We start from the raw sequence: 115,343 nt of genomic DNA, 5'->3' as shown, positions 1-115,343 counted from the left end.
GATTAGGCTTATGTATAAGATTAAATGTCAATTGAATATACTCAATATGCTCTATTGGCTCGAACTTCTCTTCACATTCATAACAACGCAATTCGGATGGTATTTGCTCCAATGAATTAGCTATGAATGCTAACTCATGCGAGCAGTCAGGACAATAGATCTCATAATTAATACTAAATAATTTTAATTTAACCGTAGAAATACTAAATATTTCATTAGCAAGATTAAAATCTACTCCCATATCAACAGCGAATCTTGAGGGACGAATTCTTTTTCTCTTTTCGCCACTTAATTTACTTAACCAGTAATCGAATTGTTCAATTACCTGTAAATCAAATTCATACTCACGTAAACGAATTAATGAGGGAAAGTACATGATTGTACTCCTCCTTTAGTAAATAACGTTTAAACTCAATTTTGTAAAAACCTTTAAAAGCATTTATACGAGTATCTATTCTGGCTACCTTTTTTTGATCTTCAATTGTGTCCTCAACAATCTCAACTTCATTATCCTCAACACTGTATTCAGCTTCCAGCAAAGGTTCATCAATAGCAGTATCAAGCTCTTTAAACCAAATAATCCATATACTATCAAGCAATTGTACTTCATTTATTGTTTCCTTTGTATCAAAGAAAATATCAGAAGTCTGAATTGGTTTTCTACGCTGCTCAGTTCGAGCTTGAATACGTCCACCTCTGTCATCACGGAAGTCAAACTTGCTAACATAACCTAACTTTCCTTCAAAATACCGCTCAACTACCCCTTCATTTTGTACAATTAAACCTCTTTCTAACAATCCCACGATTCGTTCCACTAAATTTATAGGATCTTGATTGCTCTTTAGTTCTAATTTATTAGCAATTTCCTTTGTGAAATCACTAATGAGATTTATATGTTCAAGCACTTTAGGCAGAATTTGAAGTTCTATAAAATTTGTGAGTTCCTTTTCAATTTTATACATTTTATTCTTAATCTCTTCTGAGCCACTATCCAAATATAATAAACCAAAATCCGAACTGATAAGATCCATATACTGTTTGGCAATTGAGTTTACACTAATCGCTTTATCTTCTACGTTCTGATTATTTTTCAATTGTGATCTTGACCGTATTCTAAGTAATAATGTGTTAGTGACCAAGTCTATTTCACAACATACATATGTATTTACAGGTGTGAACATAGCTGTTCCATTCCCTAACTTCTGTATGTAATTTTTCTCAATAAATCCAACATATATCTTACTAATCGTACTACTATCAAATTGATCAACTTCATATTCGAATCTAGATAAAGTAATACTCTCTGGAAAATGAATTGTATCTATATTATTAAATTGACCTAGCCCTCTACTTGTTAAATATTCATCTATCGATTCCTTATATTTAAAGGTCTCTAAAGATTCACTGTCTAATTCAATATAAAAGTTATGTTTATTTTTCCCATACCATAGTTGTTCTCTAAAGAATTCTCGTACGACCTCTTCATTAACCTGTCCTTCATTTACTGAAAGCGTAATATTTCGCAAAAGATTATTCTTATTTCCTTGGTGTTGTATTTGATTATTCTTTGCAAAAAATCTAAATTGTCCAGCATTGATACTACTAGCGATATCCTGTCGGATAATAAACGAATTTTCCATAAAACACCCTCCTCACCTAGGAAAGACGCATTACTAACATAGACTACCTTCAAACATTATACTTCACATGCATATTGGAAAACAGGAATAAATTTACTAACCCCCACAAATATATAACTCCTTAAATGTTATATCTACTTCATTCGGTATTGAATTCCTTAGAACATTTCAGCTAACTATTCCCTCTCTTTAACTATTGTATTATTTCATTTATTAAATATTGATTTCGGTTGAATTTCCTAAGTTTTACATCTTTAAAATTAGTAACCATACAAGGCATCTTAACTTTGCATATCATACTGTATTGTTTCGTATAATTTATTGCGTCAAACCTTCGCTTAAACGATGCATTTTAAATCTGAATAGAAAAATTTTTTTTCCCTTTTCTTAAACATAAAAAACTGAGCATACCCTAAAACTCAAATCCACGTGAACCTCTTCGTCTATTTACTTTCTTTATTAATTCTGTTTTACGTAATCTTGAATTCTTCAATGCTTCCTTTGTTTCGTCGCTGGTCAATAATTCTTCAGGAGTGAAGTTTATAATTTGACCCCCCCATTTCCCTGCATTCAATCCCTGATCTTGTTATATTTACGATACTTAACATTTTAGCTTCTGAGTTCTCTGCTTCTATTTTACGAATTACAATATCACCTTAGTGAATTTATTGACGTTTGAGTTTACAGGATACTGCAACTCATAGTTCTCTTTTTTCAATGCTTTATTCCGTTTAGAAATTTGAAATATAACAAGTACCAATATCATTATTAAAGCTACTACACCTATCACTATTGGTAAGTTACACGTTAGTTCATAATTTTTGAAATTTGTAAAAAATGAAGTTCCGAATGTTGCCAAAATTATGATTAGAGCTGTAATTGCGATCTTGATATTATCTTCCAACAAATCCTATATACTTTCTTTGAGAAGGTTAACTATCTTATTCATCCGTTGCCTCCAATAATTTAAAATCACTACTATTAAATCCAAATATAACGTAGGTGATGTGTCTTGACATTAAAAATCTTCTATAGAAATACAGTTAAGAGACTCCTAATTCTTATTTTTCCAGTTCATCAATCATAATTAATTTTGACCATGAGGAACTTGAAGCAATTTGGCTTCATCAACTAGAATCAAGCCAAATCGTTGTCAACTTTGAATTTCTTGTTCTACTTATATTCGTTATTACGCCCAAATCGGTCAATGGAGGTTTCTTTTCGTTAAGTTTGTTTGTATTCAATTGATTTTAGCAGTTTCAGCATTTAAAAGGAGTTTTGTTTTCACTTTTATATGACCAAACTGCTTCAAAATTTCATACGTATCTTTAAACTTTATAACTTTCTTGATCCAATTATAACATTTGTGTTATAATTTACGTTAACGAATAATTGAAAGGGGCATTCCGGTGTACAAGATTATGTTGTACGAAGATGCCCGTGGAAATTGTCCGATGGAAGATTTCATGTATGAGCTTAATAAGAAGGCTTCAGCGGATAAGAAAGCAAGAACATTACTTAAAAAAGTCATGTATACCGTTGATCTTCTTAAACAAAATGGGACACGATCTGGGGAAAAGTTCACTAAGCAAATCGAAGGTAAGCTTTGGGAAATGCGACCAGATAGCCATAGGGTGTTTTTCTTTGTGTGGAATGGGAATCATATTATTCTTCTACATACTTTTAGGAAGGAAGGAAGGAAAACACCCGTTCAAGAAATTAAAAAAGCAAAACATGAAATGGATGATTGGATGAAACGTCACGGGTATTGAGAGGGGATTTTTCCCCCTCTCCCTCAATTGAGGTTAGTACTACATAAATTCGGAAGTCCAAAGACTTGGAACGAGAAATCGAATAAAAATTATTTTATCAGAAAAAAATAATAGGAGGTAACGTTTATGAAAAGCAGGTAAATAGAAAAATATATGAATAGTGATACTTATAGGGGAATCAAAAAAACAAATGGAGGTAATAAACTTTATGAAAACATGGGACGATGTGAAGAAGAACATTTCGTCGATCCCAGTCTATGAAAAAGATGTACTTGAATTCACTGCTTACTTAGTAGCTAAATTAATTCACAAACGTCAAGAACTGGGATTAACTCAAGAGAAAGTGGCTCAAATGACTGGTCTAAAACAATCTGCAATTGCTCGAATAGAAAATGCACGGGTTGTTCCTAAAATAGACACGATTCAAATAATAGCTAAAGCACTGGGCTTAAGGCTCGATTTAATAACTAATGAAGAAGATAAAAAATAATAAAGAATAATAAAAAACATTAAAAAGTAAAAAACATAGAAGAGTAATAAAAACAGCCACAAAATTAAGTGGCTGTTTTTATTGTTAAGGTGTTCCCACAGCACTTATTTGTTTTAAAGGCGTCACAAACTTTTGAGCTAATAACTAAATTACAGGCTCTCACACGAAATCCAAAGAGGATTTCAGATGAGAAATCAAGTACTTTTTATACCTAAAAAGGCAGAAGTGACCTTATATGCGCTTTTACTATATTCATTATCGGCTGATATAGTGACCATTTATCTTTTCTTTCTTATCATTTTTCAAAAGCTCAATAAGCTCTATCTTTACACTCTGCATGGCGTCTTCTATGGACATTTCAATAAACTTACTTAGAAAAGGATATCTTTTTCAAAGAAATCAAACACCTGTGAAATGGCATCTTTATTACTTTCCTTTAAATAAGGATAGCAGCTTTAAGGACTCATCTTCTGACAAAGATAATTGAAGCACTTTTTCTTCCACTTGCTTTCAGCCTACTGACTTATTTTCATTTCCTTAGTAGTTTGGGTTTCCATCATGTCTTCTATGTGCAGCTAGATTATCTGTTTCCTGTAGCGAATGGAATTTCATTACAAAATCCTATATTATCAATTGGGTCGCAAGAGGAAGGGGGTATACTGTACAGTTTTCTAAACATCACATTCTAACAAAGTATGAATAACATTTCCTTGCAGCATCATATAGAGTAAATTTTCACGACACGAAAGTAATTTTACTACATTGATATTTTTTGGTTCACATATAAGCAGCAAGCATTAATGTAGAAGCGTTAACCTAAAAAATAATAAAAGGAGCCTTGTCATCAAATGACAGGCTCCTTTACGCTTTTAAAGTAAATTATTGATGGGTCATTCATCAGGTCATAGTCCAGGCTACATACGCACAATCGAATAATTCTACCTGATACAGCTATCTTAGATACGGATACAAACATTATTAGAACTTACGATCTTCTACACGCCACGCCCAATATTTATTTCCTTGAGCCATTACAAATCTATCAAGCCATGTTTAAAAATCGCAATACAAAGAATGTGCATTATCAAAATCACTAATGCCTTCTAGTAGATACATGTAGTCTTTCTTCCCTTGAGCAACTGTTCTGTATCTATAATAAAATAATCGTCATAAACACATGCAACTATAACCTTGGTGTCAGTATCAAAAGGTTCGTTTGAGCTAATAACTTCATCGATTGAGAAAATTTCAATTTCACCAGAACATTCAACATTTGAAAATGGTCTGAATCCATTAGTTTTAGATAAGAATTTTAAATAATCTTCAGGTAAAGGAGAGTATGACTCTAGTAGAAGAGAAATATCATTATCAGAGGATGGATCGCAAAATATAAGTTCACTATCATACACATATCCTTCGTTACATTGAATCTTACGTGTATCATGTGCATATAGCTCACGAAATGAATTTATCGTCTTCTCTACAGTCATTATCGCTCACCTTTTTTCTTTTAAAATTAATATCCGGTCCACCACCTGTTTACAACACCTCTGTGGAACGTTTTTGGTAACAACATTATAAGTTGTTATTAAAAAAATAACGCTGATTATCGAGTCTCCAGTTCCAGAATGGGTATCCTTAAGTGCTGATAAACATATCTAAAAACGTCATTACTGATGTAGGTCATAGTATCCTCATCCGGTTCACCACGGCGAAACTACCCTATGGATGCTGTTCACGATAATTTTATTTCGTCTTATAAAACTCTATTATCAAGTTAAATGAGGTTGGGAATGGCTGATTAAGTTCATTAATTCCATTCATATCGTACAAAATCTTGCGATTTCTGTTGTTAGTTATTAGTGCATAGTATTTGTTATTTGAATCATTAATTTTAGTCAACAGGGAATCACTTAGATTAATGTCTGTTATATTTCCTTTTACAATATTAATATCTCTTAATGTTTCTTCAATTTTTCCATTCTGATCTATAATCAATATATCAACTTTTGTATTAAAAGAGATTGCCCCTAGTATTAACTTGTGAGGTAAGCTATTAATGAAAAATTGGCCGTTTTCATTTTGAATCTCTATTTCTTGCTTCTTCTCGTCATAAAATTTTGGGAAAGGATAAACATTAATCTTTTTATCGTTTAAAAGACTTTCTTCTATTTCTAGATCGCTTAAAATACTATGTTCATCATAAGGTACATTAGGATTTAACACCACAAATCTTGATATAGCTAAATATGAGCCGTCATAATGTTTATTTGGGCTAATAGGTATTACAGTTAGATCCTCATCACCTTCGCTATCCCACATTAACTCTAAGGGAATAATCGTTGTGGCTTTATCTTTATAATTGATAGAGACTGAAGAATACCAATTACTGTCCGAAGGCGTTCTTACTAGAGCTGTTTTGTTCCCTTGAAGGAATATTAGGTTAATTTCCCCTCCATCTAATCTCGTATCAACAACAAACTCACCCTTAATTATATTACTTTCCTTATAATTTACGTAGTAAGAGTATGCATCTCCACCGGGCAAATTTATTTTCTTTTCTAGGCTCTTATCTATTTGAAATTTATGAGAGTATGTAAACATTTTTGGATTATGAACCACCTTTTCTGCCTTGGATAATAGAACATGTTGGTTTTTCAGTACTTTTCCTTCTGAAACAGAAATAATTTTGTTATCATACTGATTTATAGTATTGAAATTTAATATCACAACACTCGTGATTAAAACAAAAGAGACTAATAGAATTATTATTGTAATTTTCTTAATATGTGACATTGATTATACCTCTATATGTTTTTAAATAGAACATATATATGACAATGAAAATTACCATATATATGTTCTATTACACTTAAATTAGTTAAATAGGTTTTCCACCGTAAAATACTCCAGCGGCTGTTCTCTGTTCATATAAAACACCATCATGTGTTGCCGTGTGAATAGTTACTGTCTCATGACGCCCAATTTGGGGTTGAAAGGCACTGACGTGTGAGATTGCCGTTCCAAAGCCTATTGAGATATCTTTATCGCCAGAAGAAACTAGTACTGGTTGTTGAAAGACCATTATATACCACAAAGAAGCAGTTGCTGAGGTTACAGTTGTAATCCACTTTCCCTTTGTAGTTCCTGCACCAACTACTGCTCCTACGCCATTTGAAACTTTACTTTCACCTACGGCTAGTGAACCAAATGGATTCACATATAGAGTGCTATTATTTTTGCCAGACAAATCGTTGTTACTTTCAGTAGATTGAGGCAACCCTTTTACATATTGAATAGTCGCATTAAATCTTTCAGTTAATTGACGATTCTCGTGTATTTCATTTGGAGTAGCAGATACAGTAGCGGGTAATACAACAGATAGTAAGAGAAGTGTTGCCAAGGATTTTTTTAAAATAGCGTTCTTCATGTTCTACCTCCGATTTTATATAAAATGAAATTCAAAAATAAGGATTTATTAAATTAGAGTTAGTCTTCTGTTCGACCAGCAATGCTGAATTCGTAATTTTTGATGCAGCTATTACATCATCGACTTTTAGAGTAGTATTTTGAAGTGTGCTTATGATTCTTTTTTGATTTAACATAAAGTTAATGATGAGTAATGTTGATGATATAAAATATACGAAATTCAGTTGGAGTCGGGTGTAAAAAAGATACTTCAGAAGTAAGAGTTCCACTGGAAGATGTCGGTGAAATCTCAGATGAGGTACTATCAATTGAGTAACTGTTTTCTGCTTCTTGAGTAGGAGCTTTTTGTGCAGTTGCTAACGAAGATGGAGTAACTAGCGTGATAAATTGATTGTTAAAACGATACTAGCAGTTTTTTTAGCTTCATGCAAACTCTCCTATCATCATTAATTTTCAGTCTGATGTTAGATTTTGCAGGCACACAATTATACAATTTTAAATTTAGCCTCACCCCTTTCTATGCCTAAATCATTATTTTATAAATGTAAAATACTCTTAATTCACCAACATTTCATTTGATTTGTTACCCACACTCCACAACTACAGGCAAATACATCAATAAATTTTTCATCAAGATCAAAACGCTTGTAAAATGACTTTTTGTAAATACAACTACACCTAGTTTAATAGTGGGTTTTGTTAGTTAAATCTACGTCCTTAATCTCCTCACCCACCAACTTACGTACTAGACGTATATTTTCTTCTGCAAATTCGTCTTTACGTAGATACTTCAATCTTAGCTTCATTGTGAAGGCACTCCCTTTGGTACTTTAACAATAACTCATCTAAGTCCTGGCTCATTTCAACCATTCTACCATCGGTCAATTCTAAGCCATTTTTATGTGCTTCATTTATTCGGAACCGTAAGAATTCGATCTCTTCAAGCATTCTCATCAGTCCTTGCAGATTAATAACGGTGAGCGAACTCCCCAATTCGCCCACCAATAGGTAAAACCCCTCAAGTGTTCCCCAAACTCATTATACTTTCAGTTTCACAGAAAATTAGGATTGTTATTTTTTGTGAAATTAAAAACAGGCACTTTAAGTGCCTGTTTGGGTGAGGGGTATTTCAAACTTAATTTACCAAGGCCAACGCCCTGTGTCGAATAACATGACTTGATCCGTAATTGTGATGGCTGATAAAACTGCTAGTGTAATTATAACTTTAAAGCTTTTACCCTTCACAAAATACCCTCCTTCTCAAGTCGCTCATAGTAACTATCGACCAAATCAACGGTCTCCATGTTAGCCATGTGCTTATTGTTTCTGTATAGATTATACATCAACTTCAAGCAACTGCGCTCATTGTTGATGTCATCTAACTTAGCATATTCAAACGCACTATCACTATAACTGTTTATTGCTTGATTCACATCATTTACAGTTGTATAATAATCACCCTTTAATTTGTAAAACCACGCTAGTTCTTTGCGATCATGAGGGTGTAAGAAAAGCAGTTCATTTACTGCGTCTTCTGTTTTTGATATTAATGCCATTGCCTTGTTTAACTTGTCAGATTCAAGCAGGAAGAGTATGTACTCATTCGCGATATGAATGTAATATTCTTTAGAACAGTTATTCAAACATTCTTGAAATTGTGATTCAGCAAGTTCCTTTTTTTCTTTTTTAGAATTCATAACGGCTGCGAATAAATAATCATTCTCTGTCACACCCTGAGAATACCCTTTAAATATCTCAGAGTATTTCTCTGCGTTGTCATAATCACCTAGTCCTAGAAATGAATCTCGCAATATACCGTAAGCAGGTGCTATTATTTGCTCATCAACTTCACTTTTAACCATATTGTCTAAAATCAAGCTGCACAATTCAATGCAATCATTAAATAAACTTAGGGTATGTGCATGAACTGCAAGTTTGTAATACAACAGTGTTTGATCTTCGGAATTTAGTACATCAATGTATTTGAGGATATATCTACCTGATTGATATGTGGAGTGGAGTTTCGTGAAGTCATTTCGCTCAATAAGGTAAACCTGAAACAGTGACCTTGCCAAGAAGGGCATAACTCCATGACTGCGTGAGTAACCGATAAGGATCTGGTGTATAGAGAGCTTAACTGAGGTGTTTTGCGTAGTATTAGCAATATTGTATACTTCTTCGATTGCATCGTAGCTATCCTCCGCTACTCCTATGTACCTATTAATAATATCTTTGAATAAATCAGTGGATTCTTCTCCTTTAGTGATTGATTCCTGTAAGATTTCAATTACAGTATCAGCTTTCTTTTCCAAGTTGATGTAAACCCTTACAAAGTCATTGTAAGGTATATTTAATACTGAAGCAATAGCCTTGACAGCAGGGTATTCAGGTTTGTGCTTGCTGTTCTCAATCCTGGAAATTGTACTTTTTGTTACTTGAGCCATTACCGCCACTTCATGTTGTTTTAAATTCAAATTAATCCTACGCTGTTTCATCATGTCTGCAAGAATAAAAAGAAAGTCGTTCATTTCTTACATTCACATCCTTTTTTGATAAATAAACAATATAAACCCTTTAGGATAGCAGTGTAGGAATATCTGAGAAGATTGTATGTTAATGTTTAAAAGGTTTCGAGGTGAAAAATACATTAAGGTTCGGGGAAACATAGTTTCTATGGAGATTTATTATAACGTAATTCTACCAGTTGTCAATATATCACAATATATAGTGAATCAATAAAAATAAAGTGATAATTGCAACTATTTAACTCTCTCTATTGCACTTGCCAAGATTCACTGTAACAAAGAAAAAAAGAGACACCCTCCACTCTCTTTGTAAAATAGAAATACGACCAACCTCACGAAGAAGAGAACAAGGAATGACTCTTACGTATACGTTAGTACATCCGCTCAGGAACAACATTTTACCTTGAGGGGGATGTGGGGGGCTGGTGCGGTAGGTCATTATTTTGGAGCGAAGCGAAAAATAATGAGATGGTTTCAGCACCCCCACTTATTACAGTTGCATCTTCATACTATACTAATCTAGTTAGCCATGTTTTTATCAAAACTATGCCTTAACTTTTCCTAAAAAAAGGACCTCTAAATCCTTACTATTGTTAGGATATTCGTCCATCTCATCATACTCTCTATTTAATAAATATAGATGATTACTTGAAGATGTGTTATTTGGCTACTCTAAAATATAATATTTTATCCCCTATTACTCAGGTTATTCAGGGTCTTCAAGTTTTTCTATATGCTTGTAGTGTATACGAATAAACCCAAGCCCAGTTTCTGTTGGTAGCAATGCCTTTACCCTATCGGCCATCAATATCCTGTTGTAATTACCTATTATGCCAATAGCTTGAAAATTTCTTTTTTTGTATATCTCTTTATGTAGCTTATAAACATAGTTAACAAACTTATCCACCGCATCTTCTTTATTGCCTTCTCTTTGCTCTTGTTGAAAGTGCATAATGTTGTTTGTGATATCGTTAGCCCCATTTATTTGACTCAGGCACCATAGAACAATATTCGGGTCACTGTTAACGATATAGAAGTTACCTTGTGGTTTTGCATTACGTTGTATGCGCTTGATGCTTTGATATATTCAGATGCAATGTAACCTACTTGTACAGACTTAAATTCATCGTTCTTGAATCTTCCTTGCACAATATCAGTAGACTTTCTCCCTAAATCTTCGCCCTTGTACATCATGTTATGAACTAGAAATTCCTCATACGAAATCTTTGAAGTTCCAACCAACCAGCACTGTGTAAACTCAGAATATTCGTTCTTACCTATCAAATTTCCAAACCAGTTAATAGCTATGCGCTCACCGTCATAGTCATCACTAACACGGATTTTAGTAAATTCCGCTTTTAATAGCTTTTTCTCAATGATTTTTCAACTATCTTTATGGCAAATGATAAGCGTTTGTCAGTTGATTAAACAACAAAAAAGCCACCTGACATTAGTCGATTAACTTCCTAATGATTTAGTGGTTTAGCTAATAGTGATTTTAGTGTGGTTACTAAACTTTTCACCTTTATAATACCCTAAGAACCGGTATAGTTGTGCTCTTTTTCGTAAAAATACCAAACGAACAAGACGATTGTTAAGTCAGTACAGGCACGTTTCAACCCACACATCTGTGCAGGATGTGACTACAATCATTTATCTAGTAACACGGTTGAGATTGTTTCAATCCACACATCCGTGCAGGATGTGACGCGATTTTGAGACAAATTAGAACAAACATTCCTAATCCATCTCAAAGTAATTACTTAAATTGTATGTAAAAACCAATTATTTCACAATACAAACATTTAACAATCAGTTAAATGGAATTAATATGGGGAAAACGTAGTGCGAATGTCCTGGGAATTTCATGTGCACTTCACATTCGCACCATCATTTACAATGGTGCTATACCTCATTCAATATTCAATTGAACATCAATATCCCATAACTCTATCAAATATCATAGATGAAAAAATATTCAAAGCATCTAACCATCTAGTTCACTCTCTACCTTCTCTATCATGTCAACATCCTATAAAATATAGAAAGGAAAAGGAACGTCACAACACGCTCAGAAAAGAGGAACTAACATGAACTATCGCATCCAATGCTTTGCTAGCATCGCTGAACGTATTGGACAAGCTGAACTGCTGCTGCCCGCGGATAACGACGCTATACGTGTCATTGAACTTAAACAAACACTAGCAGCACAATATCCAGAAACAGCCGAGCTAATCATGCGCTCCTTCGTGGCAGCCAATCAACAGTACGCGCCAGATGATAGTATCGTTACACCTAAAGATGAACTTGCGATCATCCCTCCTGTCTCTGGAGGACAAGGAAAGGCGCATCCAGAGGGAGATTTATCGCAAGAAAACCATAACGAAGTTTCTAGCGCTAACGGCCGTTATTGCCTAACACGCCAACCCATTCATACTCAGGCTGTTGAGCAGAAAGTATCGCATCCAAACCACGGCGCAACGCTCACCTTCTCAGGGACGACCCGTGAAGTAACAGGCGATCAACGGACACAAACGTTAGAATACGATGCCTATGTACCGATGGCACTTCAAGTCATGGAACAAATCGGAGACGAAGTAGACAAACGATGGCCTGGAACACTTTCCGCTATTACTCATCGTCTAGGCATTGTCGGTATCGGTGAGGCCAGTGTCGTTATTTCTGTATCAGCTCCACATCGGGCTGGTTGTTATGAAGCGAGCCGCTATGCCATCGACCGCCTCAAACAGATTGTACCGATCTGGAAAAAGGAAATTATGGCCGATGGCAGCTACTGGGTCGAACAAGACAATTGGGACCCAATTGCCCGCAATGATGCTAATTATACCGACCTCCACGACCAGGGATAAATAGGAAAAGCAGAACTACCCAATGTATCTATCTACAAGCGTACGCGCAACAACGGGCTCTTTCGTTCCGTGTACAAGTACACGGCCATCCTTAAACACGACTAAACGATGTTGTTCGTCCACTTGGATGGATACAAGATATGCGTTGCTGTGTACGGTCATTCCGTGCACAGCTTGCATGCGTTCTGCCAAAGCCCCCAAATCCATAGGAATAGGCTGGGCTGGGCGAATTTGCACCGTATCTCTACCGCATAACACCTCGGTACGACGCTGGTTCATCCCCTCCAACTGCGGATAAGTCGCATTCGGCCCACAAGATGGACAATCCTCTCGCTTCGCAGAGCGAACATCTATCGCCGTATATTGATTCGTCCACAGATCGAACGATACTAGCTTTCTCCGCAGCGCATCATGATTACCCGTCAGCCACTTCAACGCTTCTGCCGTCTGATAAGCGACAACCATCTGCACCGCAGGTGGAATAATACCAGCCGTATCACAAGTCGCACCTCCAACAGGCACGCTTTCCATAAGGCAGCGCAAACAAGGCGTAACCCCTGGCTCTATCATCATCGTCATCCCATAGCTACCGACACAAGCGCCATAAATCCACGGAACTGCATGCTTTAATGCATAATCATTTAACAGCATTCGAGTTTCAAAATTATCCGTCGCATCCATGAACAAATCATATTCTGCGCCCCATTCATTTAATTCATATAATGTAACATCGCCGACGATGCCGATAACTTCTACTTCCGAATTAATTGCTTTTAATCGCTGTTCAGCCGCAATCGCCTTCGGCAGCCGAGCTTGCGCATCAGATTCCGTATATAGCTGCTGCCGCTGCAAATTGCTCCACTCAACATAATCGCGATCCACGATCGTAACTCTTCCAACACCAGCTCGCACGAGCATTTCAGCTGTGGCCGAACCTAACGCACCAGCACCAATAATAAGGACACGCGAGTGCTTCAGTCGCTGCTGCCCTTCCATTCCAATGGGGACAAAACGCTCTTGCCGAGAATATCTATCCGGATGAGTACGTTGTTCTTCATTTAGTTGAGTCTCCACCAAATTGTGCAACATTGCGCCTCCTCTTTTTGCTGCCAAGTTATTATCTATTTGTGATGCCTACCATTCTACATGAACCGAATGGAAAAGCATACTAATGTTGCAGCGGAAATATATAAACTTACATAGCTTTGAAGCCGATAACTCTAGTAAATAGCTCTTACAAATATAGGATAAACAAATAAAGGAGGAAATATTGCAACATGCGAATCAACTCCAGTTATAAACCAATGCAAAGCAATCAACAAACGAGCAGAATACTAAGCAACGATAAGTTTGAAACCTCCCTTAAAGAAGCAGAACAAAAAGAGGAAAAAGAGAATGAAAAAAGAGGGAAGCTTGTCACAGCTAGAGAAGGCGAGTATGTCAGGCAATACCTCGTTCAAGCAGATGGTAGCAAAATACTGTTGGCCGAAGTAAAGCAAAGTACAGCGCAACCGAACAGCGAAAATAAAGAAAGCTCGGAAACATTAGCTGCAACTCTAGTAAACAGACAAGGAATTCATACCAACAGCAATACAAAGTCCATGATGAATCTTCTAAACTTTCAAGCTGGTGTCGGTGCTGGAACTATGTTATTCGCCCCAACCAAGGATTTAAATTCTATTGGCAAGTAACAACTTTAGCTGTAGCGGAAACCGGAGTCGAGAATGCTTCATATGGTAATGATAAAACGTAAAGAGGCTATCTAGAAAGTCAGTCTAAGCCGACTTTTTAGATAGCCTCACTCCAAAACACCTTTGGCATCTCAACGGATTCAGTCTACAACACTATTTCCTACAAACAAAGATAGTAGATTAGAGCTCGTTTTTCTTCGGATTAATAATATCTCCCGTTTTCCCATCTATTCCAATAGTGATAGAGTTTCCGGAAGATTTTTTAGTAAATGTAAGGTTATATCTGCTAAAATTGCTTGCAAAGTTGTCTATAACATAGACACTTGAAATCTGGTAGGATTTTAATTCTGGAAGTGAGACATGGATTTTATCTACCCCGGATTTTACATTTGGGTGTGATAGAACTGTAGAAGCATCCAATGATTGTATCGTATAGCTAAGGTCCCCCGTTTTCGAATCAACTGCAAAGTGAAAAAAGTTCTCTCCATCTTTTTCTTCAAGTCTAATCACATACTTATCATACTCACTATCACTTGTTGAAACTACATCTTCATAAGCATCGATCTCATAGGATTTTGTTTCTGGAAACTGAGCATAGACTTGTTCGATTTTTGCCTTCACATCCTTGTCGGCAAGAGCTTCGGAAGCTGAGACTTTTTTGTAAGTTCCTGCATACAGTTCATTGTTTTGAGCTACAGTCTTTTGAGTTGGGTTTTCATTTGCACTTACTACTAAAGCTCCAGATAGGGAAATCGCAGTAGCCAATCCTACAGCTGCCAAACGTACGGATGCTTTTTTAAGATTTTTTTTCATACCAATTCTCCTTCGAATTTAAGATTTTTTTGTTCCTAGGTATAAGATAGAGAAAACTAATAAAATAAAAAATAGGAAAAACTTAACATTTTCTTAAATCGATTGAAAGAGTTCCTTCAGGTGCTATATAAAATAAATAGGCTGTTCCCAAAGTCATTACTGACAAGTTGGAACAGCCCTCATTGTATATCATCCTGAACGTGACGATTTTTATTTTCGTATAGGGTGTGTCACAACCCACTACTGCTTCTTCATCTTCTTAATCAATTCTCTGCTCTTATCCAACGATAAAAGAGATTGGTCATAGTCTCGGCTCGTTACACCTAGATAAAGAATGTCAATCACATTCAACTGTGTGATCCGAGATGATGTCGCACCACTGCGAATCTCATTCTCGGTCGATGTAATAAATAACGGAATGTCCGCGTGCGAGCTCACCGCATTTGTTCCATATTTCGTAATCGAAATCGTTGTCGCTCCTTGAGCTCTAGCCTGCCTCGTGCACTCGACGACTGCCGTAGTTTCTCCTGAATAGGAGATACAGACAGCCACGTCCTCTTCTGTCAGCATTAATGATGAAATAAGCTGCATGTCTGCATCTGCAAAGGAAAAGCATGTCTTATTAATCCGCAGAAACTTGTGCTGTGCATCCAAAGCAATCAAATAGGAAGCACCAATGCCGTAAAAATAAATGCGCTTCGCGTGCCGCAACGCCTCTACCGCTTTCGTCACCAACTCAGGTTCTAATATTTTCAATGTATCGCGGATAGACTGAATATTGTTGTTGGACACGTTCTCCATAATCATTTCTATCGTATCGTCACGCCGAAATTCTTGATACCCTGCTGTACCTGCATCCTGCTGCAAATCACCAGCTACTTTGAGCATGAGCTCTTGATAACCTTTCAATCCCATCGATTTGCAAAGACGAATAACTGCCGCTTGGCTGCCTCCACTGTGCTCGGCCAATTGTGCTACAGACATCCCTATCATTTGCTTCGGTTGGCTCAAAATATACTCCGCTACTTTACGCTCCGAAGGCGTAATATCAGCCAACACTTCACGCAATCGAACTAATCCACCGTTCATACCGTTACTCCTTCAACCTTTATTCAACATTCGTTATGCTCAACCTTCAGCAGGGATAGGCTTCACACCATGTTGAGGTTCCGTTTCCTTTAGAACATTTGCCGTTAACAAGTTCAAGTAATAGCCAAACATACCAAAGAACAATCCTAAAAACCCCACTACCGTTACTGCTAAAATAAAAATTAGACATATGGCTTGTAAAAATGCGCCCACCGTATAAAGCGGATACCGTAAAAACAACTTCACACTTTTACCCATTGCCTGAAAAATGGATAGCTGCTCCCGATATACTAATGGCATCGTATACAATTGAGAAATAAGCGCTATAATCACAAAATAAGTCTGGAATACTGCGATTGTGAAGTGCAGCGTATTTCCCTGATCTCCATAATACCACCACGAAGAAATTAGGATAAGTATGAAAAGTGTTAAAAATAGACCAAATGCGACGGAACGAACATAAAATTTTCGTAAACCTGCGACAATGTGCCTAACTGTCACCATTTCCCCGCTCAATTGGAGATGACACGCATAAAACACACCTGATAGTAACGGAAACAGTACAAGCAAGAACCCTATGACAGCTAAACCAATATTCATAAATAACAGCATAGGTGCTAGAACGAGAGAACAGATAAGACTGTATCCGAGCACCTTTAAAATTTGTTCATAAACTTGTCTTCCCGTTTGAGCAACAACTACACTTAACTTCTTCATAACCGCTCACCTCTTACTTCATGATGTGTCACATAAAGCATATTACTTATCAGCTTTATACGATTCACCACACCTAAATTGATATTATATGGAAGTGCGCTTCTCCGTCTTTACATCAAAGAAATGCACCTTGCTCATATCCAATAAGAATTTTTTCAGCTGTCCTACTCTTGCATCTGAATCTGGGTGCAGCTTTGCCGTGATCATCCGCTCACCTACTCGGAAATAAACGAGATTCTCCGAGCCAAGCTGCTCTACCACCTGTACCGTGGACGTCAATGAATACGTATCAGGAACGCCCATCGTAATATCTTCACCAAACAGATGCTCTGGGCGGATGCCCAGTACGAGTTTCTTGCCTTCATAAGCCCGCAATGCTTGCACACTGTGCTCAGGTAGGACGAATTGCGCCCCTTCCATCATCACCTTGCCATTTTCATAAGTCACATCGATAAAGTTCATTGGCGGTGAGCCGATAAAGCCCGCTACAAACATATTTTCAGGCTTCTGGTACAAATCAGTTGGAGAAGCAACCTGCTGAATTTGTCCTTTATTCATTACAACGATTCGTTGACCTAGAGTCATCGCCTCAATTTGATCATGCGTTACATACACAATTGTAGCTTCCAATCGCTTGTGCAGCTCTGCAAGTTCCACGCGCATTTGCACGCGCAGCTTGGCATCCAAGTTAGACAACGGCTCGTCAAATAGAAACACTTGCGGATCGCGCACAATCGCTCGACCTACTGCGACACGCTGGCGCTGACCACCACTAAGCTCCTTTGGCTTTCGATCTAGCAAATGGTCCAATCCTAGCACCTCAGACGCGTCTTTTACTTTTTTCGCAATTACGTCTTTTGGCTGCTTCAAATTTTTCAGACCGAAGGACAAGTTTTCACGAATCGTCATATGCGGATACAGCGCGTAATCTTGGAACACCATCGCAATATCGCGGTCCTTCGGATGCAGCTTATTAACGACACGATCACCGATCATAATATCGCCGCGTGTCTGCTTCTCAAGACCGGCAATCATGCGCAGTGAAGTCGTTTTACCACAGCCAGATGGACCTACAAACACGACAAACTCTTTATCCTCAATTGTAAAATTCGATTCTTTAACCGCAATAAAGGTTTCCTTGTTGCCATCTACAAACTCTTTTTCTACGTTTTTAAATACAACGCGTGCCATAGTAAGCTCCCCCTAACCTTTGACAGCTCCAATCGTAATGCCTTGCAAGAAATAACGCTGCAGTGCGAAGAACAAAACAATCATCGGCAATGAAGCAACCGTTGCCCCCGCCATAATCGCTCCAAAATCCGTCGTATCCGCAAACTTAAATCCAGCCAAGCCTACTTGAATCGTACGCATCGCTTCTGACTCTGTGACGAGCAACGGCCAGAAGAAATCATTCCAATGGAAGACGAAGGAGAAGATCGCCAGTACAGACAATCCAGGCTTCGCCATTGGCAAAATAATTTTGTAGAAAATGCCGAACTCACTGCATGCATCGATACGCGCCGCATGGATCAAGGACGTAGGCAGCGTGGACATGTACTGCTTCATTAAGAAAATATTACCCACACTTACGATGGAAGGCAGGATAAGTCCCATATACGAGTCTTTTAAGTTGAATACATCAATTACGAGAATGTAGAGCGGAATGAGCGTAACTTGAGTAGGAATCATCATCGTCATAAGCAATATCCAAAATATCGTCTTACGTCCTGGAAAATGCAGCTTCGCAAACGCATAACCCGCTAGTGAGGCAAAAAATACGTTCGTAATTGTCAAAATAGACGAAACGATTAAGGAATTGAGCAGCCAGCGCCATGCCATTGTTTTATCGAAGAAACGGCTAAACGGCTCGAATGACCACACTTCCGGCCACATCGATATTTTCATAGAAGCGTCCGCATAGGAATCTTGGAAGGAACCGATAATCATCCAATAGAGCGGAATTATCGTAATGATTCCCCATATGATAAGCATCGTGATAGAAACGCCCAGAACGGCGATTTTCCCTTTTGACTGCATAGGTGAATGCCTCCTTTGGGCTTAATATTCGACATCCGTAGAGAACATTTTAAACTGAATAATAGACACGACCACTATGATTGCGGTGAGTACAAATGATTGTGCCGAGGCTAATCCGAATTCATAGAACATAAACGCCGTCTGATAAATGAGGTAAGCGATCGTAGTCGTTGCAAAGTCAGGTCCACCTTGTGTCATCATGTAGACACTTATAAATACTTGAAAAGAGATAATAACCCCCGTTACTAGCAAATATAGAGTTGTCGGTTTGAGCAACGGCCACGTAATTTTACTGAATTTTGCCCAGCCACTGGCATGATCAATATCTGCTGCTTCATACAACGATTTCGGAATGCCACCCATTGCCGCCAAGTATAAAATGATGCCCGCCCCATGTGATCCTAAATAGGTCATCAGCATAAGCGAGAATAGAGCTGTTGATGTTTGGCTCAGCCACATAACAGGCTCCATTCCGAAAAAGCCAAGGAAAGAGTTAATCATCCCGTCTTTCGTCGGATCGAACATCGCGAACCATACGAGCGAAATCGTAACGCCAGAAGCAACTGCTGGCAAATACATGACTGCTTTGAAAAAGGTCTGCCACTTCGTGCGCAGCTGAAAAATAAAGTACGCGAGCATAAACGTGATCGCGATATTGACCGGCACCGTACATACCGTAAATAAGAACGTGTTCCATAGTGATTTGTAAAACACCGAATCCGCAAACATCGTCTTGTAATTATCAAATCCAATCCATTCTGGATTCAGGACATGATACCGCTGGAAGCTCATCATGAATGCTGAAATGATCGGATATAGCGTAAAGACGAGGAAAAGCAGAACGGGTACGAGTATGAATATATAAGCCCACATATGATCCCGCAGCTTTTGCACCATGTGTTCTCCCCCTTGTGAAAAAAGGTCCCATATGAACGTATTCATATGAGACCACTTCAAGTGCAGCGTCTAAATCTGCTAGTAACTGCTGCTTCCTACCTACACACTTTCGGCTTACTATCGGAATAATTGCTCACCTTTATTTTTGAATTCCTCAAAAATTTGCTCTGGCGTTCTGCTGCCGCTGAAAAGCGCTTGCTGCATCGGCTTTTGCGCTTGCTCGATAAACTTTTTCTTACTTGCAGACACTTTCGCATCTACAAATAGATCCGAGCTTGGAACGCCATGACTTTGATTAATTTCAGCTGCGATCTTGTTATGCGGCTTTCCTCTACTATCCTTACCTTTGAATGCATCAATTTGGGACTGTCGAGCGAACGGTACACACAGCTCGCTAGCCGAGTTACCACCATGGACACCTTTCGTCAGCCAATCCATAACAAGGAACGTATTTTTCGCATGCTGCTCACCCTTATCATCTTTTTGACGGAAACCTACATAACCTTCACCACCAACTGTCGCCTGCCACTTGCCACCATCTTTATAGGGAATAGGTAAGTAGACATGCTCTATCTTTTCGCCTTTTATTTTGCCTGCATCAATATCTTTAGCACGTGTTTCCAGCATTACATCGTAATAAGGTAATCCTTTACTCGCGATACCTGTTTTGCCGTTATAGAAATATTCCACTCGCTTCGCCGGATCAATGGCAGCCGTTTCTTTCGGCATAATTCCTTCATCAACTAGTGAGCGAATAAATTTCAACGTTTCAAGCATACGCTCATCGTTCCAAATAAACTTGCCGTCGCGATCCACAACATCGACCAAGCCGCTGCTGCGAGCTAGCATTTCAATGAAATCGGTCGTCGTTGCATCTGTTACGATGCCGTACTGTTTACTGCCGTCTGGTAGATCTTTAACCATCTTTTTTGCTTCTGTTTTGAATTCGGACCAAGTCCAGCCTTCTTTCTGAATCTTTCTCCAATCGATGCCAGCTTCTTCTAAAATGCGTTGATTGGCACTCCATGCCCACTGGTACTGATACATCGGCAGGCCGTACTGCTTACCTTGGATTTTTGCTTTATCCAGCACGCCCGGCAAGTAATCGCTTACAATTTCTGCTGTCATATAAGGGTCTAGATTCAGCGCAAGCCCTGTATCTACATATTGTCCGCTAACCCCATGATAATAAATATCCGGAGGTGAGCCTGCATTCAAAGCGACATCAAATTTCTTCGGACCTTCCGCCCAAGTCAACAATTCATACTCAATTCGTATGTTGGGATGTTTCGCGTGAAATTCGGCTACCGACTTTGCGATATCATCCTTGTAATTGCCGTGTACAGGATACGTCCATACTTTAATGACATCTACGTCTGATGCCCCGTCTTTTGAACCGCTGCTGCTGCATGCAGTAAGTACGACTAGCATTGCCGCTAATAGGATAGCTGTGACCTTATTCCACTTCATTACATACTCCCCCATTCGATTATGAATGACATCATGAAATGACCTAACTATGACTTAACTCCCTATTCCCCATACTCCTCATACAGTAAAAATGGCTTGCGGATCATTCGCCATTGTTCACTCTCCTGACGCCAAGCTTCCACAATATTTATCAACCCATCTGTTTCATGAAGCTGCAATCGTACGCGATTGTCTCCTGTCAGCAAATCTATGAATGGATAGCCTGACTCTTTCCCTAACCACTCAAATTGCTGTTCATGAAGCGCCATGACATGATGCAAAAGGTGAAGCCCTGTTTCAACGGAATGATACGTTTTACGGTCTATGACATAAGTAAAAATACCGTGGCAACGTTCGCCTTGATGCTTGGAGAACATCGGCGTGAAGGTGTATGGATGAAAATGTACACCTGGCAGCTGCAGCTCATTCATCACCTTGCATAGCTTCTCGCTCTTAAGCCATGGTGCGCCGATCAATTCAAACGGCTTCGTCGTTCCACGACCTTCCGACAAGTTCGTTCCCTCAAATAAGCAATGTCCTCCATATACACGCACCGTATCTATCGTCGGCATATTGGGCGATGGCATGAGCCACGGCAGCCCCGTATCTGGATATTCCATCTCTCGGCTCCAGCCAATGAGCGGGATCACTTGCAGATCGCATGGTATAGCTCGTTGACCGTTAACGAGCTGTGCAAATTCTCCTATTGTCATTCCGGTAAGCATCGGCATTCGCCATGCCCCAACCATGGATTGATACTGCTCATTAAGCAGCCCGCCTTCAGCTTTGTTACCGCCAAGAGGGTTAGGACGATCAAGCACAATCAGAGAGACGCCATGTTCGGCACATGACTCGATGATATGAATGAGTGTCGTTACGTATGTGTAGAAGCGAACACCCAAATCTTGAATGTCGACGATCACTACATCCAAGTCTGCCATCATCTGAGCCGTCGGCTTGCGATTACTTCCGTAAAGGCTGTATACCGGGATTCCATACACAGGATCAAGCTCATCCTCAAACTGTACACCAGCTTGCTTCTCGCTTCGTAAGCCATGCTCGCAAGCAAAGAAGGCGGTTAACTTTCCCTCACTAATCGCTGCGCAAATATCGATAGTTGAGCGATACTTAGCATCTATTCCAGTCGGATTGGTTAATAACCCAAACCTTTTACCTCGCAGCAATGCGCTGCCGATTTCAGCAAACTGATCTGCTCCTGTTCGCACTTTGTTAATGGAAACTTCCCCCCTCATCATTGCACGCTAACAAGCAATTTTGAAACCGTTTCCAAACTGTACCATCATTATAATGACAATGATATAATATTTCAACTACTTTATTTAATTATGAAATTTTGTAACCAAAATAAACGCTAACATATATAATATTGATCGTTACGGAAGTGCGAGCTTCCCCATCACTGTTGCATGTGAAGCACCTGTCACATGATGCATCGGGTTCGGATTGCCTTCTATCCACTCGTTGGCAAGCAGCGCAAAGGCAATTGCCTCTTTAGCATCGCTATTTATACCTATTTCCTCATGTGTCATGACTTTCAACTCAGGAAGCAATTGCTGCAGCATGGCCATTAATGTATGATTACATGCCCCACCGCCCGAAACAATGACTTCATCAATCGAATACTTGGGTAATATAAAATCCCGATAAGATTGAGCAATGGATCGAGCCGTAAATGCGGTGAATGTTGCAACAATATCATTAGGAGAGCATGAGAAAAGTTTCATTTGTCGCAGCCATTCCTCTGCATATCCTTGGCCGAACAGCTCTCTACCTGTCGTCTTCATCGGCATCTTCTTAAAATATGGATGAGCGAGCATTCGTGAAAGAATGGGCTCATTAACCTGTCCAGAAGCAGCAAGCTTTCCATTATGGTCATAATAAGACATCCCTGCAGTGACCTCTATAACAGCCTGATCGATCAACATATTACCAGGTCCTGTATCAAAAGCAATAACATCAGCAGGCGCCCCTCCCGCTGGCAATACCGTACAGTTACCGATACCTCCTATGTTTTGTGTAATGCGCCCTTTTGATGGGTGTCGGCACAGCATATAATCGGCATAAGGAGTTAGTGGAGCACCTTGACCTTGCAAGGCCATATCTGCGGTTCGATAATCACCGATCACTACTTTGCCTGTTTCTTTGGCAAGTACAGATAAGTCTCCAATTTGCAGCGTGGACGGAATAGAAAATGGCAGTGATGGATCAACCTCAGGAGCATGCCAAATGGTCTGCCCATGGGAGGATAACAGATCAATTTCGTTCCACGGAATACTGGCTCGTGCCGCAACAGACCGCGCAATTGCTGCAAATCGATTAGCGAGATAGAAATTCATCGTGCATATATGCTGCACGTTCGCTGTATCCGGCGAGCATAATTGTTTCAGCATCTCCCGCTCTGCATCCGAGTACGGCTGGCACTCGAAAGCAAGCATTTCTACCTTCGTCTCCATGCCTGATCCATACACACGAACGAGTGCCGCATCGACTCCATCCAAGGATGTACCGGACATCAGTCCGATAATGAGTCTCTCTGACTTCTCTGCTATTTGCTGCACTTGCATACATGATAGTGACATCGTCGTGCCCCCCTCTTTCCCGATCATGATTTAAACAGCAACCTAAGTTACGCTTTCATGGATAAAACGCACTTGAATTTAATTTATTATTTCAAAGTCATAATATCATTGTAATATTTTATTTTACAACTGGATTGTTATTCAGTTATACTGTTGCTATACCCTATAAAGCAGGTGACGTCATGGAGTATGTAATTGGTATTGATGGCGGCGGTACAAAAACAACAGCTATCGTTCTTGATTCAGCTGGTCGTCCCATTTTAGAACGGGAAGGCGCCGCAACGAATCCTCATGCTGTAACATTTGCAGGAGCAATTGATCATCTCGTACAACTTCTTCAAGAACTTTACTTTGAAAGCGGTTTAATACCTAGTCGATGTACTGGAATCGGTATGGGAATTGCGGGTGTAAGCACAAGTGAAGAACAACAGCTGTTTCTTGATGCACTGCTGCAAGATGAGCGTCTTCACCTATGGGATTTGAACCGCAGTGGGCTGCCAATTCTCATTAGGAACGATGCCGAAATTGCCTTAATGGCTGCTTTAGCACAAGAGACAGGTACGATTGTCATTGCGGGTACAGGAGCGATTGTCTTAGGCATTACACCTAATGGTGAACGCTTTCGCGCCGGTGGATGGGGCCATATCCTTGGAGATCAAGGAAGCGGCTATGAGATAGGATTGCAAACCCTCCAAGCTGTTATGCTCAGCCATGATGGTGTTCTCCCACCTACTCTGCTAACCGATCATGTACTAGACAAACATCAATTTGACTCTCCTGAACAGTTACGCACTTATATATATGGCCCCGCCATTCGCAAGCAGCATATTGCCCAGTATGCTGAGCTGTGCATCGATGCTGCTAACCAGGGAGACGAAGCTGCACAGAGAATTATTCAAGGTGCTGCAACGGATCTCGCACAACTCGCTCTAGCTATGAGAAGCAAAAATAGTTGGCTCTCACAGGCGCCTCTTGCAATAACAGGCTCTATATTTAAACATAGCGATTTATATTTGGACACGTTTACGCAATACTTGAAACGCTCTGATCAAGCTTCAATAATTGTCCTCGCAGAGAAGCCGCCTGCTTGGGGAGCAGCCATGCTCGTACAGAAGCATCTCTTGAAGGATAAAATGTAGTCTACTCCCGTATCACATCCTATTCAGAGCTGCGCATATCCACCTATAGCCTGCAGCTTAACCTTATCCATTCAATTGCTCATTAACTCAAAATATATGAATACGTAATGCAGCTGTTACGATTCGATTCCCATTGATACGTCCAACTCAACTTGCGCAAAGGGGGTAACCCGTATGGACTCATTTATTAAAGAGCTTACGACCGAACAGCAAAATGAAAATACGAGAGATATAGATTTGAAATCTACGATAGAAATTTTGACGTTGATTAATCAGGAAGACCGAAAAGTTCCGGATGTCATTGCTGCTATCATTCCTATCATTGCTGAATCCGCCGATGCAATCGTCGCAAGCTTCCAAGCTGGCGGCAGACTATTTTATTTTGGAGCAGGCACGAGTGGACGGCTTGGTATTCTCGATGCTTCAGAATGCCCGCCTACATATGGTACAGACCCTGAGATGGTACAGGGCATTATTGCAGGCGGCAACGAGGCAGTCTATCGTGCGATTGAAGGTGCTGAGGATAGCAAGGAACTTGGCATGCGTGATGTGGATTCGCATCATGTTCATGCGAACGATGTTGTGATTGGCATTGCCGCAAGCGGCCGCACTCCTTATGTGCTTGGTGCGATGGAACGCGCCAAGCAACTCGGCGCTACGGTCATTGGCATTTCCAACAATGCGGATACCCCAATGAAGCCCTTGGCCAAATATATGATTGAAGCCGTCGTTGGACCAGAGACTGTGCTCGGCTCGACACGCATGAAATCAGGAACAGCGCAGAAGCTCATCCTTAACATGCTTACAACAACCTCAATGATTCGCATAGGCAAAGTGTATGATAATTTAATGGTCGATCTGAACCCATCCAACTATAAATTAATCAGTCGAGCAAAGCGATTAATTCAGATGGCTACTGGGGCGGAAGATGAAACCGTTGAGCACGCCTATGAGCAAGCAAATGGACATGTCAAACTTGCCATTGTCATGATTGTCGCTAACGTAAATGCTACCGAAGCTTCTCAGCTGTTGGAACAAGCTAAAGGCTATGTGCGTGAAGCGGTCAAATTGTGGAGGGCTGAAGATGACAAACATTCGCATTCTAAATGATGAGGAAATGCAAGAAGCCATTCTACTTGCGGATCGTATTTTTCGCGATGCTGAACAAGTTTCGATGGCAACAGGCTTCCCCTACTTGTATGCAACTGCTTATAGCCAGTCATTTGGCATATACGAAGATAATCGCTTAGTTGGCTTTAATGGATTGCTTCCCGCTGTCCTGCGAGTCGGTCCTGCGGCTATTAACGTGCTCTCACTAGGTTCTGTCTGTATCGATCATGAAGCGCGTGGTCGGGGCTACGCTAGCAGTATGCTGGATAAAGTAAAGGAGCATGTAAAGCAAGCGGGAGCATCATTGCTGCTCGTAACAGGCACGCGCTCCTTATATACTCGTGCGGCATGTCACTTATTTGGCACAGTTACACGAGTGCTCTTGGATCAGCCTCATGCCCAGTCTATAGCAGCAAGCCAGGACAGTCAACCATTCCATTTACGTGCTATGGAGCCCTATGAATGGCTAAAGCTCCATGCAGTTGCAAGAAGCCGTAATGTGCGCTACGAGCAAAGTGTGTGGGATTTAGCCGGATTAGTGAAAGCGGAAGCCTATGCTTCATGCGTGAAGCTGACACATCAAGTTCTCGTTGCAGAACGTGATGGTAGATTAGCTGCCTTTGCAGTGGTAGCCATTCCAAAAGGTACACTGAAATCACGCCGCCCTCCGTTCGCGGTGGAATGGGCAGGGGATGCTTCAGCTATTGCTAGCTTGCTTGCCTATGCCACGATAAACAACAACCTCCCTGTACTGGAGGTGCCTGTGAACTGGCATGAAAACGAGTTGCTAGAGAGGTTTAACAGCATCCCCTATACATCTGAGCAGAACTTAGGCACTGTATATATGGCAGACATCGAGCAATTTGTAGAAGAAATTCGTCCTTACTGGCTCCAACATGATGCAGCTGTGGTGGGTGCACAGCTCAACATCAGGCTTGCAAACAAAGATGAAGATGGTGGAGATGAATATGAACTATCAATGCCACATCTACCTCATCTACGACTAAGCGGCCCACAGCTTACTGCGTTATTATTTACACCGCATGCCCAGCTTAATTTGCCGCAAGATTGGGCTGCTGCACTACGGCCAATTGTGCCTATACCGCTACCTTCCACAAGCGGACTAAATTATATTTAGATATAACATGAATAAAGAAACAAGTAGGCGCTACCCTTGTCGTTCAAATACGAACAACTGGATAGCGCCTTATTTCTAATCTCGTTTTTTATAGCTATCGAGCAGCGTTGCTTGGTACTTGTTGAGGTTGCCTTGGTTATCATAAGAATGCGTGAAATACATCTGACTTGATGCATCATAGCCGATCATTTCTATCGCTTTGACCTCAGCTTCTCCTATTTGTCCATCGACGTGATGAATTAAAAAATAGCCGCCAGGTAACCATTCATAAGTATCAGTTGCTTTTAATGTAACCGTTGAACCGGATACTGCATCAGTAACTACTCCTTCTGTATTCCATTTCCCAACGAATACATTTAGTTGCGAAAGTACAGATTCAAGATTATACGGTACGGATAAATCATTGGCGTTATCATGTTTTGTCACTAATTTCACTCCTTTGAGCAAAGTAAACGCTGCTCTCTTTTATGAAATATCATTTCAAATCACGTTATGCCGGCTTCTTGTTGTAGCCCATTGTGCTGCTACAGCTCTCGCAGCGGAAATACGTGCACCAACGTTCCCGCCTCCATTCCTTCTTCGCTAGCAGGTGATAGGAACAAGCAATTCGCATCACGGATCGAGACGGTGGCACTGGAAATATCCGCTTTTGTCGGTCGAACCTCAGCTTGTCCTTCTGCTGTTATCGTAAGTACTGCGCGCACATATCGATCAAAAGTATCCCTCACGCGATAAGCTTCTGTCAATCGAGCCAATATCGGCTTAGGCAGCGGCTCTGCTACGCCCTGCATACGTAGCAAAGTAGGACGGACAAATAGCTCAAAGCCCACATAACAAGCAGCCGGATTGCCTGATAGCGCAAATAACGGCTTGCCATGCCGGAATCCAACTGTCGTCGGGCTGCCCGGGCGCATTTTCACCTTATTGAACAGCAATTCTCCTGCCCAGTTATTCGTATAATCGTAGAGCAAATCATGATCTCCAACGGAAACACCACCTGTCGTGATGACTAGATCATAGCGCTCTAATGCTTCATCAAGACGCTCACGCAAAGTAGTTATATCGTCAGGAATATGCGGCAGCAGATGCGGCATCGCTCCTGCTGATTCCAGTTGTGCGAGCAGGATGTAGCTGTTCGAATTATATATTTTACCCGGCGTCAGCTCTTCCTCTATTGAAAGAAGTTCTTGTCCTGTTGATAAAATGGCAACCTGTGGACGGCGGTACACATGCACATTAGCATAGCCGAACATCGCTAACAGCCCCATCTCGCCTGCACCTATTCGCTGCCCCTTTTGGACAAGCACTTCACCAGCTTGCATTTCTGAGCCTATGCCATGAATTGCCTCACCTGATCTCACAGCTTGATGCACGGCTATCATCTGCCCTGATTGTGGACCAGAATTAACAGCACGCTCTACAGTTGTTGTCCATTCCAAACGAACGACCGCATCGGCCCCTTCCGGTAGTTGTGCGCCTGTCATAATTCGAATGGCCTGACCTTGGCGCAGTTCCCCACTCCAAACCGCACCGCATGGAACTTCGCCGATTACTTGCAAAATGACTGGATTCGACGCGTCTGCTGTAGACGTATCCTTTGCGATGACTGCGTACCCATCCATAATGGAACGACGAAAATGCGGTACAGGGCGATTGGTAACCGCTTCTTCAGCCAAGTGGCGTCCATATGCCTGTTCTAACGGCACTCGTTCAGTTGAACCACACATAACACGCTCTAGCACAAGCGCTTGAGCAGTCTGAGCGGGCATAATATCCCGATTAAATTTCACATCATGCTTCATCGTATTGAGTGCAGCAGTGGTAGAAGCATTCGTAGTTGAAGCAGCAGCTAATGAATCCGAATTCACCACTCCGCTTGATACCTCTTTAGATGAATCATTGTTCTGTGTCATAAATAATTCGATGGCATTTGCAGCATGTAGCTGAAAGACGGAATGACGAAATGAGTGTGTAACTCATATTTCCATTCTTTCTAAATGATCCACGCATGCCAACTCCTCCTCCCATGAAGATAGGCTAGTGTACAGTAAAGATATAAACTGTAAATATATATTATTAATCAAGCCACTAAACGGAAAACCAGCCTATTTACAATCAGCCAAGCCCACCACTATCCACCTATCTGAGACATCGTGCGTGTCGTAGGTTGATGCGACAATGATTGACCCGACAGCTCATACGCCATTTCATGATTAAAAGGCTTTGCCTCCAACGATCGGATGAGCACTTCAGCAAGCTTCGCATCATCGCCAATATGATGGCGCAAATGGAACTCGTCCGACCAATACAAGCATGGCTTCACATAGCCATCTGCCGTAATGCGCAGGCGATTGCATGTATCACAGAAATGGTCACTCACAGGGTGTATTAAGCCAAATTGTCCTTTTGCACCAGGTAAACGATAATACGCTGCTGGACCACCATGACGAGGCTTATCAACTGGAATGGCTTGTTCATGCCATTTGCTCCCTTTCAAACGCTCCTCAAGTGAAATGTAGTCCCGCTTCCAGCCCTGCTGCCTTCCACCGATTGGCATGTACTCAATAAATCGTACTGTAATTGGATGATCAATCGTGTATTGAATAAAATCGTCCCACTCATCATCATTGAAGCCTCGCATGAGTACAACATTTAATTTTAAAGGTGCTAGTCCTACTTCCGTACATCGCTCCACCGCTTCTAACACACGCTGTAAATTGCCGCCTCTTGTCATTTGTTTAAATCGTTCAGGTTTCAAGGAATCCATACTTATATTTACACGCTTCAATCCAGCCCTCTTCAAATCAGCCGCCATTTTCGCAAGCAGCAGTCCATTGGTTGTCAGCGCTAAGTCCTCAATTCCTTCAATTTGCGACAGTTCCTGCACAAGACTGACTACATTAGGTCGCAGCAATGGCTCCCCGCCAGTAAGCCTTATTTTCTTAATACCAAGCTGGGCAGCGACACGAACAATTTGAATAATCTCCTCATCCGTCATTAGCTGCTCATTCGGCAGAAACGTCATCCCTTCTTCAGGCATGCAATAGGTACATCGAAGGTTGCAGCGATCAGTAATGGAAATACGCATATAGTTATGTATGCGATTATAGTTATCTGTAAGCGTAGATGGTATTGCCGTCATGGTACCCCACTCCCCTTCGAAGACGATTACAAAAAAGACAGGATAACAACCAGCGCTTTAAAAGCGGTGTTCTCCTGTCTGTTGTTTATTTATATTACCTTCTTATGCGATAGCTGGCGAGTATTAAATAGATGCAACCTATATAAATACTTGCCTGTTCTCATGTTGACACCACGATCATGATACGCTGGCATCTGAATCAGCAGACCCATTTAGCAATGCAGCAACAGCCTGCTCGCCTGCCTTCCTGCCGCTCGTAATGCAATCCGGCATCCCGACACCATCATAAGCACCGCCTGCAACAGCAACACCCGGCAACGACTTGCTTAACTGCTGTCTAAATGACGCTATGCGCTGCACATGGCCTACATCATACTGCGGCATGGAGCGATGTAATCGCGTCACTTCCATAAACTTAGGCTCGATATCAATGTTCATAAGCTCTTTCAGCTCGTTTCGAACGGTCCGCTTCAGTGCGTCATCCGGCCAATCCACGCGCTCTTCGTCGTTCGCTCGTCCGATATAGCAGCGAATCAACATCGTATCTTCTGGGCTTGTATGCGTCCATTTTATCGAAGTCCATGTACAAGCCGTTATCGCTCGCCCTTCATTCCGGGCAATAACAAAGCCCGTTCCGTCCAAAGTGTTCGGCAGCTTGCTGCGGTCAAACGCGCTGACGACATTCGCAACCGATACATTGCGAATTTGCTCCAGCGTTGTGACGTCCATAAGCGGCTCAAGCAATGGCGCAGCATCATAAGATGGCGTTGTGACAACAATCTGCTTCGTCCGAATGTCCGATCCGTCAGACAATTTCAGCGTGTATGTCCCGTCTTCATGCTTATGAAGCTCACTCGCACCTGCACTGCAGCGCAGCTGAACATGCGGCAGCAGCACTTCCTGCAATCGCTCAACGATCGTGCTAAGCCCGTTCTTGAACGTTAAAAAGGTAGTCTTTTTCACCACATCTGGAAGTCCTGGCACGGAATTGCCCGCTTTGCGGTTCTCCATCATCCCTTTGATCAAACTGCCGTGTGTGCGCTCTAGCTGAGCAAACTGCGGGAATGTAGCCTGAATGCTCAACTTCCGCAGATCACCAGCATAGATCCCTGCTAGCAATGGCTCAGCGATGTTCTCCGTCACTTCGGGACCTAATCGGCGATCTAGAAAATGACCTAACGATTCGTCTTCTGTAGATTGTCGTGGCTTACGTACGAGATCCGTCAAAGCACGGACTTTTCCCCCCATCGAAATAAGACCACTTTTCACAAAAGGCTTAATCTCGGTTGGGATACCTAGAACGAGTCCTGCTGGCATCGGATGCAGCTTGCCATTTGCTAAAATGTACGTTTTACGTGCGTTAGGATTGGTAGAGACCAATTCGGATTCCAAGCCAAGCGACTTAGCTAATTCATACATAGGCAGCTTGCGCGCCAAAAATGAATCTGGTCCTTTTTCGATCACACAACCTTGAGTACGCAGCGTATCAATCTTCCCGCCTAACTCTGGTCGTTTCTCTACAATTGTTATGGATATATGTTGACCGCTTGCCTTAGCTGCTTCCATCGCATAGTAAGCAGCTGACAGGCCCGTTAATCCGCCGCCTATGATGACGATGTCTTGACATTCGCTCATCGTGCGTCCCTTCTTTCATCGAGTCCATTGATTTCGTTAGCAAATAAACAGACTATTGTCTCGTTGCTTCTACTACCTGATCAGCTAATGTCTGAATATAACGAACATCTTGGTTAAGAGAACGTGTACGCTTGAATCCAATACCCAACTCATTTGATTGCTGCTTCGCTTCGATGTCCAAATCGTACAGCACTTCCAAATGATCAGATACAAAACCAATTGGTACAGACAGCACTGCTGGACGACCTTCACTCGCAACCTGTTCGAGCGTATCCAAAATATCAGGACCTAGCCATGGTGTGCCCGTTTGTCCGGCGCTTTGCCAAGTGAACTGCCATTGCTCATCAGCAAGCTCACATGTCTTAGCAATTGCTCGTGACGTCTCCAAAAGCTGTTCAGGATAAGGATCTTTCATTTCTAAAATTTTCTCAGGCAAGCTATGTGCACTGAAAAGCACTTGCACTTGCTCACGCTTCTGACCTTCCTGCTCATAAGCGTCGATCTGCTCATTCACACGCTCCACAAGCGCTTCAATAAGCTGCGGATGCAGATGGTAGCTCTTTACACCTGCAAAGGCAATGCCATGCTTGTCGGCTTCTTCCTGCGCTCTCTTCAAATATCCACCTACACTCATAGTGGAGTAATGAGGAGCCAAAACAATGCCAACCGCCTCATGAATCCCATCGCGTGCCATTGCTTCTATGCCATCTTCAATAAATGGCGCAGCATGCTTTAATCCTTGGTAGCATACATACTTGATGCCAGTATTCGCAGTACGGACATTCAGCTCTTCTTGCAAGGCATTTACTTGTTCATTTGTATTTTGACGAAGTGGGAATACACCACCGACAATCGCTTCATAGCGGGAACGAAGCTCTTCCAATTGTTCCGCTGATGGAGGGCTCCCTCTTCGAATATGTGTGTAATACGCTTCAACTTGGTCAAGGCTTTCTGGTGTACCATAAGACATGACCAAGACTCCGATACGACGTTCACTCATGGCTATACCTCCTCAGATTTCGCTGACAGCGCCTGACTAGAATATTCATGAACATACTCGGTCAATTGTCTCAGCTTGTCTAATGAAGCTTCAGGGAATAATCCATGCCCCAAGTTAAAGATGTATCCTGGCTGCTTCATCCCTAGATCCATGATATGCTTCGCTTCTTCTTGAATTTTGGACATGGGTCCCGTTAATAGATACGGATCCAAATTGCCCTGCACAGCAAAGCGGTCTCCAAGCCTTCTTCTGCCTTCTTCTATCGACACGCGCCAATCCAGACCAACTACATCTGCTTGCAAGTTATGAAGCAATGGAAGCAGTTCACCAGAGCTAACGCCAGGGAAATAAATTTTTGGTACATCCAAATCAGACAAAGATGCAAAAATACGCTCAATCGTTGGCAGCACATACGTCTGGAAGTCGCGCGGAGACAAAGAACCTACCCAACTGTCGAACAATTGGAATGCCTTGCTTCCGTTATTGACTTGCGAACGCAAATAGGTCGCAACCATGTCGCCAAGCTTGTCCATCAGTGCAAACCACATATCAGGACGCTCATACATCATCGTCTTCGTATGTATGTAGGACTTGGATGGTCTGCCTTCAATTAGATAGCTTGCAATCGTGAACGGTGCACCTGCAAATGTAATCAAAGGTACGTTCAATTCGCGATCCAAAATCCGAATCGTCTCCAATATATGTCCTAAATCCGCTTCTGGATCAACGGGCTTTAATCGTTCTATTTGCTGCATTGTACGAATCGGATCAGCAATAACAGGTCCCACATTCGCTACGATATCGAAGTCAATACCAATCGAAGCTACGGGATTCATAATATCCGAATACAAAATAGCCGCATCAACACCCAGCTTACGAACTGGCATCAATGTAACTTCAGCAGCAAGCTCAGGCTGTCGACAAATTTCAAGCAAACTATATTTCTCTTTCACTTTGCGATATTCAGGGTCATAGCGACCCGCTTGCCTCATGTACCATACAGGCAGTCGGTCTACTTCCTGTTTGCGGCATGCACGTAAAAATCGGTCATTATAATTGGTATTAGTCATATTCGCTCAACCCCCGTCTAACACGAGTAGATTTTTCTGTATACGATTTACATTTTTCCAATTGTTACATATAGAACTAACGCAATAGTAATATCTCAAAAGAGATATTGCAACGTTTCCATTATGCCCCTTTTTGCGTTCACTCACAACTACACTGTGCTTGAAAGCTATGACAATCTATTGACAAAGTGCGCCAAGCCATGACATTTACTGCTATTCTTTCTCAAATAAACTTCAAAAATATGGACTTCGCACACATAGTTCCCAGTCCTTTGGAACATCCTAACTCCTACAAATGGAAAAGGGAGGAGGAAGCACAGCATGTCGGTGGTACAAAGCGATTGGGTAGAACTGACTCGCAAAATGTTCGTGAATGCGAATGATTTGACCGTCGAAGCCATTTTAGGTGGCCAAATAACGGTCATGTATATTCATCATCTATTAAATAAAAATGAATATCATCAAGTCATTACCTCGTTTGCACAAGATAGCGACTCTGATACGGCTTTAAAACGTCTCATGTCCGTATGGAATCCTCTGCAAGGACATAACGAACAAGATATGCTCGATAAAATTGCCGAGCATATCGTAAATGGTGATATTGTTGGCGTGTACAACAATCAAGTGGGGATGATTAGCTCAGGCGCAGCCAGCTTTCGTGCCATTCAGACCTCTGCAAAGGAAAATGTAATAACAGGCCCTCATGATGCCTTTGTAGAAAGTGCTGAAATTAACGCTTCTCTCATTCGACGTCGCATTCGTACGCCAAGGTTGAAGAGCATTAAATATAACATTGGTAAGGATTTTCCTTTCTACGCTTATCTTATTTATATCGAAGGAGTTGCCGAGGAAGACGTTATTAGCGAAGCTTGCATACGAATGGAAAACTTACACATGAGAGAAGTATTGGACGGTAACGAGGTCGCTAAACAGCTGGACGATACGCCTTTTGCCGTGTTTCCACAATGGATTGGAACGGAGCGACCTGATAGCGTGACCCAATATTTATTAAACGGAAAAGTAGCTATCTTAACTGACAATAGTCCGACGGTCGTTGTAGCACCTGTAAATTTTTTGGATTTTTTTGCAGTGATTGGTGATAACTACGAGCGCTGGCATTTCAGTAGATTCATCCGTCTCCTTCGCTTATTTGCATTCACATTAACCTTAATGTTGAGTGCATTTTATGTCGCAGTTACTACCTATCATTATCAATTCATCCCACCAACGCTGTTGGAAACGATGATTACTTCCCGTTTGCGCGTACCATTCGAACCGATGATGGAAGCATTGCTTATGGAAGGTGTTATCGAAATCTTACGAGAGGCGGGCGCGCGGCTGCCTACAAAAATTGCTCAGACGATAGGTATCGTAGGTGGTTTGGTTATTGGACAAGCAATCGTTCAAGCTGGTTTGACTGGCAACGTTCTCATTGTAGCCGTTGCAAGCAGTGCATTAGCTTCCTTTATTATACCGAACTATACACTGGAAACGTCCATGCGTGCACTGCGCTTCATTAACATTATTCTCGCAGGGCTAATGGGATATTTCGGAATCGTTATATTTATCTCCTTAATTATAACGAGATTATGCCATTTGCGTTCCTTGAACAAGGAGTATATTGACCTATCCTATTTTGCTGATTTTTTCTTCTGGAGCAAAGAAAAGCGACCTAGGTCTGTTGTGCAAAAAAGTTATTTTCGTCGAGGAGGTCGATCGTAATGAACACACCTATCAAAGGCTATGCGTTTGCTATATTGCTGTTCATGATCGTAAGGGGGATTATTTTCTTCCAGCTGCCTTCTCTTGTCACTAAAGAATTTGGAACAAACAGTTGGGTGATGCTTTATGCATATACAGCACTTGTTATTGGCCATATGTATTTGATCTATAAAGGGAGCAAGAAGCATAAACATGCTTCTATTTGGACGATCATTCATACACATTTCCCCAAGCCGATTGCTACCATTTTTATCGTTATACCCAGCCTTTTATTTTGGGTGATCTCCTTCAACTTAGCGAATGCTTATGCTCGCGTTCTTCAGTTTACAAGCGACCCGAGCGTAAACATACGCACGATTTCAATCATTATATTGGCAGTTGTCTTATTTACAGCAGCACATGGCTTATATACAATCACGAAAACCTCGGTGCTGTACTACCTGTTTTCCTTTTGGATTGTATTTTTTGAGCTGCTGCAATTCAACGACATTGAGTTTGTGCGGTACACACCTTTTTTTCTAAAAAATGGACACCTGTCCTTTAACGGTATACTCGACATACTCGGTGCTTTTCTTGCTTATGAGACGATAATGTTTATGACGCCTTATTTAGAAAAAAACACAAAATGGATAACCTATGCCGCTCTTTCCGCTTTTGTTATCGGAACCTACTACACGATGTACTGCTTCCTTGCGCAAGGACTATTGCCTGTTGAACAAATTCAAGATGTACGATTTGTCGTCCTGAGATTATATGGAGCCACTCAAATCAATGCGCTCGAATATATTACAGACTTGCTATTCATTACGTTCATCTTCTCAGCCATCCTTACCGCTTCCGTCTATACTTGGAGTGGATTGGAAGGATTGAAGACGCTGCAAACAAAAGACCGTCATAAAGAAAATTTGCTCATCGCAGGAGTAATCATGATTACGTTGTGCTACGTTCCGTTCAACTTTGATGAGTCTAAATTACTCTTTAGCATAAGCAATATCATACTTGTATGTATCATCGTTATATTTACGCTGCTATATTTTATTTTGCCCTACAAAGACAACAAGGCCAGTACGGATACAGCAAATTGTGACAATACCACAAATCAGGCAGGGACGACTTCTGCACCCGCTTCGTCTTCTTCATCTTCATCAGAAGGAGTCACTCAACTATGAATCATAATCGACTATACTTGCGATTCCTTCTGACGTTTCTTGTAGTCATATTGTGCGCTTCTCTGCTGCTTACCAGCTGTCAAACGAAGCGCATTATTAATATGAGTGGCTTTATTCAAACGGTTACAATTGATAAGTCAGATCGACCAAATGAGTATTTTTTTGGCATCACTTTCGCAGAACTGAAACCAGATGGTAAAGCCAAAGCTGTCTACATGGCTTATAGAGCTAGCAACTTCGAGGAAGCTTATGATCATTTCCTCATGCAAACACGCTTCACGTTAGTCGTTGGCCAAGTACGCAACATCATTGTCGGCAAAGCGTTAGCAGAGGAGGGACTTTTGATCCCAGCTATCTCCAACTTACTACTACAACCTAAGTTCCCTATTACGACCAGACTGATGGTCTATGAAGGAGAAGCAAGAGACTTTTTAAAATTAGGGGAAGATGTCACAGATTTCAATCTATATCGACTGGTAATAAAAATGCAAAACTTTTATAAAATATCCATTTCCACGGTATTTAATTTTGTACGCGATTATATCGAGAACGGCGCTGATCCATACAGCTTTATTGTGAAAATTAAAAGCAAAAGCGCCTCTTTGTCCGGCTCCGCTGTATTTAGCAAACAAGGCAAATGGGTAGGTACACTGAGTGAACAAGAAACGATTTACATGCTTATGATGCGTAGTCCTAAGTTCAATACGTTTATTCATCTCGACAAGGAGGCCGGTCACGCACCGATCCCAATCACAATGCAAAATGCAGTGTCGAAACGTACGATTACGGTGCTTGAAACGAAACCCGTTCCAAAAATAATAATCACCCTACATGTGAAGGGAACGCTAGATACAACACTCAGTGAACTTACTTCGGATCAACAAGTACAAGAATCACATGTAGAGCATGCCATGGAGAAGCAGATAACGAAAACGATTCGCAAGCTGCAAGATTTACAATCGGACCCCGTTGGATTTGGCATGTTTGTGCGCAATAATATGGCTTTTGAGGAATGGGACGATGCAAAATGGCCAGAAATGTTTAAACAAGCTGATATTCAATGCAAAGTGAAGTTTAATTTAGAAAATAAGATATAACTATGGATTTTTCCAAACTTACTTACGAAAAGAGTGTTCCTGCATTTTGTTGAGAATGTGGTATACTAGTTCCAGTTGCTGGTATCGGACGGATGGTGGCCTTAGAAAGTGGTGAACGCACATGCAGCAATGGAAACTGAATCTAATCATTTTATGGTTCGGAAACTTTCTAGTTATGGCCGGAATGACGATGGTCGTTCCTTTTCTCCCTTTGTATTTACAGTCGGACATTGGTTTAACAGATCCAGATAGCATTGCGCTCTGGGCAGGTATTATCTTTGCAGGAAACTTTGTAACCTCCTTTATTGCTCAGCCTATCTGGGGGAAATTTGCTGATAAGTATGGTCGCAAAGTTATGCTGCTGCGCTCGGGATTTGGTATGGCACTCGTTACCGTGCTAATGGGTTTCGCAGCCACACCGCTGCATCTCCTGCTGCTTCGTATGCTGAATGGAACCATCTCGGGCTTTAATCCAGCCGCAGTTGCGCTTGTTTCTACGACGACGCCGAAGGAAAGAATGGGATTTGCGATGGGCACACTCCAATCAGGCGGCGTTGCCGGGACGATTCTAGGACCGCTAATCGGAGGATTGTTGGCTGACACCATCGGCTATCGCCCTATCTTTTACATCACAGGTGCCTTGCTGTTTTTCGCATCGATGATGGCGATGTTCTTTATTAAAGAGTCGTTTGACAAGCAAAAAGCGATGGATAAGCCGCAAATCTCTGTCATGGAGGGCTTTAGGAAGCTTAGCAAGATCCCGCAGCTGATGTCGTTGTTTGCGGTAACTTTTTTACTTCAATTTGCGATGCTTAGCCCGATGACACTGCTCCCGCTTTATGTACAGAAGCTGCATGGTACGACAGAGAACTTGGCTTTTATGGCTGGATTCGTCGGTGCAGTTACCGGCTTGTCCAACATGATATGCTCACCTCTGTTAGGTAAGCTGAGTGATCGGATTGGAGCTAACAAAGTATTGACCTTCTCGCTAATTGGTGCAGCTTGTACCCTCATTCCACAAGCATTTGTAACGAATGTATGGCAGCTGGTAGCGGTAAGATTTTTGTTCGGATGCTTTATGGGTGGATTATTGCCATCTGTAAATGCACTCATTAATCGCTTCACGCCAGAAGGAATGGAAAGTCGATCGTACAGCTTCAACACGAGTACATTAGCGTTAGGCAATGCGGTAGGACCGGTAGTCGGCGGTTTGTTGGCAGGTACGTTTGGTATTGAAGGTATTTTCATCATGTCAGGTATTCTGCTGCTCGTAAATATGGGATGGGTTCGTTTTTCCCTGTATGGCAAGGCACGTTCTTCACTCCGTCCGTAATACCAATTAAGAACGTGAAGGCCACAAGTTGGACGTTAGTCATTTGTAAGAACATTTGTAAAAATGTAAATAAGAAAGCCGCACAAAAAAGGATTGACCGCCGCACCATGGTACAGGGTCAATCCTTTTATCATTTTATACAGGCAACAGTCCTAATGCATTAAGAAATACGAGTAAAACTACAATTGGAATGATGTAGCGAATAAGCAGCATATATACCGCTAATCCTTTGCGCCACCATGCTGGCTCGCTTTCCAACTCCGCTAATAGCTTGTCCTTTGGGAAACGATAACCGACAAATACAGCGATTAGTAGAACGCCAAGCGGCATTAATACGTTCGATACTGTAAAGTCCGCTAGATCGAAGATAGACTTGCCGAACCATTGTACTTCTGCCCAAGGTCCGAATGACAAAGCAGACGGGATACCAACGACAAAAATAATGGCCCCGAACAACCAACTCAGGCGTTTGCGTGAGCGAGCGGGCTGCTCTGGCTTCGAATAAGCTGCAACAAGAATCTCCAACATCGAAAATGCGGATGTAAATGTTGCGAATAAAAATAGAGCTAAAAATAGAGCTATAAAAATGCCTCCGCCGTACATTTGTTCAAATACAGCTGGGAGTGTAATAAACAGCAATCCTGGCCCTTCACTTGGCGTCATGCCCAAAGCAAACAACGCCGGGAATATCGCCAATCCTGCCATAAACGAGGTTAATACGTTCAATCCCACTACCGAGACCGCTGAACGTGTCAACGACTCCTTCTTGCTCAAGTATGAGCTGTATGTCACCATTACCGACACACCTACACTAAGGCAGAAGAAAGATTGTCCGAGTGCATTTAGAATCGTTTTCGCATCAATTTGCGCAAAGTTCGGTGTTAAGAAATAACGAATCCCTTCTTCCATGCCTGGAAGCGTCAACGAACGAATGATCAATACGACGAATAGGATAAACAAGCCCGGCATCAGGATACGACTAGAGCGCTCGATCCCTTTCTTTACCCCTTGCCCTACGACAACAATCGTAATGAGCATGAAGCTGAGCTGTGCGAGCAATACCATTTTCCAATCTGCTACGGTCGACTGGAACATTTGCTCATATGGCACTGCGTTATGCAACAAACCGCCGCTTATACTTTTAATAAAGTAAATGACGATCCAACCGCCGATAACACTATAGTATGAAAGAAGCAAGAAGCAAGTTCCCATACCAAGGTAACCGATCCAATGCCATTTCGTACGAGGAGCAAGCTTCTTATACGCAGTTAAAGCCTCTCTGCCTGTGCTGCGTCCAATAAAGAATTCCCCCATCAGCAGCGGGAATCCAATTAACAGTGTAAACGCGATAAACATGAGGAAGAAGGCGCCGCCACCGCTTGTAGCTACCGTATTCGGAAACTTCCAAATGGCACCTAATCCGATCGCCGATCCTGCTGTTGCTAAAATAAATCCAAGCTTAGATGTCCATTGTTCTTTTTCTACCATCACCAGACAGCCCCCTAGTTCCCAAATCAATGATGTGGACTGGCCTCATCCATTACCTTACTGCGTTCTTTACGTGCTTACAAAATGCCATTTACAAAAACGACAAGAACGATGATAGGCAGTACGAAGCGAAGCATAAATACATATAAACGCATCCCCATACGCCAGCCTGGGGCAACATAAGCCCATTCCTGTTCTAACCGTTGTTTCGGGAAACGATAACCGACGAACAGAGAAATTAATAATACGCCAATTGGCAGCATGACGTTCGAAACGGCAAAATCTGCCCAATCGAATATAGGCTTGTCCCCCCAAATAAACAACGGATGACCGCTGAATGATAATGCGGAAGGAACACCCAATAAAAAGATACCCAACCCTGTCCACCAGCTGCCCTTGACTCGCTTATTCGAATCGCCCTTCGAATAAGCAGCAACGACAATCTCTAATAAAGAGAACGCTGACGTCAAAGTTGCAAATAAGAATAATACCAAGAATATAGCAATAAAAAATTCACCATAAAGCAGCTGTTCAAACATGGCTGGCAATGTCATAAATAGCAGCCCTGGTCCTTCTACTGGCTTCATTCCAAGTGCAAATAGAGCTGGGAAAATAGCCAAGCCTGCCATTAACGATGTCAACACATTCAAGCTCACAACCGAAAGGGCCGGCTTGCCTAACGGCTCATTCTTACCTAAATACGAGCTGTACGTAACCATACATGATGCACCTACACTAAGACAGAAGAAAGACTGCCCTAGCGCATAAAGTACCGCTTCCGAGCTTAGACGACTGAAGTCAGGCTTAAGGAAATACTCCAGCCCTGCTGCCATTCCCGGCAGTGTCAGTGAACGGATAATCAAAATTACGAAAAGAATAAACAAGCCTGGCATCATAATACGGCTTGCCTTTTCAATTCCTCCCTTAACTCCCTTAACAACAACCATAGTCGTAATTAACATGAACAAGCCCTGTGACAACACCGCAATCCATGGATTCGATACCGTGTCCGTAAAGAGCTGTCCATAATCAGCGCCTGGCGATAATAATTGGCCCGTGAAACTTCGAATCGTGTACAACACGATCCATCCCCCTACAACGCTGTAGAAAGACAAAAGAATACTGCATAAGATCATGCCAAGATATCCGACATAATGCCACTTCGAATTCGGGGCAAGTTCCTTATAGGCAGATACGGCCTCTTTGCCTGTACTTCTTCCGATGACGAACTCCGCTAACAATAACGGCAGTCCGATCCCAAAAGTAAATAGCATAAAAACAAGAAAAAATGCGCCACCACCGCTAGTGGCCACCACGTTCGGGAATTTCCATATTGCCCCAAGGCCAATAGCAGAACCGGCTGTCGCCAGAATAAACCCGAGCTTGGAAGTCCATTGTTCATTTGACTTCATCGTGCATAGCCTCCATTAACATATTGCATCATTATAGCACAAGCTAGGCTGGATATTAGCGTGAAAATAATACAAAAAGTTGCTTCTGGTTATATCTTTTCCCAGAAACAACTTTTAGATCGTCCATATAAATTACAAAGTCTATTTTACGATTGCAACTGCTAACCCATCATAAGCAGGCATCATTGCGCTTTCGAGCCGCTCATCATGTGCCATATTATCAATAAATTTACGCATCGCCTGAACTGAAGGACCCTGTTTCTCTGGGTTCATCGTACGACCTTGAAGCAGCAAATTATCAACGGCAATAATAGCGCCTGGACGTGCAAGACGAATCGCATATTCCAAGTAGTTCGCATAGTTTTCTTTATCTGCATCGATAAAGAAGTAGTCAAACCGCGCTTCCTCTTCCTCAAGCTGCTTTAGTGAATCAAGTGCCTCACCGATACGGTACTCTACTTGCTCGCCATAGCCAGCTGCTGTTAAGTTGCGGTGAGCAAGCTCTGCATATTCAGCGCGCAATTCTAATGAAGTAAGCTTTCCACCAGACGTTAGTCCGCGCAAAATACATAGACCGCTATATCCTCCAAGCGCACCTATTTCTAGAGCACGCTCAGCCTTTGATCCACGTGCTAATAACGTCAGCAAGCGCCCGTATCCTGCAGCCACAGAAATGGCAGGCATGTCTGCTTCCGCTATCGATTGTTTAATACTTGTTAATTGCTTATCTTCCTCATAATGGCTGTCAAGATAAGTCTCTACTGTTTGCAAATTTTCATTCGTCATCCTTTTTCACAACCTCCTCTAATTATGATATGATGGAACCCGTATGAACACAAGTTAGACAAGCAGATCGGAGTGAAATAACTGATGGAGCGACCTTGGTCGTTAATCGCAACCTGTCCAATGGGACTTGAAGCTATTGTTGCGAGAGAACTGAAAGATTTAGGTTATGACGATGTAAAAGTAGAAAATGGTAAAATCCATTTCACAGGCGGACCACTGGACGTATGCCGTACCAATCTATGGCTTCGTACCGCTGATCGCGTACTCATCAATATGGGACAGTTCCCTGCACGTACGTTTGAAGAACTATTCCAAGGAACCAAGTCCATTCCTTGGCACGAGTGGATTCCTGCTGACGGTGAATTTCCTGTAGAAGGCCGTTCCCAGAAATCACAGCTATCTAGCGTCCCTGCCTGTCAGGGCATTGTGAAAAAAGCTGTCGTTGAACAAATGAAGGAAAATTACCATATCGATTGGTTCAAAGAAACAGGCGCATACTTCCGGATTGAAGTATCCCTGCTTAATGATATTGCGACCATTACGCTCGATACGACTGGAGCTAGCTTACACAAGCGCGGCTATCGCAAGCTCGCTGGTAAAGCTCCATTAAAAGAAACGATGGCAGCAGCACTCATTTTGCTTAGCCGTTGGAATCCATCCCGTCCACTCGTTGACCCTTGCTGCGGTACAGGCACGCTTCTGATTGAAGCAGCTATGATTGGATGGAATGTTGCACCAGGACTTCGCCGTTCCTTCCCATCCGAGCATTGGCCGCTTATTTCCAAAGACGATTGGGAAGATGCACGCGATGAAGCGTTCGATGCGGTAAATGATGATATCGAGCTTCAATTGTATGGTTCTGATATTGATCCAGAAGCAATCGAATTAGCACGCGCAGCAGCGAAGAGTGCTGGATTCGGTAAAGAAATCGAGTTTAAAGTAGGCCCACTTAATCGAGTCAAGCCTGATGGCGAGTACGGAATCGTCCTGACCAACCCACCATACGGTGAACGTCTAAGCGAACAAGCCGAAGTAGAAAAATTGATTCGTCAGCTAGGCTTTATGATGAAATCGCTGCCCACATGGTCGATGTTCACCATAAGCCCGAGCAAGCAGTTCGAACATTATATTGGACGTCCGGCAGACAAACGCAGGAAGTTGTTCAACGGTAATATTGAATGTCAGTTCTATCAATATTTCGGACCGTTGCCTCCCCGCCCGAACAAAGATACATCTACGAGCTGAGCACACAATAGAGACATGAACAAGAAACGGATGTGAGTTGCTCCTATGTCGAGTAGTAGCTTTCGATTCTCCACTCTAAAAATGTCACGTTGGATGACGGTAAGCGGTATTGCGTTCATCCTTTTTCTTGGCGTTATGCTGTGGAAATGCATCATATTAAATGAGACGTTGGCCATTCCGAATATGGCTACGGATAGCAGTGATATTTATGTAACGTTAGGCGCTTTATTCATACTCGGAGGCTGGACATGGTGGCTGCCAAGACATTGGCGGCCCATCGCCTTCATCGTGCTTAACGTACTGCTTACGTTACTACTCTTTTCAGATTTAGTATATTACCGTTACTTCCAAGACTTTATAACCGTCCCTGTTCTAATGCAGGCTGGACAAGTAAGCGCACTTGGCGGAAGCATCCTATCCCTGATCTTCTGGGGAGATATTGTCTATTTCATCGACTGGTTTATTCTTATTCCGTTCCACATCATACAATTCCGCTTGATGAAACAAGAACGGAAGGAAAAGCAGCAATATTCAATTAAGAACAAAAAGAATATTATTTGGATGCGACTCAGCATCGGCACGCTTACGCTGGTAATTGGCTCAATTATGCTGTATATGCCCGTCCAAAAAACAACCAGCACTTGGGCAAAAGGGTTGCTCGCTTCTAACTGGTGGAATCCTGCTGTTTACAATATTACAGGGCTATATGGATTTCATGGCTACGATATTTATCGTTATGCGAAAGAGAACTGGTTCGCAGATAAGTCCATTACTGAAGAAGAGAAGCAGCAGGCGAAACAGTGGTTCGATAACCATGCCCCTATGTTGAAAGGACCTAGCTCTACGTTTGGAAAATATAAAGGCAGCAATGTCATCGTGATTCAAGCAGAGGCATTCGAGAATTTCGTCATTAATCAGACGATTAATGGGCAGGAGATTACACCAAATCTTAATGCACTTCTAAAAGATAGTATGTACATGAATCGCTTCTTCCACCAAACGGGACAAGGTAGAACTTCAGATGCAGATCTTGCTGTTCAAACTAGCTTGCATCCGCTTCCAACTGGCTCGGTGTTTATCCGCTATCCGGATCATACCTATGATGCATTACCAGGAGTTCTCAAGGAAAATGGATATTCAACAGGTGCCTTTCATGCTTATGAAGGGAGTTTCTGGAACCGTTATGTCATGTACGAAAAGTTCGGTTACGACTACTTTATGAGTAAGAAAGACTACCAAATGGATGAGCCCTTAGGATGGTCACTTGGGGATCGCTCCTTCTTCAAACAATCTGTAGAGCGTATAGCTGCTGAGCAAAAGCAACCATTCTACTCATTTATGATCGGATTAACGAGCCATCATCCTTATACCATGCCAGATACATATACTGCATTGAATGTGGCGCCATTTGATAAGACGATTTTCGGAGAATATTTGCGCTCAATTCATTACGTAGACGCGGCGGTTGGATCTTTGATCGAGGATTTGAAAAAGAGAGGCTTATGGGACAACACAATTCTCATGTTCTACGGCGACCATGATAACTCCATCCTAGAGCGCGAACCGTTAGCACAGCTACTGGGCCATGAGATAAGCGATCTCGATATGCTCGAAATGAAAAATCAAGTACCACTTATTGTCCACTTGCCAGATGGAGCTGAGGCAGGCGTATATAATCAAGTAACTGGACAAATGGATATCGCACCCACCTTGCTGCATTGGCTCGGGATTGACCCAACTTCAAAGTTTTATATGGGCAGCAATTTGCAAGCCGAAGGCGAGCGTCTAGTTGTACTGCGAACAGGAGCAGCAACGAATGGTGATCTGTTCTTTGTTCCATCTGCAGATGGCGTGTTCCAAAATGGAAAGTGCTACGATTATAAAACAAGAGAACTCATCGACGTTGAACCGTGTAAACCGCTTCATGATGAAGCCAAACTACGACTCAAACTGTCTGATCTTGTAATTACTCGCAACGTGATTCCACAACTCCGACCTGCCTCATAGCAGGCATATGTAAGGGTGTCCCCTAGTCTAATGACGATGGGGCACCCTTTTATTTGTTGCACAGCTTACGAACGATGATTATCCCATTGTTCGCTGCCCAGCAGCTTATCCAAGCGAGCATGTTCTTCACCAAGCAATTCTTCAGCCAATTCTACGGCTTGCGGGTTCAAGCTCGCGTGTGACTGTGTCACAGACTGGTCTGCGTGTGCCAACGACTGTTGTGCCTGCAGCACAGACTGTTCTGTTGGATGCGTTAATGCTTGAGATACAGCATGGTGAGCTTTCTCAACAGAATTCTGTGCCTGTGAGATCGGATTCTGCGCTTGCAAACTGGAATCGTACCTTTTAACCAATGGTATAGCCTCCTCCGTTCAAGTCATGAATACAGGAATAGATGAAGTGAATATGACTCGACCTTTCGTCATTCGTACTACCCTCTTCATCTTGTGCAGAACGGGATATTTATATCCACAAGGCATAGTTGGCACGGTTGTTGAACATTCGAAAAATGACACGTCTAATTAGCGTTTGCTTTCTTCTTCCCTGACCTTTATTTTAAGCAGCATGACGATATCGTTCGATTGAATCATTTCTTCAACAGCTTCAGGATTGTTCCAATCATAGCCTGTTCTTAAACTGCCCTTGTTCATGCGGAATGAACCAATAATCGCCGTTTCTCCCGACTTTAATGAAATTCCTTCTTCACCCGTTGTATATTCCCATCCCGTCTTACCATACTCCGTTTTGTCACCGAGAAATTGGTCAATTTCCAACATACCAGCGCTGCTATTTCCCGTATAGAGTTTTATCATATCCTTATTATCAGTTCCATAAATCCATGTGAGGCCGACTCTTCCTTCATAGGTTTCATCAGGATAATGACCATATGATAACGCTAGTAAAGGATCATCCTGCTTCTTCCCCTTCTTATATCCTTCCACCCAAATATTAACCCAACTGCGGTCTGCCCGATGAAGCTTCAAGCTGTAATTTCCAACCATTCCAATCCCCAGTTCCTTAAATGTATCGGCATAGGAATCATCTGTATGTATAACAGCAATCTCATCGGCAGAACGTGTTTGGAACAGACTACAACCACTTAACAACATAATCACTAAGAGCAAAGGCAATGTTTTAAAACGTATGAAGCCCCCAACCTTTTTCAAATCACTCATCTCCTCTTCCCCATGCTTAATAGGTACCCTATGAGTTGGCTTAATCCACTTATTCCATTGTTTTTTTGCGCAAAAGCAGAACATCTTCACCCTGTTCAAATCTAACCTATATTGTAACACTCTACCATTTTGTGAACACTATTATTTCCTTACTCACCTCAAAACAAATAAAAAACGAGCCAGTAAGGGCTGAACCCTCTACCGACTCGTTTGCTCGATTCATCATGTAAAAATCATATACTAAGCCACTTTATTTCACGTACTGCTTTGCCTTCTCGATTGCCTCTTCTTCAGTAGCCCCAGTTATATAACGACCGTTAATATAAATGAAGACCCGCTTCTGGCACGGACCGCAGTATGACTTGCATCCTACCTTTACTTCAGTATTCGGATCCAGCTTTTCTACTTTTGGCAAAAAAGTTTTCATTTTAATATGACGGCATTTATCACAGATACGAATATCATTATTAGACATAGTAGTCACTCCGATTGTTCCCTATATTGTTCAATAAGACAGACAACCTATATTGTACGAGAACATCTTCAATGACGCAACCACTCTTATCATTGCAAATGGTTAGGATGATCATATTGCTGCGCTTTTTTGGTGAACCAAGGAATGACAATCATCGTAAATGCAATGTCATCGATCGGAATGAATGGCATAAAATCAGGAAGCAGCCAATACAAAACGACAGCACCAACGAAAAATGCTTTGAGTTTAAATGGAACTTTGCGTGAAGTCAGCATCTTTGGAGCAGCTCGAAACAAACTCCATAGACGCCCATATGAGCGCGTACGACTTGCCATCGTATACACCTCCTTAATAGTAACCCTAGTGTATACCGAAGCATTCCTCACATGCAAATAGAAAGGTGAATAAATCATCGTATTATGCAGCTTTTTATCATTCTGAGATGCCTTAACAAACCTATATAACGCTATGAATCTATTCTTAATTTACTTACTCTGGCAGCAACGACTCCTTTAAAATTGCACATACTTCGTGATAAATACTGCCGAATTGCGATAATGGAAGTGGGTTTATTCCATATCCAATCTCAATCGTAAATGCTGGCTTGCGATAGTGCTGAATAAACCAATCTTTGAATCCCGCATCGCTTCCGGTCAGCTTCACTGCTCGATATCCGCTTACTCGCGCCAGCCTTTTGGCCCAAACTTCTGCTTCAGGCGGCTCATAGTCTCGATAATTCCAATAGATTTCCTTTCCTTGGGAATGGAAGCTTAGCGCCATTGTAAATTCCTTCTCTTCCGCCAATCGATATAGGGCGCACGCCTCAGGCTCTGACAATGGAGCTTCTCCACTATAGTTCATAGCAGATGGCTCATAAACACCTCTACGCACTCGCTCTTCCTCCCAATGAGCAGGAAACTGATCATTTAAATCTACCCCTCGTATATTCGCTTTCCAGCGATCGAACCTGCGATCTTCCTCATTCCATTTTACTATGCTATGCTCCCATGAATGCTGACCGCTTACCCCTTCTTGCACAAGTTCAACGCCATCTGGATTCACCATAGGCACGAACCAGATTGAGGTGTGTTCACTAGCAAGCCTAGCATCCCATTTTCCCCAACGTAAGCCTGATTGTAAATAACGAGCATAGTCTTCCACAAACTGCATCAACAGTGAAGAAGTAAGCCATTCATTCGCATGAACAGCACCATTTACATGAACACGTCGCGGTCCTTCTCCCATTCGGATTGCGTATATGTCCTTGCCTAATACACTTTTTCCAATCGACTCCACGTGTACAATACCAGGAAAAGCACGCTGTACATACCGTACATCTTGCTCCAACTCATTCGGTCCGTATTCTGCTCTAGCCCTCCAATCAGAGGGTCGAACTGCATAATCCAAAGATATGCACTGTCCAGGAACAAGCTCACACTGCTGAATAGACTCGTTCGCTTCCTTAAGTAACAATTCCGATATGCCAAGCCTCCATGAAATCGATTGCCACGAATCGTGAGCTTGCACTGTGTACATGGCGGTAGTGCATTCAGGGATGAACAAATGCTGCCCGGGCATTAAATAAGGGCTGATATTCACAGTGGGATTAGCCGCTAACAATGCTTCCAGCGTAATTCCACAGCGCAGACAGATGCGCAAAGGCGTGTCACCTTTACGTACCATATAGAGGGTGCTCATTAGACGCGTCTCCCTTCTGCATCTATGTTCTTATTAATAATCTTTATGCATATAAAGGCTTGCACCATCACCGTAATTGTGATTGATCCTGCAATTGTGAAATGGGTGCATAAACACATCATAAATTGCCATCAACAAGGCGCTTAGCCCCTTTTCCCACAAGCTAGCAGGAACGTCCAATTCACCGCCGTTTATTTTACATAAGATATAAGAAAGAAGCGCGACTCTAACGGGAGGACCTGCCATGTACGTGTATCAATTAAATACACATGTCGCCTCTGGTGACGACCGGGCCTATTGGGCAGATTTACAGCTGTTGAACCAATCCAATGAGCCAGTAGAAACGCATATTCAATTGTATAACCTCAACACTCCAGCTGGTCCAAGCAAAGCCAATGTCTATTACCAGCACATCATAGTGCTGCAGCCCTTCGCAACAGAAGACTCTTGCTTCAACTTGCTGAACACGCCAATAACCGGAGACTATATAGGAGTAAAAATTACAACCAATAGTGAACAGCCAAACACGATATTTGCCACATTCACTTTGAAAAATAAGCTAGCTACCGTAAGGAAACATCATCATATCCCTCTCTGTGGACGATTTCCGAAATATGCTTATATTGCAAACAGCGGTGATGATACCGTTCTTATTATTGACCGTTATACACATCAAATCGTCGGAAACCCCATTCAACTCCCTCAACATGCCGTTCCCTTGGATATCGTCACTTCTAAATACAGCACATTCGTATATACGTCAAATAGCGGGACAGATAATGGCTCGACTATATATACACGCGGCAATCAATTGTGGCCCCTTACGCTAGATCTTGGTCTTGAACCGATAGCAATCGAGACGGACGAGCCATACGGGCTCCGTGTGTTTGCAATTAACAATAACTCTCCTGCGAGTACCGTTACCGTATTCGACATCGTCAGCGGAAATACCGCCACAATTCCTGTAGGGGATAATGCAGTTGCCATTAGCTTCAATGAAACACATAACCGTTTGTATGTAGCCAATCAAGATGAAGGCACCATATCTGTCATCGATGGAGCAAACTACTCCGTGATTGCCACCATCCCATTATTGCCTGGCTCCCCTAACAACAGTGCACCTGTCGATCTCGTTTGCAGTCCGGATGGCCGATACGTATATATTGCAGCTAGAGGCTTGCCCGGTGAAATACAAGTTATTGAAACGGAGTCTAACACGCTGCTTAGCCCCATCATTCTGGATTATTCACCCGATTCATCTACCTACATTCCTAGACGTTTGAGCATTTCTTATGATAACGCCATCTTATACGTGGCTATGTCCAATTACAACAGAGTCGTTAGTTTGAATGTCAAAAGCCCAGCTTCTCCTCGTCTATTTCCTGATATTATCGTGCCAAGCGGTCCACCAGAAGATATTTGCGTCACTCCTGATGGCTGGGAAGTATATATTGTGAGCAGCTGGGGTTTTGAAAGTACGATTCTCATTTGGGACCGACGTACAAATAAAGTTCAGCCACTCCCCTTACCTACAGGATTCCAGCCCATACGTGTCGCTTTCTCACATATTATCGTCTAGCACGAATGAAGCAGCTTAGTGAATATGATACAGAACACATAGATGAGGCATGCACCTTGTTGAGGCCCTATCTGAAGTTCTAGAAGCAACTAGAGGAGGTATGAGCGTGGATCATTCTTATCGAGTCTTGACCTCCCGTCTGCTGCTGCGTCCTTTGACGGAACATGATCTTGAGATCGTCCTCAGATGGCGCCGTCACGAACATATACGGAAATGGTTTCAAGATGACCTTACCATCGATCCCAAGCAGCAGCTTACATGGTATGAACGTTACCGTCAGCGCGAGGATGATATGATGTTCGTCGCCGTCGTGTTGGACGAAAATAAACCAATTGGGGCTGGGTCTTTGTATCGCATAAACAAGCTGTCTCGAACAGCCGAATTCGGTCGTGTCTTCATCGGAGAGGCTGATGCTCAAGGTATGGGATACGGGGAAGAAATCGTAAGAGGCATAACCGATTTCGGGATCGAGATGCTCTCCCTGCGATGGATTGAATTATTTGTAAAAATTACAAATACAAATGCCATTCGAACGTATACGAATTGCGGCTACGTTCATGATCGCAAATATCGGCCATCGAACAGCAGAGATCTTGGCTCCATTGTTCGTATGATTCGAACTGCTCCACCGCGTTGGAAAGGGGAACGTTAAGTTGTAATTCCCGCCATTGCATAGCAAAAGAAGAGACTTCTAGGAACTCGCTCCCCTAGAAGTCTCTTCTTTACATACAGATGAATAGGTTCCATTAATAAAAGTTCGGTACTTGCCACACGACCGGGATGGATTCCAATTGGTCGCCTAGCCATTGCTTCGCAATATACTGGAACATACTCGGATCGCCACTGCAGAACATTTGGTGAATCGGCTGGTCTTCCTCATGAGCCAATTGTCCCTTATCGTGAAGAATGGTGCTTATTTCTCTTGCTGTCTCTTCTGCTGAATTAATAAGCTGTATATGAGAACCTATTACTTCTTGGAGTGGATCTGTTAAAAATGGATAGTGTGTACAGCCTAATATGAGCGTATCAATTGGCGTTGACTTCAACGGCTCAAGTGAATCAGCTACAATTCTGTACGTGCTGGAATCTCGGAACATCCCTTTCTCTACTAGCGGCACCAGTAATGGGCAAGCCAAGCTGTAGACTTTTACATGAGGAGATAACCGCTTAAGAGCCGATTCATAAGCCGCACTGCGAATCGTCCCATCTGTTCCAATCACACCGATATGTCCGGACTGCGAAGCCGATATTGCTGCTCTTGCACCCGGATGAATCACGCCTACAACAGGAACTGTTGTATAGGATCTTACTTCTTCCAAAGCAACTGCTGTCGCGGTATTACAGGCTATTACGATCATTTTTGGATCGAATTGTGCTAAGTAATCGACAATTTGTCGGGTGAATAACCGTACCTCGTCTGCATCGCGAGGCCCATATGGGGTACGGGCAGTGTCACCAAAATAAATAATTTTTTCCCTCGGGAGCTGTCTCATAACTTCTTTAACAACGGTTAACCCGCCAACCCCCGAATCAAACATTGCGATAGCTTGCTGCACGAATACACCGCTTCCTTCATTTCTTGTTTGTCTGACTTATGCTAGATCTTCCGCGAGTGCTTATGCGGATGGTATGGTACACCATATGTACAGTCCTAGCAAAACGTACCTTGATCTTAACTGATACCGAGACAAGGTTCAAGTCGAGTGCGATCCAAAATAAATAGCCTTGACATCGGCGTCAGCCAACATCAAAGCTATTCGTATCCAATATCTGTTACGAAAATGTTTTATTTGGACTCGCAAGCACGCTCGCTTTCGCACGCTTCTTCACCGCACGGAGACTCATCTGTTTCATTGTTGTCCGCAATCTCTTCGGCTACGGAAGATACTTGGAGCCTGGATTGTTTCCATTCCGAAATCGACTGCTTCACTTCGCCGATTCGATTTTTGGAAGCCTCAATAAATTCAGTCGTCGATTCACCAACTTGCTTAGCAATCGTTTGTGTGCGCTCTCCAATCTGTTTGGCGCCTTCCGAGATATCTTCTCTTAATTCACGCCCAGACTTTGGCGCAAACAATAAAGCAGAAACAGCACCTACCACTGTACCAATAATCGTCCCAATCCAAAATGGCTTTGTACCCTTTGCCATACTCAACGTCCTCCTCGCTGTTGTCTCCGTCATTCATCCCGGCAAGCATATGTCTAACGAACCGATTGTTATTGCTTGATTGCTGCATCAGCCTCATCTGGTGTGTGCGCAGGCTTAGTAGGCGGCGAACGGCGAGCGGCTACACTGGCATACAATCCAGCTGCGGTATCAACCCATCGCAGCAAATCATGGATTCGATGTTGTTGGGCTTCATAGGCGCTATCTAACGTATTCATCGTACGTGTAATCCAGCCATCCACCTGCTCGTGGACATGATTGACCGAGCCGCGTATACGTGAAGATGTATCGCTCCATGCGGCGCTTTCTTGGCTTACTCGCTCTACTGTTTCAAGTAGATGCTGCCCTCGCTCGGTAATCAATCGCCCTTGCTGAATCAGCTGCAGCGACTCTTTATGCAGCTCAGCAAGCATGTGCTCCGTACGATGCATAAACTTCATTAGACGGTCCAGCAATAGCAAAGCAGCGGCGGCTGTAATAACGGAGAACAGCAGCACGATAGCAATGATCCAATCCATCGAATCCCTCCTTAACAACGGTCTTGACGGGCGAATGCCCATGTCATAGTGACAGTATAAGAAGGTTGGGCTTGACTTGACACAAGAGAACGCAAAAATATTTTCCGGTATAGAAAAGGTGTAATATTGTCAGATTGTCCATGCAGACCATCTGTACAGCGGGGAGAAATGATTAGAAACAATAAGGAATGCTGAAGAAAGGATATAGAGACGCGGAGCAACAAAGAACATGTCCAGCAAATAAAATGGAACATGATCACATTACGTTACATTTGCTCATCAACAAACGGGTAGATGTATGAAAAAATGCTAATGGCAAGCAAAAAACTAACAATAAGTGCCTTGGCATAGCGAGTCATTTTGTATGGTAAATATTTAATCCCTAAAGCAGCGATCCCCCATATGACTCCGAGGCTTAATGTTTTCGCTATATAGTTGCCATATAAAAAACCGCCAATCACAAGATACGATAAAGATACTAGGCAAACACCAGCAAAACTGAAAATTAGGATAGCGATGAAAATCTCTATGAGCTTATTCACTTGGACCTCCATTAGTACTTTAGTACTTATAATCACATAACACCATAATATACCACTGGAGCAAATGACAACAATACTTGGATATTTAAAAATACATAAAGACTGCTAGACTTGTACGCTATTCATCCTATTGCAAATGTCCGTCGCCAAGTGGATATTGATATAAGTAGAGCTGCCGATCCTAGACTAATCCCGGCAAAGCCAAAGGCCAGCGCAACAATGCCAAGCTCTATTATTTTTCTCATACAGACCTCCAAGATCGATTTCAACTTCATATTACTCATTCTTTTACCATGCAAAAAAACCTGCCTGCACCCATTAAGTATGGATAGCTGGTCAGGTTTCAGATTAGAGATAATTCTTATTTCGTGTACTCATGTGCTCGATTATCACGATCACTATAAGCCTACAAAGGTGCTATAAAGTACCTCTTATAACATTGCCTTGGAACATGACAGCCTTACGCGCTGGTCTTCTCGCTACTACTTCTGCCGAACAGGTCGCATCGAAGAAGATCATATCCGCCTGGTCTCCTACCTGCGGCCATAGGCGATTGCCCTGCTCATCCAGTGTCTTACGTCCACCTGTAATAAAGGTCAACGCGCCTGTAAGGGAACGCTCGTCAATCCAACGATAGCGCTCTGCAAGCAAGGTTGCCTTCTCCAGCACATCGCCTGTTCCGAAAGGAGCCCATGAATCATAGAAACCGTCACATCCGAGCGCAACAGTAATCCCCTTTTCATGCATTTGCGGTACTGGGATAGGGCGGCTGCTGGCAACAGTTGTCATAATCGATACACCAAGCGCTGCAAAACGGTCAATAATGTCGTTCACTTGCACTTGCGGTGCATCCCCTAATGCAAATGCATGGCTAATCGCCATCCGGTTATGCCATCCCGCTTCCTCGGTCAAGTCAGCAATGCGCTTCATCGTATGCAAGCCTAGCGTAGAAGAATCATGCAAATGAATATCAACATCTGCATTCGCCTCCACCGCAATGTCCATCATCAGCCCTAGCGACTTCTCAATATCACCGTCTACACCGCCTGGATCTAGACCACCAACATGAGTAGCGCCTTCTCGCATTGCCTGTCTCATTAACTCACCCGCATCTGAGCGCAGCAAGCCGTGCTGCGGGAACGCGACGATTTCTGCTGTCATGCGATCACTGTATGTATCCAGCGCTCGGCGAACCCCTTCGAGATTTTTCAATCCCACATGCGGATCAATATTAACGTGAGTACGAATATGTGTTGCGCCGAATGAAGAAATAAGCTCCAACATCGCTTCTGCTCGTGTTTGAATGGAATCTAACAGCAAGATGGATTCTTTTGCTTCCATATCTAAGCGCTCAATCAAATTTTTAACCGGCTTGCATGACTTCCAACCGTAACCGAGGTAAGTCTTATCCAGATGGTTATGATTCTCTTGAAAAGATGGCAAAGCCAATTTTCCATGCGCATCATGCTTCTGCAGTTCGGTCTCCAACTGACGGTCAGCAAGTACAATTTGCTGAATTACTCCATTTTCGATAAAAAGATGAACAAGTTCCGACAAGGTGTGAAATACACCATCTTCATCTTCTTGGAAGCCACTGTCTAAACGAACGTTCGTTATCCAATATGCGTTCATTGCTGTCTCAGCCTTTCTGTATGCAGGATCGTGAAATTGACTCTATCTATGAGATTAGCACATCTTGGAACGATAGAAACATACGGATATCATATTACCGTTATATCGATTAACGTATACGCTAATCGTAAATGAATGCGACTACGATTCAAGGAAACGCCCTATCCCTGAATCCATGCATCAAAATAATTACATTGAAGCATATTGCATTCATTAAATTGCAACATAAAAAGACCAGCCATAAGGCCGGTCTCAATTCTATTTAACATTTGATTAGAATACTAGGCTAACTATCTGACGAAGATTCTGATTTACGTATCCGATACGTACATCTGCTTCCCTGCTTCGCTAAACATTCAAGCCGTTCTACATCAGCTCCGAGCAATTCACGGAACAGCTCCAATTCACAATGACAAGGATATTCGTACGCTTGTGCAACCTGAGCAATGGGACAGTTATATTCATGCAGCAGCCATTCCTCATCGGACAACTGCTCTGTTTCTACCATATATCCGCCCGCATCCTGAATGCTGCTAAGCTGTTGAACACGCTCTCCGAACGTTTTGCCTATCATAGAAGATTCGTATTTGCGCTTTAAAGAACGACGTCGACCTTCAAACAGCTGTTGTACGCTATTATCTTCATCGCTATCATTCACTTCTAATTCTTGCAGCAAATCCAACAGCAATTGATGGTATTGCTTTGGAAACTGCTCATCGCCTTGTTGAGAGATGCGGTACAGCTGCAATGGTCGACCCATAGGCTGCTTGACCTGTACGGTTTCCAGCACATTTTCTTCGAGCCCTTGATGAAGATGGCGTCTGACACCCATTTCAGTTAGTCCCAAACGCTCTGCAAGCTGAGCAGCAGACATCGGGCCGTTTCTCTTAAGCAGCATGAGCAGCAAATTACGAGTTGACGGTTTCTGTTGCGCTCGATTCACTGGCATTCACCTTTTTAACGGTCATTTAGTACCGTCATTGTAACGCATATCATACATCTTGTAAATTCAATGACAACCTGCACATCTACGGATTAGACTTGCAGTGCAGGCAATTCCTTTTGTAAGAAACGATGTACACTATCGCTGAATTGACGCATCGTAACATCCAAATTTTCAAACAACGGATGCACACCTTCACGCTTCCACTTCTCATAATCCTGAACAAGAGGTCTACGCAAAGCTACTAATTGAATCAAGACTTGATGCAATTCTTCATCCATTGCTCCCGCTTCTGCAATAATATCTACAATATCTTCATAACTGCTGGCATCCCGCAAAATAAACCCATCAATCAATAGCGACCCGACATCAGTAACAATCTCAATGGCAATATGTAAAGCTCGCTCTTGGGCCAAATGATCTACAATCGAACCGCTCCAATTTGATGTTAAGCTGCCTACTGCCTGTTCTAGCAATTGGGCTTGATCCAAACGATTATCAATCTGCTGACGATTTACGTAATACATAGCACAGCCCCCATACGAGTCATAGTGGATCAAAAAGGGGCTTTCAGCAAATGAAAGCCCTTTCTGCCTCTATTTATTATTTAACCACACTTTGGGATTTGATGTCATCCTTTAGACGAATTCATTATGATGGTTATTTACGTCGAGACTTATTCGTCTGTGTTCGAGTACGCTTCTTCGTTCGTGAGTGTTTCCTATCTGTCCGTACAGTTACACGCCTCTTTGCGGCCGCTTGTCGCTTCACAGCATGGAAATTTGCCGATGATGCCTCTGGTGCTAACTCGCTCTTGACTATCTTCTCACCTTGCTGCCCCACCTTTTGCTTCAACAATTGTTCGTCTACACGGAGCTCCTCTTGCCATGTTACCTGATCTTTCTTCTGTTGTACGCTACGAAGATCTATATCTACCTCAAATGGTCGCTCAGCTTCCACCGCATGCTTCTTTACTGCCAGCCGCTGCTCCGTGACTGCTTGCGGTTCCTCTAGCTCTCGGTGAGACCACTCTCTTAGTTCTCTTTCTTGAATAGGACTTTTAATGACAAGCAGATGCAGCATGAGCTGGTAAGCTACATTCATCTGGGACTGCCTCAATCGACGGAGCTCCACTTCATCATATAGACATTGATATTCAGGAAAATAGAAATACTCCATCCGCAGCAATCGCAAATCCATCTTTTCCTCCGAAGCAGTCTCTCCATTCGATAGAAGCAACGACCAATTTTCACCTAGTGGATGGATAAAGTCCTCTTCATCTAACATCGAATTCGAATACGGGGACCAATGACGAGCAGAATGTTCATTAAACAATTGTCGATAATGAGGATGGGTAACATGCGAGCTTACATGAGCATAAGGGACGACAAGGCAAACGAGCGCCCTATCTTGGCTTACCCGATAAATTTCACGCATGATATATGTCAGATCATTCACATATTGGAGCACATGTGATGCCATTACAAACTGTACATGATTCGAGGGAAACGGAATTCCTTCATTCAGATCATGAACGAGGTCAACATCTGCATATGGATGCTCGTCAATGCCTATGCAATGAGAATGCTTATTCCGTCCACAGCCCAAGTCTATCCTCACCGGTCTTCACATCCTTCAATCGCAGCTATAGAATTAGTACAGTCTATTCGCTGCACATAAGACCAGTTTGTACAGCCGCCTTGTAGCCCGTATTTTTCCGCGAACAACCTTGCCCGCTTTCTATTGACAAGCTCACTTGTCGGAATCCTTTTTATTGTCATCATTTTTGAGAACAGACATGATTTGCTTAATGCGATCTGGGAGTGGAAGTCCGAGCCGCCCATAATTTTCTGTAATGCTTAGCAGCTCATTCACCATATAAAAGCATATAGCCCCATCTCTAAACCCATTCGTTCCAAAAAGCAAATCCATATGATGTGCCATCCCTACAATGAGCAGCATGAGCGCTTTTTTGGCCAGACCCCAGAATCCAGCATTACTGCTTAAACCTTTTCCCTCTCGAACGGAAGCTGCAAGACCGGACAAATAATCAATCAAAATCATTAGCATAAACAGCGTAATTAACGGGTCCCACGCCCCAAACAAAAAGGTAAGAATCCCGCCCATTACACCAGCGAACATATTCACTGCCAATTGGTTCATCCCTGTTCCTCCTTATCTCTAAGGGATGATATATTGTATTCGACTTGTCCAGTGCTGACACGGCAGGACGACTATGGGATGAAGCTTGTACATTTGAATTTTTCTTTGGGAAAATGTATAGCAAAAAAGCCTATCCCATGTTCGCAGTAAAGGAATAGGCTGCTTCTACTCTGGTAGGCTTATTAGATATTTATGTAACAAACCAAAACAACAACTTATAATTCAATGATGTAGGTTCTAATTACCTCTTGTTCATCAAATACATATACTCGCCCACAATGATTGCAGTTCCACACATCGTATTTTGGCAAAGGAATGTCTGAAAGATACTCTAATTCTAGTATTTCATCATACTCCTTATCCGTATAAACACGTAATTGAACATCGTTGGGACAAGAGCTGGTCGAAAGCAACTTTCCACACTTACAACTGAATTTGGCCATTTATCAACCTTCTCCATTTCTATCTCATTGCTATGCGTAATGTTTCTCTACTTTATCTCTCGTTCTTTCAGCTGTTCCTCAAGCCGCTTCTTATCCTCCAAATACATCTTATGACCTTCTTCCTCGGCTCGTCTCTGCTCCTCTTCACTTAATTGCGGCATATTCCAGATCGGTATTCTAGCGTTTTTAATAGCCTCTTGGATTTTTTGTTCAAAGGACTCCATACTCAGCCCTTCTAATGCTCCTTGAAAATGCTTAACCCCACCGTATTTGTCCGCATCATAGACGACTTCGTTATCGTCATTTATTGCGAATATCCCTTGATAATATCCAACGACTGCATACGCCTCTTGTGTAATTGGACCATCATATTTCACTAAGAAAAGTACATTCTTTGTGTGCGGAGCTGTATTAAGTCCGCCTATTCCAATAATTTTAATGGTTTGACCCGCTAACTTTGGATCGCCCTCTAACACTTTATTGATGTTGATGTCGTTAAGCTGAAAATTCGCCCCTGAAACGTTAACACCTTCCATATTATTCGTCCATTCTGCTTCTACGATAAATTCAGCATCATACGCAAGCTCTTCAAGCGCCATATAATGAGTAGCCACCGAGACCATTCCGTAAAATGGTTGCTGTTCTTCTTTTGGATCTGTGCTATGTTTTTCACCACAAGCAGTCATGGTTGCTACGATTAAAACAAGTAAGATAAAGATCAAGAATCGACTTTTCATCTAGCATCCTACTCCTTGTCTGCAGATAAAGAATTACCTTCTAGGATAAATTGAGTTGCACAAAAATACTACTACTGCATGTTCACATTAAACTTTCAATTCGCTGTACTTCCCTCTTTCTTTTTTCAGAAATTTCTTCACTTATATTGACTTCCATTGCTTATCAAAATGTAGCACTGAAATTAATTGTTCATTGTCCACCAGCTAAGCTTTGTTAAATAAGAATCATCCCTCATTACATATAGCGCCTTCCTTTGACTCTAAAATACAGAAATCTTGTGAAACAAATTCATACAATCCATAGCTATCTAAATAAATTGCAAAATGACACAAATCGTCTATTACCCACTCTGGACTTATCTCCATTAATTCACTGACCCAGTTGGAATTTTCTATTTTTACGAGTTTATCGTAAGTGCCACTAATATATTTAGTGAACTTTTCTGAAGAATGTCGATGAGATACAGTCGAAATAAATTTAATCCCACCGTTAAACACGGTATCGTCTTGTTCTTCATCATAATAATCAAATAATAACACCGCATCTCCTTGTTTATATGCTAGTGACAAGGTTGTACTTATACAACTTGAAGGCACAGGAAAAATCCACTGCTCTACTAATTTCATACCACACTCTCCTTCTGCTACTTTAGACCACTAGGCTCTACTGTTGGTGTTCCCGATGAATTAAGTTTATTTTTTGATAACTGTTGGTTAACATTTTTTGATACATATTACTTTCTGTTCTATTTACTTCTCAATATGAGAAAAACCTTGATTAGCTAAAGTTAATCAAGGTTTTTCATATCATCCAATAAAATCAGCAGTAATTCTATCTACTCTAATTTGTACATTTTGATTATGAAGGTATCCATAATCAAAAAGGAATTCCCTATCAATCTCAAACAATATACCTGCATCAATAGTAGCGCTATCTATATCCAGCATGCCTCTTATCAAATGCGCAAAACCATCTTCAATCTGTTCTACTCCTTTTTCTGCATCCAAGTGCCTGATTATAAATTCATCAAGTATAGTCAATTCAAGCTCAATAGTATATTGTTCACCTTTTCTTATCTCATAGGGACAGTAATTAATAAACGCCACAACTCTTTCTTTATTTATCTCTAAAATAATCTCTTCTTCAATAATTGGGCTTATATCAATCACTTTTGTATGATATTCCAATGAACTCCTCCTCCTTACTTGATAGAATTGATAATCTTATCATATTTATTAATGTTTAGGAGTTTCCATAAATCCTCTCCTCGTTTGACATGATAAGTTGTGACATAACCATTAGCATTAGTTCCTAGCTTGCCCGTTGACCAATCCTGACGCCTAACTAGCTTACCGTCTGCTTTATACAAATAAGAATAGGCAATCTTGGCTTTCCCGTCTGCGCCGACCGACCTTTGAAACTAATCGTTTGTCCGCATCATAATAATAACGGTCCTCACGTTGTTCTCTACACGCTCATAACAGCAGTCCATCCCCTGTATACGTATACGTGACGGGACTATGGTTTTCTGTTACTTTTATTAATCTATTTTTCTTATTACACTCGTACATTTTAAGTGGGTATTACAAAAGGTGACTCCTAATTAGTCATGAAACCATCTCTCAGTACTCACTACTAAGAAATGGTCTCTAGATAATTCTCACAAACCAATTGTTATTTAAATCCACTATATTTATTCCGCATCTTTCAATGTCTCTTGCTTCGCTAATTCTAGAGCAACCGCTAATTTAATTTGACACTGTTTACTTAATCCTTTTAAATATTCCGAAATCGTTTTAGTTATAACAATTGGGGAACTTTCAATGTTATAACGATCTAATTCAATTTCTGCAATAATACAATCGTTAATTAGTATCTTATAAATATCCTCATCCTGCTCAGGTATCCAATCTATAATATAGGCAGTGTTCATTTCTGGGTATGAACTTCTAACTACTTCAAGTAAACTACGTTTCTCTTCATCCTTAAAAAATGACTTATTGGACTTTGTAAGCTGCTTTTTTAATTCTTGTTCCAACTTACTTCCAATTAATTTCATTTTCCGCCCTCTTTTCATTAACTATTTTAGTAAGCCTGGGAATGCTGTTATTAAATTACCATAATCAGTTTTTTTTGCGTTAGCCTTAGGTTTTGCAGATGATACGTTGCTCGGCTTAGATGCTGGGATATTGGATCTAACCTCTCCGTCACCACCGCTAACCCTAGATGCACTCGGAGCACGGCCTCCACCTGCCCCTCCAGAATGGCCGCCACAGTTATGCGTCCAGATTTTCAGATCCGTGACAAAGCAGCTGTGATACCCATTTACTCTAAAATTATACCTTTGTTTGCTCTTTTTTTACTTCAATTCGTTCAATTGCATGTTCATTGCCTTCATTATCGTCAAGCAAGTCACCTACATTAAGGTCTATTGTCTCTACCCAGCCTATATCAGGTACCCAGAACAGATGCTCCTCTGTCGTCACGAACACCTTATCTTTTACCGTGACATGGTACGTTTCTTCCGCTACTCGCTGGAAGGTCTCTTCTACCTCTTTGTAGGCGAGCTCACCTGTTTCTTCGCTCTTAGCTAGAACCTTGTCTCCAACCTCAATGTCTTCAATAGCTTTGTAGCCATCTTCTGTTTGGATCTTGGTTCCCGCGGAAAAGCAGCGCATCTTACAGTTCATTACACCGTATTCGCCGCTTGGATCGTGGTAAATGAAAGGTTGTTCTTTTTTAACTTCTATTCATTCAATGCCCTCATTGTCAACGAGCTTATCGCCTTCCTTGAGATCTCTTGCATCTACCCAACCTATTCCAGGCACCCAGAACGAATGCTCTTCTGTCGTCACGAACGTCGTGTCTTTTACGGTAACGTGATACGTCTCTTCTGCTACTCGTTGGAAGGTATCTTCTACTTCTTTGTACGCAAGCTCACCGATTTCCTCGCTATTAGCTAGAACCTTGTCTCTAACTACGATGTTTTCAAATGTTTTGCAGTCACCTTTCGTTTGGATGTTAGTTCCCCAGAGAAACAACGCATTATACAGTTCGTTAAACCCGCTTCTATAATTGGTTTGCGATAGACAATTGGCTCCCCTGACCATAAAAGAAAAAAACCTTGAACGACTTATAGCCATTCAAGGTTATCTTGATAAGTAATCATATAGAATCAGCTAGAGCGATTAGGTTCATTTACATCTGAATTTATAACGTAAATTGCTTTATTAGGAACCTCATAAACTTCCCCTCCATAAAATTCCTCCCATATCCAAACAAAGAAATCCCTAGCATCTTTTGGAGGATCAAAGGGAGGGAGACAAGATTCAAATACCCTCTCAAAATCTATTTCGGAAGTTGCTAAATAGTAGTTTAATGCTCGTTTTACTTTTTCTTTTTTTACACTATTTAAGCAATTATAATACATTCTTATTTCGTTTCTAATGATTTCTCTATAGTAAATATCATTAGTAGTATCAATATATTTGTATTGCTCTACTGCTTCATCATCATCAGCAAGCCCAGTAATTGGACTTAACAAATCAGTAATAAAATAGGGATTAACTGAAATCAAACATATCACGCCTTTATATTATTTTAATGACTTAAACTAGGGTACATCGTGTAGAGTTTACCGTTTCGGAACACTGCTGTTACATGTGTAGTTTGTACTAAATTACCGCCTCCTTTTTTATAGCCTTCGCCGATAATCCCTCTTGCATCAAAAGTAAAACTAGATTTACCTGTTTGATTGTATATCGTCTCGGCGCGTTGAGCTGCGTTTAATTGTATTTGGTTACTGAGAAACCTTGATGAATCGACTTTTCTTCCTGCAAAGCCATCCGGTGTTGCCCCCGTAGTTGCACGCGTATATTGTTGGTTAAGCGTGGTCTGAGCAGCATGTCTTAAATAGTAATGAGCTTTAGGTGTTCCACTCTCCATCTTAACTAATTGTTTCCCTGCGTTAACTTCTACTTTAGCAGTAAGATTCCCCTTGTTTACACTCGCCTTAGGCTTAGGAAGCTTCACATCAGGCGCTTTAAAATGCCTATAAATCGTACTCGGTCTAAATAGAGGAAGGTCCGTGCTAAAACTTCCCCCTCCACCTGCTCTATAACCGCCGCCTCCTCCGCCTGCTCCCCCAGGAAAGCCGCCACAGTTATGCGTCCAGATCTTCAGGTCCGTTACAAAGTAATTGTGATATCCATTTACTCTAAAATTATAAACCCGTTTGCTCTTTTTTAACTTCAATTCGTTCTATCGCGTATTCATTGCCTTCATTATCGACAAGCAAGTCACCTACTTTGAGATCTCTCGCCTCTACCCAGCCTACTCCTGGCACCCAGAACGGATGCTCCTCTGTCGTCACGAATGTCGTATCTTTTACTGTAACATGATACGTTTCTTCCGCTACACGTTGGAAGGTCTCTTCTACTTCTTTGTAGGCGAGCTCACCTGTTTCCTCGCTCTTAGCCAGAACCTTGTCTCCAACCTGAATGTCTTCAATAGCTTTGTAGCCATCTTCTGTTTGGATCTTGGTTCCCGCAGAGAAACAATGCATAGAACAGGTTTAACACGCCCTTTTCTCCGCTTGAATATTGGTAAATGAGAGAATTATTCTCACATAAAAAAGAAACCTTGAAGGGCAAATGGCCGATCAAGGTTAAAGCATTTAATCTTCTTGTACTTTAATAATCTCTTGAGGAATTGATTCAAAAACCAAAATTTCCGGTCTAGGATAAGGTTTCTTGGCTTTATATTCATCAAGCACCATCATACTATTCCAATACAACTTCACCCAATGTTCTATACTTTCACCTGTGTCAAAATTCAGAGCTTCCTCATCAGTATCTTTTAAATCTTCATAAAATACTTGGTCGTATATTGATAGAGAGATATCTCCATCAAACACAAGAACTTTATCTGTAAATGTAGGAAATGAAAATGACTTAGGTTTATGCAGCTTTAGGTCAACACCAATAGCCTTCTTAAAATCAATCCAACTTGGCAGTCCCGGTGGTCTTAATTGATTAGTTAAACATAACTTTACCTCTCCTCCATTTCCATACCAATAATTTGACTTTGTTAAGTGATTAATTCCATTTTTTAAAACTTCATGAATTGGAACATAATGTTCATGGTCTTCTGGTAAAATTGCATGATATAACATATAAGATATTTAACACTCCTTCTTTTATCTGTTTCTTGGAACATAAGGGAAATGAGAACTACTTCTAGGCTTATCTATGTTGTCAAACACTCTATGACTCCCTGTTGGAGTATGATGCGTACTAATGTTACCATTGTACTCCTTATAGTATTTTGTAATTCTTTGCTTATTCAGATTATTAGGATTACCAGGCCAGTTTGAGTATGCTTTATCTGGATAATTAATGGTATCATACCTTAATCGTCCGACATCAACATTTTCTCCATATTGTGATCTATTTGGTGTAGATGGTTTGCTTGGCTCGTACATGTGCTTTTTAGCATGCTCATTTACAAAATTATTAGGGTCGCTCCCACCACCAGATTTAGTGGGTACTTTATCTCCCGTCCCTTTAGTAGAAGAACTCTTGCTTGAACTCGCACTAGCCTTCGGCTTAGGAAGCTTCACATCCGGCGCTTTAAACGGCCTATAAATCGTACTCGGTCTAAATAGAGGAAGGTCCGTGCTAAAACTTCCCCCTCCACCTGCTCTATAACCGCCTCCGCCTGCTCCCCCAGGAAAGCCGCCGCAGTTATGCGTCCAGATCTTCAGGTCCGTTACAAAGTAGTTGTGATACCCATTTACTCTAAAATTATAAACCTTGGTTTGCTCTTTTTTAACTTCAATTCGTTCTATCGCGTATTCATTGCCTTCATTATCGACGAGTTTATCCCCGACTTTTAGATCTCTCGCCTCTACCCAGCCTACTCCAGGCACCCAGAACGGATGCTCCTCTGTCGTCACGAATGTCGTGTCTTTTACCGTGACATGGTACGTTTCTTCCGCTACTCGCTGGAAGGTCTCTTCTACTTCTTTGTAGGCGAGCTCACCTGTTTCTTCGCTCTTTGCCAGAACCTTGTCTCCAACCTCAATGTCTTCAATAGCTTTATAGCCATCTTCTGTTTGGATCTTGGTTCCCGCGGAAAAGCAGCGCATCTTACAGTTCATTACACCGTATTCTCCACTTGGATCGTGGTACATAAGCGGATTGTTCTCTACATACGTATACAGGTTCAAACTGAGTGGATCATTCAGTTCTCCTTCATACGTATCCTCACTAATAAACCGCCCCATGCTTGGGTCATACCATCTCGATTGTAGATACTGAAGTCCCGTCGTTTTATCCCAATATTCACTCGAATATTTCAAGTTATTCGGAACCGTTTCTCGTTCTTCCAGCGGCTTGCCCCAAATGTCATAGCGATATTCATTGAGCTTATTGCCAGCCTCATCTACCAGAGCTACAACGTCAGCATGTCCATTTAACTGATAATATTGCGGCTTACCTGTTGACCGATCCTGACGTCCAACTAACTTACCATCTACTTCATACAAAAAAGTATAAGTAATGTTGGCTTTCCCATCTGCGCCGACTGTACCTTCTGCAACTAATCGTTTGTCCGCATCATAATAGTAACGGGTTCTAACGTTGTTCTCCACACGCTCGTACAGTAGTCCATCTCCTGTGTATGAATACGTGACTGGACTATGATTGCCTGTAACTTTTATTAATCTATTCTTCTTATCATATTCATACTGCGCTTCCTTAATTGACGGATCTCTATTACTGTCTAGCGTCTGTCGATTATATCTTGCATCATACGAATAGGTCTCGTTGTATTCACTTGATGTTTGAATTTGATTCAGTGGGGTGTACGTAAAGTTCGTGATGTAGTTATTTTCATTGCGGTGTGTAATGTTTTCATTTGCATCATACCCATATTGAAACGTATTTTGTGCTGTTCCGTTTTTGAGATAGGTTAACTGTTTCAGCTTCGTATCTTCGTATTGATATTGCGATACGAAGGCGTCTGCAAAGGTTTGCTTCGCCAGAAGACCATTTGCCAAGCGGTCATATGAAACAATATTTGAAAAATTACCTCTAAATATGTTCAACTGTTTCAGTTGGTTAACATTATCATAAGTACCCCGAACTTTCGAGAAGGTCCATGTTGGCAGCGAAAATTCGTAACCTATTTTTTTATTGAGGTCATAAAGGTTTTCCAGCTTGAAACCATCTGGATACTGGATTGTAGTCAAAAAACCAGAGCTAGGCTGGTACTCATATCTCGTTGTTCCTCTATGATCCGTCATCGTTAGCATTCTACCTTCGGTATCATAGCTGTATTGAACGTTTTCAGTACCTACCGTATTTTGAATTAGCTGATTCATGACATCATAGCGATTATTCGTTTCCGTACCGCTGCGGTCAATATATTTCTCCAGATTGCCGTTTGCATCGTAGTAATACCGCTGTTCCTGGCCTGTCCCATTAATCTTTTTCACGACACGACCGAATTCATCGTATTCTTTCTTGATTTTCTGCTGATTCGCATAGGTAGTTTCGATTAAATTACCAAGAAGATCATAGGAGTAGCTTGTCGTCTGATTCGATGCATCCGTCACCGCAGTTAGTTTACGCGCAGCATCATACTGGAACGAGGTACGGTTGCCATTCCCATCAATTGAAGCAGTGATATCACCTGCGTAGTTATATTCCGTGCGTTCTATCGGTGTATAGTTCTGCTTATTATGAAGCTTTTCTACAAGTACTGCTCTTCCTAGTACATCACTAGTCGTTTTTGTACGGTTCTGATCTGCATCAATAGTAGTCAACGTCAACTTGGCATCGTCATATTCCACACGATCCGATGTCCCATTGGCATAGGTCGTTTGAATCTGACGTCCAAAACCATCGTAGCTGTACGATGTACGATTGCCGTATGCATCGTCTGTCCATTGTAGTTGACTTGTGCGCTCATCATAGCCGTATTTGACCTGACCTAGTCCTTGTGTCTCTCTGATCTTACGTCCAAGCGGATCAAACCATGCTTCAGTCACTTCACCAAGGGTATTCTTCATTTGAACATGGTTGTGTGTGTCGTTATATAAGTAGCTAATCTGACTTTGGTTTGGCATCGTAACTAATGTCGTTCGGCCTAATACATCGTAGGTATAGGATGTCGTTAGCTGCTTACCATCAGTGTACGAAAGCAAGCGTCCTGTAGCTTGGTCATACTTCGCTTTTTCCACAATCGTGGAGACTTGTCCATTTGCATTGGTCACCTTTACTTCTTGCTGCGTTAGAAATCCAGATTGATACTCCGGTCCATATTGATATTTGAATACGGCCGCCGCGTTCAATATACCATTTTTATGGGCATTTACTCTCGTAACATTTCCGAATTCATCATGACTGTATGTGGTATGACTGAGTAATTGACCAAATTCTTTATTCGAATAAATTCGGGAGTCGTGAACAGACCCTTTATTGTTACGAAACACGCGAGTAAACGTCTGTTGGTTCGCATCCACATTTGTCTTAATCGTCTCTGGCAATCCCCATTTGGTATCATACGTGGTCGTCGTGCTAGCTCCAAGATTATTCGTTTCACTGGTTACATTTCCATTCTCATCGTACTGACGGTTTATGATAAGAGATGGACTTTCCACCCCATTGTTTCTTTTCTTGGAAGTAATTTGTGTTGGATGAGGGTTAAAAATATCCGATGTATACGCTTGATTCGTAATATGCTGCACATGCCCTGCTTGTTGTACAGTTTCTACATTTCGGAACGTAAAATCATCATATGCAAATGCTTTATCGTAAGTAGATATAATGATTGAATCCCCGGTTTTAAATATGGTTTTATGTCTACCACCCTTTGAAGAAGCATACGGGTCTGATTCATATTGAATATTCGTTTGATTACTTTCAATTACGGATCCATTAACATATTGAACAACATCTTTTCGATCAACCACTCTATACTGTTCTTGCTTAGAATCATGTCCCAAATGTCGAAGAACTTTATCATAACGGTACTCTGTACGAGCACCTGTTGGATGATGAATTGTTTTTAGTAAAGCGTAGTCATTTCTTTGATTAACTGATTCTGAGGTTACTGAGAATTTAGAAGGAGCAAAGTCGTATGCATAGTGAGTCGTTCTACCCATCGAATTCGTAACAGCCGATAAATATGAGATGCTAGTATCATTTACAGGTAACGTGTTCATATGATAGGTTACAGACTCTCTACCATTCGTAGCCGTAATATTCGAACCATAATTAAGTTGAATGTAATTTCCTAAAGAATCTGTTACTTTTTCTAATCCCGAACCTGAGTGTTGGAAGTTCAAAAAGTTGGAATAGCTATCTTCTACTCGAATCAAAGCACCATATGAATCAAAATAGTACGTTGTGCCTTGTTTCATTTTCAATGCATACGCAGAAATTCGCCAGTCTACTTTTCTACTTGTATCTTTCGTCAACACAGCATCTTTCCAAGGATAGCGCTTAAGCTTAAGATCTTTATCTACTTGGTAGACTCCACCTGCTGGCATACGAATATAAGTTTCATTTCCATCAAACTTCATATAGGCGATATCCCAAGTCCAGCCTTTACCGACTCCTACTCGTGAATCCAAGTCATTTCTTTTAACATCATTATCTATCACGGAAGGATACGGAATATTATAAGACCATACACGCTCGTAATATTTCCCGTCTTTTAACGTTAAAGTGAGATCAATATCGTAGTATGCATCAAACCAGTAAAATGGATTTGTTGTTCGATTGAAACTGCTTGGTGTAAATATTTCATCTGCTTTCTTATCAAGCGGTTCAGATCTACCAGAAAGGTGTGGCACAGAAATTCTTGGGTACTCGAATGTGAAAGTTGGTCCGTATCTCATCACACCCTCATACGAACAATTTTCTGTGAGCTCTCTCCACTTTACTTTAGGATTATTAAGTCCATTAATATATTTGTACACTGGTCCACAAAAATAGGGAACAATATCGGTTACATGATACTCCGTATTCTTTACTGTTTTCTGAAAAAACTCCGCTTCATTACTGTTGTAACTTCTACGCAACGAAAAAGATAATCCATTCCTTCCTGGAATAGATAAATCAGTCGATGATAAGTTCAAGGAGCCATCAACACTTGAAATAGATTCATTTCCTGTTTGAATAGAATAAGGTGCTTGATCTAACTTGGTATTATGTTTTACAAGGCTTAATGCGTCATGAGTAACCGGAGGCAGATTCACACTACTCATCGTATTCATGATTCCATAAACGGAGTCTGTAACGTTCGAATCATCCGCGGATGGATAAGTAACACCAGTAACCGAATTGATATTTCTGCTACTTGCATAGGTTGCATCGGCTACTGTGGGAGGAGCATATTTCTTACCTACACCCGGATATAACTGGTCTAATGTAGCAAACAATGCCGTTGCTTCTGGATTTTGCGCCAAAGCGTTATGGATATGCTGTAACGTGTATCCTTCATTTAACCTTGAGAGAATATCTGAAGGAGATACATTGTATTTCTTAGAAATGTAGTCAATGGTCAGAAGTACCTTATTGTCAGATGTCTGAGTTGAAATAGATGCAGGTGCTGCCGCAGCTGTTATAGCCTGCATGAATAAAGGCGATGTCATTTCTAAAAATAGTAGTAAAGCAAGTAATGCTGATAAATGTCTCATCTTTTTCATCTGCTCACATTCCCCTATTTACATATAGTTAACAACTAAAAATTTTTAGCAAGTATGATGCCGCCAAATATACAGCCTATCTAAGGTCACGGCATTTTTTCAACTTTCAACAAATTTCCTTTTTGATCATAGGTGTACACATAAGTAACTTCTATAGCAACATTGTTAACTACGCGACCAAAAGTCTGTTTAATGAGCTTTCCGTCAGCATCATACACATAGTTCGTCCCACTAATAAGAAAAACAGGGACAGTGTTACTAGCATGAGATCTGTTTTTAAACGTAGTGTCCTCGGCTACGATTGTTATACTATACAATTTTCTAGAAGCATTATTTACAGTAAAGCTGGTGGATTGTGTGGTTCCTAGGAGGGTAGTACCGTCATAAATATAATAGACAACAGGAAAATTACTAGTGGATGCATTCCAATTCATAATCAAGTTTTTGTTGTTCTGAACCTGAACCGTTAGCTGCGAAGGAGCCGTTGGATGGAGGAAAACGTCAATACTTTTTTGATGGACATATGACTGAAATTCATTAAGCTCGACTCTAAACCTATGGGCATCAACTGAAGTTAAATTATTTATTACAATGGAGTTGCTTGATGTGGATGAGACAAATTGGTTTTTAGCATTATATATATTATAATTTGTATTTCTCTGCGGCTTGAGATCAGGTCTGGGTATTTGCCATTGCTTTGATGCCATTATCATCTCACAAGGTGGTTCTACTGGTGGTTCAAACGGCGGTCTACCTGGACGCGGAGTTTCAGGTTCATATGCAGTATCTAACACGACTGTCCAAGATAGTTCAATACTAGTTTTCGATAATTGTCTGTATACAAGTGTATCAATATAACCATTATTTGTAGTGTCGCGAGAACAATAACTAATACTGCTAGTGTTACTTTGAAGCTTTCCTGCTTTTGCAGCAGAAATTGGAATGCCAATAGTACTCAATACTGTAAGGATACAAAAAATCAATGAGCATGTTGAAAAATTGAATTTTTTCACTTTGTACAAACCTCCAAAACATTATTTACTTACGTGTATTTCTTAGAAAGAACACCTCCTCTTCATGTGCTACAAACAGTGGTCTTTACAGGCGAAATACTATTATTATCCAACAAAAGTAAAATCCTGTCAATCGATAACATACAAAAAAAGACATCTTCGCGAAATAACGGGTCAGACTTGTCGTCATCGTCATTTGCAAGATGCCTTCTTTATCATTTTCTACTAACAACCACTCTCAAAAGTAATCGCTAGGGAATTCTATGCATTTGTATATTATCTTCCGTTCTATTCACGAAAGAAGTTCGGCAAGTACTCGCGGTTTGCTTCCAACATCTCATCCAACAGCTTCTTCGCTACTTCAATGGAAGGAACGAGTGGATGATGAACAAGTGCTTGTAATGCAATACCGCGGTCACCTGTAATAGCCGCTTCAATTGTCAGCTGCTCATACACCTTCACCGCATGCATCAAGCCTTTTACATGCTCAGGTACATTACGCGGAGGAAGTGCGATTGGACCTTGTGCCGTAACGACACAGTTAACCTCGATACTAGCATCGGCTGGTAGGAAGTCATAAATGTTACCGTTCGCAACGTTCAACGTTTGAATATCTTTACGATCGTTGTAGATCGAGTTCATCAGATTCACCGCTGCTTCGGAGTAGTAAGCACCGCCGCGTTGTTCCAACTGCTTCGGCTTCTCACGCAAGTTCGGATCTTTGTACAGCTCGAACAACTCTTCTTCTACACGGCTTACGACGTCGGCACGAGTCCCGTTCTTCTCCATCGCTTCCTTCATCTCGTTGAGCATATAATCCGTCATGTAGAAATACTTCAAATAATACGTCGGAATACCACCCAATGACTTCAAGAAATCTGCATCCCAACCTACCGTTGGAACGTTTTTCGCTGTGTATGCCATACCTCCAGACAAGATTTCAGGAAGCTTCTCTTCTCCTTTAACTTGACAGGAAGTTACCCAATGAAGGTGGTTAATACCTACGAACTCTGGCAATACGTCTTTCTCAGATACTTCATACTGCGCAGCCAAGAACTTCTGTACGTTAATTGGAGAGTTACAAAGACCAATCGAGCGAACACGGCTGTACTTTGCTACTGCCTCTGTTACGATACCAGCAGGATTCGTAAAGTTCAGCATCCAAGCATTTGGCGCAAGCTCTTCTATGTCACGGCAAATATCCAAAATGATAGGAACGGTACGAAGCGCTTTAAACATGCCCCCAGGGCCAGTCGTCTCTTGACCGATTACACCGTACGTAATCGGAATATGCTCGTCTTTTTTACGAGCTTCAAGCAATCCGACGCGCATTTGGGTAGATACGAAGTCAGCGCCTTCAATCGCTTGACGACGATCAAGTGTAAGATGAACCTCAATCGGAAGTCCAGACTCCTCTACCATACGTTTTGCTAAGTTTCCTACGATATCTAGCTTGTGCTTGCCTTGCTCAATGTCAACAAGCCATAATTCACGAATCGGCATTTGATCGTAATTGCGAATAAATCCTTCCACGATCTCCGGTGTATACGACGAACCTCCACCAATAACTGCAATCTTCAACCCTGTACGTTGTGTCATCCAGTTCTCCTCCTCATTATGCACACTAGGATATCAATTCAAATGTTAAAGACTTCATACGCGTTTCTAGTTCTTCGCTTAACGTTAATCCATCGCATTCCATAGCACTCATAACAGCTCCTGCTACTGGATCAGCCGTCAATCTAACACAGCTTGCATTCGGCGCATGTTCAGCTACGACTCGCTCAATTGCATCTGTCAAAAATGCGCCGCTTCCTTTATTTAAAACACTTCCGATATATACGATATCGAACTTGTCTTCGGACATATTCAATCTACGAATGAGCGCCACAACAGCATTGCCTAGCTCTTCTCCTTCGGTTGTCAAAATATCAATTGCAATCTGATCACCTACTTGAGCTGCCTCAAACAAAGTCTTCGCCAAATCAAGTGGTATGGAGCGTTTCCCATCTAATACTTCATTAAACAATTGCTCCGCACTGCTCATATTCATATGTCGGAGTACCATATCTGTAAGCGCCGTTTTAGGTCCACGACCATCCCACGCACGCATTACCGAACGGAATGCTAGCATAGCTAAGCTTGATCCCGCTCCATATCCATCTCCATACTTGTAGCCAAATCCGCCATATTGCAGTTCGTCTCCTGCACGATTACGGGCAGCGCTGTTGAATCCCGTTCCACAAATGATGACTGCGCCATGCGCTTGATTCGTACCTGCACGCATGCCAATCATCGTATCGCAAGTAATATGATGTCGAGGGAAGCCCAAGCCTGCTATCATCGGACGCAAAATTTCATAATCCACTTCACGATCCGCTCCAGCCAAACCAAAGTAAGCGTAATTTACTTGCTCATGCGTAACTCCCGCTTCCTGCAAAGCTCCTTCACATGCTTGACGAATATTACTTTCTGCCACTTGGCGGTTGACCTGATGATTACCGTTGCCTGCATGCCCCTTGCCGAGCACTTGGCCGTTATGATCGGTGATGACGGCATGTGTCTTGCTTCCGCCTGCGTCTACACCCAAGTAAATGCCCATCGTTCTCTCTCCTGTCACACCTAGAGTTAGTAATGATTCGCTCCATATCTATCCTAACGATACACCTTTACGATCTGGCAAACTACTACTATACCGTTAATGACTGATACTATCTTACTGTCTCCACAAGATTGGAAACGCCTTCATAGTGTTGTCTAACATCACTTGGCGATGTTCCAATATGCTGCTTAAACAATCGATTGAAGTTAGATAAGTTACGAAAGCCGCATCGTTCAGCAATATCAATAACTTTCAGCTCCGTCGATTCTAGCAAATGAACAGCTTGGGTCAATCTCAGCTGAATCAAATAATCCATGGGTGACGTGCCAACCGTTTGTTGGAATAATGCGCTAAAGCGTGACGGGCTTAAATGAACGAGATCCGCCAATTCCCCAAGCGTCCATGGATAAGCCATATTCATTTCCATCGTATGAATAACTTCCTTTATTGCATTCATTCCTCGGTGCTTCACCGGTGCAAGCGGAACTTCAGACAATGCTAAATGACGATTGGCAAGTGCGAGAAACTGCAGCAAATAGGCGCGGGCGAGGGTCAAAGCGGATGGTCGTTCATGATTGATTTCATCCATTATCGCTCTAAAAAGATGGATTAAATCTGTCGACACCCGCTGCTCACCCGCAACAAGTGGAGAGAACGACACTCCTATTTCACGAAACGGACGCAAGATATCTGGGTCATATTTAAGATCAACTGCTAATAAAGAAGGTTCGAATAAAATAACATCCATCACGAGCTGTTCCTGTTCGAATGCCCGATGAACATCATTGCCATTTATCATAATCAAATCGCCTTGCCTAAAAGGCACCTTAATACCATTAATCAAGTAATACCCGGATCCTTGACGGATGTAATTCATCTCCATGGCTACATGCCAATGAAGCCGCTGGAATCCAGGGCTTACTCCTTCTGTTGTCGTTGCCATTAGCGGGAATGAAGGGTTATTGAATTGGATTTTATCACGTTCTATCATATGGGGTCTTACCATCCAACAGCCGCTCCTTTCAAGCGCATCCTATGTCACGATTTCGATATAAATACGACTTATCCTCTTTTTATATGCTAACTTTCTTTCACAATAATCAAAAGCCCAGTTAGTAACAGATGATAACGAAACTATTTATACCGTAAATCCAGATGGGAAGCAATCCATATCTCGGATCTTTTGTATTAATTCTTACTAAAAAATGAAGTAGCAATTCGCTGCTCATTCACACTTATACTCCCGTGAGCGACAACTAGCAGCGGCTTGTTCGAAGACTGGAGGCGAAAAAAGCCCCCAAACCACTATTCAGGGACTACCCTGTTTGTAGACAGGAGAAGGTCCCATTCCAGCGGAAATGGAGGCTTTTTTTATGATTCCATAATGAGATTAGTTAGAAAATACCGCGCCTATATTAGTTAATATAGGCTGCAAACAGCTCATAGTCTGTACCTTTATACTTCGTTGCACCGAACTCGAAGTACACATAAGTGCTGCTGAACGCAGTCCAGCCTTTAGGGAAGTACTTAAAGGAGAACGATTGACTGTACTCGTTCTTATCGCTAATATGATAATCTTCAACTTGATCCAACGTAACTGCCTTCATTGCTTTTGCATACTCTGCTATTTTTTCTTTGGAATTCGCAGCGATAACTTCGTCTACTTTCTTTTTGAACTTATCTTTGTAATGCTGATGTCCATCGCGAATTGGAGAGTTAGGGTATTTATCAGCTGTAATTTTTGTAATATATTCATCGTACTTTTTCGTGCTGCCCGTCTCGAGCGCTTCACCGTACAATTTAATAAGCGTTACTGCCTGCTCACGCATTTTTTTCGTTGTCTCTTCTTTATCGCCAAGCTTAATGATACCATTTGCTTGCGGAACTTCTACTGGCTTATCAGGCTTTTCAGTTGGCTTTGTAGAAGTACCTCCTGTAGAACCTTTACCTGTATTAATCGTAATCGTTTGCGTAGCACCATTCCACTTCACTTCTGCATCAACTGCTTCTGCAACCGCACGTGCAGGCAGATAAGTTGTCCCTTTGTAAACAACCGGCGCCAATTTGCTGCCGTTGTCACTCTTAGGTGTCCACTCGTTCCCATCTACTTTAAATTGAACCTTATGATTCAGGAATGCCGAAATTTTTTCCATGCCATTTGAAGCAACAACAGCTACTGCACCGGACATAAGACTTACAGAAACCATAGTTGCGATAAAAATAGACTTCTTCATTTTGACCATTTTCATGTGCTGATTAACCCCTTTTATGCAAGTTTAAAATAGTACATAATTTCTAGTATTTTCATATGTAATATTTATATATTGCGATAGATACCGATAAATTACAAGTCTTTTCCTTATATTCCACTTATTTTTGATCCTTTCAGACTATTTGAAAACCGGATCATTTCTATCAGAAGGAACAAAAAACAAGGGGCTAAAGAAATATCTTCGCCCCTGTTCGTAATTTTCGGTTCGGATTGTACATTTCAATATAGAGGTTAACCTTTTCAGCCAATAAAATGTACTAGTTATCGCACTTAAAGTTCTTGCAGCATTTGCACAAAGTCATCTTCAGATATAACGCTAAAGCCATGCTTCTTCAACAAAGCAGCGGTAATACCGTTCCCCGCTATTTTCTCGCCTATAAACTTGCCATTATAAATCATTGAACTGCCGCAGGACGGACTGTTCTCCTTCAAGACTACAAGCGTAGCTTCAAGTTGTTGAGCCAACTCCAGCGTTCGCATAGCCCCTTCCATATAGGCAGCAGTCACATCTACTCCTGAACGATCCTTAATGAAGGCAGCACCGTTCAATACATCATAGCCATCACCCTCAACAATTTCGGCTGGCTCTCTTGGCGTTGGCAATCCTCCCATAAGCTCGGGACATACCGTTATTGCTTGTTTATTATCGACTAGCTGCTTTAACTTATCATGCAAACAATGGGTACCATTATATCTGACTTCCAAACCAGCAAGACAAGAACTCACCATAATCATATTGGATACCTCTTTCACCTATTCGATACGCCGTGTTGTTGTTCCAAGACGATATGGGTCCTCATCATCGTATAGACAAGCTGCGGCATGACATTATCTACATATTAGACGATCTACGCTTAAATCCTTCCAGGAACAGTGAAATTACGTTCATCGTTTCTTCCATAGATTGTTCGGAGTCGGATTGCTGCGCATTCCAGAGCGAGATTTCATTTAATGCCCCTGATAGAAAATGAGTAATCGCATCAATCGACACAGGATGTAGATAACCATGTTCTTTCATCGATTGAAGCTGCTCACGCAGCAGACGCATCGAATGCTTCTCATCGAGCATGCGCCACTCTTCCCACCCTAACACAGATGGGCCATCTATAAGCATAATTTGTTTGCGTCGAGGCTCTACCGCAGCAATAACAAATGCACGACATCCAAAATGAAGCTGTTCCCACATGTCTTCACTCCTAGAAGCTGCTTGCTCTAAAAACTCGGCAACTTCCTGCTGAACCGATTCTAGTACAACACGGAACAATCCTTTTTTATTTCCAAAATGATGGTAGAGCGCCCCGCGTGTTAACTGTGCATCCTGAACGATCGATTCCAATGATGTATCCGCATATCCATGCTCCGTAAAATGGGCTCTACCCACTTCAATCAACTGACGAATCGTTTCATCTGTATCTGCTTTGTTTCTCTTCATTTCCTTATCTATAACTCCATTCGATCTATTTTGTAATCTCCGTATACATCCATACTCTATTTAATTTTCTTTATGTTCCTTGCTTTCATCCCAAACGGTTTCATTGTACTGACTCAAAAACTCTTCTGAAGGAGGGATGATTGTAATGACATCAATTAATACCCCGTTAGGGTCTGCCGTGATGAAATGTCTCTGTCCGAACGCCTCATCCTTTATATCCGAGTGAAGAGGAAGCTTCGCAGTTTGAATCAGTCGCTCATACTCTGCATCGACATCTTCCACTTCAAAGTTCAGAATCAAACCCTGCACTTTATGCTGAAAGGCAGCAGGTATCGTTGCATGAGTAGGGTCCATAATTGCGAGCTCATATGACATATCGCCATTAGACAATCGTAAGCTTACATACCAGTCCGATTCAAAAACGACCTCGAATCCAAAGTAATCTTTGTAAAAGGCAGCACTTGCGGCAACTTGTTCTGATAAAACGACAGGATAAAAGCTGGATATTTTCATATGAGTAATCTCCTCTAAAATTTGGTATGGATTCAATTTAACATACATACCGAATGTATGTAAACTATGTATTTATATGAATAGGTTTAGCGTAATCTATACATTATATTAAAATGAACGTATTATTTTTGTTCATTTATAGCGAACTTATTTTTATATTTGACAACATTATATTTGTAAGTTATAGTTATTTCATTACTAAAAGTAAGTGAATTGACAGCATATTAATTAATGTCCTAATCCATTTATAAATGCTACTAAACACTCAATATATGAAATGTACACAAGGAGGCAATCATTATGAATTTCCATCAGGAACCGAATACTTTTGTAGGCCAAGTCAATCTAAAGGTACAAAGCTTAGAGCGCTCTCTCGCCTTCTATCAAGAAGTCATCGGGTTTAAAGTGCTGAAGCAATCTAGCACAAGCGCGGAATTGACTGCTGATGGCAAAACGACTTTGTTAACCATCGAGCAGCCCGAGCAAGTTGTATCGAAGCAACCAAGAACAACTGGCCTATATCATTTCGCTCTATTGCTACCAGATCGTTCCGATCTAGCTAATATCGTACGTCACTTTGTAGAACTTGATATTCAAATTGGAGCGGCTGATCATCTTGTAAGTGAAGCCCTGTACTTATCTGATCCAGACGGAAATGGAATCGAAATCTATACCGATCGTAATCCTGGAGTTTGGGACTGGAATAATGGTATCGTCGCAATGACAACCGATCCACTGGATTTCCCAGAACTTATGACGAATGAAACTGGAAAATGGAGTGGCCTTCCAGCTGGAACCATTATGGGGCATATTCATCTTCATGTTGCGGATTTAGCTAAAGCAGAGCAATTTTATACAAAAGGCCTTGGATTTGAAGTGGTAAACCGCTTCGGCCCTCAGGCGCTATTTATTTCGACAGGTAAATACCATCACCATATTGGATTGAATACATGGGCTGGAGTTGGTGCTCCTACCCCGCCTGCAAACAGTACAGGCTTGGAATCCTATGCAATCGTATTCCCGACTGAGGCTGAAAGACAACGTATTATTGCTCAGTTGAAAGAGATCGGTGAAGCTGTCCAAGAAGAGAAGGGTCATTTTGTAACGATGGATCCGTCAGGCAACCGAATTCAATTGCAAGTGTAATCCGTTCGCAATGTCGACGGTAAATTTAATATCATTGGAACCTAACACCCTGCCTTCCCCTTTGGCAGGGTGTATTTGCATGCTCACAACTTTCCTCCAATTTAGCATTGAGCCTATAAATCAATTATTTAAACATAAACTCAATGTTTTCATTATGGAGGCCTCAACATGACGACCAACAAACAAGAACACTCTATCGCTCTAATGCCTGACTGGCTGCAAAAAGTCATTCCTTTTCTAAGTGTATTACTTGGAGGGACTGCACTCTGGTATACTTGATATATGTACATCGATAATATGAATGCACTAGATTTTCCTTGGTACGGCTGGATACGGGTTGCATGCATTAGGATGCTTGGGATACTCTGTATTACAGCAACCATGCTGTTTCTACTAGGCAAACCGTCTGGATGGAATATGTTAAAACTCGGGTTGTCCATCATTCCATTTATGCTCTTGTCAGTATTCATGGATCCAAGTAATTTAGTGATTCCCATTATCGTCTTAGCTTTATTATTGCTCGGGAAATTAAATCAGACAAAATCCAAATAATTGCGACAATTGAGGCGATGTTAGATGAACCAAGATAGTAAACCCGAAGGAAAGCAATCATTTATTGCAGCTGCAAGACGTGAACAAATTATTGAGGCTGCTGTCCAGACCCTTGATGATATCGGATATGTAAATGCCAGCTTAGCTAAAATTGCGAAACGGGCGGGAATTAGTACGGCGCTTATCTCCTACCACTTTTCCGATAAGAACGATCTGATGAATCATCTGATTATTAAGCTTGTAGAGCGATACACTTCTTATATTTTAGAAAGGGTTAATCAGAGACACACATCTGAAGAGAAGTTGGAAGCTTATATCGCTTCCAGTCTAGCTTATCAGGTCACGCATCCTGCTCATCAAAACGCACTGATCGAAATTTTTTTCAATGCGCGAACGCCTGAGCAAGTTCCGTATTACAAATTAGGCGCTGAGGAAGATGAATTGATGAGTACGCTGCGGGATATTTTGCGAGAAGGTCAGCAGCAAGGGGTATTTGGAACCTTTCATATATCCGTAATGGCGAATGTCGTTCAAGGTTCGATTGCTGAGTACATGCTGAGCCCTTCAACGAAGAGTGTAGATTTGGAGACTTATAGCAGTGAACTTATTAGCATCGTTCAACAAGCCACAAAGAAACAGTAAACAAGAAACTGGTGTACTTGGTCATTACGAAATCGTTATGCAGAACATGTACAATACGAATGATAATATTCGCTAAAACAAAAAGAGACAGCGATGGTGAACCACTCACCTCGGCTGTCTCGCTTTATTTTGTTCTAATGAACGATGCCGATCTTTTCGTCCATTTGAATTAATACTTCTGATTCGGGGAAAGTCGGGATACGTTCTCGCATCCAATCAAGGCGCTGCAGGAACTGCTTCGTACGTTCCTTAGTCGGAGCATCAAATACCTGATCCGGTGAGCCTTCTTCAATAACGACTCCTTGATCAAGGAAAACAACATGATCAGCAATAAGGCGAGCAAATTGCATTTCATGTGTAACAATGACCATCGTCATCCCTTCCTGCTTGAGATCATCCATCACATTAAGCACTTCCCCCACAATCTCAGGGTCAAGCGCAGAAGTAGGTTCATCGAACAGCAATACATTAGGTTCCAATGCCAATGCTCTCGCAATACCGACGCGCTGCTGTTGACCTCCAGATAGCTGGAATGGAAAAGAATCTGCCTTATCCGCCAATCCTACTTTCTTCAACAAACGAAGAGCTGCAGTCCGAGCTTCAGCCTTCGTTTGGCGTCTAACGGTAACGAGCCCTTCCATTACATTTTGCACCGCAGTCATATGCGGAAATAAATGATGGGCTTGAAACACCATTCCCGTATGCAGCCGTATTTTCATTATATCAGCCTGTTTGAGCGAATCGCCTTCCTTGAACTGAAGCGAATCATTTGCTATGCGCAAATAACCGCTCGTCGGCTGCTCAAGCAAATTCAAGCAGCGCAGTAACGTCGACTTCCCTGATCCAGAGGGCCCGATAATAACGACTGTTTCTCCCTTGTTAACATGCAGATCAATATGTTTTAATATGGGGACATTTCCGAAGCTCTTGTTTACGTTTTTTAACTCAATCATAACGTTGCCCCCTTATCGAACGGTATAGCGTTCAAAGTATCTCTCCACTCTTGCTTGCAGCGCAGACAAGATTGTACTAAAGAACAAGTAAATTAAAGCTACTTCGCAATAAATAAGCATGTGCTCATAGGTTACAGCTGCAATTTGCTGAGCACGCTGGAACATCTCCGTAACCGTAATCGTTGCAGCTAGGGATGTATCTTTGACTAAACTAATAAAAGAATTCGATAATGGCGGTACCGATACTCGGGCTGCCTGCGGCAGGATGATACGCCGTAAAATTTGGCTGCGTGTCATACCAAGAGATTCTGCTGCTTCCCACTGTCCTTTCGGAATCGACTGAATCGCAGCTCGCATCACTTCTGCATTGTATGCGCCAACACTAAGCGAGAACCCAATAATAGCAGCTGGAAACGCACCAATGGTAATTCCTAAGCTAGGAAGTCCATAGAAAATAATAAACAGCTGAACGAGCAATGGTGTTCCACGTATAATCCATACATAGAACCGTGCAAGCCATACCAATGGCTTAATGGATGACAAGCGTGCTAGTGCGGTTAATAATGCTAATACAAGACCAATTGCAAAAGAGATCAGCGTAAGCGGAACTGCGAACAGCAATCCCGCTTTCAATAACGGCCATAGTGAGTCCAAGAATATATCCAAATATTTATTATCCACGAGCGATCACCCAATTATTTTGAAATGTCAGCATTAAAGTATTTCTGAGAAATAGCTAAATACGTACCGTCAGCCTTCATATCTGCGAGTGCTTTGTTAATTGCGTCCACCAGTTCTTGTTCACCTTTTGAAATCAAGACGCCGCTGCTGGAAGCATTCGGATGCTCATCAACAACTTTCACTTTCGCATCAGGACGATGCTTTTTAAAATCTAAGAAGGACAAGCCATCATTAATCGTTACATCGATGCGCTTGGAAACTAGCAATTCAATCGCCTGATTGAAGCCATCTGTTTGCACAATTTCTGCACCGTTTTCCTTAGCAATCTCGGTCAAGTTGGATGTCAAGGATTGACCAGCCTTCTTGCCCTTTATATCTGCAAATGATTTCACATCAGCTGTTTCTTCGTGTACAATAAGCACGGCTTTGGAAACACTGTACGGGTCAGAGAAATCATACTTCTTCTTACGATCATCGTTAATGGACACTTGGTTTACAACAATGTCAAACCGCTTACTATCCAAGCCTGCGAACATGCCATCCCATTTTGCCTCGTGAAACTCTGGAGTAACACCTAAACGTTTTGCTAACTCTTCAGCAAGCTCTACGTCAAAGCCTGTAAGCTTGCCACTAGCATCATGAAACGTAAATGGAGGATACGTTCCTTCTGTACCGATACGAATCTTGCCACTTGCCTTAATTTGCGCAAGCAAATGGTTCGCTTCTGATGTTCCTTGACCAGCCCCCGACTTGGTGCTGTCACTTTGACTGCCGCATGCTGCAAGTACCATTGTGACAAATGCAATGAACAATATAGTTAGCGTCTTTTTCTTCATATCGTACAGCCCCCTAAAAAAATGTAATATCACCATTTGCAAGCCATAATTCGCTACAAGTTGACTCCGTTTATTCGATGATTGTTCCGATAATATCATGCATTTCGATTCTGTACAATATATTTTTCATATAATTCCGATGAATTAACTTTGATATATTTGTTGTGAACACCAATCTATAACCCTTCATACAATGAAATTGGTCATTTAACTAGTTCATTCCATGTGGAGGTTAAATAATGTTACATTTTCATACAGAGCGGCAGACAATACCTCATCCCATTCTTTTGGAGGCAAGACAGATTGCTCCGAATCAAATTTTATTGACCTATGATAAGCGAACTGATTTGCAGTCAACTACCAATGTTTCTAATTATTGGATCAGAAGTAATATGGGCCCTGTTGGCATTGCAAGCGTTGGAATGAAGGATGCTCTAACAGCAGAAAATGCAGTACGCCCAGATATGGCAATGATCACCCCTGCTGACAATTCCATGATGAAATATTTCATGACTTTTAGTACTAATGCTGTATCTGGTGTGACATACACTGTACTCCCTTGTTTTGTTAACTTGGAAGGCATGACTGGATATAGAGGAGAGAACTGGGCTCCTTTCAGTAGAAATATGTTTATTGGGATCTAATATGATGCTTGTACTTTATGACTTACCGAAACCGCCGATTTATTCTATGGGCGGTTTTATTGTTTATTAATAATTAAACTACCCATAGTGATAATTGTAGTCTGTTTGCCTGCATACATAGTCCAGTATCACTTTTGGAGGCACGCTTGTTACGAAGCACTTGACCTTCATCATTTTTAACAATGCCACCTACTGCAACAATATGTGTAGGCATATTCATTTTCCCACACCCGCATAACAATTATTCACCTTAACATCCTTTACAAGTCCTGTAATACTTTAGGATCAAATGATCAAGTTTTTACTTTGTCCTACTTCTTACGCCGCTATTTTTCTTTATAGATAGCATCCTTCGTCTCTTTCGTGATCGCGAACCATCGTAAAACTTGATTGTGATGATCAATAATTTGTTGTGCCGTCAGCTCCGAAGACCCCCAAGTGCTGTGGGCATCTGTCAATAAAGTAGACTTATAGCCTAAACTAAACGCTCTTCTACAAGTTGTATCTACACACACATCACTTTGTATGCCTGTAAGCAAAAGATGCTCGATATTTCGTTTCTGGAGTTCTTGGTGCAATTCGGTTTGATGAAAGGAATCTGGAGTTGTCTTCTCAATTACAATATCTGATGCAGTAGGGGTAATATGAGGATGTATCAGCCAAGCTGGGGAGCCTTTTTCAAGTTCTCTTCCAGCTGGCTCCGTATGTTGAATGTAGAAAATCGGTATTTCATGACTGCGAGCATAGTCACTCAACTGCCCAATGTTGGCTAATAACTGTTCTCCATTGAATACAGGATTGTCTTCCACGAACATACCTTGCTGGACATCAATGATGAGTAGCGCTGTGTTGTTCATAACATCTTCCTCCTAAATTTTCTAATCGCATACTTTTCTAAATTGTAGAACACCCGTTTGCTTTAATCAATTAGGATTAACCTGAAGAGAACATAGAATTTCGTACTTACTCTACGATGCATGGTTTCATTGATTATGCCTCTCTTAGGGATTTCGAGCATCTTCCAACTCAGACTCGTTTATGATCGACATAAATTGCAGTACAAGCTCTCCATTTCCATAACCAGAACCATTTACAGAGTGTTCCGTAAAGGTCTCCTTACCTTGGCGATCATAACTATTCCAGCCGATGCGTGTTTGAGAAGAAGCAGACATCCAACCAAACAAATCCGACGATTGCCCGCTTCCGCTAATTCGGACCTCTTCTTCCATCATACGTATCCAATCGCTTGGCAATGGAATAGCGCCATATAGCCGTTCTTCTATAGGTATCGAAATCGCCATCTGAGCGCGAGGCGTGTATCGTTGCGAGTACTCAGAACTTTGGTAATACCTATCACGGATGAGATGAACCTTCATCATGCCTACCTCATCTCGCGGATCCAGATGATATACGATAAATTGCGAAGAGAGATTTCCATCCAACTTCCAAATATAAGGCGTGCCCTTTTCTTGAATCGCCCCTATTTTCCACTGATAACGATCCCATTTCCAGAAGCTTTGTCCATAACTTCCTCCCTTTGAAATGTAAGGAACATATACGTGTCGATCGTCTAATGGAATTACATCTGCAATCTGTGAAGCTTCAATACCTATAAAATTGTCGTGAATCGCATCAAGCATAGTTTGGCGACTAGGTAGAGGACCGGGATGCAATGGCAACCATATGAACCATATGCAGCTAAAAATGAAAGCCAACAATCCTGCTCCTACTAATATCCACTGCTTCTTACTAATTTGCATCGTTGACCTTCCTTTCAAGAAGCGTCTCGCCCACCCGATAGTACAACTGCTGGTTAGGAGTCGTAAGCAATAATCCCTTTCCATCGTTTTCGATATGAACCGTGGAAGACAAGCCGCTTCCCCGGCTAGCCTTTACACCAACAAGTAAATACGGAAATCGCTCACGTTGGTAGTATTCTTCTGTCTCCACTGTCGACTGACGATGCCACTCGATGACCTGCATCTCTGCAGCAGTTAGTTGTTCTAATTGCTCTTGAAGTCGTTTCTTATTGAACTCAGCTGGCTGTGCAGAAGGATGAATAGCAATTAGGTCGGCATCATCTAGGTTGGAAATGAAGGTTGCAGGATTAGTTTTAGGGTACATTCCGTCATGAATAAAGCTTATAAGGATCGTAATAAAAAGGAACAAATAGTTGGCACAGAACCCTAGCCATGCATAAGGACGATATCTATCTTTTGAGCTTTGTGGCAAAACGATGAGTAAAAACCATACTCCTAGTGGAAGTATTGCAAGTTTGAGTGATTCTTGATTAAACGTAAAGCTAAATGAGAACGAGAACATTCCAATGTAAATAATTAGGGCAATGACCCATATCTTTAGCGACTTATCTTGCTGTTTACGATACATATATATGGCTATGATTAGCAAGCTTAACCACCCTAGCGTAATACCTATAGATAGAACGATATTATATTGACTAAAGTCGTTTGTCTCAACTACCACTATCTCACCTCTTCGCTCATCTAAAATCAACCTATCATCGAAGTGTTCTTACTACCCAATCCGTTCATTTTTCTTATTCTACATTGTTTTCGCATATTCCTTGCTTTGTGAATAATCGGTCAATCAAGCCTGACATTCCCAAAATAAAAAGAACCCGCCGCATAGCACACATGTGACATCGTGTCTACGCTACGAGTTCTTCTTTGTTAACTTGCATTAGGTGACTATCATCTATCTCTAATCATTTAAGTTACATGTTAATTCACATGCTAACTTGAGGTATTACTTTCCTTCTACAGTTGCAGGCTCTGGAGCCATCTTCTTTGCAAGGAAAATAGCCACAATTACAGCTGTAATACCACCAACCAACTTACCGACGATCATCGGGAAGATCATTTCTTTCGCTACCCCAGCTGTGAAACCAAGGTGATCACCGAACACGAATGCTGCGGATACTGCAAAAGCAACGTTGATGACTTTACCACGAGCATCCATATCTTTCATCATACCGAACATCGGGATAACGTTAGCAAGTGTCGCAACCATACCAGCTGCTGCAACTTCGTTCATTCCAAGCAATTTACCCATTTTCATCAATGGCTTGTTGAACAGCTTCGTAATAACAAACACCATCGCGAAAGCACCTGCCAAAACGATTGCAATGTGACCAACAATTTCGATTCCTTCACTAATTGGAGCCATACCAGGAATAATCGTAACATCTGTAAGCTGATGAATAATAGCTACTGCAAGACCTAGTGTAGCTACAATTACGATAAATTGACCAAAGATAGTGAAGCCTTTAATCATCCCTTGCGGGAATTTCCACAAGCCAAGTGCGATAAGTACTGCGAAAATAATAATTGGTACTAAGTTTGATAAAATCATGCCGATCGAGAAGCCTGCAACCAATCCACCAACCAAGCATCCAAGTGGAATGGTAATAATACCAGCCAACACGCCAGTTGCAAGGAACTTGTGGTCATCTTTCTTAATGATACCTAGTGCAACTGGAATAATGAATACGATTGTCGGCCCTAACATCGCGCCTAAAATCGTACCTGCGAACAATCCTGCTTCAGGTGTGTTCGCTAGCTCCATCGCAAGTGAATATCCACCCATATCATTCGCTAACAGTGTAGTCGCGAACATAGCAGGGTCTGCGCCAAGCGCGCTATAAATCGGAACAACGATTGGGCTTAATACTTTTGCCAAGACCGGAGATAGAGAGATAATCCCTACCATCGCAAGGGTCAAAGACCCCATCGCCATAATTCCTTCATCGAATTGATGTCCCAATCCGAATTTGTTTCCAATGGCTTTATCAAGCGCACCGAGAACCATAAATAGTACCATGGCGTAGATAATAATTTCGTTGATTTCCACGAAGGTGATCCCCCATTCTTATGATGAGCGTTCTTACAATGATCTTTCTATAATGACCTCTTAGCGGAACTGCTGCTTGATTTCTTCGCTCGGAGAGCGCAGCACCGTCGTATGAATGATCCGCTTCTGGTCCATAGCGGAAATAAAGACGTTCATTCCTTGCTCCACGTCGCTGACACTTCCCGTAAATGCGGCGAGGAATTTGCCGCCAATCGCCATGCCGAGGTTCATTTTTTTCACAGAAATATCGCACTGCTTCAAAGCTTCATTTAGAGCAAAAATACCAGACGACACAGTAGACGTTTCTACGATACCAATTGCATCTACAGCAATAGAGGACTTGCGTCCCTTCAGTCCTTCGATGATGTCAGAATGAATGCCGTGCAGCACAAAGTCGCTAATACGATACTCGCCTGCTTCTACTTTGGCTGCTGCCATCGCAACTTCTACATCTGCTGTGTCACCGCTCATAATGATTAGAAACTTACCTGGACATATCGGCTTGAGATGATGAACCGCTACAGGCGAAGTTTTCAGCATCTGATCAGCTGTCTCATAGCCTTTGCTAATGCTTCGCAGCTCAACGACGCCTACTGCACTAGTCATGGGATACCTCGATAGAATCGACGATGCCCACGATCACTGCGTCCACAGGAACATCCGAATTCGATATCGAAGTTCGGGCAGCGCTTCCTGTTGTCACAAGTACCGTATCACCGATACCTGCACCCGCATTATCCGCAGCAACAATGCTGTCGCGCGGAGCCGCTCCATCTTCATGTGTTATGGGTTTCACTACTAAAAAAGTTAACCCATTGAGCTTGTTGTCTTTACGAGTAGCCCACAGGCTGCCTACCACTTTTCCCACGATCATCGGGTTCACCTCACCTTGCCGTTATCTTCTGTGTACTTGCATGTGCTGCATGCGCAAATAGTCTTGCGCCAGCGGTGTTATAATGCTGCTCTTGCTAATTACGATTTCATCGCGATGATGCGTTTGACGGAACTTCTTCACTACTGCTTCCGTGATTACTTTTGAAGTCAATACTTCGGATGTCATCGCTTCAGACAGTGCTGCAGTGCTGACTTGGGGAGTCGCACAAGATGAAGCCGTTTCCTCCGTGCGTGTACGCGTGAGTGAGCATCTCAACTGAGCATCGGATTGTTGCTGTGCCATTTGTAGCTGCTTCTCTTGCTGTTGCGAATCTTGATGATCCATATCTTCAGCAAGTGTCTCGACAGACGCTCCAGTACCTTGACCATGCTCTAGACAAACCGATAACAGTTCCGAAGTCTTTACTGTTCTGATTCCGTAATTGCTTAGCTGATGAGCAAAACCTTCGTACAGCTTGTACAAATGGATTGGAGCTGTTGCTTTATATTTGCGATAGAGCAATCCTTCTTCCAGCACGACAACTTGTCTGCCTTTGAGAAGCATCGTCAACACAAATCGTTCACGCGGCCCTGCACTAAGTCCATTCGCTAAGTTTGCAAGCAATTGAAGACATACTTTTGGAATAATGAGCAAATCACAATCTCGCATCGATGCTTCATAATAAGAAACCTCAACATGCGGATTCAGCAAGCTTTCAAGCTCTGGAAGCGATTCCATAGATAGAAGCACAGCTCGTTTTTTCGTAACCGTTGATTGGCCTTGTTTCATCTGCTCAAGTCTCCGCATAACTTCGTCCGTTACCGCCTGAATGAGTGCGGTCTTTTGGTGAGCTTCTAAATTCATTTTTTCACCCCCTATAATGATAGGTTGAACGAAAAAGATTACTACGCCGCGGGTACGAAGTAGAATCTCATCTTGTAAAAACGAAGTGGTCGCCTTTGTCGTCGAGCTCCCACTGTGAAAACATTCATAGAAAGAACTCGACGACAACAGCGATCGGAAGCAATGCCTGCTACTCCCACTTTGGCAAGCACAATGATGCGCTCGAACTTTTACTTGCTCTTCTTCAAAATTTGGCCCTTCGTACCTTTTACAAAGCCGCATGCATTCGCTTCGTCATAATCGATATGCATATACGTCTCAAAGTTAGGGCTAACACGAATGAGTACATCGTCGAAAATTAGTGGACGTTTGCCCATTACTTTCACCTGTACGATCTCACCATTTGTTACGTTAAATTTCGCTGCATCTTCTGCCTTTACGTGAATGTGGCGCTGTGCTGCGATAAGACCTTGATCAAGCTTGTGCAGATTGCTGCCAGCAGCAATAATAACACCAGGCGTTCCATCAATCTTGCCGCTCTCTCTTACAGGTACAGACACACCTAGCACGACGGAATCCGTAAGGGAAATTTCCACTTGGGACTGTTTACGCTCTGGTCCAAGTACGATAACATTGTGCAAGCTGCCTTTTGGTCCGATTAACGTAACACGCTCTTTACAAGCATATTGTCCTGGTTGGGAAAGATCACGTGCTTTCGTCAATTGATAGCCTTCACCGAACAAAGCATCGATTGCTTCACGATTCAAATGAACGTGTTTGCCAGATGCTTCTACTTCGAAGCAAGCTTCATCCTGTACGCGCTTGATAACTTCATTTACAATACTTTCAACTAGCTGATTATCCATCCTGCTCACCTCATCAGTTGTATGATCTTAGTTGTACTGTCCTACGCGGATGCGGAACATAATAATCCAGAACAACGAAGAGAGTCGATTCAGTGATAAAATAATATCTTCACGATCGGCTTCACCGTGTTCCTTCTTGAAGGCTTGATAAGCCAGCAGTTCCGTCTCCCTCGTCATTGTGCGCAACGCATTTATGACAACAACCGCTTCGCCCATATCAAAGCTGGGTTGAAAATGTTCCAATCCAAAATGCTTCTTGGGAAAATGAGACTGCTCCCGCAGTTCCTTAGGCGTCATCCCAAGCAAATGAAATTCTTCAATCGGTTCACTTAACACTTCACATCGAACGATGCGTCTTACAAATTGCAATACTTCTTCCAAATCCTCGACCAACTTGGCCATATTCAGCTTGTGGCAGCTGATTTGTGCTTCTAGTAGTTTCGTTTCTAGCGAATCTAGTTTGCCGCGGAACAAAATACGAGGATGATCTTTAAACACCAGCATATTTCCATACAAATGAGTCATATGCTCCGGCTTCGTTTCTAGAAAACCGCCGTATAACGTACGAAAACGCTTCTTCATCGCGTTTTGTGGCTCAGTATCCAAGTTTTTCGTAATTTGAAGCTTTACTTCCCGCTGTGGAGCGGAAGATGGTGCGGACGTATTAACTGGCTCTAATGCGTCTGTCGTTGATGACGTCGTGCTCAATGTCTCAGCTTCAGGAGCGGAAGCTTGTCCAGGTTGTACGTAACGAAGCTCAATCTGGTGATCCGTTAAGAAGCTCTTTGCCGAGGGTGTCAAAATCGTCCCCTTCACTACTTCATAAACGGCAACCTCTTTCAAGTTCTGGTTGCGAAAGTGCTTGCGCAATCCGCTTTCCGTTATGACAGCCATGTTCTCACATCCTTTACACGCGGCCATTTGAGCCGCTGCCTTTAGAGAAAATCGCTATAGGCAAGATGGGGGTGCAAGTATACACCGCACCCTCCAACCTAACCTTAAGGTATAAATCCATTTACTTTATTTCATGAGCCGTGAACTTGAATAAACTAGCATAATGCGTAATGCCTAAAGTGAGAGATCCTATGCTTCCAGTACGTAATTACTCAGTAATTTTTGTTTTTGGAAGAATTGCGTCAACTTCTGTGTGTGGTCTTGGAATTACGTGAACGGACAACAATTCACCTACACGCTCAGCTGCTGCTGCGCCTGCATCTGTAGCTGCTTTAACTGCACCTACGTCACCGCGTACCATTACTGTTACTAGACCTGCACCGATTTGCTCTTTACCGATAAGTGTTACGTTAGCTGCTTTTACCATTGCGTCTGCTGCTTCGATTGCGCCTACCAAACCTTTAGTTTCTACCATTCCTAGTGCGTTTGCGTTTGCCATTATAAATTCCTCCTAAGTTATATGTGAATTGAATGAATAAATAGATATATATAAACAGTTGCTTGCAAATAACGTCTCGGAAGCAGATCGTTTTCATTCGCTGTAGGTATTGAGTTTTTATAAAAACTATTGGGGAAAAACTCTTCTACAACGTCGAACCATGCCATTCTTTAAAAAGATTCTGCTTCCATACGCCTATACAAGCAATTTGCTTATAACAAGTCCAAAATAAGAAAACGAGTTGAATTACATTTTTTCGAGAATACGAGCTACGATCATGCTGATCAATTGCTCTTTGTCATCTTGAGAAATCGTTGCTACTGCTGGAGCAGCTTGTACAGTTGGTTGTTCAACCAAGTCTTCCAATTCTCTCAATCCATAAGTCAATTTACGGATGTTAAGAAGGTTCATCGGGCTAACGTTGTCGGAAGTAGAGCTTCCGCCTACAGCACCGCATCCCAATGTAAGTGCAGGAGCGATTGCTGTTGTAGCGCCAATCCCGCCAAGCGCACCCGGCGTATTAACGAGCAAGCGAGATACTGGCTGCTTCAATGCGAACTGACGAATAATTTCCTCATTTTCAGAGTGAATCATCATCGTATGTCCAGCGCCTTCACCATTCAAAATCTCGATGCTGCGCGCGCAAGCTGCTTCCCAATTGTCTTCTGTGTAGAAGGCAAGAATTGGTGCCAACTTTTCACGGGAATATGGAACGTTGCGGCCAACACTTGTTTCCTCAGCAATGAGGACACGAGTACCAGCTGGTACGTTCAAGTTCGCCAACTTCGCGATATGGTCAACGCTGCGACCCACGATTTGCGGGTTCATCGTGCCATTCGCACGCATAATGAACTTGCCAAGCTGAACAGCTTCATCAGCAGTCAGGAAGTATGCTCCCTGCTTCTTGAACTCAGCCATTACTGCTTCCTTGCTGCAAGCTTCTACGATAACCGATTGCTCGGAAGCACAGATCGTACCGTTGTCGAACGTCTTGGAATCCAAGATACGTTTAACAGCAAGTTCGAAGTTCGCGCTCTTCTCGATGAAGGCAGGACCGTTACCAGGACCTACGCCGATAGCTGGCGTACCAGAGGAATAAGCAGCTTTTACCATCGCTTCTCCACCTGTTGCAAGAATTACGGACGTATCTTTATGCTTCATCAATTGATCCGTTCCTTGAATCGTAGGAACCGTCATCGATGCAATTGCACCTTCTGGACAACCAGCTTGCACAGCAGCATCATTGATTACTTTTACCGTCTCCAAAATGCTTTTCAGCGCATTCGGATGCGGAGAGAACACGATACTGTTTCCTGCTTTAAGTGAAATTAGCGCTTTATAGATAACCGTAGATGTCGGGTTTGTGGATGGAATCAATCCTGCCACAACACCAACTGGTACAGCTACATCCATCACTTTGTGGACTTTATCGTCATTGATAATGCCAACCGTCTTCATGTCTTTAATAGATTCATAGACATGTTTCGAAGCGAATGCATTTTTGACGATTTTGTCTTCCCAACGGCCAAATCCAGTTTCTTCATTAGCCATTCTTGCAAGCTTTTCGCGATGTGCATAACCCGCATCTGCGATTGCTTTGACGATAGCGTCAATTTGTGCCTGTGTCATAACAGCCAATTTTGCTTGCGCTTCCTTGGCTTTCTTAATAAGATCACGGACTTCTTGAATGGATCTTAGGTCTTTATCCAACATTTCCATCAAAATTCCTTCTCTCCCATTACGTTAGTTAAGAGCTGGCTTTCTTCTTGTGCTTAGAACGCTTCGCTGCCGATGGGGCAGGTGGCTTTACAGGTGCAACGGCAGGTTTCGCCTCAAGTTTTGCTTCAGGCTTTCCTGCTGCTTCACCTTGCTTCCCAGTCAAAGACGTCAGCTCTATCGTGTTTTTGTTTACAGTTTTTTCCTCGGAAACAGACGTTGCATTTGATGCAGGCTCTTGATGTTTCGTCGTAGTTGTCTCTGCACCAACCTCATCAGATGAAGCTGCTTGATGAGCATTAGTATTTTCGAGCGTCGATGAAGTTTCCTCCACACCAGCTGTCATTTGTGCCGATGCCTCTTCTGCTTGAGCAGATAGAGACGTTTTCGATGGTGCTGCTGCATCTTGAACAGTAGCATCAGCAGCTGCCTTCGCTGCAGTCGCCTGTTTATTACTAGCATCGTCTGAGCCAAGTACCATAGCAGCTGTCTCTTCATGCATTCTTGCAATCACATGACGGGTAACGAGTACATCCAATTGCACAGCTACCTCTGCTCCAGCATCGACTGCGGATTGCACAGCACCTACATCACCGCTTAGCTTGATCATACGGAATCCATCTTTCACTCGCTCAATGCCAAGGCAAGTAACGTTTGCTGCCTTCAAGGCAGCATCCGCTGCTGCAATTGCCCCTAAATACCCTCTTACTTCTATTAGACCTAGCGCATTATGTCTCATATGCTAGCACCTTAATAACGCGTCGGGTTATCTGCGACAAGTTGAACTGCTTCTGCGAATGCATCGCATGCCGCTTTACAAGCGGATTGACTGCCTGTCAACAACGCGCCACCGAAGTTCGTTTCGGATGGCGGTCCGAAGAACGTCGCAATCGAAACATCTGCTGCTTTCAATGCTGCATCAAGTGCATACATAGCCTCCAATGGAGGTGCAATCAAGTAAGCCAACGCTTCGCCCTCTTGCACGTTCGCCGTCTGGGACAAATAAGTTCCTGTACGGGATACGCAATGTGCGAAATAGGCAATGCTGTTATCATCGTTCGCGCTCACGAAGTGCGCGCCGCTCTCGATGAAGTCAGCGATTGCGTTAAGACCGCTGCTTACTTCAGCTGGACTAGGTCCAGCGATCATGCCGATAACTTCACCTGCAAGCTTCGTGGAAGCATTGGCAGAACCAGCGTACATGCTCTTTGCGTAAACAACGTCTACAACTGCTGCTTTCGTAGCTTCATCAAGTGCCGCATACGTGACATCATCGATGTCAGCAGTAATAATGCCCAAGCTTTTATGGTGTGGCTTCAGCCCCAACTGGCTTGCCATATCAGGGCTAACGTTGGAAATGAGCTTCATGCCCAACACCTTTGCATGAATCGGATCGTTTCTCATACGTTCCTCCTAGACATCTTATAGTTTTAAATCGATACCTGAAGCTTTACGATCGATCATCGTCTTGATCAACTCAGCAATATGAGCGCCAGCTTCTACAGCAGGCGTTCCGCCAGAGTGAATGTTCGAAATTACAGTACGTCTTGCTTCCGGCATACCGACAGTTGGCTTATAAGCGATATAAGCACTCATCGATTCTGCTGTTACAAGACCCGGACGCTCACCAACTAACAAGCAAACAACATCTGCTTCTGTTGCATCGCCGATAACATCCATCGAAGGAACACGGCAGTGTTTAACGAACAAAATGTTGCCTGCATCAAGGCCATACATTTTAAGACCTTGCGTAATAGCTGGCACGATATCACGCAAATTCGCTTCAATAGCCGCAGAGCTCAAGCCGTCACCGACCATAATCTGAACTTTTGCCTGCTTCGTCGTATTTTGCTTGATATATTCAACCGTCTCAGCGGAGAACTGGCGGCCCAAGTCAGGACGCGTAATGTACTCATCCTTGTGACTGCACAAAGTCTCAACTGCTACGAGATTCATCTCTTTTACGAAATCTTCAGAAACGTAAGAGAATACCGCATCCTGTGCTGCCGCATGGTCAGCACGGAATCGCAAAGACGTAATTGTCTTATAACGAGGACCTGCACGACCTACCCCTAGGCGAGCTGGTGTCTTCTCTTTCATTTTCAAGTAGCCTTCGCGATCTTCTGGATCATCAACGAGCAATAGCTTGCGCAAATTGATTTCCGTAATATCATCCAAGCATTCACCTGTGTCCACTTGCTCCTGCATTTGCTCTTGTGGAGCCATAGTCGGCTGAGCAGCAGCACTTGCAGTAGGTTGAGCTTGTTGAGCAGGTTCTGCAACCGCTACACTTGGAGCAGCGCTTGGCGCAGGAGCTGCAGGCTTCGAACTTGTCTCAGCTGGCGCATTTCCTACCATTTCATTAAGGATCGATTCAATCATGGATTTTAGATCTTTTTCGTTCATGTTCAATTCCTCCTTTCCTACTTCAGAAACACAGATGCGTCCCCAGCTTTTTTAGTCAGCTTGCCATTTTCCATGAAGCCCATTTTCTCCATCCACTGTTCGAACTCGTCGATTGGACGCAAGCCAAGCAATTCACGCAAAGTTGCTGTCTCGTGATAACCAGTTGTCTGGTAGTTCAACATGACATCATCACCATGTGGAATACCCATGAAGAAGTTACAGCCTGCTGTTGCAAGTAGAACAGCTAAGTTCTCCAAGTCATTCTGGTCAGCCTTCATATGGTTCGTGTAACAAGCGTCGCAACCCATAGAGATGCCGGACAATTTACCCATGAAGTGATCTTCAAGACCAGCACGGATAACTTGCTTCGCATCGTACAAATACTCAGGTCCGATAAAGCCTACTACCGTATTTACAAGGAACGGATTGTATTTTTTCGCAAAGCCGTAGCAACGTGCTTCCATCGTCACTTGGTCAATACCGTGGTGAGCTTCAGAAGAAAGCTCAGAACCTTGACCTGTTTCGAAGTACATCACGTTCGGGCCAGCTACTTGTCCATGCTTCAACACAAGATCTTGTGCTTCCGCGATCGTAGCAGCGTTAAATCCGAACGCTGCATTCCCTTTTTCCGAACCAGCGATCGATTGGAAAATAAGTCCTGTTGGTGCACCGCGCTTTACAGCTTCCATTTGCGTTGTAACGTGAGCCAATACGCAAGATTGCGTTGGAATGTCCCACTTCGTACGGAATTCTTCGAAACGATTAAGAACGCGAGTAACGCTTTCTACGGAATCGTCTACTGGGTTAAGACCAAGTACAGCGTCACCGATACCGAACGTCAAACCTTCCATCAAGGAAGCCATGATACCGTCTGGATCATCTGTCGGGTGGTTCGGCTGCAAGCGAGCAGACAAAGTGCCAGAACGACCGATCGTCGTGTTCGCTGTAGCTGTAATGCGAATCTTTTTCGCACCGTACATAAGGTCAAGGTTGGACATGATTTTAGCAACAGCAGCTACCATCTCAGCTGTAAGAGCACGAGAAATGCGCTTGATGTCGGACTCGGTTGTGTTCTCGTTCAAGATCCACTCGCGAAGCTCTTCTACTGTCCAGTTTTTAATTTCGTCATAAATACGCTCATTGACTTGATCCTGAATAATACGAGTAACCTCATCCAGTTCGTAAGGAACCGCAGGATTGTTGCGCAAGTCAGCCAATGTAATCTGGGAAAGCACTACTTTTGCAGCGACGCGCTCTTCCGAGGAAGTCGCCCCCAAACCAGCGAGCATATCTCCCGATTTCTCTTCATTTGCTTTAGCCATAACTTCCATCAAGGAATTGAATTGATAGACACGGCCAAACAGTTTCGTTTTCAAAATCACAAAAGCTCCTCCTTCCAAATACACCTATTGATAACTCTATTTAATGAAACACAAGCGTCTTAATGACGATCGGTAACACTTTTCCATCCGCAATCGGCTTGCCGATATCGATGTAATCGCCGTTGTCTACAACTACGCTGTCTAGGCAAATGACATCTTTCTTGTAATCAAGCAGTGCGTACAGCGTCTGCCCAAGAACCTTTGCCATATCGTGATGAACAACGACAATGAGCGGATATTGTTGTTCCAGCAGCTCTGCCATCCCTTTGTGAAGTCCACGAGCATACTTTTGCACCTCTTGGAAGCTTGGGCTGCTCTTCCCTTCAATCGCGATCGCAACCTGCTGCAGGTCGTTATTTAGCTTGAACCAACTCAGCTTGTCCGTAATAGCACGTGCCAGAGTTTCGTCATCACCAGATTCATCGGACACTGACAACTTCAAGATCGGGACGCTCTTAATCGGGAAGCTTTCATCCGTATAAGTGATGGTACTTCCACTGATCTCCGTCGTATGCGATCCTGCACCGACAACCGTCGCTCGAATCGTCTCTACTGCACGTGCAACGGTTAACTGTTTCGTCAAAGGCGAGTCAGCTATCGCTCTGCCGAGCAATATGCCAATATCGCCATATTGGAACACGTCGCCTGTTGCATCGTTGTAGATGTAATCAGCCACTCCCCCAGAAAAGGAGATGCTCGCAATGTTTCGATCCAGTTTCAGACCCTTATTCGTGACGATTGTGTCGTAGAAGTCACTCAGCGGGCGAAGCCCAACACTTTCCTCAAGCAGCTTGACCATTTCACCGATAATCGGCTCCAGATCCACAGGAGTAACACGCTGCCCAAGTGCAAGCGCTATGCCTCTGCGTTCTGCCAGTTGCTTAATTTTTGGTGCGATATACGTAATCTCGTGACTGTTCTGATCTACCTTGATGAGACGACCACCAATATCGAGACAACCTGTATCTAACAAATCACCGCTTGCGAACAAAGCCAAATTGCTCGTACCGCCGCCAATATCAATGTTCACGATCGAAGTCGAACGATCTTTTGAATACGTATGAGCTCCTGCTCCTTTGGCAGCGATAATGCTTTCCAAGTCTGGCCCCGCTGTCGCAACGACGAAGTCGCCGGCAAAGCCGCTCAATGACTGCAGCACCTCGTTGGCATTTTCCTTACGAGCTGTCTCGCCTGTAATAATGACAGCGCCCGTCTGGATATCTTCCTTCGTAATGCCTGCTTTCTCATACTGCTCTAGCACAAATTGTTGAATTTGAATCATATCGATTCGGTTGTCTGCCAGTACAGGTGTAAAACAGATGTCACTGCGATAGACAACCTCTTTATTCGTAATGACCAAGCGAGGCACCGTAAAAGAGGATGCCAAGTTCTCAATATGCAGCTTCGACAGCACGAGTTGAGTCGTAGAAGTCCCCATATCAATGCCTACACTTAGCAATTGCTCGTTCACAACCCTCATCTCCCATCGCTTGAATTGGCCCAGATGTATACAAAAAGGCTTAAAGTTACAACCACCCTATCGTTCAGGAATGGTTCACTTTAAGCCTCTTTGCTTACTAGACTACCTCGTTGTAGCCAGATTAGTATATTTATTTTTTAAATGTAAATGAAACCGCCGTACCTTCTTCGTTGGATACAAATGCGAGCTTGCCTTTCAGCTTATCCTTCACATAGCTGCGAACAATCGATAGTCCCAAGCTCTTGTGTGAAACTTCGCCAACATCGAATCCAACTCCGCTATCAGCCACGACGACTGTTACTAATCCAGCTTCCACTTGAGCAGTCACCGTAATTGCGCCTTCCATGCCATTATCAAATGCATGTTCATAACTATTTTGCAGCAGTTCGCTTACGATAAGCGCAATCGCAACGGTGCGATCACTATCCAAGCAAATGCTTTCTTCCGCACATATTTGAACATCAATATCTTTATTGTTAACAAAAGTTCGTTGAACGTTTGAGGCGATTAGCCGGATGACATCCAACAAATCTACCTGCGCTTCCATCTCTGTCGACAACAGCTCATGCGTCGCTGCAATAGCGAGAACCCGGCTGACACTGTCGTTTAAGCATTTTTTCGCTTCTGGACTTTCACTTTGCCTGCTCTGTATGCGAAGCAAGGAAGCGACCGTCTGCAAATTATTTTTTACCCGATGGTGAATTTCTCGGATCGCAACGGATTTGGAAATAATCTCAGCTTCCTTATCCTTAATCTCTGTCACATCGTGCAATATAACGCCTACGCATAGATCCTGCTGCTCAATAAACACTCGCTTCACCTGATAATAGCGTCCAGCTGCCTTTACATCCTTCGTCAATGTACAAGAAGGTAATGTGGTATGCTGTCTCATTATTTCGGAAAATATCGTCTGATCCAATGACAAATTATCATAATGCAATCCTTGAATATTTTCCAAATAGCCCAGCTGTCTGTAATATTCGTCGGCCTTCTTATTTTTCAGCTTCAGAAAACCCTTATTGTCAAACAAGAGTACCGCATCCTCAAGCTGATTAATAATCGAAGCCTTGAAGCCCAATATCGTAGACAGCATCGAAGAAAGCTCGCTCTCTTCGTATTCTGTACCCGTTACATTGAAATGATCTTGTATATTATGACTAACATCTTTTTCATAAATAACGACCGCTATGACATCATCCTGACTCTTGATCGGATATACGGTCTGCCGGACGAGATGATTTTCCTGCGTATTCGCGACAAGTCCTTGAGACATAATGCCTGTCTCCAGCGTGCGCAGCACACCAGGCTCATTCTCGCGCAATGCCTTCTCACCCGTAACCGAACGAGCGTACAAAGACATTCCCTCTTCTGGGCGACGGTGGTACACCACTATAGCCTCATTGGATACGCTAGATAGTACATCGATGAACACATCATGCTGCACATCGGATATTTCGAATGACTCGGCAATCTCTTTAATTCGGCCAATATCTGTATCTGTCAAAGATGTCTGCCGATTGCACAAGTGTTCGATTTGCGATTTAAAATCAGTCATAGGAAATGACGATTGTCGAGGCAATCTCGATCATTGGACACCGTCTATCCATACTAAGTTTACGCAGCGTTTGATACGCTTCCTCTTCCGTACAGCCATTTTCCTTCATCAAGATGCCCTTAGCTTTCTCGACTGCTTTGCGCTCTTCCATCTTCAGCGTCAGCTTGGATAGATTTTGTTCGAGCTTGCGAATTTCTTTCCCTTTGGCGATAGTGACTTCCACCATCGGTATAAACGATTTTTCGTCTAACGGCTTCACCAGATAAGCAAGCGCTCCGACAGAAGATGCTTTCTCAATCGTCTGTTTGTCGCTGAATGCAGTTAGGAGAATAATCCCGCCTGCAAGCTGCTCTGAAATGATTCGTTTACCCGCCTTTAGCCCGTCCAATATAGGCATTTGAACATCCATAATAACTAAATCGGGTAGATGCTTTTTACATAGTTCGATGGCTTCAAAGCCATCAGAAGCTTCGCCTACTACAGTGTAGCCTGCTTCTTCAAGCATCTCACGAATATCCATTCTTGTAATAGGTTCATCGTCGACTATTACAATTTTTCCATTCATGTGTCATGCACCTCAATATCTGCCGTTATTTGCTTTTCTTTGTGAAGACCTAGATGAAAAAGTCGTCTACGCTTCCAAATAGGTTCGAAGCGCTTCTACTCCCACATTTTCTATCGTCGAGACTTCAAATATTTGCTCTACTCCCGCTGCTTGCAAATGAGCTCTCGCTTCCGCGATTTGCTCCTGCGTCTCAGCCAATTCGATTTTCGTTACGATACCGATAACAGGTTTCGCAAATACAGTCGCAAAGGCTGGCGGGAAATAGCTTTCTTCCTTCGTGCAATCTTGTACAAGACCAATGACGTCCGCATCTACGCTGGAGACAAGGATCATCTTGTACAAAAATCGATTCTCTATGCATTCCCCAGGCGTATCAATCGCTTGATCAAACGTTTCAATCGCCTGCGTCTTTTTATAAGCAATTTCTTGACCATGCAGCCATTGGCATAAGGTCGTCTTACCTGAGCCGGTACTGCCGGCAACGATTAATTTCTTCATCCTGCTTCGCCCCTTACGTTCTCGTAATTTTCGAAGCAGAGAATCCTAAAATATTTTGCAAGCCAAGCAGCACTTCACTGACAGCCGCTTCTACCGAAGATACATCGCCTGTAATAACAAGCGAGCCGCTGAAGCGATCGACAAATCCGATTTGCACGCCAGCTGCCTTCGTTGCGATATCCGCTGCGATAATGGAGGCTTCACTTGGTGTAATGGTCATAATTCCAATGGCATCATGGGTATCGGTACCCAACCCTAGCTTCTTATAAATATCTGCATTTGGGTTAGCGATAATATGAGCCAGCGTAACCTGTTTACCAGGAACGTATTCCTGTATGACGCGTTGTTTTTCGTTGTGTTGATCCATACTTATCTCATCCCATCTCTTGTTCAGAAACACGATTTAGCTGTAAAAAAACATAAAGACCCCTTAAAAATCCACATGGAAAATTTAAGAAGCCTCATCGCTTGTATTTGTATGCAACACGCCGTTGTGTTACTTCCACTATATTTTAAATGTGTAAACGTTGTCAACCGCATAACGCACGAAATGCGATTTCAATTTAAGATTGATACACTTTGTTCAAAATTTGAACAATTTCCTCCAGCGTAGGAACGCGCGGATTGGTAGCTGTACAACCATCCTGCAAAGCACCTTCTGCAATAGCTTGGCTATGTTCTTTCAACGCAGCCTTGTCTACTCCGCAATCACGCAAGGATAGAGGCATGTTCAATTCCTTCTGCAATTGCTTAATTGCCTGCATCAAGTTACGAACACCGCTCTTCACATTCGGAGCAGACAAACCAAGTGTTTTCGCAATTTCTGCATAACGAACCGCTGTAGCTGACTCGTCTTCTCTGCTGTATCCCGGCTTGTAATTCGCATTGTACTCAATGACATGAGGCAAGAGCATTGCATTCATACGACCGTGTGCAATTTTGAACTTAGCTCCAGCATTATGAGCAATACCATGATTCAATCCAAGAGATGTCATGTTAAATGCTATACCAGCCAAGCAAGATGCGCTGTGCATTTTCTCACGTGCTACGAGATCATTTCCGTCTTTGTACGCACGCGGCAAGTAAGTAAATACGAGCTTCATCGCTTTTTCTGCCAATGCATCGGAAATATCATTCGCTTTCGTAGAAACGTACGCCTCAATCGCATGCGTCAATACATCCATACCCGTATCTGCCGTAATGAAGTCAGGAACTGTCTTCACCAACACTGGATCTAAAATAGCTTCCTGTGGCAGCATCAGATCCGATACGAGCGGATATTTAATATTTTTTTCAGTATCGCTAATAACCGAGAAGTTCGTTACTTCAGAGCCTGTACCGCTCGTTGTCGGAATCGCTACGAACGGAATATCCACTTGATCCAACAGTTTGTGAGCGAACAATTTCATAGCTTTAGCCGCATCAATTGCAGAACCGCCACCAATCGCAATAATGAGGTCTGCTTTGAATTCAGCAAGCTTTTCTACGCCCTCTGTCACTGTTTCAATCGGAGGATCCGGAACGATATTGCTGAAAATGTATTGCTCATTGCTGTCATGTACGCGTTCAAACAACATATGAAGGAGACCAGCCTTCACCATAAATGGGTCTGTTACCACAAATATACGACGATTTCTGTATTCAGACAGGCGATCTAGCGAGCCTTCTCCAAGATAAATTTCTGTTCTAATCGAAATTTTTTCCACGTAGGCACCTCCAAAAGAAGTCAAAGTCATAACAAAAGTCATAAGAAAGATAAATAATCGTAAAGCGTTCATGCTTAAAAAAATAAAAAGAGGCCTTCAAAGGAATACCATTGGGTTCCCTTAAAAGCCTCTTTGCTTGTTATGTTAGATGCACGCCATTGTGCAACATTCATGAAATTGTCTGTTACTACTGTACACTGCGATCCAGATGCTCGTCAACCACATCATATGTGGCAGATTCGCGACCTTATCGCTGCGTATGAAAGATTCGCGGGTTTCTGCGCTATCGTTCGCATTTTTTATTGTATATGCGGAGTCGCAGTATCCTCTGTGCGATAACTCACACCATTAGCTATGTAAAAAATGGGATGCACTTCATTGTGCATATCATTCTTCAGCATTGAAGAACTTCCCGCTTGCTAGCTATACGCCTTTGTATAGTTAGGTGACAAGCACCTGGCCTTCGCAACCTCATCGTTGACAGCCTTTTCTTTCCATTAAAAAAAGCCTAGCGAGGCGCAAAACGTCACTAGACTTGAAAATCCAACCCTTTTGCCTCGAAAGGATTGGCTAGACAAAGTTATTAGACAATTGACCTGACTTAAGACCGTGTATTTCGGTCTATCACAGTGGCGGGACCGCGTTGGATTTGCACCAAACTTCCATTGCCTATAACTTTTTCTATTGTTTGTACATGACGTGAATGGTCTCCCATTCGACATCATTATAGCATACTTGATCAGCTTGACAAGAAAAAAAGCAATGACATTTTCATGAACTTATAATGGGAAAATTTATATCCAACTATTTTTCTCACAAAAATTGCGTAAAAGTCGCCTTCTCTCTCCACTAAAGGAAGAAGGGCTTTCAACGAATATCACCAAGCTATTTAAAATTTTCTTTCCTTTGCAAGTTATTGGATATAACATACTCAATTAGTTCACTTTTTTTGGTTACATTTAATTTGATCATTAATCTGCTCTTATGCGTATCTACCGTCTTCACGCTTAATACTAACTTCTGTGCAATTTCCACAAGTGAATACCCTCTTGTTAAATAATCCAATATTTCTTTCTCCCGAGCGCTTAATAGACGATATAGCTCCAGATGTCTCTCTTGATCCGACTTCTTTTTGATCGATGTCAACAGTACATGTGTTTCTTGGGGCCTCAAATACGTATATCCTTTTAATACCGTTTCAATAGCTGCATACAAGTCCTCGTCCACTGCGGCTTTAGGAACATAGCCTGATGCCCCCGCATGAATGACCGCGTTTATATATTCCTCATCTTCATGCATAGTTAAGACGATTATTTTAGCTTCTGGATAGGAGAACTTGATTTCTTTAAGTACTTGGATTCCATCCATCCGCGGTAAGCTTATGTCAAGAATCAAAATATCTGGTTCAAGCTCCTTATATAATCGCAAAGCTTCCATGCCGTCTGCTGCCTCACCAACAACTTCATAGCTAGCCCTTTTGCCCAACAATAATTTAAGTCCTGAACGAATCAAGGCATGGTCATCAGCCAACATTATTCTCGTTATCGTTTCCATCTGCTCCCCCTCTGTTTGGCGATTTTAGTGGAATAGACACCTTTACTTCCGTGCCACCATCTTCTGATTTTTCAATTTGAAACGTCCCGCCAAGCAGCAAGGCTCGCTCCCTCATCCCCTGTATACCAATACGATTTTGTTGACGCGCCTTCTCTAAATCTTCCTGTTCAATCCCATGTCCGTTATCATGGATGATGACGGATATAGTCTGCAACCCAACTTCCATATGTACATCAGCATGAGTAGCAGCTGTATGCTTCACTATATTCGTCAAACCCTCTTGAAGGATACGATACAATGCAACAGCGATGTGACTCTCGATGCTGACACATTCATTAGGTACAGTCATACTAACATTGATTCCATATTTCTCTTCAAATTTGCTCACATGCTTTCGCATCGCTGGAATTAATCCCATATCATCCAATATAGGGGGTCTCAGTTCAACGGCCAAATCTCTCATTTCTCTAAGGATGCCCGCCGCGATATCTCTACTCGTCGTTAATAACTCATGCTGTTCTGCATCTTTGGCTTCATCGGCCATCACTCTCATCGTTACGATCAGGGACGTAAGGGCTTGACTCGTTTCGTCATGTAATTCTCGCGATATACGCTTGCGCTCATCTTCTTGCGCAGATATGAGCTTTAGAATTAAAGTATCACGCTGACGGTCTTTATCTCGCAGCTCATCAAGCAAAGCTTCCACTTCTTTGTTCGAGCTGATCAAATTATCTGCCATCTCATTGAATGCCTGCGTGAGCTTTCCAACATCATCATTGCTCGACACCTTGGCTCGCAGCGACAGTTTACCTGCCGATATTCCTAATGCAACGCGGACTAAACGATTAATCGGTTTCGTAATAATGCGGGTAACAAGATAGGCAATTCCCGCAGCCCCAATACACACGAGAATGGTAGCAACAATTAACTTCCCGATCTTCTTCATAATGTACGACTTTGCCTGCTTCTCCGTCATCCCTACACGAACAAACCCGATGTCTCCTTCCTCAATAGGTACTAACACGTCATGAATACGTCCTTCATTGGAGGTAAGCGTTTCCACATTAGAACGATTAAATGCATCAGGGACGTGAGCCCTGATGATCCCTTTCGGAATATCTCCTGCAAAGGTATGAGAAACAAGCCCATGATTGTTGTTAATAATCAATATGTAGCGAACATCTTCATCTGCTTGCTGCGCCTGAGTAATAAGCATATACGTTGCATAATAATCATCCGTTAAAATATAGTCTGAAGATGATGCAGCAATCGTATTAGCAATCGTTAAGCCTCTTTTCTTGAGCTCGTCCGTCATCATATTTGTGAGAGATTCCCAAATAATATAACCTAATATGGACGCGAGAAATAGCAGTGCAATTATAATGGCTCCGAATATTTTTTGATTGATGTGAAACTTATCTACCCATCTCATCGTTGGCGGCCTCCACGATCACTGGAGCTATCCGTAATTTCGAACAAGGCGGGATCTACAGGTACAAATCGATCTATAGACAAGCCCTTAAGTGCCGCTTTTATCTTCTCATTTTCGTGCATAGTCAAAAAGATATGCTCTATTTGATCCTTTTCTAGGTCAGATAAATTGCGGTTAACCACCACAGGTCCCGTTCCCAGTCGCTTAGATTTATCGATAACTTTAAGTTTTTTCGATAATTCAGGTTGCTTCTCCAAAGCTTGTTCAAAGACCAAATTGTTTACAGCTGCAGCAGTTACAACATTATCAATTACGGCTCTCAACGAATGTTCGTGATTATGAGTAAACAACGAACGTCCAAAAAATTGTTCTGGCGTTTCATTCATCTCAGCTAATTTATGATGTACAAATTGGTACCCTGAATAGCTGAGAGGATCCGTAAAGGCAATGCTCTTCCCGATTAAATCCGTTATATGATCAATATCTTCTCTTGCATTATTTACGACAAGATAACCCTGATAGTAAGGAACCCCCATCCGCTCCTGAACCGCGATCGGTTCCAACGTTTCCACATCTCGAAACGTAAGATAGGCTCCTGCGGAAAGAAGTGCAATATCCGCGCCACCATTTATAACGAGCATGCTCATCTCTCTATAGCTTTTCCGCTGTATTAAGATGACAGGCCTTTGCATTTGTTCTCCGATATAATTTGCAATTTTCCTATAATGTACAATCGTATCAGATGGTGCCAGCAAGCTAGAGAAGGTAACTCGAATAGGATCATGTCTGCCTTCATGAGATTGGATCGGGGCAGGCTCAGACTTCGTAAAGTCGATTTGATAGTCTGAATGAGTAGGCTGACAACTTGCCAATAACATTGCCATGACGCAAATAAACAGCACCGAAATACACTTGTTCAACTTCCCACCTCATTTCCCCTCATTCATTAATTTCAATCAACAAGTATAGCATGATCTCTGCCTCCTGCAATTGATATCTATTAGCAGCATCCAAATTTGAATATAAAGTCGGATATTTTGTAGGAATTATTCCTACAAAATAAATAAAAAATCTGACAACAAAATCAGAGTTCCGCTGATAGTGATAGCGCCTAACGACCCTGATAATAAAGAAGTAATGAGTCACAACACATTTATGTACAGCACAATGAAAGCGCTACATTACAAAAAAGGGGTTGAACACTGTGTTTGCATTTTTGAAGCCAAAAATAGCTTCAGCCAAAGTACCAGCGGATCAAGTTGAGAAGAGATATAAACAACTCCGCTTACAGTCCTTGCTAGGTGTATTCTTCGGATACATGGCCTACTACATCGTTCGTAATAACTTTAAGTTGTCAACACCGCACTTGCAGAAGGAGCTAGAACTCTCTAATACCGAAATCGGTATACTATTAAGTTGCTTGCTTATTACCTATGGTATAAGTAAAGGGATTATGAGCAGTCTTGCGGATAAAGCAAGTCCTAAGCGTTATATGGCTCTAGGTCTAGCGCTCTGTGCGATGGTCAACATTATGTTAGGCTTTAGTACAGGCTTCTGGGTCTTTGCAGGACTTACTGTTTTACTCGGTTTGTTCCAAGGGATGGGCGTCGGTCCTTCGTTTATAACGCTCGCTAACTGGTACCCTCGTAAAGAACGTGGATTCATTACAGCATTGTGGAATATTTCTCACAACATCGGCGGCGGTATCGTAGGTCCAATCGTTACTTTTAGTTTGCTTATGCTAGGCGGAGATGAGCACTGGCAAGTAGCCAGCTATCAGATTCCTGCAGCTATTGCGGTAGTGTTCGTTCTTGTCATCCTTTACTTTACAAAAGAAAAACCTGAGAACGAAGGCTTGCCTACTGTTACAGAAATGTATAAAGATAATCTTGATTCAGCACTAGCTAAACAAGATGTAAAGCCACCATCTGACTTGACAGCATGGCAAATTCTTTATCACTATGTACTAAAAAACAAAAATGCATGGTTGGTATCCCTTGCGGACGTATTCGTATACATGATTCGTTTCGGTGTTATCGCTTGGTTGCCAATATACTTGTCTAATGTAAAAGGATTTTCTAAAGGTGAGATGGGTATTGCCTTCCTTATTTTCGAATGGGCGGCTATTCCTTCAACGCTTTTGGTCGGTTACATGACGGACAGATTTTTCAAAGGCTATCGTATGCCACCAGCCATCATTTGTATGTTCATTATCTTCTTCGGTATCATCGGCTACTGGCTAAGTGACTCTTTGATTATGGTTACCGTCTTTGCTGGTGTAATCGGTGCTTTGATTTATGTACCGCAGTTCTTGTGCTCATTGCAAACACTCGAAGTAGTGCCTCCATTCGCTGTTGGTTCTGCAGTTGGTCTGCGCGGAATTCTAAGCTATTTGTTGGGTGCATCTCTCGGTACGACACTATTCGGTCTCTTTGTTGACCTTTGGGGCTGGAACAGTGGGTTCTACTTGCTTCTAGTGGCGACAGTACTTTGTATCATCTTCTGCTACTGGTTGCATGTAAGCGTTAAAGCTGTTCAGAAGAAAGCTGAACAAGCCTTAACTTTGTAAAATGATAAAATAAATAAGCCAAACACAAATAACGCTCAAGCTAATCCATGAGGATTGAAGCTTGAGCGTTATTTATGCATCGTATGAAATGTAATGAGTTATAGAAGATCAGTCATACGTACTCGTTTGTTTTGTTGACTTAAGCTTCCGCTTCCTGCGTACTTCCCACTTGCTTTTCTGCACCTTTGTGCGCAGTTCTCAGCGGAATTTCTTTCAGGAATAGTGTCAAAATAAGACCCAGCGCAAGTAAACCAGCACCGAGCATAAATACCATAGACACGGTATCACTTAATACCGAGCGAAGCATATCCATAAGCTGTAAGAACCCTTGCTGCAATTGTTCAGGCAGCGAAGCTTCAATTTCTGCCAACTTCGGCTGATTCAGCAAAATTTGCGGATTCATCAACGTGCCTAATTGCTCGGCTTGTGCCGGGTCTATTTTAGACAAGTCTGGACCTTGTCCGGCAGCCATCGCTTGTTCCATGTTGCGCGTAAGCACCCCATTCATCACCGAACCAAATACAGCAATTCCAATCGTGCCGCCTAAGTTTCTAAACAGCGTAGATGTTGCCGTAACGACACCCAATTGGTCCAATGGAACTGAGTTTTGCGCAGCTAACGTAAAGACTGGCATCGCTAGTCCAATACCTATTCCGAACACACACATGCTCGCCAAAGCCATTGCAATGCTGTCCATGACCACCATCATCAACATACCTACGACCATAAACGCAATACCGCTTATCGCATAACGCTTGTATTTTCCAGATTTAGAAATCCAACGTCCCGTTAATGAACTTAATACGATCATCATGATCGACATCGGCATATTGACGAATCCAGATTCAGTCGGGCTTAACCCTTTTACCCCTTGCACGAAAAATGGCAAGTAAATCATAGCACCCATCATACCGGCATTCATTAGGAAGCCGCTCAAGCTCGTATTAACAACAATTTTATTTTTAAATAAGGACAGTGGCATTACTGGACTTTTCGCTTTGCGTTCCACCATTACAAATAGAATGGCAAACACAATAGCTGCTGCAAATAGTCCAACAATTTCAATCGAACCCCATGCATATTTCGTTCCTGCCCATGAGAAACCTATTAGCAACGAAACGAGCGACAGGGATAGCAATAAAGATCCCAAGTAATCGATGGATTCCGATTGAACCTTCGCTGTCTTGGGGAATATTCTCCAAATCATCACAAATGCAATAACACCTAACGGCAAGAACGCCCAGAACACCCATTGCCAATCCATATGGTCAATCATAACTCCGCCTAAAGTCGGCCCAATAATACTGGAGAAGCCGAAAATAGCCATCATAAGCCCCGTCCATTTTGCGCGTTCTCGCGGCGCAAATAAGTCACCAACTGCCATCGACGTACATGACATCAAAATCCCTGCGCCTAAACCTTGAATGCCGCGATACGTAATCATTTCGAATATCGTTGAGGACAATCCGGTTAAGAAGGCACCTATCATAAAGATAACAATCCCTGATAACAAGAACGGCTTACGGCCATATATATCCGACAGCTTACCAACCAATACGGTAGCAACTGTTGAAGTAAGCATATAAATCGTAATAACCCACGAATAATACTCCATCCCGCCTAGTGTTGCAATAATTCTAGGCATTGCGGTTCCGACGAGTGTTTGATTAATAGCTGCGAAAAACATCGAAGTCATTAATGCGATCATGACAACGACTTTCTTTTTGTGAGATAAACTCTCCATTCCATTCCTCTTTTCTAGTTGTGTTAAATACTCGTTGAATGCCTACTGCCTATATTGAGATTCACTTATATTTTAATTAGTTAGGCAACCTATCTAATAGTATATAAATTTTTATATACTTTCAAGCTACGAAATCCCTTGAAATATGCCGCTTATTCAGCTTTATTGACTGAATAGTTTCAAATCCTTATCATTACTTGCGTAACCTTACTTTTAAAGCTACCATTTCAATCGGAATCGAGTGACTATACATGACAGAATCTAAATATGAAAATGTAATTGCGCTGCGCCGTGTATTTGCCACGCTGGCAAGGATGGATTGGCGAAAAAAAATGAAGTGGACACTAAAAGGAAGCGAAGTCCGTCTATTGATCGCGCTTAAAGAAGCAAACAGTAAACCATGCTTGGAAGGCTTAACGGTGTCTGATTTGAGCAAACTTTTACAAGTTACTTCCCCTACTGTGACACAAATGCTTAACAGTTTAATGAAGGATGGCTACGTAAACCGTACGGTTCATTCGAGTGATCGAAGAATTGTTGAAATTACACTGACTGATAAAGGCGCACAAATCGCACAAGACTCTCAAGAAATGATTACGACTATTTTTTCCGGACTTATTGACCATCTTGGAAAAGAGCAAAGTGATCAGCTCATTGAGCTTCTCACCCAATCTTTGGATTATTTCGATCAGCTTGATGATGAACGTCAACGTTAATACACTTGAACCAATCAAAAAAGTGACTGCTCCACTGCTTATACAGGGAACAGTCACTTCTATTCTCACTTATAACTCACTTCGAATCTTCAACGATAACCTATATAGTTACACAGACTCAAACGTCTAAGGCAGAACCTTGAATCGCTACAATCCCCGGCATGATCATATGAGCTTTTTCAAACCCTGACAGCGATTTTAATGGTTCAGGAACTTCTGTGCACAGCTCCCTCTTCTTGTCACCCACGGCTGCAAATATAACCTTACTTCCTGTATTTAATCCCGTACCAGAGTAACCCAAGGTGTCGATCGTCGTATTCGTTTGGAAATGAATATCACGATGCAGATCAATACGCTCCAATATATAGTCCAAGAACTCCTCAATTTGAAGCGTACTAATTGGCTGCTTCTCTTCCGCTGCTTCAATCGCGTGAACTTCCTTCGCACCCGGAATTTCCTGACGGATCGTGCTTCCTCTAAGCTCATGAATCAATGCGCCAAAAGAAGTATCTTCCTGTGGCGGACGACCAACGACCTTAAACGGGCAGCAAGCGCTCTTTTTCATTTGTCGATAAGCAAGAGAAAGAGCCTCAAACTCTATGGCTATACAGAATCAGACTGTAAGATCGGGCGGCATGAACGTTAGTTTCGTGAAATTGCACACTATAGAAATGTAACGGTTATAAGTGAGCTTATTCTAGCTTTTTCGTAAAGGGGCTATTATTTAGCTCGAACAACTTTCAAATATATGGTTAATCAACATACCTACTTCAAAAGTTTACTTTTAAATAATTTAATGTTAGACTAAAGGCGACAATAATTGTCCTTGTTATTCGTCATTCGTAAAAGCTATAAAAATATATGTGTAAAGTAGGTGTTAATAATGCAGATGAAAACGGGCGTTGAACAGTCGGTGTATGCGGTTCTTATTCTGAACATGTTGCCCGATAAGGCGGTATTGCCAGGTGAAGCAATCAGTCAACAATTAGGCGCCTCTCCAACGTATTTTCAAAAATTGTTGCGAAAGTTAGTCAGTGCAGACTTGATTATTTCTGTCTCAGGTGTGAAGGGTGGATTTAAATTACGGAAAAAGCCTGAACAAATTCGAATATACGATATCTATCTCGCTATAGAGGGAATGCAATCTATTTACTCTTCAAGTGGTGTATTGCATGACATGCTTGAATTAGACAACGAAAATTGCTGCTGCTTATTAACAGATTTGATGGAAGAAGCTGAGTCGTCTTGGAAATCTGTATTGAAACGTGAAACAATAGCATCCTTATATGAAGAAATAAATGAAAATCATCAACCTAAAGTCCAATTATTACAAAAATGGATAAAAGAAAATATGGTGTTGTAATAAAAATGAGCACCAAGCATAACGCTGTTGGAAGGATGCTGCCTCCATGAGATTAAGTATTTTGGATCAGGCCCCTATTACAAGAGGGAATAAGGCTGTAGATGCTTTGAAAAAGGCGGAGGAGCTAGCTGTTTTAGGAGATGAATTAGGTTACCATCGAATGTGGATGGCAGAACATCATGCCGGTCCAGACACTAATGTTTTTGCAAGCTCAGCTCCTGAGATTTCGGCAGCCTATCTGACTGCTAAGACGAAAAACATTCGAATTGGAACCGGTGGAGTGATGATGATGCATTACTCCCCATTAAAACTTGCAGAGGTATTTAAAACACTAAGTGCATATTCGCCGGGACGCATTGATTTTGGTGTTGGTAGAGCCCCTGGAGGGGATAACTACTCTATTTATGCTTTATCTGAAGGACGCCAGCCGATGACACACAATATGTATGAAAAGTTTGATGCTGCGCTGAAATTGATTAATGATGAAGTACTCGAAGAGAGCTTGTATCACCATACCGTCGCAACACCTTCTCAAGTTAACTTGCCTGAAGCTTGGCTGCTTGGTTCAAGTGGCAACAGTGCTGTTCAGGCTGGACGCATGGGTGTCGGTTATTCTTTTGCACAATTTTTTAATGGTCAAATGACCAAAGATCATTTAGATCTCTATAAAAGAAATTTTCAGCCTTCGGCTTTTATGGAAAAGCCTGAAATTAATGTTTCGTATATGGTAACAACAGCCGAAACAGAAGAAGAAGCTGAGTTTGAGGCAACTCCTCAAGATATTTGGCGTTTAATGTTTACCCGAGGCAAGATTGGACAAATTATGACACCTGAAGAGGCTCACAATTATCCATTGACGGAAATGGATCGAATGATTATTAAAGAAAATCGAAACATTCATTTAGTCGGGGATGCGAAAAAAATTGCAACAACATTGCAAGAACAGCAAGCCCAATATGGATTTGATGAAGTGATGATTATTAGTAATACTCATTCACAAGAAAAGCGACTGAATGTTTACCGATTATTGGCACAGGAATTACTTTAAGTTTCTCTGAGAAGAATAGAATTGCTCAGTCGAAGTAACCTTGGAAATCACTAAGATGTATCAACCAATATACCCTATTTTTAGCGATGTTTTGGACAATATTCAATATATTAACATTGAGAGGAACGATTATGATGAGATTTTTAGTATATTACACACCTGGAGAAGCTTGGATTACTGGAAAGACGACGAATGAGCAGCCATATATCAATCCACATGCTCTTCATATTCAAAACAACTTTAATGCAGGAAAGATTATCTTTGCAGGCCCATTTGAAGATCATACGGGTGGAGCTTCTATTCTTGATGTCTCTAGCGAAGAGGAAGCTTATCAAATAATTAACAATGACCCGCTTGTTATGCATCATGTTGTAACAGCTAAATTGAGCCCTTGGGAGCCCATTTATAATAAACAGGAAAATTCCAGCCCAAACTTCACCAAAGAATTTTTTGAAAGTCAAGGAATTATAATTTAGAAACTGTACAATAGTACCATTCATTATCGCTACTCATTTCCATTGACGGAAGTGGATCGAATGATTATTAAAGAAAATCGAAACATTCATTTAGTCGGGGATGCCAAAAAAATTGCAACTATGTTGCAAGAACAGCAAGCCCAATATGGATTTGATGAAGTGATGATTATTAGTAATACTCATTCACAAGAAAAGCGACTGAATGTTTACCGATTATTGGCACAGGAATTGCTTTAAGTTTCTTTAAGAAGAATAGAATTGCTCAGTCGAAGTAACCTTGGAAATCACTAAGATGTATAAACCAATACACTCGAGTTTTAGCGATGTTTTGGACAGTATTCAATATATTAACATTGAGAGGAACGATTATTATGAGATTTTTAGTATATTACACACCTGGAGAAGCTTGGATTACTGGAAAGACAACGAATGAACAGCCATATATTAATCCACATGCTCTTCATATTCAAAACAACTTTAATGCAGGAAAGATTATCTTTGCAGGCCCATTTGAAAATCATACGGGTGGAGCCTCTATTCTTGATGTCTCTAGCGAAGAGGAAGCTTATCAAATAATTAACAATGACCCGCTTGTTATGCATCATGTTGTAACAGCTAAATTGAGCCCTTGGGAGCCCATTTATAATAAACAGGAAAATTCCAGCCCAAACTTCACCA

The 115,343-nt window shown here is 42.1% G+C and carries 113 protein-coding genes, 1 pseudogene and 1 riboswitch (1 of these 115 only partly in view); of the genes and pseudogenes, 25 read left to right on the top strand and 89 right to left on the bottom strand.

Features of this window, described 5'->3' with window-relative positions; all coding sequences use genetic code 11:
* Both FPZ44_RS05490 and FPZ44_RS05485 read right to left on the bottom strand, forming a co-directional pair.
* Positions 1-376, bottom strand: the 5' portion of a protein-coding gene (locus FPZ44_RS05490; protein ID WP_144988131.1) for a hypothetical protein. The gene continues 749 nt to the left of window position 1, outside the view; the window shows 376 of its 1,125 coding nt (coding positions 1-376); its start codon is at positions 374-376; its stop codon lies off the left edge, out of view.
* Complete coding sequence (locus FPZ44_RS05485) at positions 345-1,640, bottom strand: hypothetical protein (protein WP_144988129.1); 1,296 nt, start codon at positions 1,638-1,640, stop codon at positions 345-347. Before FPZ44_RS05485 ends, FPZ44_RS05490 begins: the two co-directional genes overlap by 32 nt.
* Positions 1,641-3,049: 1,409 nt before the next feature.
* On the opposite strand from FPZ44_RS05485, the gene FPZ44_RS05480 reads away from it, so the two are divergent.
* Positions 3,050-3,412, top strand: coding sequence for a type II toxin-antitoxin system RelE/ParE family toxin (locus FPZ44_RS05480; RefSeq protein ID WP_144988127.1), 363 nt, complete (start codon positions 3,050-3,052; stop codon positions 3,410-3,412).
* 208 nt (positions 3,413-3,620) lie between these two features.
* Positions 3,621-3,902, top strand: coding sequence for a helix-turn-helix domain-containing protein (locus FPZ44_RS05475; RefSeq protein WP_144988125.1), 282 nt, complete (start codon positions 3,621-3,623; stop codon positions 3,900-3,902).
* Between the two features lie 1,103 nt (positions 3,903-5,005).
* Here the strand turns inward: FPZ44_RS05475 and FPZ44_RS05470 are convergent.
* The 5 genes from FPZ44_RS05470 to FPZ44_RS05450 form a co-directional block, all read right to left on the bottom strand.
* A complete protein-coding gene (locus tag FPZ44_RS05470; RefSeq protein ID WP_144988123.1) occupies positions 5,006-5,392 on the bottom strand; it encodes an SMI1/KNR4 family protein in 387 nt (128 codons plus the stop codon).
* A gap of 256 nt (positions 5,393-5,648) precedes the next feature.
* Positions 5,649-6,698: a hypothetical protein gene (locus FPZ44_RS05465; RefSeq protein WP_144988121.1), complete on the bottom strand. Its 1,050-nt coding sequence runs from the start codon at positions 6,696-6,698 to the stop codon at positions 5,649-5,651.
* 85 nt (positions 6,699-6,783) lie between these two features.
* Positions 6,784-7,332: a hypothetical protein gene (locus FPZ44_RS05460; RefSeq protein ID WP_144988119.1), complete on the bottom strand. Its 549-nt coding sequence runs from the start codon at positions 7,330-7,332 to the stop codon at positions 6,784-6,786.
* A gap of 776 nt (positions 7,333-8,108) precedes the next feature.
* Entirely contained in the window at positions 8,109-8,333 is a 225-nt protein-coding gene (locus FPZ44_RS05455) for an aspartyl-phosphate phosphatase Spo0E family protein (RefSeq protein ID WP_261378365.1), read from the bottom strand.
* A gap of 239 nt (positions 8,334-8,572) precedes the next feature.
* Positions 8,573-9,859 (bottom strand): helix-turn-helix domain-containing protein, encoded by a 1,287-nt coding sequence (locus FPZ44_RS05450; RefSeq protein ID WP_144988115.1) that lies wholly within the window; start codon positions 9,857-9,859, stop codon positions 8,573-8,575.
* A gap of 2,087 nt (positions 9,860-11,946) precedes the next feature.
* Here FPZ44_RS05450 and FPZ44_RS05445 point away from each other — a divergent pair.
* Positions 11,947-12,726 carry a molybdenum cofactor biosynthesis protein gene (locus FPZ44_RS05445; RefSeq protein WP_144988113.1) on the top strand — a complete coding sequence of 260 codons (780 nt, stop codon included), beginning with the start codon at positions 11,947-11,949 and terminating at the stop codon, positions 12,724-12,726.
* Positions 12,727-12,741: 15 nt separating this feature from the next.
* Here FPZ44_RS05445 and FPZ44_RS05440 read toward each other — a convergent pair whose 3' ends face one another.
* A complete protein-coding gene (locus tag FPZ44_RS05440) occupies positions 12,742-13,815 on the bottom strand; it encodes a ThiF family adenylyltransferase (RefSeq protein WP_144988111.1) in 1,074 nt (357 codons plus the stop codon).
* 188 nt (positions 13,816-14,003) lie between these two features.
* Between FPZ44_RS05440 and FPZ44_RS05435 the strand changes: the two genes are divergently transcribed.
* On the top strand, positions 14,004-14,417 hold the full coding sequence (locus FPZ44_RS05435; RefSeq protein ID WP_144988109.1) for a hypothetical protein: 414 nt from the start codon (positions 14,004-14,006) through the stop codon (positions 14,415-14,417).
* A gap of 180 nt (positions 14,418-14,597) precedes the next feature.
* On the opposite strand, the gene FPZ44_RS05430 is transcribed toward FPZ44_RS05435, so the two are convergent.
* The 9 genes from FPZ44_RS05430 to FPZ44_RS05390 form a co-directional block, all read right to left on the bottom strand.
* The gene (locus tag FPZ44_RS05430) at positions 14,598-15,230 is read right to left on the bottom strand and encodes a hypothetical protein (protein WP_144988107.1); all 633 of its coding nucleotides are present in this window, start codon (positions 15,228-15,230) and stop codon (positions 14,598-14,600) included.
* Between the two features lie 240 nt (positions 15,231-15,470).
* A complete protein-coding gene (locus FPZ44_RS05425; protein ID WP_144988106.1) occupies positions 15,471-16,319 on the bottom strand; it encodes a MurR/RpiR family transcriptional regulator in 849 nt (282 codons plus the stop codon).
* 39 nt (positions 16,320-16,358) lie between these two features.
* Positions 16,359-17,036, bottom strand: coding sequence for a hypothetical protein (locus FPZ44_RS05420; protein WP_144988104.1), 678 nt, complete (start codon positions 17,034-17,036; stop codon positions 16,359-16,361).
* 84 nt (positions 17,037-17,120) lie between these two features.
* Positions 17,121-18,227 (bottom strand): ABC transporter ATP-binding protein, encoded by a 1,107-nt coding sequence (locus FPZ44_RS05415; protein WP_144988102.1) that lies wholly within the window; start codon positions 18,225-18,227, stop codon positions 17,121-17,123.
* Between the two features lie 12 nt (positions 18,228-18,239).
* Complete coding sequence (locus FPZ44_RS05410; RefSeq protein ID WP_418789166.1) at positions 18,240-19,028, bottom strand: carbohydrate ABC transporter permease; 789 nt, start codon at positions 19,026-19,028, stop codon at positions 18,240-18,242.
* A gap of 66 nt (positions 19,029-19,094) precedes the next feature.
* Positions 19,095-19,970: a carbohydrate ABC transporter permease gene (locus FPZ44_RS05405; RefSeq protein ID WP_144988098.1), complete on the bottom strand. Its 876-nt coding sequence runs from the start codon at positions 19,968-19,970 to the stop codon at positions 19,095-19,097.
* A gap of 117 nt (positions 19,971-20,087) precedes the next feature.
* Complete coding sequence (locus FPZ44_RS05400) at positions 20,088-21,440, bottom strand: ABC transporter substrate-binding protein (protein WP_144988096.1); 1,353 nt, start codon at positions 21,438-21,440, stop codon at positions 20,088-20,090.
* A gap of 62 nt (positions 21,441-21,502) precedes the next feature.
* Entirely contained in the window at positions 21,503-22,696 is a 1,194-nt protein-coding gene (locus FPZ44_RS05395; protein WP_335926090.1) for an exo-beta-N-acetylmuramidase NamZ family protein, read from the bottom strand.
* 138 nt (positions 22,697-22,834) lie between these two features.
* Positions 22,835-24,040, bottom strand: coding sequence for an anhydro-N-acetylmuramic acid kinase (locus tag FPZ44_RS05390; protein WP_261378213.1), 1,206 nt, complete (start codon positions 24,038-24,040; stop codon positions 22,835-22,837).
* A gap of 182 nt (positions 24,041-24,222) precedes the next feature.
* Between FPZ44_RS05390 and FPZ44_RS05385 the strand changes: the two genes are divergently transcribed.
* The 3 genes from FPZ44_RS05385 (at position 24,223) to FPZ44_RS05375 (ending at position 27,427) form a co-directional block, all read left to right on the top strand.
* Complete coding sequence (locus FPZ44_RS05385; RefSeq protein WP_144988095.1) at positions 24,223-25,179, top strand: N-acetylglucosamine kinase; 957 nt, start codon at positions 24,223-24,225, stop codon at positions 25,177-25,179.
* A 174-nt stretch (positions 25,180-25,353) separates the two neighbouring features.
* On the top strand, positions 25,354-26,289 hold the full coding sequence (gene murQ / locus FPZ44_RS05380; protein WP_144988093.1) for an N-acetylmuramic acid 6-phosphate etherase: 936 nt from the start codon (positions 25,354-25,356) through the stop codon (positions 26,287-26,289).
* A complete protein-coding gene (locus FPZ44_RS05375; RefSeq protein WP_186785924.1) occupies positions 26,264-27,427 on the top strand; it encodes a GNAT family N-acetyltransferase in 1,164 nt (387 codons plus the stop codon). The genes murQ and FPZ44_RS05375 overlap by 26 nt, the downstream gene beginning before the upstream one ends.
* Positions 27,428-27,502: 75 nt before the next feature.
* Here FPZ44_RS05375 and FPZ44_RS05370 read toward each other — a convergent pair whose 3' ends face one another.
* From FPZ44_RS05370 to hemE, 6 genes are all read right to left on the bottom strand, one after another.
* Positions 27,503-27,853: a DUF1579 family protein gene (locus tag FPZ44_RS05370; protein ID WP_144988089.1), complete on the bottom strand. Its 351-nt coding sequence runs from the start codon at positions 27,851-27,853 to the stop codon at positions 27,503-27,505.
* Positions 27,854-27,951: 98 nt separating this feature from the next.
* Positions 27,952-29,298 carry a molybdopterin molybdotransferase MoeA gene (locus FPZ44_RS05365; RefSeq protein ID WP_186785923.1) on the bottom strand — a complete coding sequence of 449 codons (1,347 nt, stop codon included), beginning with the start codon at positions 29,296-29,298 and terminating at the stop codon, positions 27,952-27,954.
* Between the two features lie 260 nt (positions 29,299-29,558).
* Positions 29,559-30,569: a GTP 3',8-cyclase MoaA gene (gene moaA / locus FPZ44_RS05360; RefSeq protein WP_186785922.1), complete on the bottom strand. Its 1,011-nt coding sequence runs from the start codon at positions 30,567-30,569 to the stop codon at positions 29,559-29,561.
* A gap of 177 nt (positions 30,570-30,746) precedes the next feature.
* Entirely contained in the window at positions 30,747-32,204 is a 1,458-nt protein-coding gene (gene hemG / locus FPZ44_RS05355; RefSeq protein WP_144988085.1) for a protoporphyrinogen oxidase, read from the bottom strand.
* A 52-nt stretch (positions 32,205-32,256) separates the two neighbouring features.
* A complete protein-coding gene (hemH, locus tag FPZ44_RS05350) occupies positions 32,257-33,204 on the bottom strand; it encodes a ferrochelatase (RefSeq protein ID WP_144988082.1) in 948 nt (315 codons plus the stop codon).
* Between the two features lie 2 nt (positions 33,205-33,206).
* Complete coding sequence (gene hemE, locus FPZ44_RS05345) at positions 33,207-34,274, bottom strand: uroporphyrinogen decarboxylase (protein WP_144988080.1); 1,068 nt, start codon at positions 34,272-34,274, stop codon at positions 33,207-33,209.
* A gap of 321 nt (positions 34,275-34,595) precedes the next feature.
* On the opposite strand from hemE, the gene FPZ44_RS05340 reads away from it, so the two are divergent.
* The 4 genes from FPZ44_RS05340 (at position 34,596) to FPZ44_RS05325 (ending at position 39,595) form a co-directional block, all read left to right on the top strand.
* The gene (locus FPZ44_RS05340) at positions 34,596-35,996 is read left to right on the top strand and encodes a spore germination protein (protein ID WP_144988078.1); all 1,401 of its coding nucleotides are present in this window, start codon (positions 34,596-34,598) and stop codon (positions 35,994-35,996) included.
* Complete coding sequence (locus FPZ44_RS05335) at positions 35,996-37,165, top strand: GerAB/ArcD/ProY family transporter (protein WP_144988076.1); 1,170 nt, start codon at positions 35,996-35,998, stop codon at positions 37,163-37,165. Before FPZ44_RS05340 ends, FPZ44_RS05335 begins: the two co-directional genes overlap by 1 nt.
* On the top strand, positions 37,162-38,262 hold the full coding sequence (locus FPZ44_RS05330; RefSeq protein WP_144988074.1) for a Ger(x)C family spore germination C-terminal domain-containing protein: 1,101 nt from the start codon (positions 37,162-37,164) through the stop codon (positions 38,260-38,262). Before FPZ44_RS05335 ends, FPZ44_RS05330 begins: the two co-directional genes overlap by 4 nt.
* Before the next feature lie 121 nt (positions 38,263-38,383).
* Entirely contained in the window at positions 38,384-39,595 is a 1,212-nt protein-coding gene (locus FPZ44_RS05325) for an MFS transporter (RefSeq protein WP_144988072.1), read from the top strand.
* A 135-nt stretch (positions 39,596-39,730) separates the two neighbouring features.
* On the opposite strand, the gene FPZ44_RS05320 is transcribed toward FPZ44_RS05325, so the two are convergent.
* The 3 genes from FPZ44_RS05320 to FPZ44_RS05310 form a co-directional block, all read right to left on the bottom strand.
* Entirely contained in the window at positions 39,731-41,083 is a 1,353-nt protein-coding gene (locus FPZ44_RS05320; protein WP_144991692.1) for a sodium-dependent transporter, read from the bottom strand.
* A 77-nt stretch (positions 41,084-41,160) separates the two neighbouring features.
* Entirely contained in the window at positions 41,161-42,495 is a 1,335-nt protein-coding gene (locus tag FPZ44_RS05315; protein ID WP_144988070.1) for a sodium-dependent transporter, read from the bottom strand.
* Positions 42,496-42,636: 141 nt separating this feature from the next.
* On the bottom strand, positions 42,637-43,281 hold the full coding sequence (locus FPZ44_RS05310) for an O-methyltransferase (protein WP_144988068.1): 645 nt from the start codon (positions 43,279-43,281) through the stop codon (positions 42,637-42,639).
* Between the two features lie 84 nt (positions 43,282-43,365).
* On the opposite strand from FPZ44_RS05310, the gene FPZ44_RS05305 reads away from it, so the two are divergent.
* On the top strand, positions 43,366-44,526 hold the full coding sequence (locus FPZ44_RS05305; protein ID WP_144988066.1) for a THUMP domain-containing class I SAM-dependent RNA methyltransferase: 1,161 nt from the start codon (positions 43,366-43,368) through the stop codon (positions 44,524-44,526).
* A gap of 45 nt (positions 44,527-44,571) precedes the next feature.
* Complete coding sequence (locus FPZ44_RS05300) at positions 44,572-46,533, top strand: LTA synthase family protein (protein ID WP_144988064.1); 1,962 nt, start codon at positions 44,572-44,574, stop codon at positions 46,531-46,533.
* A gap of 65 nt (positions 46,534-46,598) precedes the next feature.
* On the opposite strand, the gene FPZ44_RS05295 is transcribed toward FPZ44_RS05300, so the two are convergent.
* The 5 genes from FPZ44_RS05295 to FPZ44_RS05275 all read right to left on the bottom strand — a co-directional run bounded on the left by FPZ44_RS05295 (position 46,599) and on the right by FPZ44_RS05275 (position 49,881).
* Positions 46,599-46,886, bottom strand: a complete 288-nt coding sequence (locus FPZ44_RS05295) for a hypothetical protein (RefSeq protein ID WP_144988062.1) — start codon at positions 46,884-46,886, stop codon at positions 46,599-46,601.
* Positions 46,887-47,054: 168 nt separating this feature from the next.
* A complete protein-coding gene (locus FPZ44_RS05290; RefSeq protein WP_144988060.1) occupies positions 47,055-47,708 on the bottom strand; it encodes a hypothetical protein in 654 nt (217 codons plus the stop codon).
* Between the two features lie 250 nt (positions 47,709-47,958).
* A complete protein-coding gene (locus tag FPZ44_RS05285) occupies positions 47,959-48,183 on the bottom strand; it encodes a YuzB family protein (RefSeq protein WP_036605534.1) in 225 nt (74 codons plus the stop codon).
* Between the two features lie 89 nt (positions 48,184-48,272).
* Positions 48,273-48,518 carry a hypothetical protein gene (locus FPZ44_RS05280; protein WP_144988058.1) on the bottom strand — a complete coding sequence of 82 codons (246 nt, stop codon included), beginning with the start codon at positions 48,516-48,518 and terminating at the stop codon, positions 48,273-48,275.
* A gap of 154 nt (positions 48,519-48,672) precedes the next feature.
* Complete coding sequence (locus FPZ44_RS05275) at positions 48,673-49,881, bottom strand: M14 family metallopeptidase (RefSeq protein WP_144988056.1); 1,209 nt, start codon at positions 49,879-49,881, stop codon at positions 48,673-48,675.
* A gap of 244 nt (positions 49,882-50,125) precedes the next feature.
* On the opposite strand from FPZ44_RS05275, the gene FPZ44_RS05270 reads away from it, so the two are divergent.
* A complete protein-coding gene (locus FPZ44_RS05270) occupies positions 50,126-51,460 on the top strand; it encodes a YncE family protein (protein ID WP_144988054.1) in 1,335 nt (444 codons plus the stop codon).
* 106 nt (positions 51,461-51,566) lie between these two features.
* Positions 51,567-52,112: a GNAT family N-acetyltransferase gene (locus tag FPZ44_RS05265; protein WP_186785921.1), complete on the top strand. Its 546-nt coding sequence runs from the start codon at positions 51,567-51,569 to the stop codon at positions 52,110-52,112.
* A gap of 94 nt (positions 52,113-52,206) precedes the next feature.
* Here FPZ44_RS05265 and racE read toward each other — a convergent pair whose 3' ends face one another.
* The 28 genes from racE to FPZ44_RS05120 form a co-directional block, all read right to left on the bottom strand.
* Positions 52,207-53,016: a glutamate racemase gene (gene racE, locus FPZ44_RS05260; RefSeq protein WP_144988050.1), complete on the bottom strand. Its 810-nt coding sequence runs from the start codon at positions 53,014-53,016 to the stop codon at positions 52,207-52,209.
* Between the two features lie 230 nt (positions 53,017-53,246).
* Positions 53,247-53,609, bottom strand: a complete 363-nt coding sequence (locus tag FPZ44_RS05255) for a YtxH domain-containing protein (protein WP_144988048.1) — start codon at positions 53,607-53,609, stop codon at positions 53,247-53,249.
* A 68-nt stretch (positions 53,610-53,677) separates the two neighbouring features.
* A complete protein-coding gene (locus FPZ44_RS05250; RefSeq protein WP_144988046.1) occupies positions 53,678-54,145 on the bottom strand; it encodes a hypothetical protein in 468 nt (155 codons plus the stop codon).
* 266 nt (positions 54,146-54,411) lie between these two features.
* Positions 54,412-54,687 (bottom strand): hypothetical protein, encoded by a 276-nt coding sequence (locus FPZ44_RS05245; RefSeq protein WP_144988044.1) that lies wholly within the window; start codon positions 54,685-54,687, stop codon positions 54,412-54,414.
* Between the two features lie 417 nt (positions 54,688-55,104).
* Complete coding sequence (locus FPZ44_RS05240) at positions 55,105-56,319, bottom strand: amidohydrolase (RefSeq protein WP_144988042.1); 1,215 nt, start codon at positions 56,317-56,319, stop codon at positions 55,105-55,107.
* A gap of 286 nt (positions 56,320-56,605) precedes the next feature.
* Entirely contained in the window at positions 56,606-57,262 is a 657-nt protein-coding gene (locus FPZ44_RS05235; RefSeq protein WP_144988040.1) for a helix-turn-helix transcriptional regulator, read from the bottom strand.
* Positions 57,263-57,354: 92 nt separating this feature from the next.
* Positions 57,355-57,789: a DUF86 domain-containing protein gene (locus FPZ44_RS05230; RefSeq protein ID WP_144988038.1), complete on the bottom strand. Its 435-nt coding sequence runs from the start codon at positions 57,787-57,789 to the stop codon at positions 57,355-57,357.
* 133 nt (positions 57,790-57,922) lie between these two features.
* A complete protein-coding gene (locus FPZ44_RS05225; RefSeq protein WP_144988035.1) occupies positions 57,923-58,882 on the bottom strand; it encodes a methyltransferase domain-containing protein in 960 nt (319 codons plus the stop codon).
* A gap of 132 nt (positions 58,883-59,014) precedes the next feature.
* Positions 59,015-59,425, bottom strand: a complete 411-nt coding sequence (locus tag FPZ44_RS05220; RefSeq protein ID WP_144988034.1) for a phage holin family protein — start codon at positions 59,423-59,425, stop codon at positions 59,015-59,017.
* A gap of 490 nt (positions 59,426-59,915) precedes the next feature.
* Complete coding sequence (locus FPZ44_RS05210; protein WP_144988030.1) at positions 59,916-60,605, bottom strand: hypothetical protein; 690 nt, start codon at positions 60,603-60,605, stop codon at positions 59,916-59,918.
* Positions 60,606-60,830: 225 nt separating this feature from the next.
* A complete protein-coding gene (locus FPZ44_RS05205) occupies positions 60,831-61,232 on the bottom strand; it encodes a hypothetical protein (protein ID WP_144988028.1) in 402 nt (133 codons plus the stop codon).
* A 180-nt stretch (positions 61,233-61,412) separates the two neighbouring features.
* The gene (locus FPZ44_RS05200) at positions 61,413-61,793 is read right to left on the bottom strand and encodes a hypothetical protein (protein ID WP_144988026.1); all 381 of its coding nucleotides are present in this window, start codon (positions 61,791-61,793) and stop codon (positions 61,413-61,415) included.
* A gap of 506 nt (positions 61,794-62,299) precedes the next feature.
* On the bottom strand, positions 62,300-62,665 hold the full coding sequence (locus FPZ44_RS05190) for a hypothetical protein (RefSeq protein ID WP_144988022.1): 366 nt from the start codon (positions 62,663-62,665) through the stop codon (positions 62,300-62,302).
* Positions 62,666-62,942: 277 nt separating this feature from the next.
* The gene (locus FPZ44_RS05185) at positions 62,943-63,296 is read right to left on the bottom strand and encodes a polymorphic toxin-type HINT domain-containing protein (RefSeq protein WP_144988020.1); all 354 of its coding nucleotides are present in this window, start codon (positions 63,294-63,296) and stop codon (positions 62,943-62,945) included.
* Between the two features lie 60 nt (positions 63,297-63,356).
* The gene (locus FPZ44_RS05180) at positions 63,357-63,749 is read right to left on the bottom strand and encodes an HINT domain-containing protein (protein WP_261378212.1); all 393 of its coding nucleotides are present in this window, start codon (positions 63,747-63,749) and stop codon (positions 63,357-63,359) included.
* Between the two features lie 32 nt (positions 63,750-63,781).
* On the bottom strand, positions 63,782-64,183 hold the full coding sequence (locus tag FPZ44_RS05175) for a hypothetical protein (RefSeq protein WP_144988018.1): 402 nt from the start codon (positions 64,181-64,183) through the stop codon (positions 63,782-63,784).
* Positions 64,184-64,206: 23 nt separating this feature from the next.
* Positions 64,207-64,860 (bottom strand): hypothetical protein, encoded by a 654-nt coding sequence (locus tag FPZ44_RS05170; RefSeq protein ID WP_261378211.1) that lies wholly within the window; start codon positions 64,858-64,860, stop codon positions 64,207-64,209.
* Positions 64,829-65,170 (bottom strand): HINT domain-containing protein, encoded by a 342-nt coding sequence (locus FPZ44_RS26765; protein WP_261378210.1) that lies wholly within the window; start codon positions 65,168-65,170, stop codon positions 64,829-64,831. The genes FPZ44_RS05170 and FPZ44_RS26765 overlap by 32 nt, the downstream gene beginning before the upstream one ends.
* A 111-nt stretch (positions 65,171-65,281) precedes the next feature.
* Positions 65,282-65,779 carry a DNA polymerase III gene (locus tag FPZ44_RS26365; RefSeq protein ID WP_335926087.1) on the bottom strand — a complete coding sequence of 166 codons (498 nt, stop codon included), beginning with the start codon at positions 65,777-65,779 and terminating at the stop codon, positions 65,282-65,284.
* Positions 65,780-65,803: 24 nt separating this feature from the next.
* Complete coding sequence (locus FPZ44_RS05160; protein WP_144988016.1) at positions 65,804-71,323, bottom strand: polymorphic toxin-type HINT domain-containing protein; 5,520 nt, start codon at positions 71,321-71,323, stop codon at positions 65,804-65,806.
* A gap of 86 nt (positions 71,324-71,409) precedes the next feature.
* Positions 71,410-72,336 carry a hypothetical protein gene (locus tag FPZ44_RS05155; RefSeq protein ID WP_144988014.1) on the bottom strand — a complete coding sequence of 309 codons (927 nt, stop codon included), beginning with the start codon at positions 72,334-72,336 and terminating at the stop codon, positions 71,410-71,412.
* Positions 72,337-72,624: 288 nt separating this feature from the next.
* Positions 72,625-73,935 (bottom strand): 6-phospho-beta-glucosidase, encoded by a 1,311-nt coding sequence (locus FPZ44_RS05150; protein ID WP_144988012.1) that lies wholly within the window; start codon positions 73,933-73,935, stop codon positions 72,625-72,627.
* Between the two features lie 25 nt (positions 73,936-73,960).
* A complete protein-coding gene (locus FPZ44_RS05145) occupies positions 73,961-74,938 on the bottom strand; it encodes an N-acetylglucosamine kinase (protein WP_144988010.1) in 978 nt (325 codons plus the stop codon).
* Positions 74,939-75,047: 109 nt separating this feature from the next.
* Complete coding sequence (locus FPZ44_RS05140; protein ID WP_144988008.1) at positions 75,048-75,944, bottom strand: AraC family transcriptional regulator; 897 nt, start codon at positions 75,942-75,944, stop codon at positions 75,048-75,050.
* Between the two features lie 409 nt (positions 75,945-76,353).
* Positions 76,354-77,187 carry a stalk domain-containing protein gene (locus FPZ44_RS05135; RefSeq protein WP_144988006.1) on the bottom strand — a complete coding sequence of 278 codons (834 nt, stop codon included), beginning with the start codon at positions 77,185-77,187 and terminating at the stop codon, positions 76,354-76,356.
* A gap of 293 nt (positions 77,188-77,480) precedes the next feature.
* Entirely contained in the window at positions 77,481-77,945 is a 465-nt protein-coding gene (locus FPZ44_RS05130; protein ID WP_144988004.1) for a 2-thiouracil desulfurase family protein, read from the bottom strand.
* Between the two features lie 97 nt (positions 77,946-78,042).
* Positions 78,043-78,642, bottom strand: a complete 600-nt coding sequence (locus tag FPZ44_RS05125) for a TetR/AcrR family transcriptional regulator (RefSeq protein ID WP_144988002.1) — start codon at positions 78,640-78,642, stop codon at positions 78,043-78,045.
* Between the two features lie 60 nt (positions 78,643-78,702).
* Entirely contained in the window at positions 78,703-79,155 is a 453-nt protein-coding gene (locus tag FPZ44_RS05120; RefSeq protein ID WP_144988000.1) for a VOC family protein, read from the bottom strand.
* Positions 79,156-79,455: 300 nt separating this feature from the next.
* On the opposite strand from FPZ44_RS05120, the gene FPZ44_RS05115 reads away from it, so the two are divergent.
* Entirely contained in the window at positions 79,456-80,301 is an 846-nt protein-coding gene (locus FPZ44_RS05115; RefSeq protein WP_144987998.1) for a VOC family protein, read from the top strand.
* Between the two features lie 576 nt (positions 80,302-80,877).
* Entirely contained in the window at positions 80,878-81,495 is a 618-nt protein-coding gene (locus FPZ44_RS05110) for a TetR/AcrR family transcriptional regulator (RefSeq protein WP_144987996.1), read from the top strand.
* 134 nt (positions 81,496-81,629) lie between these two features.
* On the opposite strand, the gene FPZ44_RS05105 is transcribed toward FPZ44_RS05110, so the two are convergent.
* The 3 genes from FPZ44_RS05105 to FPZ44_RS05095 are packed head-to-tail and all read right to left on the bottom strand — an operon-like array spanning position 81,630 to position 83,965.
* On the bottom strand, positions 81,630-82,448 hold the full coding sequence (locus FPZ44_RS05105) for an amino acid ABC transporter ATP-binding protein (RefSeq protein ID WP_144987995.1): 819 nt from the start codon (positions 82,446-82,448) through the stop codon (positions 81,630-81,632).
* Positions 82,449-82,460: 12 nt separating this feature from the next.
* Positions 82,461-83,129: an amino acid ABC transporter permease gene (locus FPZ44_RS05100; protein ID WP_144987993.1), complete on the bottom strand. Its 669-nt coding sequence runs from the start codon at positions 83,127-83,129 to the stop codon at positions 82,461-82,463.
* Positions 83,130-83,143: 14 nt separating this feature from the next.
* Complete coding sequence (locus FPZ44_RS05095; RefSeq protein ID WP_144987991.1) at positions 83,144-83,965, bottom strand: amino acid ABC transporter substrate-binding protein; 822 nt, start codon at positions 83,963-83,965, stop codon at positions 83,144-83,146.
* Positions 83,966-84,204: 239 nt separating this feature from the next.
* Between FPZ44_RS05095 and FPZ44_RS05090 the strand changes: the two genes are divergently transcribed.
* Positions 84,205-84,609 carry a hypothetical protein gene (locus tag FPZ44_RS05090; RefSeq protein ID WP_144987989.1) on the top strand — a complete coding sequence of 135 codons (405 nt, stop codon included), beginning with the start codon at positions 84,205-84,207 and terminating at the stop codon, positions 84,607-84,609.
* Between the two features lie 73 nt (positions 84,610-84,682).
* On the opposite strand, the gene FPZ44_RS26360 is transcribed toward FPZ44_RS05090, so the two are convergent.
* The 25 genes from FPZ44_RS26360 to FPZ44_RS04970 form a co-directional block, all read right to left on the bottom strand.
* The gene (locus FPZ44_RS26360) at positions 84,683-84,829 is read right to left on the bottom strand and encodes a hypothetical protein (protein WP_186785920.1); all 147 of its coding nucleotides are present in this window, start codon (positions 84,827-84,829) and stop codon (positions 84,683-84,685) included.
* 106 nt (positions 84,830-84,935) lie between these two features.
* Complete coding sequence (locus tag FPZ44_RS05085) at positions 84,936-85,466, bottom strand: cysteine hydrolase family protein (RefSeq protein ID WP_144987988.1); 531 nt, start codon at positions 85,464-85,466, stop codon at positions 84,936-84,938.
* A 144-nt stretch (positions 85,467-85,610) separates the two neighbouring features.
* Entirely contained in the window at positions 85,611-86,369 is a 759-nt protein-coding gene (locus tag FPZ44_RS05080; protein ID WP_144987986.1) for a hypothetical protein, read from the bottom strand.
* A complete protein-coding gene (locus FPZ44_RS05075) occupies positions 86,359-87,093 on the bottom strand; it encodes a hypothetical protein (protein WP_144987984.1) in 735 nt (244 codons plus the stop codon). Before FPZ44_RS05075 ends, FPZ44_RS05080 begins: the two co-directional genes overlap by 11 nt.
* Positions 87,094-87,375: 282 nt before the next feature.
* Complete coding sequence (eutH, locus tag FPZ44_RS05070; protein WP_144987983.1) at positions 87,376-88,479, bottom strand: ethanolamine utilization protein EutH; 1,104 nt, start codon at positions 88,477-88,479, stop codon at positions 87,376-87,378.
* A gap of 60 nt (positions 88,480-88,539) precedes the next feature.
* Complete coding sequence (locus FPZ44_RS05065; RefSeq protein ID WP_144987981.1) at positions 88,540-89,085, bottom strand: BMC domain-containing protein; 546 nt, start codon at positions 89,083-89,085, stop codon at positions 88,540-88,542.
* Positions 89,078-89,353: a EutN/CcmL family microcompartment protein gene (locus FPZ44_RS05060; RefSeq protein ID WP_144987979.1), complete on the bottom strand. Its 276-nt coding sequence runs from the start codon at positions 89,351-89,353 to the stop codon at positions 89,078-89,080. The genes FPZ44_RS05065 and FPZ44_RS05060 overlap by 8 nt, the downstream gene beginning before the upstream one ends.
* Positions 89,354-89,374: 21 nt before the next feature.
* Positions 89,375-90,217: an ethanolamine utilization protein gene (locus tag FPZ44_RS05055; RefSeq protein WP_144987977.1), complete on the bottom strand. Its 843-nt coding sequence runs from the start codon at positions 90,215-90,217 to the stop codon at positions 89,375-89,377.
* A 209-nt stretch (positions 90,218-90,426) separates the two neighbouring features.
* Positions 90,427-91,062, bottom strand: coding sequence for an ethanolamine utilization phosphate acetyltransferase EutD (gene eutD, locus FPZ44_RS05050; RefSeq protein WP_144987976.1), 636 nt, complete (start codon positions 91,060-91,062; stop codon positions 90,427-90,429).
* 27 nt (positions 91,063-91,089) lie between these two features.
* Positions 91,090-91,956, bottom strand: coding sequence for a cobalamin adenosyltransferase (locus FPZ44_RS05045; RefSeq protein WP_144987974.1), 867 nt, complete (start codon positions 91,954-91,956; stop codon positions 91,090-91,092).
* A gap of 208 nt (positions 91,957-92,164) precedes the next feature.
* The gene (gene pduA, locus FPZ44_RS05040) at positions 92,165-92,455 is read right to left on the bottom strand and encodes a propanediol utilization microcompartment protein PduA (protein WP_028596399.1); all 291 of its coding nucleotides are present in this window, start codon (positions 92,453-92,455) and stop codon (positions 92,165-92,167) included.
* 246 nt (positions 92,456-92,701) lie between these two features.
* Positions 92,702-94,174, bottom strand: a complete 1,473-nt coding sequence (locus tag FPZ44_RS05035; protein ID WP_144991689.1) for an acetaldehyde dehydrogenase (acetylating) — start codon at positions 94,172-94,174, stop codon at positions 92,702-92,704.
* 28 nt (positions 94,175-94,202) lie between these two features.
* Entirely contained in the window at positions 94,203-94,910 is a 708-nt protein-coding gene (locus FPZ44_RS05030; RefSeq protein ID WP_144987972.1) for a BMC domain-containing protein, read from the bottom strand.
* An 11-nt stretch (positions 94,911-94,921) separates the two neighbouring features.
* Entirely contained in the window at positions 94,922-95,575 is a 654-nt protein-coding gene (gene eutL, locus FPZ44_RS05025; RefSeq protein WP_144987970.1) for an ethanolamine utilization microcompartment protein EutL, read from the bottom strand.
* A gap of 18 nt (positions 95,576-95,593) precedes the next feature.
* On the bottom strand, positions 95,594-96,577 hold the full coding sequence (eutC, locus tag FPZ44_RS05020) for an ethanolamine ammonia-lyase subunit EutC (RefSeq protein ID WP_144987968.1): 984 nt from the start codon (positions 96,575-96,577) through the stop codon (positions 95,594-95,596).
* Positions 96,578-96,594: 17 nt separating this feature from the next.
* Positions 96,595-97,959 (bottom strand): ethanolamine ammonia-lyase subunit EutB, encoded by a 1,365-nt coding sequence (locus FPZ44_RS05015; protein WP_144987966.1) that lies wholly within the window; start codon positions 97,957-97,959, stop codon positions 96,595-96,597.
* Positions 97,960-97,999: 40 nt separating this feature from the next.
* Entirely contained in the window at positions 98,000-99,430 is a 1,431-nt protein-coding gene (gene eutA / locus FPZ44_RS05010) for an ethanolamine ammonia-lyase reactivating factor EutA (protein ID WP_144987964.1), read from the bottom strand.
* 139 nt (positions 99,431-99,569) lie between these two features.
* Positions 99,570-100,994, bottom strand: coding sequence for a sensor histidine kinase (locus tag FPZ44_RS05005; RefSeq protein ID WP_144987962.1), 1,425 nt, complete (start codon positions 100,992-100,994; stop codon positions 99,570-99,572).
* Positions 100,987-101,559 carry an ANTAR domain-containing response regulator gene (locus tag FPZ44_RS05000; RefSeq protein ID WP_028596405.1) on the bottom strand — a complete coding sequence of 191 codons (573 nt, stop codon included), beginning with the start codon at positions 101,557-101,559 and terminating at the stop codon, positions 100,987-100,989. Before FPZ44_RS05000 ends, FPZ44_RS05005 begins: the two co-directional genes overlap by 8 nt.
* Positions 101,560-101,625: 66 nt before the next feature.
* The gene (locus tag FPZ44_RS04995; RefSeq protein WP_144987960.1) at positions 101,626-102,057 is read right to left on the bottom strand and encodes a EutP/PduV family microcompartment system protein; all 432 of its coding nucleotides are present in this window, start codon (positions 102,055-102,057) and stop codon (positions 101,626-101,628) included.
* A 13-nt stretch (positions 102,058-102,070) separates the two neighbouring features.
* Positions 102,071-102,424, bottom strand: a complete 354-nt coding sequence (gene eutS, locus FPZ44_RS04990; RefSeq protein ID WP_144987958.1) for an ethanolamine utilization microcompartment protein EutS — start codon at positions 102,422-102,424, stop codon at positions 102,071-102,073.
* 196 nt (positions 102,425-102,620) lie between these two features.
* A complete protein-coding gene (locus FPZ44_RS04985) occupies positions 102,621-103,763 on the bottom strand; it encodes a 1-propanol dehydrogenase PduQ (RefSeq protein WP_144987956.1) in 1,143 nt (380 codons plus the stop codon).
* Positions 103,764-104,301: 538 nt separating this feature from the next.
* A riboswitch (adenosylcobalamin (AdoCbl) riboswitch) is annotated at positions 104,302-104,453 on the bottom strand.
* A 195-nt stretch (positions 104,454-104,648) separates the two neighbouring features.
* The gene (locus FPZ44_RS04980) at positions 104,649-105,317 is read right to left on the bottom strand and encodes a response regulator transcription factor (protein ID WP_144987954.1); all 669 of its coding nucleotides are present in this window, start codon (positions 105,315-105,317) and stop codon (positions 104,649-104,651) included.
* Positions 105,286-106,749 (bottom strand): sensor histidine kinase, encoded by a 1,464-nt coding sequence (locus FPZ44_RS04975; RefSeq protein ID WP_144987952.1) that lies wholly within the window; start codon positions 106,747-106,749, stop codon positions 105,286-105,288. The genes FPZ44_RS04980 and FPZ44_RS04975 overlap by 32 nt, the downstream gene beginning before the upstream one ends.
* The gene (locus FPZ44_RS04970; protein WP_186785919.1) at positions 106,746-107,669 is read right to left on the bottom strand and encodes a substrate-binding domain-containing protein; all 924 of its coding nucleotides are present in this window, start codon (positions 107,667-107,669) and stop codon (positions 106,746-106,748) included. The genes FPZ44_RS04975 and FPZ44_RS04970 overlap by 4 nt, the downstream gene beginning before the upstream one ends.
* Positions 107,670-107,953: 284 nt before the next feature.
* On the opposite strand from FPZ44_RS04970, the gene FPZ44_RS04965 reads away from it, so the two are divergent.
* Positions 107,954-109,318, top strand: coding sequence for an MFS transporter (locus tag FPZ44_RS04965; RefSeq protein ID WP_261378209.1), 1,365 nt, complete (start codon positions 107,954-107,956; stop codon positions 109,316-109,318).
* Between the two features lie 139 nt (positions 109,319-109,457).
* On the opposite strand, the gene FPZ44_RS04960 is transcribed toward FPZ44_RS04965, so the two are convergent.
* The gene (locus FPZ44_RS04960) at positions 109,458-111,062 is read right to left on the bottom strand and encodes an MDR family MFS transporter (RefSeq protein WP_144987950.1); all 1,605 of its coding nucleotides are present in this window, start codon (positions 111,060-111,062) and stop codon (positions 109,458-109,460) included.
* A gap of 251 nt (positions 111,063-111,313) precedes the next feature.
* On the opposite strand from FPZ44_RS04960, the gene FPZ44_RS04955 reads away from it, so the two are divergent.
* Entirely contained in the window at positions 111,314-111,778 is a 465-nt protein-coding gene (locus tag FPZ44_RS04955) for a MarR family winged helix-turn-helix transcriptional regulator (protein WP_144987948.1), read from the top strand.
* Between the two features lie 130 nt (positions 111,779-111,908).
* On the opposite strand, the pseudogene FPZ44_RS04950 reads toward FPZ44_RS04955, so the two are convergent.
* Positions 111,909-112,340 (bottom strand): annotated as a pseudogene (locus tag FPZ44_RS04950) (3-octaprenyl-4-hydroxybenzoate carboxy-lyase); the annotation flags it as partial.
* Between the two features lie 321 nt (positions 112,341-112,661).
* On the opposite strand from FPZ44_RS04950, the gene FPZ44_RS04945 reads away from it, so the two are divergent.
* The 5 genes from FPZ44_RS04945 to FPZ44_RS26355 form a co-directional block, all read left to right on the top strand.
* Positions 112,662-113,141 carry an RrF2 family transcriptional regulator gene (locus FPZ44_RS04945; protein WP_144987946.1) on the top strand — a complete coding sequence of 160 codons (480 nt, stop codon included), beginning with the start codon at positions 112,662-112,664 and terminating at the stop codon, positions 113,139-113,141.
* A 46-nt stretch (positions 113,142-113,187) separates the two neighbouring features.
* Complete coding sequence (locus FPZ44_RS04940; RefSeq protein ID WP_144987944.1) at positions 113,188-114,189, top strand: MsnO8 family LLM class oxidoreductase; 1,002 nt, start codon at positions 113,188-113,190, stop codon at positions 114,187-114,189.
* A gap of 131 nt (positions 114,190-114,320) precedes the next feature.
* Positions 114,321-114,665, top strand: a complete 345-nt coding sequence (locus FPZ44_RS04935; RefSeq protein WP_186785918.1) for a YciI family protein — start codon at positions 114,321-114,323, stop codon at positions 114,663-114,665.
* Positions 114,666-114,725: 60 nt separating this feature from the next.
* Positions 114,726-114,902, top strand: a complete 177-nt coding sequence (locus FPZ44_RS04930; RefSeq protein ID WP_186785917.1) for a hypothetical protein — start codon at positions 114,726-114,728, stop codon at positions 114,900-114,902.
* A gap of 134 nt (positions 114,903-115,036) precedes the next feature.
* A partial coding sequence (locus FPZ44_RS26355; RefSeq protein ID WP_186785916.1) for a YciI family protein occupies positions 115,037-115,343 on the top strand: 307 nt, incomplete at its 3' end.

Source organism: Paenibacillus agilis (assembly GCF_007786455.1).
In the GTDB taxonomy this organism is placed as follows: Bacteria; Bacillota; Bacilli; order Paenibacillales; family Paenibacillaceae; genus Paenibacillus_B; species Paenibacillus_B agilis.
The sequence above is the reverse complement of the archived record's forward strand: the minus strand, read 5'-3'. Positions and strand labels throughout refer to the sequence as shown.

Excerpts from the sequence above, each read along its gene's own strand:
- FPZ44_RS05485 (WP_144988129.1), bottom strand. The coding sequence starts at position 1,640 with ATGGAAAATTCGTTTATTATCCGACAGGATATCGCTAGTAGTATCAAT.
- FPZ44_RS05475 (WP_144988125.1), top strand. The coding sequence starts at position 3,621 with ATGAAAACATGGGACGATGTGAAGAAGAACATTTCGTCGATCCCAGTC.
- FPZ44_RS05470 (WP_144988123.1), bottom strand. The coding sequence starts at position 5,392 with ATGACTGTAGAGAAGACGATAAATTCATTTCGTGAGCTATATGCACAT.
- FPZ44_RS05465 (WP_144988121.1), bottom strand. The coding sequence starts at position 6,698 with ATGTCACATATTAAGAAAATTACAATAATAATTCTATTAGTCTCTTTT.
- FPZ44_RS05460 (WP_144988119.1), bottom strand. The coding sequence starts at position 7,332 with ATGAAGAACGCTATTTTAAAAAAATCCTTGGCAACACTTCTCTTACTA.
- FPZ44_RS05450 (WP_144988115.1), bottom strand. The coding sequence starts at position 9,859 with ATGAACGACTTTCTTTTTATTCTTGCAGACATGATGAAACAGCGTAGG.
- FPZ44_RS05445 (WP_144988113.1), top strand. The coding sequence starts at position 11,947 with ATGAACTATCGCATCCAATGCTTTGCTAGCATCGCTGAACGTATTGGA.
- FPZ44_RS05440 (WP_144988111.1), bottom strand. The coding sequence starts at position 13,815 with ATGTTGCACAATTTGGTGGAGACTCAACTAAATGAAGAACAACGTACT.
- FPZ44_RS05435 (WP_144988109.1), top strand. The coding sequence starts at position 14,004 with ATGCGAATCAACTCCAGTTATAAACCAATGCAAAGCAATCAACAAACG.
- FPZ44_RS05430 (WP_144988107.1), bottom strand. The coding sequence starts at position 15,230 with ATGAAAAAAAATCTTAAAAAAGCATCCGTACGTTTGGCAGCTGTAGGA.
- FPZ44_RS05425 (WP_144988106.1), bottom strand. The coding sequence starts at position 16,319 with ATGAACGGTGGATTAGTTCGATTGCGTGAAGTGTTGGCTGATATTACG.
- FPZ44_RS05420 (WP_144988104.1), bottom strand. The coding sequence starts at position 17,036 with ATGAAGAAGTTAAGTGTAGTTGTTGCTCAAACGGGAAGACAAGTTTAT.
- FPZ44_RS05415 (WP_144988102.1), bottom strand. The coding sequence starts at position 18,227 with ATGGCACGCGTTGTATTTAAAAACGTAGAAAAAGAGTTTGTAGATGGC.
- FPZ44_RS05410 (WP_418789166.1), bottom strand. The coding sequence starts at position 19,028 with ATGCTTATCATATGGGGAATCATTACGATAATTCCGCTCTATTGGATG.
- FPZ44_RS05405 (WP_144988098.1), bottom strand. The coding sequence starts at position 19,970 with ATGGTGCAAAAGCTGCGGGATCATATGTGGGCTTATATATTCATACTC.
- FPZ44_RS05400 (WP_144988096.1), bottom strand. The coding sequence starts at position 21,440 with ATGAAGTGGAATAAGGTCACAGCTATCCTATTAGCGGCAATGCTAGTC.
- FPZ44_RS05395 (WP_335926090.1), bottom strand. The coding sequence starts at position 22,696 with ATGATGAGGGGGGAAGTTTCCATTAACAAAGTGCGAACAGGAGCAGAT.
- FPZ44_RS05390 (WP_261378213.1), bottom strand. The coding sequence starts at position 24,040 with ATGTCACTATCATGTATGCAAGTGCAGCAAATAGCAGAGAAGTCAGAG.
- FPZ44_RS05385 (WP_144988095.1), top strand. The coding sequence starts at position 24,223 with ATGGAGTATGTAATTGGTATTGATGGCGGCGGTACAAAAACAACAGCT.
- murQ (WP_144988093.1), top strand. The coding sequence starts at position 25,354 with ATGGACTCATTTATTAAAGAGCTTACGACCGAACAGCAAAATGAAAAT.
- FPZ44_RS05375 (WP_186785924.1), top strand. The coding sequence starts at position 26,264 with ATGACAAACATTCGCATTCTAAATGATGAGGAAATGCAAGAAGCCATT.
- moaA (WP_186785922.1), bottom strand. The coding sequence starts at position 30,569 with ATGACGGCAATACCATCTACGCTTACAGATAACTATAATCGCATACAT.
- hemG (WP_144988085.1), bottom strand. The coding sequence starts at position 32,204 with ATGAGCGAATGTCAAGACATCGTCATCATAGGCGGCGGATTAACGGGC.
- hemH (WP_144988082.1), bottom strand. The coding sequence starts at position 33,204 with ATGAGTGAACGTCGTATCGGAGTCTTGGTCATGTCTTATGGTACACCA.
- hemE (WP_144988080.1), bottom strand. The coding sequence starts at position 34,274 with ATGACTAATACCAATTATAATGACCGATTTTTACGTGCATGCCGCAAA.
- FPZ44_RS05340 (WP_144988078.1), top strand. The coding sequence starts at position 34,596 with ATGTCGGTGGTACAAAGCGATTGGGTAGAACTGACTCGCAAAATGTTC.
- FPZ44_RS05335 (WP_144988076.1), top strand. The coding sequence starts at position 35,996 with ATGAACACACCTATCAAAGGCTATGCGTTTGCTATATTGCTGTTCATG.
- FPZ44_RS05330 (WP_144988074.1), top strand. The coding sequence starts at position 37,162 with ATGAATCATAATCGACTATACTTGCGATTCCTTCTGACGTTTCTTGTA.
- FPZ44_RS05325 (WP_144988072.1), top strand. The coding sequence starts at position 38,384 with ATGCAGCAATGGAAACTGAATCTAATCATTTTATGGTTCGGAAACTTT.
- FPZ44_RS05320 (WP_144991692.1), bottom strand. The coding sequence starts at position 41,083 with ATGGTAGAAAAAGAACAATGGACATCTAAGCTTGGATTTATTTTAGCA.
- FPZ44_RS05315 (WP_144988070.1), bottom strand. The coding sequence starts at position 42,495 with ATGAAGTCAAATGAACAATGGACTTCCAAGCTCGGGTTTATTCTGGCG.
- FPZ44_RS05310 (WP_144988068.1), bottom strand. The coding sequence starts at position 43,281 with ATGACGAATGAAAATTTGCAAACAGTAGAGACTTATCTTGACAGCCAT.
- FPZ44_RS05305 (WP_144988066.1), top strand. The coding sequence starts at position 43,366 with ATGGAGCGACCTTGGTCGTTAATCGCAACCTGTCCAATGGGACTTGAA.
- FPZ44_RS05300 (WP_144988064.1), top strand. The coding sequence starts at position 44,572 with ATGTCGAGTAGTAGCTTTCGATTCTCCACTCTAAAAATGTCACGTTGG.
- FPZ44_RS05290 (WP_144988060.1), bottom strand. The coding sequence starts at position 47,708 with ATGAGTGATTTGAAAAAGGTTGGGGGCTTCATACGTTTTAAAACATTG.
- FPZ44_RS05285 (WP_036605534.1), bottom strand. The coding sequence starts at position 48,183 with ATGTCTAATAATGATATTCGTATCTGTGATAAATGCCGTCATATTAAA.
- FPZ44_RS05280 (WP_144988058.1), bottom strand. The coding sequence starts at position 48,518 with ATGGCAAGTCGTACGCGCTCATATGGGCGTCTATGGAGTTTGTTTCGA.
- FPZ44_RS05275 (WP_144988056.1), bottom strand. The coding sequence starts at position 49,881 with ATGAGCACCCTCTATATGGTACGTAAAGGTGACACGCCTTTGCGCATC.
- FPZ44_RS05270 (WP_144988054.1), top strand. The coding sequence starts at position 50,126 with ATGTACGTGTATCAATTAAATACACATGTCGCCTCTGGTGACGACCGG.
- FPZ44_RS05255 (WP_144988048.1), bottom strand. The coding sequence starts at position 53,609 with ATGGCAAAGGGTACAAAGCCATTTTGGATTGGGACGATTATTGGTACA.
- FPZ44_RS05250 (WP_144988046.1), bottom strand. The coding sequence starts at position 54,145 with ATGGATTGGATCATTGCTATCGTGCTGCTGTTCTCCGTTATTACAGCC.
- FPZ44_RS05240 (WP_144988042.1), bottom strand. The coding sequence starts at position 56,319 with ATGAACGCATATTGGATAACGAACGTTCGTTTAGACAGTGGCTTCCAA.
- FPZ44_RS05230 (WP_144988038.1), bottom strand. The coding sequence starts at position 57,789 with ATGTATTACGTAAATCGTCAGCAGATTGATAATCGTTTGGATCAAGCC.
- FPZ44_RS05220 (WP_144988034.1), bottom strand. The coding sequence starts at position 59,425 with ATGAACCAATTGGCAGTGAATATGTTCGCTGGTGTAATGGGCGGGATT.
- FPZ44_RS05210 (WP_144988030.1), bottom strand. The coding sequence starts at position 60,605 with ATGAAAAGTCGATTCTTGATCTTTATCTTACTTGTTTTAATCGTAGCA.
- FPZ44_RS05205 (WP_144988028.1), bottom strand. The coding sequence starts at position 61,232 with ATGAAATTAGTAGAGCAGTGGATTTTTCCTGTGCCTTCAAGTTGTATA.
- FPZ44_RS05190 (WP_144988022.1), bottom strand. The coding sequence starts at position 62,665 with ATGAAATTAATTGGAAGTAAGTTGGAACAAGAATTAAAAAAGCAGCTT.
- FPZ44_RS05185 (WP_144988020.1), bottom strand. The coding sequence starts at position 63,296 with ATGAACTGTAAGATGCGCTGCTTTTCCGCGGGAACCAAGATCCAAACA.
- FPZ44_RS05180 (WP_261378212.1), bottom strand. The coding sequence starts at position 63,749 with ATGGCTATAAGTCGTTCAAGGTTTTTTTCTTTTATGGTCAGGGGAGCC.
- FPZ44_RS26765 (WP_261378210.1), bottom strand. The coding sequence starts at position 65,170 with ATGCATTGTTTCTCTGCGGGAACCAAGATCCAAACAGAAGATGGCTAC.
- FPZ44_RS26365 (WP_335926087.1), bottom strand. The coding sequence starts at position 65,779 with ATGTTATATCATGCAATTTTACCAGAAGACCATGAACATTATGTTCCA.
- FPZ44_RS05160 (WP_144988016.1), bottom strand. The coding sequence starts at position 71,323 with ATGAAAAAGATGAGACATTTATCAGCATTACTTGCTTTACTACTATTT.
- FPZ44_RS05150 (WP_144988012.1), bottom strand. The coding sequence starts at position 73,935 with ATGACACAACGTACAGGGTTGAAGATTGCAGTTATTGGTGGAGGTTCG.
- FPZ44_RS05145 (WP_144988010.1), bottom strand. The coding sequence starts at position 74,938 with ATGGGCATTTACTTGGGTGTAGACGCAGGCGGAAGCAAGACACATGCC.
- FPZ44_RS05140 (WP_144988008.1), bottom strand. The coding sequence starts at position 75,944 with ATGGTAAGACCCCATATGATAGAACGTGATAAAATCCAATTCAATAAC.
- FPZ44_RS05135 (WP_144988006.1), bottom strand. The coding sequence starts at position 77,187 with ATGAAAATGGTCAAAATGAAGAAGTCTATTTTTATCGCAACTATGGTT.
- FPZ44_RS05130 (WP_144988004.1), bottom strand. The coding sequence starts at position 77,945 with ATGATTATGGTGAGTTCTTGTCTTGCTGGTTTGGAAGTCAGATATAAT.
- FPZ44_RS05125 (WP_144988002.1), bottom strand. The coding sequence starts at position 78,642 with ATGAAGAGAAACAAAGCAGATACAGATGAAACGATTCGTCAGTTGATT.
- FPZ44_RS05120 (WP_144988000.1), bottom strand. The coding sequence starts at position 79,155 with ATGAAAATATCCAGCTTTTATCCTGTCGTTTTATCAGAACAAGTTGCC.
- FPZ44_RS05115 (WP_144987998.1), top strand. The coding sequence starts at position 79,456 with ATGAATTTCCATCAGGAACCGAATACTTTTGTAGGCCAAGTCAATCTA.
- FPZ44_RS05110 (WP_144987996.1), top strand. The coding sequence starts at position 80,878 with ATGAACCAAGATAGTAAACCCGAAGGAAAGCAATCATTTATTGCAGCT.
- FPZ44_RS05105 (WP_144987995.1), bottom strand. The coding sequence starts at position 82,448 with ATGATTGAGTTAAAAAACGTAAACAAGAGCTTCGGAAATGTCCCCATA.
- FPZ44_RS05095 (WP_144987991.1), bottom strand. The coding sequence starts at position 83,965 with ATGAAGAAAAAGACGCTAACTATATTGTTCATTGCATTTGTCACAATG.
- FPZ44_RS05090 (WP_144987989.1), top strand. The coding sequence starts at position 84,205 with ATGTTACATTTTCATACAGAGCGGCAGACAATACCTCATCCCATTCTT.
- FPZ44_RS26360 (WP_186785920.1), bottom strand. The coding sequence starts at position 84,829 with ATGAATATGCCTACACATATTGTTGCAGTAGGTGGCATTGTTAAAAAT.
- FPZ44_RS05085 (WP_144987988.1), bottom strand. The coding sequence starts at position 85,466 with ATGAACAACACAGCGCTACTCATCATTGATGTCCAGCAAGGTATGTTC.
- FPZ44_RS05080 (WP_144987986.1), bottom strand. The coding sequence starts at position 86,369 with ATGCAAATTAGTAAGAAGCAGTGGATATTAGTAGGAGCAGGATTGTTG.
- FPZ44_RS05065 (WP_144987981.1), bottom strand. The coding sequence starts at position 89,085 with ATGACTAGTGCAGTAGGCGTCGTTGAGCTGCGAAGCATTAGCAAAGGC.
- FPZ44_RS05060 (WP_144987979.1), bottom strand. The coding sequence starts at position 89,353 with ATGATCGTGGGAAAAGTGGTAGGCAGCCTGTGGGCTACTCGTAAAGAC.
- FPZ44_RS05055 (WP_144987977.1), bottom strand. The coding sequence starts at position 90,217 with ATGAATTTAGAAGCTCACCAAAAGACCGCACTCATTCAGGCGGTAACG.
- eutD (WP_144987976.1), bottom strand. The coding sequence starts at position 91,062 with ATGGATAATCAGCTAGTTGAAAGTATTGTAAATGAAGTTATCAAGCGC.
- FPZ44_RS05045 (WP_144987974.1), bottom strand. The coding sequence starts at position 91,956 with ATGGCTGTCATAACGGAAAGCGGATTGCGCAAGCACTTTCGCAACCAG.
- pduA (WP_028596399.1), bottom strand. The coding sequence starts at position 92,455 with ATGGCAAACGCAAACGCACTAGGAATGGTAGAAACTAAAGGTTTGGTA.
- FPZ44_RS05035 (WP_144991689.1), bottom strand. The coding sequence starts at position 94,174 with ATGGAAATGTTGGATAAAGACCTAAGATCCATTCAAGAAGTCCGTGAT.
- FPZ44_RS05030 (WP_144987972.1), bottom strand. The coding sequence starts at position 94,910 with ATGAGACATAATGCGCTAGGTCTAATAGAAGTAAGAGGGTATTTAGGG.
- eutL (WP_144987970.1), bottom strand. The coding sequence starts at position 95,575 with ATGAGAAACGATCCGATTCATGCAAAGGTGTTGGGCATGAAGCTCATT.
- eutC (WP_144987968.1), bottom strand. The coding sequence starts at position 96,577 with ATGAACGAAAAAGATCTAAAATCCATGATTGAATCGATCCTTAATGAA.
- FPZ44_RS05005 (WP_144987962.1), bottom strand. The coding sequence starts at position 100,994 with ATGACTGATTTTAAATCGCAAATCGAACACTTGTGCAATCGGCAGACA.
- FPZ44_RS05000 (WP_028596405.1), bottom strand. The coding sequence starts at position 101,559 with ATGAATGGAAAAATTGTAATAGTCGACGATGAACCTATTACAAGAATG.
- FPZ44_RS04995 (WP_144987960.1), bottom strand. The coding sequence starts at position 102,057 with ATGAAGAAATTAATCGTTGCCGGCAGTACCGGCTCAGGTAAGACGACC.
- eutS (WP_144987958.1), bottom strand. The coding sequence starts at position 102,424 with ATGGATCAACACAACGAAAAACAACGCGTCATACAGGAATACGTTCCT.
- FPZ44_RS04980 (WP_144987954.1), bottom strand. The coding sequence starts at position 105,317 with ATGGAAACGATAACGAGAATAATGTTGGCTGATGACCATGCCTTGATT.
- FPZ44_RS04975 (WP_144987952.1), bottom strand. The coding sequence starts at position 106,749 with ATGAGATGGGTAGATAAGTTTCACATCAATCAAAAAATATTCGGAGCC.
- FPZ44_RS04960 (WP_144987950.1), bottom strand. The coding sequence starts at position 111,062 with ATGGAGAGTTTATCTCACAAAAAGAAAGTCGTTGTCATGATCGCATTA.
- FPZ44_RS04955 (WP_144987948.1), top strand. The coding sequence starts at position 111,314 with ATGACAGAATCTAAATATGAAAATGTAATTGCGCTGCGCCGTGTATTT.
- FPZ44_RS04945 (WP_144987946.1), top strand. The coding sequence starts at position 112,662 with ATGCAGATGAAAACGGGCGTTGAACAGTCGGTGTATGCGGTTCTTATT.
- FPZ44_RS04940 (WP_144987944.1), top strand. The coding sequence starts at position 113,188 with ATGAGATTAAGTATTTTGGATCAGGCCCCTATTACAAGAGGGAATAAG.
- FPZ44_RS04935 (WP_186785918.1), top strand. The coding sequence starts at position 114,321 with ATGATGAGATTTTTAGTATATTACACACCTGGAGAAGCTTGGATTACT.
- FPZ44_RS04930 (WP_186785917.1), top strand. The coding sequence starts at position 114,726 with ATGATTATTAAAGAAAATCGAAACATTCATTTAGTCGGGGATGCCAAA.